The organism is Xenorhabdus bovienii SS-2004 (assembly GCF_000027225.1).
GTDB classification, from domain to species: Bacteria; Pseudomonadota; Gammaproteobacteria; order Enterobacterales; family Enterobacteriaceae; genus Xenorhabdus; species Xenorhabdus bovienii_C.
On record NC_013892.1, the window covers coordinates 2017946 to 2133288 of the forward strand.

87 protein-coding genes and 7 pseudogenes (2 of these 94 running past the window's edge) are annotated in these 115343 nt (G+C 45.2%); 44 read left to right on the plus strand and 50 right to left on the minus strand.

Annotated features, from left to right (window positions below):
• The 13 genes from XBJ1_RS08705 to XBJ1_RS08765 all read left to right on the plus strand — a co-directional run.
• On the plus strand, nucleotides 1-10 hold the 3' portion of the coding sequence (locus XBJ1_RS08705; RefSeq protein ID WP_012988514.1) for a phage head closure protein. Its footprint begins 311 nt before the window's first position; 10 of the gene's 321 nt are visible here — the last part of the coding sequence; its start codon lies off the left edge, out of view; it ends in the stop codon at nucleotides 8-10.
• Nucleotides 7-450 (plus strand): HK97-gp10 family putative phage morphogenesis protein, encoded by a 444-nt coding sequence (locus tag XBJ1_RS08710; protein ID WP_012988515.1) that lies wholly within the window; start codon nucleotides 7-9, stop codon nucleotides 448-450. Before XBJ1_RS08705 ends, XBJ1_RS08710 begins: the two co-directional genes overlap by 4 nt.
• A complete protein-coding gene (locus tag XBJ1_RS08715) occupies nucleotides 447-782 on the plus strand; it encodes a DUF3168 domain-containing protein (RefSeq protein WP_012988516.1) in 336 nt (111 codons plus the stop codon). The genes XBJ1_RS08710 and XBJ1_RS08715 overlap by 4 nt, the downstream gene beginning before the upstream one ends.
• Before the next feature lie 13 nt (nucleotides 783-795).
• The gene (locus XBJ1_RS08720; protein WP_012987258.1) at nucleotides 796-1263 is read left to right on the plus strand and encodes a phage tail tube protein; all 468 of its coding nucleotides are present in this window, start codon (nucleotides 796-798) and stop codon (nucleotides 1261-1263) included.
• A gap of 2 nt (nucleotides 1264-1265) precedes the next feature.
• On the plus strand, nucleotides 1266-1643 hold the full coding sequence (locus tag XBJ1_RS08725) for a phage tail assembly chaperone (protein WP_012987257.1): 378 nt from the start codon (nucleotides 1266-1268) through the stop codon (nucleotides 1641-1643).
• An 8-nt stretch (nucleotides 1644-1651) separates the two neighbouring features.
• Nucleotides 1652-1918 carry a phage tail assembly protein T gene (locus tag XBJ1_RS08730; RefSeq protein WP_012987256.1) on the plus strand — a complete coding sequence of 89 codons (267 nt, stop codon included), beginning with the start codon at nucleotides 1652-1654 and terminating at the stop codon, nucleotides 1916-1918.
• 8 nt (nucleotides 1919-1926) lie between these two features.
• Nucleotides 1927-5301: a tape measure protein gene (locus XBJ1_RS08735; protein WP_012988517.1), complete on the plus strand. Its 3375-nt coding sequence runs from the start codon at nucleotides 1927-1929 to the stop codon at nucleotides 5299-5301.
• Nucleotides 5301-5633: a phage tail protein gene (locus XBJ1_RS08740; protein ID WP_012987254.1), complete on the plus strand. Its 333-nt coding sequence runs from the start codon at nucleotides 5301-5303 to the stop codon at nucleotides 5631-5633. Before XBJ1_RS08735 ends, XBJ1_RS08740 begins: the two co-directional genes overlap by 1 nt.
• A 6-nt stretch (nucleotides 5634-5639) precedes the next feature.
• Entirely contained in the window at nucleotides 5640-6392 is a 753-nt protein-coding gene (locus XBJ1_RS08745) for a phage minor tail protein L (protein WP_419184850.1), read from the plus strand.
• Nucleotides 6393-6394: 2 nt separating this feature from the next.
• On the plus strand, nucleotides 6395-7102 hold the full coding sequence (locus XBJ1_RS08750) for a C40 family peptidase (RefSeq protein WP_012988518.1): 708 nt from the start codon (nucleotides 6395-6397) through the stop codon (nucleotides 7100-7102).
• A 72-nt stretch (nucleotides 7103-7174) separates the two neighbouring features.
• Entirely contained in the window at nucleotides 7175-7558 is a 384-nt protein-coding gene (locus XBJ1_RS08755; protein ID WP_143827652.1) for a hypothetical protein, read from the plus strand.
• A gap of 121 nt (nucleotides 7559-7679) precedes the next feature.
• Nucleotides 7680-8318, plus strand: coding sequence for a tail assembly protein (locus XBJ1_RS08760; RefSeq protein ID WP_012988520.1), 639 nt, complete (start codon nucleotides 7680-7682; stop codon nucleotides 8316-8318).
• 76 nt (nucleotides 8319-8394) lie between these two features.
• Nucleotides 8395-9399, plus strand: coding sequence for an IS110 family transposase (locus tag XBJ1_RS08765; protein WP_012987226.1), 1005 nt, complete (start codon nucleotides 8395-8397; stop codon nucleotides 9397-9399).
• A 25-nt stretch (nucleotides 9400-9424) separates the two neighbouring features.
• Here XBJ1_RS08765 and XBJ1_RS21890 read toward each other — a convergent pair whose 3' ends face one another.
• Nucleotides 9425-9631 carry a hypothetical protein gene (locus XBJ1_RS21890; RefSeq protein WP_162467458.1) on the minus strand — a complete coding sequence of 69 codons (207 nt, stop codon included), beginning with the start codon at nucleotides 9629-9631 and terminating at the stop codon, nucleotides 9425-9427.
• Nucleotides 9632-9694: 63 nt separating this feature from the next.
• On the opposite strand from XBJ1_RS21890, the gene XBJ1_RS08770 reads away from it, so the two are divergent.
• From XBJ1_RS08770 to XBJ1_RS22465, 4 genes are read left to right on the plus strand one after another with little or no spacing between them, the layout of a single operon-like run.
• Nucleotides 9695-12883, plus strand: a complete 3189-nt coding sequence (locus XBJ1_RS08770; protein ID WP_012988521.1) for a host specificity protein J — start codon at nucleotides 9695-9697, stop codon at nucleotides 12881-12883.
• Nucleotides 12880-13179 (plus strand): hypothetical protein, encoded by a 300-nt coding sequence (locus XBJ1_RS08775; RefSeq protein WP_012987784.1) that lies wholly within the window; start codon nucleotides 12880-12882, stop codon nucleotides 13177-13179. The genes XBJ1_RS08770 and XBJ1_RS08775 overlap by 4 nt, the downstream gene beginning before the upstream one ends.
• Nucleotides 13180-13187: 8 nt before the next feature.
• Complete coding sequence (locus tag XBJ1_RS08780; RefSeq protein ID WP_012987785.1) at nucleotides 13188-13850, plus strand: hypothetical protein; 663 nt, start codon at nucleotides 13188-13190, stop codon at nucleotides 13848-13850.
• A gap of 50 nt (nucleotides 13851-13900) precedes the next feature.
• The gene (locus tag XBJ1_RS22465; protein ID WP_012987786.1) at nucleotides 13901-15400 is read left to right on the plus strand and encodes a hypothetical protein; all 1500 of its coding nucleotides are present in this window, start codon (nucleotides 13901-13903) and stop codon (nucleotides 15398-15400) included.
• A 156-nt stretch (nucleotides 15401-15556) separates the two neighbouring features.
• On the opposite strand, the gene XBJ1_RS08790 is transcribed toward XBJ1_RS22465, so the two are convergent.
• From XBJ1_RS08790 to XBJ1_RS22995, 9 genes are all read right to left on the minus strand, one after another.
• On the minus strand, nucleotides 15557-16414 hold the full coding sequence (locus tag XBJ1_RS08790) for a phage tail protein (protein ID WP_012988522.1): 858 nt from the start codon (nucleotides 16412-16414) through the stop codon (nucleotides 15557-15559).
• Nucleotides 16415-17379: 965 nt separating this feature from the next.
• Nucleotides 17380-18843 carry a magnesium transporter gene (gene mgtE, locus XBJ1_RS08795; protein WP_012988523.1) on the minus strand — a complete coding sequence of 488 codons (1464 nt, stop codon included), beginning with the start codon at nucleotides 18841-18843 and terminating at the stop codon, nucleotides 17380-17382.
• 106 nt (nucleotides 18844-18949) lie between these two features.
• Nucleotides 18950-20482 carry an exopolyphosphatase gene (ppx, locus tag XBJ1_RS08800; protein ID WP_038198767.1) on the minus strand — a complete coding sequence of 511 codons (1533 nt, stop codon included), beginning with the start codon at nucleotides 20480-20482 and terminating at the stop codon, nucleotides 18950-18952.
• Nucleotides 20483-20485: 3 nt separating this feature from the next.
• Nucleotides 20486-22555: a polyphosphate kinase 1 gene (gene ppk1, locus XBJ1_RS08805; protein ID WP_012988525.1), complete on the minus strand. Its 2070-nt coding sequence runs from the start codon at nucleotides 22553-22555 to the stop codon at nucleotides 20486-20488.
• Between the two features lie 16 nt (nucleotides 22556-22571).
• On the minus strand, nucleotides 22572-23135 hold the full coding sequence (gene speG, locus XBJ1_RS08810) for a spermidine N1-acetyltransferase (RefSeq protein WP_012988526.1): 564 nt from the start codon (nucleotides 23133-23135) through the stop codon (nucleotides 22572-22574).
• Between the two features lie 271 nt (nucleotides 23136-23406).
• Nucleotides 23407-24045, minus strand: coding sequence for a phosphoribosylglycinamide formyltransferase (purN, locus tag XBJ1_RS08815; RefSeq protein ID WP_012988528.1), 639 nt, complete (start codon nucleotides 24043-24045; stop codon nucleotides 23407-23409).
• Nucleotides 24046-24050: 5 nt separating this feature from the next.
• Nucleotides 24051-25112: a phosphoribosylformylglycinamidine cyclo-ligase gene (gene purM, locus XBJ1_RS08820; RefSeq protein WP_038198769.1), complete on the minus strand. Its 1062-nt coding sequence runs from the start codon at nucleotides 25110-25112 to the stop codon at nucleotides 24051-24053.
• 313 nt (nucleotides 25113-25425) lie between these two features.
• Nucleotides 25426-25689 (minus strand): pyocin activator PrtN family protein, encoded by a 264-nt coding sequence (locus tag XBJ1_RS08825; RefSeq protein WP_038198774.1) that lies wholly within the window; start codon nucleotides 25687-25689, stop codon nucleotides 25426-25428.
• A 2-nt stretch (nucleotides 25690-25691) separates the two neighbouring features.
• The gene (locus tag XBJ1_RS22995) at nucleotides 25692-25970 is read right to left on the minus strand and encodes a hypothetical protein (RefSeq protein ID WP_193786120.1); all 279 of its coding nucleotides are present in this window, start codon (nucleotides 25968-25970) and stop codon (nucleotides 25692-25694) included.
• Between the two features lie 21 nt (nucleotides 25971-25991).
• Here XBJ1_RS22995 and XBJ1_RS08835 point away from each other — a divergent pair, with 21 nt between their 5' ends.
• The 7 genes from XBJ1_RS08835 (at nucleotide 25992) to XBJ1_RS08860 (ending at nucleotide 29887) form a co-directional block, all read left to right on the plus strand.
• Complete coding sequence (locus XBJ1_RS08835) at nucleotides 25992-26609, plus strand: conserved phage C-terminal domain-containing protein (RefSeq protein ID WP_012988532.1); 618 nt, start codon at nucleotides 25992-25994, stop codon at nucleotides 26607-26609.
• A complete protein-coding gene (locus tag XBJ1_RS08840) occupies nucleotides 26609-26845 on the plus strand; it encodes a hypothetical protein (RefSeq protein ID WP_012988533.1) in 237 nt (78 codons plus the stop codon). Before XBJ1_RS08835 ends, XBJ1_RS08840 begins: the two co-directional genes overlap by 1 nt.
• Complete coding sequence (locus XBJ1_RS08845) at nucleotides 26845-27525, plus strand: phage antirepressor KilAC domain-containing protein (RefSeq protein WP_038198771.1); 681 nt, start codon at nucleotides 26845-26847, stop codon at nucleotides 27523-27525. The genes XBJ1_RS08840 and XBJ1_RS08845 overlap by 1 nt, the downstream gene beginning before the upstream one ends.
• Nucleotides 27492-28529, plus strand: a complete 1038-nt coding sequence (locus XBJ1_RS08850; protein WP_232503315.1) for a DUF968 domain-containing protein — start codon at nucleotides 27492-27494, stop codon at nucleotides 28527-28529. Before XBJ1_RS08845 ends, XBJ1_RS08850 begins: the two co-directional genes overlap by 34 nt.
• Entirely contained in the window at nucleotides 28529-28678 is a 150-nt protein-coding gene (locus XBJ1_RS22745) for a bacteriophage antitermination protein Q (RefSeq protein WP_012988536.1), read from the plus strand. Before XBJ1_RS08850 ends, XBJ1_RS22745 begins: the two co-directional genes overlap by 1 nt.
• A 46-nt stretch (nucleotides 28679-28724) precedes the next feature.
• The gene (locus XBJ1_RS08855) at nucleotides 28725-29243 is read left to right on the plus strand and encodes a bacteriophage antitermination protein Q (protein WP_071822467.1); all 519 of its coding nucleotides are present in this window, start codon (nucleotides 28725-28727) and stop codon (nucleotides 29241-29243) included.
• Between the two features lie 335 nt (nucleotides 29244-29578).
• Entirely contained in the window at nucleotides 29579-29887 is a 309-nt protein-coding gene (locus tag XBJ1_RS08860) for a Thoeris anti-defense Tad2 family protein (RefSeq protein ID WP_012988538.1), read from the plus strand.
• A 16-nt stretch (nucleotides 29888-29903) separates the two neighbouring features.
• Here the strand turns inward: XBJ1_RS08860 and XBJ1_RS20750 are convergent.
• Nucleotides 29904-30598 (minus strand): IS1 family transposase gene (locus tag XBJ1_RS20750; RefSeq protein WP_143827646.1). Its coding sequence is split into 2 segments (ribosomal slippage): nucleotides 29904-30343 and nucleotides 30343-30598, totalling 696 coding nucleotides; the frame shifts between segments, so codons are not numbered across the junction.
• A gap of 82 nt (nucleotides 30599-30680) precedes the next feature.
• Between XBJ1_RS20750 and XBJ1_RS08870 the strand changes: the two genes are divergently transcribed.
• Both XBJ1_RS08870 and XBJ1_RS08875 read left to right on the plus strand, forming a co-directional pair.
• Entirely contained in the window at nucleotides 30681-31148 is a 468-nt protein-coding gene (locus tag XBJ1_RS08870) for a hypothetical protein (protein WP_143827653.1), read from the plus strand.
• Nucleotides 31149-31294: 146 nt separating this feature from the next.
• Complete coding sequence (locus XBJ1_RS08875; protein WP_012988541.1) at nucleotides 31295-31735, plus strand: GNAT family N-acetyltransferase; 441 nt, start codon at nucleotides 31295-31297, stop codon at nucleotides 31733-31735.
• A gap of 251 nt (nucleotides 31736-31986) precedes the next feature.
• Here XBJ1_RS08875 and XBJ1_RS08880 read toward each other — a convergent pair whose 3' ends face one another.
• The 3 genes from XBJ1_RS08880 to XBJ1_RS08890 form a co-directional block, all read right to left on the minus strand.
• The gene (locus XBJ1_RS08880) at nucleotides 31987-32199 is read right to left on the minus strand and encodes a hypothetical protein (protein WP_012988543.1); all 213 of its coding nucleotides are present in this window, start codon (nucleotides 32197-32199) and stop codon (nucleotides 31987-31989) included.
• Between the two features lie 201 nt (nucleotides 32200-32400).
• A protein-coding gene (locus XBJ1_RS20755; protein WP_143827612.1) for an IS1 family transposase occupies nucleotides 32401-33095 on the minus strand; the annotation gives its coding sequence in 2 pieces (ribosomal slippage) (nucleotides 32401-32840 and nucleotides 32840-33095; 696 coding nt in all).
• Nucleotides 33096-33132: 37 nt separating this feature from the next.
• Nucleotides 33133-33354, minus strand: coding sequence for a hypothetical protein (locus XBJ1_RS08890; RefSeq protein WP_012988544.1), 222 nt, complete (start codon nucleotides 33352-33354; stop codon nucleotides 33133-33135).
• Between the two features lie 233 nt (nucleotides 33355-33587).
• On the opposite strand from XBJ1_RS08890, the pseudogene XBJ1_RS19795 reads away from it, so the two are divergent.
• Nucleotides 33588-33847 (plus strand): annotated as a pseudogene (locus XBJ1_RS19795) (helix-turn-helix domain-containing protein); the annotation flags it as partial.
• A 72-nt stretch (nucleotides 33848-33919) separates the two neighbouring features.
• Nucleotides 33920-34615: an IS6 family transposase gene (locus XBJ1_RS08900; RefSeq protein WP_012988546.1), complete on the plus strand. Its 696-nt coding sequence runs from the start codon at nucleotides 33920-33922 to the stop codon at nucleotides 34613-34615.
• A 74-nt stretch (nucleotides 34616-34689) separates the two neighbouring features.
• On the opposite strand, the gene XBJ1_RS08905 is transcribed toward XBJ1_RS08900, so the two are convergent.
• From XBJ1_RS08905 to XBJ1_RS08995, 19 genes are all read right to left on the minus strand, one after another.
• Nucleotides 34690-35418 (minus strand): hypothetical protein, encoded by a 729-nt coding sequence (locus tag XBJ1_RS08905; protein ID WP_012988547.1) that lies wholly within the window; start codon nucleotides 35416-35418, stop codon nucleotides 34690-34692.
• 240 nt (nucleotides 35419-35658) lie between these two features.
• Nucleotides 35659-38292, minus strand: coding sequence for a type VI secretion system ATPase TssH (gene tssH, locus XBJ1_RS08910; RefSeq protein WP_012988548.1), 2634 nt, complete (start codon nucleotides 38290-38292; stop codon nucleotides 35659-35661).
• Nucleotides 38293-38335: 43 nt separating this feature from the next.
• The gene (gene tssG, locus XBJ1_RS08915; RefSeq protein WP_012988549.1) at nucleotides 38336-39412 is read right to left on the minus strand and encodes a type VI secretion system baseplate subunit TssG; all 1077 of its coding nucleotides are present in this window, start codon (nucleotides 39410-39412) and stop codon (nucleotides 38336-38338) included.
• A 57-nt stretch (nucleotides 39413-39469) separates the two neighbouring features.
• Entirely contained in the window at nucleotides 39470-41344 is a 1875-nt protein-coding gene (tssF, locus tag XBJ1_RS08920) for a type VI secretion system baseplate subunit TssF (RefSeq protein ID WP_012988550.1), read from the minus strand.
• 19 nt (nucleotides 41345-41363) lie between these two features.
• Nucleotides 41364-41918, minus strand: coding sequence for a type VI secretion system baseplate subunit TssE (locus XBJ1_RS08925; RefSeq protein WP_012988551.1), 555 nt, complete (start codon nucleotides 41916-41918; stop codon nucleotides 41364-41366).
• A gap of 59 nt (nucleotides 41919-41977) precedes the next feature.
• On the minus strand, nucleotides 41978-43531 hold the full coding sequence (tagH, locus tag XBJ1_RS08930; protein ID WP_012988552.1) for a type VI secretion system-associated FHA domain protein TagH: 1554 nt from the start codon (nucleotides 43529-43531) through the stop codon (nucleotides 41978-41980).
• Nucleotides 43532-43622: 91 nt separating this feature from the next.
• Entirely contained in the window at nucleotides 43623-44126 is a 504-nt protein-coding gene (locus tag XBJ1_RS08935) for a type VI secretion system tube protein Hcp (RefSeq protein WP_012988553.1), read from the minus strand.
• 165 nt (nucleotides 44127-44291) lie between these two features.
• Nucleotides 44292-45794, minus strand: coding sequence for a type VI secretion system contractile sheath large subunit (tssC, locus tag XBJ1_RS08940; protein WP_012988554.1), 1503 nt, complete (start codon nucleotides 45792-45794; stop codon nucleotides 44292-44294).
• Between the two features lie 3 nt (nucleotides 45795-45797).
• Nucleotides 45798-46349 (minus strand): type VI secretion system contractile sheath small subunit, encoded by a 552-nt coding sequence (tssB, locus tag XBJ1_RS08945; RefSeq protein WP_012988555.1) that lies wholly within the window; start codon nucleotides 46347-46349, stop codon nucleotides 45798-45800.
• Nucleotides 46350-46539: 190 nt separating this feature from the next.
• Complete coding sequence (gene tssA, locus XBJ1_RS08950; protein ID WP_012988556.1) at nucleotides 46540-47595, minus strand: type VI secretion system protein TssA; 1056 nt, start codon at nucleotides 47593-47595, stop codon at nucleotides 46540-46542.
• A gap of 162 nt (nucleotides 47596-47757) precedes the next feature.
• Nucleotides 47758-51273: a type VI secretion system membrane subunit TssM gene (gene tssM / locus XBJ1_RS08955; RefSeq protein ID WP_012988557.1), complete on the minus strand. Its 3516-nt coding sequence runs from the start codon at nucleotides 51271-51273 to the stop codon at nucleotides 47758-47760.
• Between the two features lie 12 nt (nucleotides 51274-51285).
• Nucleotides 51286-52497 (minus strand): DotU family type VI secretion system protein, encoded by a 1212-nt coding sequence (locus tag XBJ1_RS08960; protein WP_012988558.1) that lies wholly within the window; start codon nucleotides 52495-52497, stop codon nucleotides 51286-51288.
• A 43-nt stretch (nucleotides 52498-52540) separates the two neighbouring features.
• Nucleotides 52541-53884 (minus strand): type VI secretion system baseplate subunit TssK, encoded by a 1344-nt coding sequence (gene tssK / locus XBJ1_RS08965; protein WP_012988559.1) that lies wholly within the window; start codon nucleotides 53882-53884, stop codon nucleotides 52541-52543.
• A 26-nt stretch (nucleotides 53885-53910) separates the two neighbouring features.
• On the minus strand, nucleotides 53911-54423 hold the full coding sequence (gene tssJ / locus XBJ1_RS08970; RefSeq protein ID WP_143827727.1) for a type VI secretion system lipoprotein TssJ: 513 nt from the start codon (nucleotides 54421-54423) through the stop codon (nucleotides 53911-53913).
• Between the two features lie 151 nt (nucleotides 54424-54574).
• On the minus strand, nucleotides 54575-54976 hold the full coding sequence (locus XBJ1_RS08975; RefSeq protein WP_012988562.1) for a DUF4150 domain-containing protein: 402 nt from the start codon (nucleotides 54974-54976) through the stop codon (nucleotides 54575-54577).
• A 20-nt stretch (nucleotides 54977-54996) separates the two neighbouring features.
• A complete protein-coding gene (locus tag XBJ1_RS08980; RefSeq protein WP_012988563.1) occupies nucleotides 54997-55659 on the minus strand; it encodes a DUF3540 domain-containing protein in 663 nt (220 codons plus the stop codon).
• 14 nt (nucleotides 55660-55673) lie between these two features.
• Nucleotides 55674-56747 carry a pentapeptide repeat-containing protein gene (locus XBJ1_RS08985; RefSeq protein WP_012988564.1) on the minus strand — a complete coding sequence of 358 codons (1074 nt, stop codon included), beginning with the start codon at nucleotides 56745-56747 and terminating at the stop codon, nucleotides 55674-55676.
• Nucleotides 56744-59338, minus strand: coding sequence for a DUF2169 family type VI secretion system accessory protein (locus tag XBJ1_RS08990; protein WP_012988565.1), 2595 nt, complete (start codon nucleotides 59336-59338; stop codon nucleotides 56744-56746). The genes XBJ1_RS08985 and XBJ1_RS08990 overlap by 4 nt, the downstream gene beginning before the upstream one ends.
• Before the next feature lie 34 nt (nucleotides 59339-59372).
• Nucleotides 59373-61289, minus strand: a complete 1917-nt coding sequence (locus tag XBJ1_RS08995) for a type VI secretion system Vgr family protein (RefSeq protein ID WP_012988566.1) — start codon at nucleotides 61287-61289, stop codon at nucleotides 59373-59375.
• A 536-nt stretch (nucleotides 61290-61825) separates the two neighbouring features.
• Between XBJ1_RS08995 and XBJ1_RS23000 the strand changes: the two are divergent.
• Nucleotides 61826-61960: pseudogene (locus tag XBJ1_RS23000) on the plus strand (IS6 family transposase); the annotation flags it as partial.
• Between the two features lie 124 nt (nucleotides 61961-62084).
• Here XBJ1_RS23000 and XBJ1_RS22010 read toward each other — a convergent pair.
• Nucleotides 62085-62220, minus strand: a pseudogene (locus XBJ1_RS22010) (IS5/IS1182 family transposase); the annotation flags it as partial.
• Between the two features lie 41 nt (nucleotides 62221-62261).
• Here XBJ1_RS22010 and XBJ1_RS22480 point away from each other — a divergent pair.
• From XBJ1_RS22480 to dtpB, 4 genes and pseudogenes are all read left to right on the plus strand, one after another.
• Nucleotides 62262-62432 (plus strand): annotated as a pseudogene (locus XBJ1_RS22480) (IS4 family transposase); the annotation flags it as partial.
• A gap of 215 nt (nucleotides 62433-62647) precedes the next feature.
• Nucleotides 62648-63181, plus strand: a complete 534-nt coding sequence (locus XBJ1_RS09000; RefSeq protein ID WP_038198792.1) for a hypothetical protein — start codon at nucleotides 62648-62650, stop codon at nucleotides 63179-63181.
• A 599-nt stretch (nucleotides 63182-63780) separates the two neighbouring features.
• Nucleotides 63781-64563: a thioesterase II family protein gene (locus tag XBJ1_RS09005; RefSeq protein ID WP_012988569.1), complete on the plus strand. Its 783-nt coding sequence runs from the start codon at nucleotides 63781-63783 to the stop codon at nucleotides 64561-64563.
• A gap of 445 nt (nucleotides 64564-65008) precedes the next feature.
• Nucleotides 65009-66475, plus strand: coding sequence for a dipeptide/tripeptide permease DtpB (gene dtpB / locus XBJ1_RS09010; protein ID WP_012988570.1), 1467 nt, complete (start codon nucleotides 65009-65011; stop codon nucleotides 66473-66475).
• Nucleotides 66476-66556: 81 nt separating this feature from the next.
• Here dtpB and XBJ1_RS09015 read toward each other — a convergent pair whose 3' ends face one another.
• Together XBJ1_RS09015 and uhpB are read right to left on the minus strand one after the other, a co-directional pair.
• Complete coding sequence (locus XBJ1_RS09015; RefSeq protein WP_012988571.1) at nucleotides 66557-67885, minus strand: MFS transporter; 1329 nt, start codon at nucleotides 67883-67885, stop codon at nucleotides 66557-66559.
• Between the two features lie 9 nt (nucleotides 67886-67894).
• The gene (gene uhpB, locus XBJ1_RS09020; protein WP_012988572.1) at nucleotides 67895-69421 is read right to left on the minus strand and encodes a signal transduction histidine-protein kinase/phosphatase UhpB; all 1527 of its coding nucleotides are present in this window, start codon (nucleotides 69419-69421) and stop codon (nucleotides 67895-67897) included.
• Between the two features lie 180 nt (nucleotides 69422-69601).
• Between uhpB and XBJ1_RS19800 the strand changes: the two are divergent.
• Nucleotides 69602-69829, plus strand: a pseudogene (locus XBJ1_RS19800) (transposase); the annotation flags it as partial.
• Between the two features lie 5 nt (nucleotides 69830-69834).
• On the opposite strand, the gene XBJ1_RS09025 reads toward XBJ1_RS19800, so the two are convergent.
• The 4 genes from XBJ1_RS09025 to XBJ1_RS09035 all read right to left on the minus strand — a co-directional run bounded on the left by XBJ1_RS09025 (nucleotide 69835) and on the right by XBJ1_RS09035 (nucleotide 73625).
• On the minus strand, nucleotides 69835-71085 hold the full coding sequence (locus XBJ1_RS09025; protein ID WP_012988573.1) for an ATP-binding protein: 1251 nt from the start codon (nucleotides 71083-71085) through the stop codon (nucleotides 69835-69837).
• 66 nt (nucleotides 71086-71151) lie between these two features.
• The gene (locus tag XBJ1_RS19805) at nucleotides 71152-71310 is read right to left on the minus strand and encodes a DUF2474 domain-containing protein (protein WP_012988574.1); all 159 of its coding nucleotides are present in this window, start codon (nucleotides 71308-71310) and stop codon (nucleotides 71152-71154) included.
• A complete protein-coding gene (gene cydB, locus XBJ1_RS09030; protein ID WP_012988575.1) occupies nucleotides 71291-72298 on the minus strand; it encodes a cytochrome d ubiquinol oxidase subunit II in 1008 nt (335 codons plus the stop codon). Before cydB ends, XBJ1_RS19805 begins: the two co-directional genes overlap by 20 nt.
• Nucleotides 72288-73625, minus strand: coding sequence for a cytochrome ubiquinol oxidase subunit I (locus XBJ1_RS09035; protein WP_012988576.1), 1338 nt, complete (start codon nucleotides 73623-73625; stop codon nucleotides 72288-72290). The genes cydB and XBJ1_RS09035 overlap by 11 nt, the downstream gene beginning before the upstream one ends.
• A gap of 138 nt (nucleotides 73626-73763) precedes the next feature.
• Between XBJ1_RS09035 and XBJ1_RS09040 the strand changes: the two genes are divergently transcribed.
• The 6 genes from XBJ1_RS09040 to XBJ1_RS09060 all read left to right on the plus strand — a co-directional run bounded on the left by XBJ1_RS09040 (nucleotide 73764) and on the right by XBJ1_RS09060 (nucleotide 79830).
• Nucleotides 73764-75185, plus strand: coding sequence for a PLP-dependent aminotransferase family protein (locus XBJ1_RS09040; RefSeq protein WP_012988577.1), 1422 nt, complete (start codon nucleotides 73764-73766; stop codon nucleotides 75183-75185).
• 115 nt (nucleotides 75186-75300) lie between these two features.
• Nucleotides 75301-75870: a HutD/Ves family protein gene (locus XBJ1_RS09045; protein WP_012988578.1), complete on the plus strand. Its 570-nt coding sequence runs from the start codon at nucleotides 75301-75303 to the stop codon at nucleotides 75868-75870.
• Nucleotides 75871-75958: 88 nt separating this feature from the next.
• A complete protein-coding gene (locus tag XBJ1_RS21415) occupies nucleotides 75959-76174 on the plus strand; it encodes a hypothetical protein (protein ID WP_143827655.1) in 216 nt (71 codons plus the stop codon).
• A gap of 943 nt (nucleotides 76175-77117) precedes the next feature.
• Nucleotides 77118-77812 (plus strand): IS1 family transposase gene (locus XBJ1_RS20760; RefSeq protein ID WP_143827612.1). Its coding sequence is split into 2 segments (ribosomal slippage): nucleotides 77118-77373 and nucleotides 77373-77812, totalling 696 coding nucleotides; the frame shifts between segments, so codons are not numbered across the junction.
• Nucleotides 77813-77835: 23 nt separating this feature from the next.
• Nucleotides 77836-78561 carry an SDR family oxidoreductase gene (locus tag XBJ1_RS09055; RefSeq protein WP_012988581.1) on the plus strand — a complete coding sequence of 242 codons (726 nt, stop codon included), beginning with the start codon at nucleotides 77836-77838 and terminating at the stop codon, nucleotides 78559-78561.
• A 450-nt stretch (nucleotides 78562-79011) separates the two neighbouring features.
• Complete coding sequence (locus XBJ1_RS09060; protein ID WP_012988582.1) at nucleotides 79012-79830, plus strand: alpha/beta fold hydrolase; 819 nt, start codon at nucleotides 79012-79014, stop codon at nucleotides 79828-79830.
• Between the two features lie 113 nt (nucleotides 79831-79943).
• Here the strand turns inward: XBJ1_RS09060 and XBJ1_RS20765 are convergent.
• From XBJ1_RS20765 to XBJ1_RS22015, 7 genes and pseudogenes are all read right to left on the minus strand, one after another.
• A pseudogene (locus XBJ1_RS20765) lies at nucleotides 79944-80759 on the minus strand (ISAs1 family transposase); the annotation flags it as partial.
• A gap of 273 nt (nucleotides 80760-81032) precedes the next feature.
• Nucleotides 81033-82607: an extracellular solute-binding protein gene (locus tag XBJ1_RS19055; RefSeq protein WP_071822545.1), complete on the minus strand. Its 1575-nt coding sequence runs from the start codon at nucleotides 82605-82607 to the stop codon at nucleotides 81033-81035.
• Between the two features lie 63 nt (nucleotides 82608-82670).
• Complete coding sequence (locus XBJ1_RS09080) at nucleotides 82671-83558, minus strand: amino acid--tRNA ligase-related protein (protein ID WP_012988588.1); 888 nt, start codon at nucleotides 83556-83558, stop codon at nucleotides 82671-82673.
• A 15-nt stretch (nucleotides 83559-83573) separates the two neighbouring features.
• A complete protein-coding gene (locus XBJ1_RS19825; protein WP_012988589.1) occupies nucleotides 83574-83960 on the minus strand; it encodes a GFA family protein in 387 nt (128 codons plus the stop codon).
• A gap of 17 nt (nucleotides 83961-83977) precedes the next feature.
• Complete coding sequence (locus XBJ1_RS09085) at nucleotides 83978-84829, minus strand: DUF3865 domain-containing protein (protein WP_012988590.1); 852 nt, start codon at nucleotides 84827-84829, stop codon at nucleotides 83978-83980.
• 17 nt (nucleotides 84830-84846) lie between these two features.
• Entirely contained in the window at nucleotides 84847-86205 is a 1359-nt protein-coding gene (locus XBJ1_RS09090) for a hypothetical protein (RefSeq protein ID WP_012988591.1), read from the minus strand.
• Nucleotides 86189-86347: a hypothetical protein gene (locus XBJ1_RS22015; protein ID WP_012988592.1), complete on the minus strand. Its 159-nt coding sequence runs from the start codon at nucleotides 86345-86347 to the stop codon at nucleotides 86189-86191. The genes XBJ1_RS09090 and XBJ1_RS22015 overlap by 17 nt, the downstream gene beginning before the upstream one ends.
• 272 nt (nucleotides 86348-86619) lie before the next feature.
• On the opposite strand from XBJ1_RS22015, the gene XBJ1_RS09095 reads away from it, so the two are divergent.
• Nucleotides 86620-87657, plus strand: a complete 1038-nt coding sequence (locus XBJ1_RS09095; RefSeq protein ID WP_041573280.1) for an IS630 family transposase — start codon at nucleotides 86620-86622, stop codon at nucleotides 87655-87657.
• Nucleotides 87658-88243: 586 nt separating this feature from the next.
• Entirely contained in the window at nucleotides 88244-89062 is an 819-nt protein-coding gene (locus tag XBJ1_RS09100) for an alpha/beta fold hydrolase (RefSeq protein ID WP_012988593.1), read from the plus strand.
• A gap of 112 nt (nucleotides 89063-89174) precedes the next feature.
• On the opposite strand, the pseudogene XBJ1_RS20770 reads toward XBJ1_RS09100, so the two are convergent.
• A pseudogene (locus XBJ1_RS20770) lies at nucleotides 89175-89800 on the minus strand (ISAs1 family transposase); the annotation flags it as partial.
• A gap of 429 nt (nucleotides 89801-90229) precedes the next feature.
• Between XBJ1_RS20770 and XBJ1_RS19065 the strand changes: the two are divergent.
• Both XBJ1_RS19065 and XBJ1_RS09115 read left to right on the plus strand, forming a co-directional pair.
• Complete coding sequence (locus XBJ1_RS19065; RefSeq protein WP_012988596.1) at nucleotides 90230-96883, plus strand: Ig-like domain-containing protein; 6654 nt, start codon at nucleotides 90230-90232, stop codon at nucleotides 96881-96883.
• 152 nt (nucleotides 96884-97035) lie between these two features.
• Entirely contained in the window at nucleotides 97036-97215 is a 180-nt protein-coding gene (locus XBJ1_RS09115) for an alpha/beta fold hydrolase (protein ID WP_230578764.1), read from the plus strand.
• Between the two features lie 332 nt (nucleotides 97216-97547).
• Here XBJ1_RS09115 and XBJ1_RS09120 read toward each other — a convergent pair whose 3' ends face one another.
• Nucleotides 97548-108284: a non-ribosomal peptide synthetase gene (locus XBJ1_RS09120; RefSeq protein WP_012988598.1), complete on the minus strand. Its 10737-nt coding sequence runs from the start codon at nucleotides 108282-108284 to the stop codon at nucleotides 97548-97550.
• Nucleotides 108281-115343 carry the 3' portion of a non-ribosomal peptide synthetase gene (locus XBJ1_RS09125; protein ID WP_012988599.1) on the minus strand. 2903 nt of this gene lie beyond the right edge of the window, so the window shows 7063 of its 9966 coding nt (coding positions 2904-9966); its start codon lies beyond the right edge, outside the window — the gene reads right to left on this strand; the stop codon is at nucleotides 108281-108283. The genes XBJ1_RS09120 and XBJ1_RS09125 overlap by 4 nt, the downstream gene beginning before the upstream one ends.

Consider the following 115343-nt stretch of genomic DNA (forward strand, 5'->3'; position numbering starts at 1 on the left):
AAAGCAATGACGACCGTGGATTTTTCAGCACTTAAAGACCTGTCGCAGGATTTGGCGTTACTCAGCAAAGCCGAGAGCGACAAGGTGTTACGCCGTGGCACCTATGCCGGGGCGAAAGTCCTGCGCGATGAGACCCGCAGCCGCGCCCCCAAACGCACCGGTAAGCTCAAAAAGAACATTATGGCGACTAACCGTAAAAAGCAGCGTGACGGCTCAGTGTCTTCAGGTGTTTATGTGCGGGGATCGAATCAATCCGGCACCAACAGCGACCCCAAAATGAAGAAAAACGACCCCCGCAACGCCTACTACTGGCGCTTTCTGGAAAAAGGCACCTCAAAGATGGCCCCGAAGCCGTTCATTGATCCGGCCTTTGAATCCAAATCAGATGCCGCCGCCGATGCGGTATTTAATGCGGCGTTGAAAGCCATTGATGAGGTACTGGCAAAATGACAGACGGCGATTTGTTTACATTGTTAGATCCGGTACTGCCCGGTCGGGTGTTTCCCTATTTAATCCCGCAAACCGAAAGAAAAACCGCGGCGCCGTGGTGCGTATTTTCCACCTACAGTATCTACACCGATGTACTGAGCGGCCAGTCGGTCAAAATGACGCGGGTTCAGATTGATGCCTACGCGCCCGGGCTGGACGACGCCGACCGGATTTGTGGCGACGCCTTCAGTGCCATCAAAACATTGCAACCTTTTGAAGTAGAACGTGAGAACAGTTACGAAAATGACACGGGGCTGTATCGCGCGACCGTCGAATTTAAAATCTATTCCTAATCCCGGAGATAATATGGCTAAGTATGAAAAAACACTGGCGACCTCGCTGTCGGTTTCTGCTGAGGCAGCCAATGACGCAACCAGCACCCTGATAAAATGGGTGGCAATTGACACTTCCGTCAAAGAAATCAACTACACCGGCGGTCAAAAAAGTGACATTGAGGTCACTACGCTCGGTTCCCGTGAACAGGAGATGATTAACGGACTGGCGGCCCCGGCTGAAATTACCCTCTCCGGGCACTGGACGGCCGACGAGGAAGGGCAGGACATTTTGCGCCTCGCCTACAGCACCGACCAAGCCTATGCCTTCCGTGTCCAGTTCCCCAGCGGCAATGGCTATACCTTCTTGGCTGAGGTCAGGCAGGAATCATGGCAGGCTGCCGCCAATGGCATCGTCAGCGCCTCCTTCACCTTGCGCATGAAAGGCCGCCCGACACCGCTGGCGAAAAAACTGCAAACCAACACACAGGAAGGACAATAATCATGAATATTCGTCAACTGGCATTAACCCCGAAACTGGGCTTTCGCACCAAAACGGTAACCGTGACTGAGTGGGATAACGCCACCGTCACCCTGCGTGAACCGTCAGCTGGGGCATGGATCCGCTGGAATGAAGTGACCTCGCCAACAGACAAAGAAGGAACACTCTCCACGGCAGAAAAGGTGCTGCGCAATACCCGTGCCGATGTCGTGCTGTTTATCGATGTGCTGTGCGATGAACACGGTGAACCGGTCTTTACTCCGGACGATATGGAGGCCGTGATGGATATCTACGCCCCCGTGCATTCCCGCCTGTTACATCAGGCACTCAGTCTGGTGACCACCGGTGATGAAGCCGAAAAAAAGTCCGATCTCCATTAACCGGCTTTATGCTGACGCTGGCCCTGCGCCTCGGTAAAACCCTGTCCGAATTGCAGGGCGGGTTAAGTGCCAGCGAACTGATGCTGTGGCTGGCCTACGACCGTGAAAACCCCCTCAGCGACCGTCGGGGTGACATTCAGGCCGCGCAAATTGCCTCCGCGGTTTATCAGTCACAGGGTGTCAAAGTCGGGCTGAGCGAGGCGCTGCTGCAATGGGGTAATCCCGATGAGGAAAGCGGCGACGACTTCGAAAACTTCTTTGCTAATCTCACATAGGTGACACTGTGGCAAAACTGCGTGAACTGATTATCAAAATCTCGGCCAATTCCAGCTCGTATCAGGCGGAAATTGCCCGGGCTGCCCGGCTGGGAGAAAATTACCACCGGGTGATGGAAAATGGCAACCGGGGTGCGGCGGCGGCGGCGCGTGGCAGCCGTGCCGCCCTGCGTGACCTGAACAGCCAGCTGGTTTCAGTGAAAGACTCTGCCGTCGGGATGGCGGGCGCGTTTGCCGGCATCTTCGCCACCAGTAAACTGATTGAAACCGCCGACAAATGGACAAACCTCAATTCCCGCTTGAAACTGGCGACGGCGTCCAGTATCGATTTAGCCAATAGCCAGCGGTTATTGATGGAGATGAGTCAAAAAACCGGAACATCATTCGAGGCCAATGCCACGGTCTTTGCCCGTGCGGCTGCCCCGATGCGGGCACTCCAATATGCCTCACAAGACATTGTTAATATGACGGAAGCGCTATCGACGGGGTTGAGAATATCAGGCGCGAATGCTTCAGAATCCAGTTCGGTGCTGGTCCAATTTTCACAAGCCATGTCGTCCGGTGTCCTGCGGGGTGAAGAATTTAACGCGATGGCGGAGAACGGCAGTCGAATCATTCAGGCACTGGCTGACGGTATGGGCGTCGCCAGAACCCAATTAAAAGGCATGGCGAACGACGGCCTGTTGACGATGGATAAAGTCATTCCCGCTTTACTGAGCCAACTGGAGAAACTGAAAGCAGAAGGCCTTTCAATGGGGGCGACGGTTGAAAAATCCCTGATGCGCGTACAAAACGCCTTCATGGAATGGATCGGTGGGGCGAATGAAGCCACGGGTACTACCCGCGTTCTCGCCGGGGTACTGGATGACCTGTCTAAAAATATTAACGACGTCGCTGCGGCGGGCGCAGTGGCAGTCGGTCTGTTCGGGGCGCGGGCGCTGGGTAACAGGGTATCAGCGATTGGGGCATCAACCTCTGCGTTGATCCAGAATTCCCGCGCCGAAATTAATAACGCGGATCAAGCTTACCGTAATTCTCAGGTTCAGGTTGCCTCAGCGAGAGCCAGCGCTTATCAGGCACAACAAAACGTTATCGCCGCGCGTTCACGCCTGCTTCAGACGACAAACACACAGACCTTCGCCGCCGCAGAAGCGAGACTGAACCGGACACTGGTCGCAGAAGCGGCAGCGCAGGCCAGAGTGACACAAAGCATCAATGCAAGAGCCGCCGCACAAGCGCGACTCAATGCGGTCACCTCGCTCGGTTCAAGAATGGGCGGTGCACTGCTCGGCGCTGTCGGTGGACTGCCGGGGATACTGATTATGGCCGCCGGTGCAGCCTACCTGCTGTACCAAAACCAAAAGCAGGCCAAAGAAGAAGCCCGGGCGCACGCGAAAGAGGCGACAAAAATCAAGGAAGAACTGAGCAAGATGGATCCTGTTCAACTCAGGGACACCAAGAATCAGTTAAAAGAAGATCTTGCCGTGGCTAAAGAGGATGTGGAAAAGTTCAGGAAGGAGATGAATAAAAACCAAATCAGCCTCAATCTTTTCATGAAGGATAAAAGCAACGGTAAAAATACTGACATCAAGATCACCGAGTTCAGCACTAAACTTTCAGAAAGCCGTTCGGCGTATGAAGCTGCCCTGAAAACGGTCGGTGAAATCACGTCTGCCCTCACGAGTCTGGGTGACCAACAAACAATCAATGGGGAGAAAGAGAAAAGGTTCATCACAGCGATTAACGAAATGCGCAAAACCGGCAATGTGACGCTGGCGCTGCAAAATCAAAAGCTGGAGCTTACTGTCAGTCTTCTGGAACGGATCAAAAACTTAGGGATTGATGTGTCGGGTATCCATGTTCCCGTGCCGGTAGTGAAATTCGAGCCAAACGACAAAATAAAGTCGTTACTGAAAGACCAGGAAAGGGAAATTGATCTTTCTAAAAGGAAGGGATTAGATAAAGTCAGGCGTGAGGCGTATTACAAAGCCGTTGATGGGGGGTTGAATCCGGATGATAGGCAACAAAAGCCCTATGTGAATCAGGTCATTAATAACGCGGCTCAGGTATACCAAAATGCCGAAGCCCTACGTAAGCAGGACGAAGCCGCCCGAAAAGCTCAAAGCGAGGCAGAAAGTGCCACACGGAAAGCCGCCAAAACCGCAGAAGATTACACGAATAAAGTGGCCGAACTGAATACGCAACTGGCCACCGAAGCGATCCGCTATAAAGAGGGCAATGCTGCCGCCGAGCTATTCGCCAATTCTCAAAATAACGTCAGTAAGTTTACTCAGGAACAGAACAACCACCTGAACCAGCTTAACAAGCGACTGGAGGAAACCAAGCAGCGTTATCAGGACTTACAGGCTGCTATCGAAGCGGATCCATTCCGTAATGTTGCTAAAAGAACCCAAGAAGCGACAGAGCAACTGGAGCGGCAGAAGAACAATGGTCAAATTGAGTCACCCGCCGAATACACCTATCGAAAAGGGGATATCTGGAAAGACGAGGTTAGAGGCAATGCGGACGCCAGACAGCAGTATGCCGTTTCCGCCAGAGATAACTTACGGGGCGAAGTTGACCCAATACAGGATCTGGAAAACCAACTTGAACGCAAAAAGGCGCTTTATCAGTCCTATGCTGACGCAACTGTTATCAGTGAACAGCGTAAGAATGAACTAATTGCGGCCGCCGAAACGGAAAACAACACGAAACGCATTGAAGCGGCGAAACAGTTATTTGCTGCCCAAAGTACCTATCACGCAATCGCAGTCAACCTGTTTGATACTGTCAGCGAACGCATGGGCAACATGATTACGGGGCTGCTAACCGGAACTAAATCGCTCAAAGAAGGCATTTCTGAAATGTTCGCTTCAATGGCACAGAGCGTCGTTCAGAGTTTAATGAAAATTGCTGCGAATAAGGCATTTGAAATGCTGGCCTCTTCATTCGGTGGCGGTGCGGGTGGGGCGTTCAACGGCTTCATGTCTACGTTCGTCAAGAATGCCAAAGGCGGTGTTTATAATTCTCCCAGCCTGAGTAGCTACAGCGGTCAGATAGTCAATAGTCCGACATTGTTTGCGTTTGCGAAAGGGGCGGGACTGATGGGTGAAGCGGGGCCGGAAGCCATCATGCCGCTGACCCGTAGTGCCGATGGCTCTCTGGGTGTGCGTGCTATTTCCCCAAAGGGCTTGGGTGATCAAGGGGGCACCAATATCAATGTCTACATCACGGACGGGAAAACTGAAAGTTCATCATCGAAAGGCGATAATGACGCCTTCGGGCGTCGTTTTGCTCAGGCTGTTGCTCAGGTCTACTACGCTGAACGCGACCGGGATTTGCGGCAGGGTGGTGCCATCAACAAAGCGATAAGGGCGAAATAATGGAAATATTCACATGGCTGCCGCGCGTGAATGCCAGTTCCAATGTTGAATTTGCTATCCGAAAAGCGAAATTCGGTGACGGTTATGAACAGGTCTCTGGTGCGGGGATTAACCCCAAGTCGATGAGATGGACATTGGATTTTGTCGGTAATGAAAAACACATTACTGAGATTATCGCCTTTCTTGACCGGCATGAAGGGCATAAGTCATTTATCTGGACGCCCCCGCTGGCGAGCAAGGGGCTGTTTCGGTGCGAGAGCTATAAGTATCAGGCCATTGATTACAAAACCTATGCCCTGTCAACTGAATTCATTGAGGCGCACGCGCCATAGAGGACAATCATGTTTACTGCTGACGTACAAAAGCTGGACGCCGGAAATACCGTCCGGCTCTACGAGATTGACGGGACAAAATTCGGTGCCGATGTGCTTCGTTTTCATGCGTATGGTATGCCTGTGACGCCCGAAGAAATTGACACCGCCGAGGAGACAGGTAGTCAGCCGCAGCCGAAGTCCCTTTGGTGGCAGGGGCAGGAATATAAACCGTGGCCTGTTCAGATAGAGGGACTGGACATGTCCACGGATGGACAGGCTGCCCGCCCTCGCTTATCTGTTGCGAATATTGAGGGAACGGTCACCGCGCTATGTCTGCAATTTGATGACATGGTACAAGCGAAAGTCGCTATCCATGATACATTTGTTCATTATCTGGATGCGAAAAATTTCCCGCAGGGTAACCCTACCGCTGATCCGCAACAAGAGCGGCAGCTCATGTTTTACATCAACAGAAAAACATCTGAAACCGATAAGACTGTGGTTTTTGAATTAGCCAGCCCGGCGTCACTGGATGGCCTGATTATTCCCACCCGGCAAATTCACGGCGTATGCACATGGTGTGCCCGTGGCTGGTATCGGACAGGGAAAGGTTGCGACTACGCCGGAACAAACTATTTTGATATTGACAACAACCCGACCGATGATCCGAGCAAAGACCGATGCCCCGGCACCGTCATTGCGTGTAAGTTGCGTTACGGTGAAGATAATGAGCTATCATTTGGTGGGTTTCCGGCCTCGTCCCTTATCAGGAGATAGCCATGAATGATAAGACATTAACGGCCATATTTGAACACGCTAAACAGATGCATCCCAATGAATGTTGTGGGGTGATTGCCCAGAAAAGCCGCGTAGAAAAATACTTTCCCTGCAAAAATTTAGCCCCTAATCCCGCCGAACAATTCCAGCTAGACCCCGGTGATTATTTAGCCGCATCAATCTGGGGAACTATTACCGGTATTGTTCATAGTCACCCGGACGCAACTACTATGCCCAGTGATTTAGATGAGGCACAATGTGATTTTACTGAATTGCCGTGGCACATTGTGAGCTACCCAGAGGGTGATTTCAGGACAATCTATCCGCGCGGTGAATTGCCGCTACTCGGTCGCCCGTTTGTGTTGGGTGTCTATGATTGCTATGGTCTCATTATGAGCTATTACCGCCAACAATGCGGTGTTGAACTGAATGACTATCGGGTTAATTATCATTGGTGGGAGCAAGGTGAAAACCTTTACATAGAGAATTTTGAGAATGCCGGTTTTGTTGAAGTCACAGGCGACCCGCAGACGGGCGATGTAATCATTATGCAGGTTCAAGCGGATGTGCCCAATCATGCCGGTGTTTTGTTAGAGGGTAATTTATTACTCCATCACCTCTACGGACAGTTAAGCCAGAAAGTGCCTTATGGGGGGTATTGGAAAGACAGAACTGTGAAAACGCTGCGTTATAATCAATTGAATAAATAAGTGTTCATAATTAGTATGAAAGCTAGGTGCCGCATAAAAGAAAATTAATCCTGAAAAAATAAAGGAATAAGTGTGAATAGAATATTAATTATCATGATCTGTGGATTATTACTCTCAGCGTGCAAGCCTACAGAAAAAGATTTCATTAATATAGGTGAATCTCTTGTTAGAGATAGTCTAAATGATCCAGACAGTGCGAAATTTGATTCATTCTATCACTCATCAGATAAGATATTTACTCCGATCGGCCGTCCATCAGGTGAACTAGATGGTTATGTTTGTGGGAGAGTTAATACTAAAAACACATACGGTGGGTACACAGGTGGAAAACCATATTATGTACATATTGAAACTAAAGATGGAAAGCTAAAGAAGCATGGACCTATAGTTATAGTAAGTGATGATGACCAAAACAATTTATTAAATTTTAGATTAGTGTGTCCCAAAGGTGGTTGAATCAGAAGCTAACTAACGCAGGATATAGAAAGACGGAGCTATGAAGACCTGCTGATTGAACAAATTACATAAATAATCGTCCATACTAACCCGCTTCGGCGGGTTTTTTTATGAGGTCACTATGGCTTATACAGATCCCCCTTTACGCACAATCCACTTACACGGCGTCCTTGCTACCAAGTTCGGCGCGACATTTGACTATGCCGTCAGAGATGCCCCCCATGCTATCCGGGCTATGAGTAGGCTGGTTGCAGGTTTTGAGGCATTCATGATCCATGCTCACCAGCAGGGTTTTACTTTTTCGGTCATTGTGGGTGGCAGAAGTTACCACAAAGGCGAACTGGACATGACCAAGGGTAATGGTGATATCCATATACTGCCTGTCATCACCGGCAGCAAACGCGGTGGATTGTTTCAAACGATTTTAGGGGTAGCGCTGATTGCGGTTGCATGGTGGAATCCATTGGGCTGGGCTGCCTCGACCGCATTGTTTGTCGGGGCGTCAGGGGCATCAATGGCAATGGGCGGCGTTTCTCAAATGCTGGCACCTCAGCCGCCGAGGCTGGGGATGCGGGAATCCCCCGACAATAAACCCAGTTATGCTTTCGGTGGTGCCGTCAATACCATCGCACAAGGGAACCCTGTGCCTCTTCTGTATGGTTCGCGCGAGATAGGCGGGGCGATTATCTCAGCGGGTGTTTACACCGAAGACCAGTATCAGACTGAGCAAATAGAAAACCAACGCAAACACAGCCGCTAAATGCGGTTAATGAGATGGTCCCCACCACCCTGTGAGCGGTATGCTGGCAGGGTGTTTCTTTCAGGAGAAGACCATCATGCAAAACGTTACGCTTATTGGTATTGATCTCGGCAAACATTCTTTCCACGTTCACTGTCAGGACAAATCAGGAAAGGCCCTGCTGCGTAAAAAATTTACCCGCGCCAGACTGATGGAGTTTTTAGCGGGATCGCCATCAGCGACTGTTGTAATGGAAGCCTGCGCCGGTGCTCACTTTATGGCTCGCCGGATCGCTGCTTTTGGTCACGAAGCGAAGCTGATTTCTCCACAATTTGTTCGTCCTTTTGTAAAGAGCAACAAGAACGATTTTGTGGATGCTGAAGCCATATGCGAAGCTGCATCTCGTCCCTCCATGCGATTTGTGCAACCACGAACAGAGGCGCAACAAGCTATGCGCGCCCTGCATCGGGTCAGAGAATCACTGGTCAGAGACAGGGTTAAAACCACTAATCAGATGCACGCTTTTTTACTGGAATTTGGCATCAGTATGCCGATCGGAACCGCCGTGATAAAAAGACTTTCAACCGTCTTGGCAGAGAACGAACTTCCTCCCTATCTGGCACAGTTGCTGATGCGCTTACATGCCCATTATCTTTATCTTGTCGAACAGCTCACCGAGCTTGAGACGGCACTGGAGCAGGAGCTGAGACGTGATGAAACAGGACAGCGTCTTCAGACAATACCGGGCGTGGGTCCGATAACTGCCAGCGTCTTATCATCGCAGCTGGGCGATGGTAAGCAGTATGGCTGTAGCCGGGATTTTGCTGCTTCAACCGGTCTGGTACCACGCCAGTACAGCACGGGTGGCAAAAATACGCTTTTAGGGATAAGTAAACGCGGAGACAAAAATCTGCGACGGTTACTTGTCCAGTGCGCCAGAGTCTTTATCCAGAGAATCGATTATCAGTCAGGAAGGCTGGCTGAATGGGTAAAGGCTCAGCTTGAGCGAAAACACTCAAATGTTGTGGCCTGTGCGCTGGCCAACAAATTAGCCCGGATAGCCTGGGCAATCACAACACGGCAAACTGTGTTCGAAAGGTAACGACGACGCCAGTCTGACTGGCAGGTTAATCGTTAATTAAAGCAGTTCCCAATCTGGTTTTGCGAAGACTGATTATTGATGACATGAACGGCTTATCGACCTGATGGAATCCTGACATAAAAAATGGCTCTCTGAAGCCGTGCGGTTTTTTAGGCTTATCAGGTGCGGAACTCATCGAGGCGCGGGCATCCCTGCCCATAGTGACGCCGGATAGATTTAAGCAAGCCAACATCAATCAAAAATCAGTGTTGCAAAAAAGGTGGGGACCATAGATTTTTTATTTCAGAGGCGAACAATGACATTGCATATTATCGAGGGCGCCAAAGGCGGCGGGGGCGGCGGACATACACCTTATGAAATGCCCGATAACATTCAATCGACGGCCACGGCTAAAATTCTGGTGGCCTTGGGTGAGGGTGAGTTCGTCAATGATCTGACGGCAAAAGATATCTATCTGGACGGCACACCCTTGCAGAACGACAACGGAACCATGAATTTTGCAGGCGTGAAATGGGAATTTCGCCCCGGTACCCAGCATCAGAACTATATCAAAGGCATGAGCGCGGCTGAAAATGAAATCCGTCTGGGTACAGAAATAAAAACCGCTGTGCCCTGGACAAAATACATTTCCAACACCAAGTTATCGGCCGTCCGTGTCCGTCTCGGCTGGCCTACGTTGAGAATGCAAAAAGAAAATGGTGACACGGTGGGCTTTCGCGTTGATTATGCCATTGAATTATCCACCGATGGCGGCAGCTATCAGGCTGTGTTTGATACCCATATTGACGCCAAAACAACCACCCTGTATGAACGCTCATACCGCATTAATCTGCCTGATACCAAAACGGGCTGGACGGTTCGTGTTGTCAGAAAAACACCAGACAGCACCAGCGAGCGGATCAACGATAAAATGAATATCATGGCGTTTACCGAAATTATCGACGCCAAATTACGCTACCCGAATACCGCGCTGCTGTACGTTGAATTTGACGCCCGGTTATTCAATGGCAATACCCCGCTGATTTCCTGTAAGCCCAAGGGGCGCATTATTCGCGTACCCGCCAATTACGACCCGGTTAACCGCACGTACAGTGGCATCTGGAACTTAACCTTCAAATGGGCGCACAGTAATAACCCGGCGTGGGTACTGTACGATATACTGCTAAACGATTTATGCGGCCTTGGCGACAAAATCGACCGCACGCAAATTGATGAAATCGAACTGTATCGCGTGGCGCAGTATTGCGATCAACTGGTCCCTGATGGCAAAGGCGGTGGTGGCATGGAACCGCGCTTTACCTGCGATGTTTACATACAATCACGCGAAGAGGCACATAAAGTGCTGACCGATATTGGCGCCATATTCCGGGGTTCAGTTCACTGGGGGGCTAATCAGTTCGTGGCAGCGGCGGATATGCCGGATGACATTAAATATATCTTCACTCAGGCCAGCGTTATCAATGGCGACTTTGTTTACAGCGGCGGCGGCGAACGTAACCGTAGCACGGTTGCCATGGTGAGCTGGTCAAATCCAAACAATCATTACAATGATGAAGTTGAAGTTGTTTCAGACGATAATTTAATCCGACGTTATGGTATCAACCAGATTGATATTTCCGCTATCGGCTGCACCCGTCAGAGTGAGGCGCAACGCCGGGGAAAATGGGCAATCCTGACCAACTCACGCGATGGCATGATTTCATTTCGTGTAGGGCTGGATGGTCAAATCCCGATGCCCGGTCATATTATTGGCGTGGCACATAAAAACCGAGCCGGGCGCACTATCGGTGGTCGCATTCAGTCGGTGAACGATCGCAATATCACACTGGACAGAAAACCTGATGTGAAGGCGGGTGATCGTCTATTGGTTAATTTACCGACAGGAAAATCAGAAGGCCGGACGGTTCAGGCCGTCAATGGTCACATTGTTACCGTGACGACGACTTATAGTGAATCACCTGTATCCGGTGCTGGCTGGGCGGTGGATGCCCATGATTTATTTATTCAGCAATATCGCGTTGTCGGCATCAAAGATAACAATGATGGTACATTCGAAATCAACGGCCTGTATCACGATCCCGATAAATACGACCGTATCGACACGGGCGCCAGAATCGACGAACGGCCTATTTCCATTATTCCGGCAAGCGTCCAGCAGCCGCCGAATTCAATCAGGATTGAGAGTTTTTCGTTTGTTCAGCAAGGCATTTCCACCACTACCGTGCGGATTGCATGGGAGAAAGCGGAAGGGGCGGCGGCCTATGTGGGAGAGTGGCGCCGGGATAGCGGGAACTGGATTTCTATTCCCCGTACCGCGTCATTGGGTTTTGAAATACCTAATGCGTACTCCGGCAGATATCAGGCCCGTATCAAAGCCATCAACTCCTTTGATATTCCCAGCTTATTTATCTCCTCTGAAGAGGTCAATATCGTTGGAAAACAAGGCAACCCTCCGGCACCGCTGGGATTCAGAACAACCCCAATTATCTTCGGTATCCAGATTGACTGGGGTTTTGCGCCCCAGACCGACGACACACTGAAAACTGAAATCCAGTACAGCAGGACGAATGACGGTGAGGGTTTACTGTTGCTGGCCGATATTCCCTATCCCCAGCGAATGCACACGATGCAGGGGCTGGCGGCAGGCGTTGCATTTTATTTCCGTGCGCGTCTGGTGGATAAATCCGGCAATCAATCCCCGTGGACGGCGTTCATTCGTGGGGAGTCGTCTTCGGATACGAACTGGATCATTGATGCAGCCGGTAAGGAATTTCTTTCCAACAAAGCAGGACAACGGTTGCAGTCTCAAATGGACTTTAACTCCGAAGCCATCATGGAGAACGCCGCATTGACAGGGGCAGTTGTTCAGCGACAGTTGCAAGTAAACGGCAATATGCGAGCCGAAATACTGGAAGTCAAAACCACGCAGGTGACCGACCGGGAAGCCTTTGCGGAGAAGATGGAAAAGGTGCAGGCCGATGTCGGGGAGAATGCGGCGGCTGTAAAGACAAAGGCGACAGTGGTCTTTGATATTGACGGTAACGGCTATGCCCTCAAAGAGATTGAAGCCGGGGTGAAGTACAAAGGCCAGCTCTATAAAGCCGGGATGGTGATAGGGGCTGAGGTGAAGAATGGCGAAGTGCATACCAATATCGGCTTTAACGCTAACAACTTCGTCTGGTTCAATCCGGCCAGCGGCAAGATGGAACCCTTTATGGCGGCTAAGAACGGGCAGCTTTTTATTCGGCAGGCGTTTATTGATCAGGCCTTAATGCGGGAGGCTATCCTGTCTGATGCCATCAGATCTAAAAATTACGTGCAGTATCAGGCGGGCTTTTTGATTAATGCGGCGACCGGCGCTTTTGAATTTAACGACATGCGGGTTCGGGCGGGATTGCGTTGGGCAAACGGGGCGATAGCCTGCTATGACCCCAGCGGACGGGTTCGGGCGGCCATGGGCTATATAGGACAATTTCGACGATGAGTGATTACGGGTTTGGGGTCTGGGATGAACAGGGGCGGCAGCGTAATACCGGCATTCGCCCCTTTCTTTATGCTGGCTTTATGAAGCTGGAGAGCGGGCAGACGACAGGTGCGCTCACTGTCCCCCGGGAGCCGATGAATGAAGGATTGCGGCTTTCTTATGTCTTTCTTTGTACTGACCGGGGATACCAGGTAGATAAAAAACGTCAATTTTTGGTAAAGGATAATCAAATCATCATTTCGGATGGCAACGACGACGCCGTTGAGGGATGGCTGATTGCTTACTACACTGCGTGAGGTGATATATGGATTGGGGTGCATTTTTAACAACGGGTAACGGTGTTCCGTGGTGGACACCCAAAACGACCCCCCTTTCTTTTGTGAGAAAAGAATCGGTCTGGACTGACAGATACGTGAAGCGGATAGAAACGGGTATCAGCACGAAACAACCCTGCATGGCGTTTATGTGTGCTCACACCAGCAATGTCTGGTATGCACCTTATGGGGTCATGTTCGGGGGCGGTTCGGAATGGGGTATTGAGATAACCCGGGGCGAGAGTGGCACTGAGACTTCGATCTTGTGTGAGATTTATCTGTTCACTCTGGTTTATCCCCAGCCTGTCCCGGATTGGGGAATTGCTGTCTGGGACGAAGCAGGAAAATGTGTCATTACCAGCGATACAAGGCCTTTGAGTATCGAAGGGGAACTCAGTTCCCACAGCAGCAAAGAAACTGTGGTGCAAGGGAAAAAAGGCATATTAATGCAGAAAACGGGTTGGATACTGTCCAAATATGATACGCCCGATGATACACGAACCCGGGATAACGAAACTTCATTTTCCACTGCGTTTGATGGACACAATACCCGGCTAATGGCGCGCGTGGCAGACGGTGAGACGAACTGGATTATCAGTGAACGAACATGGAACCTGACCAGCCCTTATATTGATTGCACGCTCTACGATTAACCGAACCGCGTAACTGCGTTTTTTTTGCATCCTATTTTCAGGAAATTATTATGATCTACTCAGACGGCACAACAAATATCGTGTCAGGCTCGGCTATTGTCCGGGGAACGGGCACCCAATGGAAATCCAATATTAACGGCATTGCCGCAGGCCAGATTATCTCCATTCAATCCGGTAATACGGTGATTCAGAATGTCATCCGGTCGGTGAATTCAGACACGGAACTGGTGCTGGCCTTTGCACCCTCGGTCAACCTTGATAATGCAAACTATGTTATCTCAACCACCGTTCCCGATACGGTTTCCGATGGTGTCCGGCATATATGCGCCATTAACGCCTATATCATCTTGTTCCTGCAAAACATGGACCGGTGGATGAGTGAAAGCGGCAAGGTCGAAGTGGAGATGCCGAACGGGCAGAAAGTCACGCTGGACTCCATCCGGGCATTGCAGACGGCGGTGGAAGGGAAACTGGTTAAGGAGCAGAACGGGGCAGATATTCCGAATAAGCCGGAGTTTGTGAAAAACCTGGGTTTAGCGGGAACGTTGAAAGTGGGGGATTTCGGTGTGGGCGCAACGCCATCAACAGCGAAGACCTTTACGGATGCAAATACGTTGGCTGAGGCTGGCTGGTATGCAGGAGGGGGCAGTAGTGCAAAAAACTTCTGGAACGAATACGCCCCCATTATGGCCATGACTCGTGGTGGCGGTATGGATAACACAGGAATGATCGCACAAATTCAGGTGGATGATACAGGGTTGGCTAGTCGTTATCGGAGTGGTAATCAGTGGACAAAATGGAAATCATATGTTTCCGCAACCAGTGAATATTTATCTGGGTTTAACAAAATCAAAACAATAGGATTTTTTAACAGCAATGCCAATTCATCTGTTTCATGGACAGATTCGTATACACAGATAGCAGTATCTTTATTCAGTGATGATGAATTCAATATCATTATTGGTGGCGATTTAGGCTCCGTCCCCCTGTATTATAGGCGAAGACGCTATGGCAAATGGGATGATAAAATTGAGTTTATTACGACCAAAAACACGACCTTTGACGGTAGCGGTTATCTCAAGAAAGCCTCCCCCATCATCCAAATCTACCCCGATGGCACCTTTACCACTAACGACGAATCCGAAGGGGCGACAGTCACCAGACTCGGCCTCGGTCACTACAAACTATCCGGCATCCTTGGCTATAACTCAGACGGTGCATGGGGTGTTCATGGCGGTATCAGCGTTCCCCGTGACGTCAATGGCAATGAGTTAGTGTATGTTGATGATAAAGTGCTGCCGGATGGGGCTATTGAAATCAAAGTCACACACAGACAGAACGCGCATATGCCTGCCCGATTACAGAACAGGCGCATGAAGTCAGTGGATGAGCCGGCTTATTACACGGATGATGAACCCTGTGATTTACCAGCCGGCACCCGATTAGACGTCCGCGTCCAGATGCCGGAGGATTCTATCTGGAACCAGAAACAGGTATTGGCATCTGATCCTCAGCAGGAGTACGGCGTCACGTCAGCCGTCAATAAATAGCCAATAGGGGAGATTAGCGGGTAGTTGGGTGGATTGGGGAAATTGTGGGCGGTAAACTGGTGGGTGGGCTTGGTGTGGGATTTGAGATGAAAAGCCGAAGCATGGCAATAAACCCGCAGGAAGGTGCGGGTTGGTATGAGTTGTATATGCATCGCCTTAAGCGGCTCTTACTATGTATAAAAATGCGATATAGCGAGGGTGTGTTTCAGTTCCACCAGTGCTGCTGGTCGTGCCGTTATAATACAGAAATGTGTTATTGTCATTATCCGTTCTACCTGAACCTAGGGAATTGTTATACCCATCAGGTTGCCACTCCCAGTTTGTAGCACCATCAATAGAGCCACTGTTCTCGCTATAATATCGGTCACGATAATCATGTGTGTGTGATTGGATTTGGCTGGGCTTTGCGGATAACACATTAATAGTTGGATCAATTCCACGTCCTGCATCTGCACCGCGAATAAACTCAGATCTTAAATCAGGTAATTTTCCAGATGGATAAGCAATAGCAAGTTTTGGATATCTTACTTTATCAAATGAATCACCGTTGCATATCAACCAGCCTTCAGGTGGGCTCTCTGTTGGCCAAGGAACGGGGACGCCAACAGGTAAAGCCAATCCTTCCATCCTTGGCTCTAATCCGAGGTTTTTAACAAATTCTTCCTTATTAGGAATATCGGCTCCGTTCTGGTCTTTTGCTAAGCGAGTATTGGCATTATCATTTGCGTTATCAGCGCTCTCGTTTGCACTCTTGGTATTCTGATTGGCTGTATTGGCGAGGTCATATGCCGTTTTTACTGCTTTAGAGGTTGCGACGGTTAACTCACTATCGCTATTGACTTCATTATTTAAAGTGACAAATCCCGGTTCTGCCTGAGTTGCATAAGGATGGTTACGGCTTGTGGCGTGTGCTGCAATGGCTTCTTTGATTGAATCTTTGACATATTCCGGTGTTGTAACAATAACGAGATTGCTATCTTCTGAGACAGGCACATCAGGCTTTTTATCTTGCATAATTTATTCCCTCATTTAATCAACAATAACATTGCTAAAAAACATGAAGGCGGGTTACTTCTCCGCCGGTGAACATCAATAAAAAGGTTCATCAATACTGGAGAGAACTTCTGATTAGGATGGCATGGAATGGTTGGTGGGACATTAACAAAATCTATTTGCCTATGGCTGACTGATAAGACTATGAGTTTAAAGGGGACAATCCTCCCCTTTAATTTAACCTCTTGATTTAATTAAATTCCCGCCCCATGCCGGAAATAAGCAAAATCAACAAGTTATCTAAAGGTGGGAATTTCTCACCTTTTAATTCAATCCTTCCGTTTCAAATGGAATGCCTACTTTGGTTTTATACTCACGGGTGAGGGTATTGGGATTTCCTCAATACCTTTTGTTTGTGCAGATACCCCGTATGTCAAAGGGCAGATTTCTGCCCTATAGAGACAGTAGCTTCCCTTCCCACCTCTCCACAATCTCCGGCTTTTCTTTCAGGTAGTCGTAGCGATCATAATGTTTGGTTGAGACGCCGGGCTTTTTTATCCCTCATCTCGGAACTGATCCCCCCATTCAGCCAGTGTAAAATCAATTGCTACATGTCATATAGAGTACTTTTTTTTGTTTGTACATACATGTGTGCATTTTAATTTAAAAACACTCATTATTTTTCATATTCAATTGTTTTTTAAATAATTATTTATTATTGATTCATTATTCTGTGTAATGATTTTATTTAATCACCTTTAGTCATTAATAAGTATTAATAGTCATGAATTTAATTTAATACATTGAATTTAAATATAAATTCAATCAAAGTTTGTCAGGTTTAATCACGGATAGTCAAAGGATATCATCTTGCCACCTGTTCTCGTTGATAAATTAAACATATCAAAAACAGGCAATGACACAAATTTAGAAACAGGATCGAAAACGCCGATATCATTTATAAATCGGCGTTTCTCCCATGAAGCTCAAATCAAAAACAGCGTTGCCAACCCCAAAAAGATAAAGAATCCGCCAGTATCGGTCATTGCCGTGATCATCACACTGGAACCAATGGCCGGATCTCGCCCCAGTTTCATCATAATAAATGGAATCAATACTCCCATTAGAGCTGCCATCAGCAGATTTAATATCATTGCCATTGTCATCACACCGCCCATCGCAAGATCGCCATAGAGTAGATAGGTGACAACGCCCATGATTCCACCCCAGATAACACCGTTAATCAGAGCAACACCGAACTCCCTCAATAACAGATAAGAAAAACTGCCGGATTGGATTTGGTGGAGTGCCAACGCCCGAACGATCATGGTAATGGTCTGGTTGCCTGTGTTACCTCCTATACCCGCCACTATGGGCATTAATGTCGCAAGGGCAACCAGTTGGGAAATGGTATGTTCAAACAAGCCAATCACCCGCGAGGCAATAAAAGCGGTGCACAAGTTAATGGCGAGCCATGTCCAGCGGGTTTTTACTGTCTGCCCAACAGGAGCGAAGACATCTTCTTGACGGCTTAATCCCCCCATGCGTCGGATATTGGTGTCTGTTTCTTCACTTAAGGTGTCAACGATATCCTCAACGGTCAGACGCCCCATCAGGCGACCGTTATTATCCACCACGGCAGCGGAAATTAAATCGTAACGTTCGAACGCACTGGCGGCATCCTCGCCTTTTTGCTCTGGTAAGAAAGTGACAGTCTCTGTATTCATCACTTCTGCAACCAACTTATCCGGTGCATTGGTTAGTAGGGTTGTGAGCGGGAGTTCCCCCTGAAGGCGGTTTTTGCGGTCAATGACAAAAATTTTATCCGTTGCGTCGGGAATCGAGCCTCTGGAACGCAGGAAACGTTGTACCGTACTGAGTGTGATGTTGCTTCGCACTGTCACAAACTCAAAATCCATCATCTGGCCGATGCTGTCTTTGTGGTACTGCAATACTTCACGAATACGGTTGCGTTGACTCGGTTCCAGATAAGTCAGTAAACGGCGTGTAGTATCGCGGGGTAGATATTCTGCAATATAAGCCTGCTCATCCACATGCAGTGTGCCAATGGCTTTCAACAATTCAAGGTCAGACATATCCTTGATTAAATTGTCCCAGACCGGAATGGAGGCTTCCACCAGAACCTCACCGCGCTGGTTATTATCGATGAGTCGCCATAAAGCAAGACGTTCATCGTAGGGCAGGGCTTCCAGAATATCTGCAATGTCGGCAGCGTGCAGATTGGCCAGCTGCGCACTGACTTCCTCAATTTTTTCCAGTAACTGCTCGTCGCTGATTGTTGAATGTTCATCAGCCTGACCTAATAACGTATCAACGAATAATTTATCGTTAATAAAAAGAGACAGCAGACGTTGGCGAACAACTGCCAGCTTTTGGGAATGTTGACTGGCAACAGTTGAATTACCAGATTTAAAGGCCGGTTGTAACATGGTGTACCTTTGGTGCAAAAATAGTGCAAAAAAACAGGGCGATCCCGTTATCTAACGATAATATAATCTGAACGGTATTCTTTTTCTGCTTCATGGGGTGATATCGTTACGCCGTTTCCTCTTTGATATGCAAGTACCAGCCAACCACGTCACTCCAGTAAGCCTGCTCTTTTTCCAAATCGAGCTGCATCAGGGCATTTTTGATTAAATAGTTTTGTGGCAGGTAGAGCGTCCAGTGACCATGAGAAGTGTCCAGCCTGAGCGACTCGGGTGTTGTGGTGGATTGGCGCTGGTTGTTGAGTAATGTTGCCAACCGTAATATCTGGAGCATCGGGAGATATTGTTTTTTCTTGAACAGGTAAAAGCGGGGATGCTCATGCACTTTAATGGCCTTGCGATGATAGCGTACCAATGTTGCCAGCAATGATTGCTGTTCTTGGTTAAAGCCCGGCAGATCGGTGTGTTGCAGGATGTAAGCGGAATGCCGCTGTAGCCCACTCAGGTTTATGCTTAAACCGACTTCATGCAGCATTGCCGCCCAAAGCAGAATTGATTCCAGTTGTGGCTGGAGCCGTTTCGGATTCTGCGTCACCCATTGATCGTAAAGTGTTTTGGCAGTACTCCAAACGCGCTCGGCTTGTTCTCTATCGATATTATAATGGTCAGCAAGGCTTTTGGCGGTTCTCTGACGAATATCCTGATGACGGAAACGATCTTCCATCTCGTAAAGTACGCCTTCACGCAGTGCCCCGTCAGACAAGCGCAGTTCTTGAATATGCAGGACATCGAACACACCACACAGGATAGCCAGGCCGGAAACAAAGGTTTGTTTGCGGTCTTCGGATAAACCAGGCAGATCCAGTGATTTGAAATTCTTGTATTTCAGAACCCGCTTCACCAGCATATTGAGACGCTCAGGTGTAATCAGACCATCTTTTTCACCTAATCCGACGAGTAATTCTTGCACTGCTTTGATGGTTCCTGATGCTCCCAAGGCAAAATCCCAGCCTTTCATCCGGAATTGCCAAACAAGGTTTTCTAACTTCTGTGCAGCCTGAAGCCGCGCCCTACGGAAATTTTGTTCGTTTATTATGTTGTCAGGAAAGAATTGACGAGAAAAACTAACACAGCCGATGCGACGGCTTTCAATTAACAGCGGTTCGAAATCTTCACCAATCACCAGTTCTGTAGAACCACCACCAATATCGATCACCAGCTTACGGCCTTTTTCCGGTTGAGTATGTTCAACACCCATGAAGATCAGGCGGGCTTCTTCATGACCGGAAATGATTTCAATGGGGTAGGGGATGACTTCTTTCGCCCGTTTTAGAAACTCTTGTGCATTGGTGGCTTCACGCAGGCTGTGAGTACCTACGAGACAGACATTATTAGGGGAAAAACCCTGCAACCGTTCTGCAAACAGAGAAAGACAGGCAAGGCCACGATTAATGGCTTCTTCACTTAATTCATTTTTGCTGTTGAGGCCATCAGCGAGGTGAACGCGTTTCTTTAAACGCCCGATCACCTGTAGTGCGCCATTCACAATACGGGCGATCACCATGTGAAAGCTATTAGAGCCCAGATCAATGGTGGCAATTTCCATGGGTTTGGGCATTGGTTTGTCGTGTTTCAACGGCATAGATCAGGCTCTTGGCTCCGGTTGTTCCAATGTCTTCAGGTAATCATAGACGGCAATTTGTGCGCGAATTTTACGCTTATTTCCGCGTGGAACATAGCGATTGCTTAACTCTTTATCGATATAGCGAGCCTTAACTGTATCACTGAACTGCAATTCCAGAATATCCAAAACCCGCTGTTTTAATTGAGGATCGAGCAGACAAACTGCGACCTCAATACGATAATCGATATTGCGGGTCATCCAGTCAGCCGAAGAAAGGAAAACCTTTTCATCCCCTTTGTTAGTGAAAACATAAACTCGATCGTGTTCGAGGAAGCGATCCACAATGCTGGTGACTTGTATATTCTCACTGAAACCCGCCTGATTTGGCACTAGAGAGCACATTCCCCGTATCAGAAGACGCACTTTGACACCCGCTTCTGAGGCATCATACAAGCGATCCACCAATTCCTTGTCCACAAGGTTGTTGATTTTCAGAGTGATGCCCGCCGCTTCGCCTGCTTTGGCATTTTCAATTTCCTGAGTAATCAGTTGGTTGAGCATAGCTCGCGAATTTTGCGGTGATACCATCAGATTCTCAAACGTGACTGGGCGATAAGGATTTTCAATAAAGTTAAATACACGGCGAACTTCGTTGGTGACTTCCGGCTTGGCAGTCAGCAAAGAATAATCAGTGTATGAACGAGCCGTTTTTTCATTGAAATTCCCGGTTCCAATATGGGCATAGCGGACAATTTCATCCCCTTCAAGACGCGAGATAACAAATAACTTGGCGTGAATTTTCAGGCCCGGTGCGGAGAAAATAACATGTACACCCGCCTCAGTCAGTCGCTTCGCCCAGTGGATATTGGCTTCCTCATCAAAACGGGCTTGTAATTCAACCACCACAGTCACTTTTTTGCCGTTGTGGGCGGCATGGATCACTGAATCAATAATACGTGAATCTTTTGCCACACGATAAATATTGATCTTGATAGACAACACGCTGGGGTCGAACGATGCCTGACGCAGCAATTCCAGCACATGCTCGAAGGTGTGATAAGGATAATAGAGCAGAACATCCTGCTCACGGATGGCATCAAAACCGTTACGAAAATGCTCAAACCAAGTATGGCGTAGTCGTGGCATTGTTTTGTTCAGCAGATTTCGGTTCCCTTCATTGGGAAACTTGATGAAGTCTTTGAAATTGTGATAGCGGCCACCGGCAATCACGGAGTCATCATTGGATAGCCCCAGTTTACTGCGCAGGAGATCCACCATTTCATCAGGCATATCACGCTGATAAACAAAACGGACAGGTTCGGCGGTCAACCTCTGTTTCAGGGTTGAAGACATCAGTTCCAACAGACTGGATTCCATCTCTGTTGCCAGATCATATTCGGAATCACGGGTCATTTTCATCGAATAAACATTCAGCGTATCGTAATCGAAAAAACCTTTGAAAATTTCGTCCAGCGTATAGCGCAGAATATTATCAAGTAAGATCATCGATTTGCGTCTGCGTGGCATTTCTGGAGGCAAATTGACAAAACGGGGGACTTTGTCTGAGGGAATTTCCAGCAGGGCATATTTTGTCTCTTGCCCCCGAATAATTTCAATAGCCAGATAGGTGTAATCATCTTTCAAAAATTCAACCAGATTGGTTTCTGGATTGATGACAATAGGTGTAATGTGTGGGCGTAAATGCTGGCGAAAATATTGCCGCAACCAAATTTGCTGATTGGGGGATATTTGTCGCTCATTAATCAGGAAAATCTGATTACGTGCCATTTCCAACAATAAATCGTTATAGAGCTCATCGAACTCTTGATCGATTTTTACAACTTTAGCCTGAATTTTTTTCAATAATTGGCGGCCGCTGGTGGCAGAACCCCGCTCTTCACTGATAAGAATGCGCCGTTTTACATCGGCAAAGCGAACTTTATAAAATTCATCCAGATTATTGGAGTAGATCCCTAAAAACCTCATTCTTTCAATAAGTGGATTGCTTTTGTCAGCCGCTTCCTGAAGTACACGTTCATTGAAAGAGAGCCAACTGAGTTCTTTTTCGTTATAGAGGCGGTCGTGGGACATTACTACTCCATTTAGTTTAATGGGCCAGCGAGCTGGTCTGGGATTCGCAGGCTTTATTGGCAAAATAGTGGTGTTGGAAAGTACACATCCGAATGGCAGTATGATAAGAGCCGTTTATAAAAAACTCATCGATTAATTCGCCTTCGGTATGGAACCCTAATTTGTTGTATATATGAATCGCTTTTTCATTCTCTTTATCAACAATTAAATAAAGTTTATAGAGATTTAATACACAAAATGCGTATTCCATCGCAAGTTTAGCCGCTTTGGTTGCATAGCCTTGCCCCTGATAGGCCGGTGTAATGATAATCTGGAATTCTGCGCGTCGGTGAATATAATCAATTTCGACCAATTCCACTAATCCGACTTTGGCGTTCATGCTCTCAATGATAAAACGGCGTTCGCTTTGGTCATGGATATGCTTGTCATAGAGATCACATAGCTCGACAAAAGCTTCATAGGGTTCTTCAAACCAATAACGCATGACACTGGCGTTGTTATCGATTTGGTGAGCGAAAGGGAGATCTTCCCGCTCAAGAGGACGTAAATTTACAGGTGGATTTTCAGAACCACTGGACATTGGATACCTCAGTGCTTGTTAAAGGCTGGTTTAAATTTGGCCCACGCTAACTATGATTCGCGGTAATTAATGTTCGGATAATTAATTATTACCAGATACATAATTATTGCCAGATTAATATTTTGTTAGATGAATAAATAGCCGATTTACTGGGTGTATAAGAGAATTTAAGCTGAATGACGGTTTACAGCAAAGTATCATCTTAACGCGTCTTACCTTAACACGTTTCGTCTTAATACAATGCTGTAAGTTTGGGGTCTAGCAGTATCGATTATTCTGAGGCGTAACCCTGCTGTGGCAGTATTTTGCCATCCAGTATTGCTACATTATCGCTCATTCCCAGACGCCCATCTAAGAACCAGCCAATGACCAGCGGATAGATATCATGCTCTTGAACCTGAACTCTCCTGATGACATCTTCTTCCTGATCTTCCTCAAAAATAGGTACTTTGGCCTGTAAAATAACGGGGCCGCCATCAAGCTGTTCGGTAACAAAATGGACGGAAGTGCCATGTTCTTGATCGCCATTTTCAATGGCTTTACGGTGAGTATGCAGACCGGGGTATTTGGGCAGCAGAGAAGGATGTATATTGAGCATGCGCCCACAGTAGTGCTGCACAAAATCAGGCGATAGTATTCTCATGTAGCCCGCTAGTACCACTAAATCTGGCTGATATTGATCAATGGCTGTGAGCAGGGCGCAATCATAAGCCGTGCGATCCGAAAACGCTTGCGGATTGAGAAAATGGGCGGGGATATCCGCTTGTTCTGCACGTTGCAGACCATAGGCATTGTCGTTATTACTGAATACCGCACAGATATGCCCATTAATCCGGTTTTGCTGGCTGGCGTCTATAATGGATTGAAGATTGCTGCCATTACCGGAAACCAAGACGACAATCTTTTTCATGGTTTTCATTCGCTGATGATAACTTGTTGCTCGTTGGTGTTCAGTTCAGTATTGGTATCAAATTCGGTAATAGTACCAATCTGCCAAGCGTTTTCACCTGCCGCGTTCAGCCACTCAACCGCTTGTTCTGCCAGAGATTGTGGCAGAGCGATGATCATGCCTACTCCGCAGTTAAATGTGCGATACATTTCGTGATTGCTGACATTGCCTGCCTGCTGTAACCACGTAAAGATAGCTGGCCATTGCCAACTGGAGGCATTGATTTTGGCCTGCATATTTTCCGGTAGAACGCGGGGAATATTTTCCCAGAAGCCGCCGCCAGTCAGATGGGCAATGGCGTGGATCTCGAACTGTTCAATCAGTTCAAGAACAGGCTTGACATAAATTCGGGTTGGGACAAGCAAATGATCTGCCAGCGATTTACCTTCAAGCTCTGCTGTTTCCGGATTGGTCTGGCTGACGTCAAGGATTTTACGGATCAATGAATAACCATTGGAATGTGGCCCACTGGATGCCAGTGCAATTAGCGCATCACCCACTTGAACTTGGCTGCCATCAATGATCTCTGACTTTTCCACCACGCCGACACAAAACCCTGCCACATCATAATCTTCACCATGATACATACCCGGCATTTCGGCGGTTTCACCACCGACCAGGGCACAGCCAGCTTGCTTGCAACCTTCGGCAATACCCGTAATGACACTGGCTGCGGTATCAACATCCAGTTTGCCTGTTGCATAGTAATCTAGGAAGAAAAGCGGTTCGGCTCCCTGAACAACCAGATCATTGACACACATGGCGACCAAATCAACCCCGATGGTATCGTGGCGTTTCAGATCCATAGCCAGACGCAGCTTGGTGCCAACGCCATCTGTACCAGAAACTAAGATAGGTTCACGATATTTCTGTGGCAGCGCACATAGTGCCCCGAAACCGCCTAATCCCCCCATCACTTCAGGGCGACGGGTCTGTTTCACGACACCTTTGATACGATTGACTAAGGTATTGCCAGCATCAATATCGACACCAGCATCTTTATAGCTAAGAGAGGTTTTGTTGGTCACTGCGTAGCCCCCAGGCGGTTGCATTTGAATGAATAAAACAGAACGGTGGCAATTCTAACAGTCTAAGCAAACGTTTGCGATAGCTTTATGCAGGTTTCCTGCCAGACAGAAATAAAAGGAAAAATGCTTATGCTTGATAAAAGTCAACGGATTGATAGTGGCTCGGTGTCGAAAAGGAGGTATAATCCCGCGATTTTTTTATCTGCCGGCTATATACAGTGGGGATTATTTTATTACATATCAACTAATTAATATTAACTGGGGTTCTATTGGGGTGCTGAGAAATAGCACCCGGATATGAATTCCAATCAATTTACTTTTTTTTAAACTGCATTCTTTCCACTTCTTTTGCTGCCAACTCCCTTTGCTTATCGATATACTCAGCAAGATCGTGCACATGAACAATTCGCGGTGATTTCTGGCTGTCATTCATTCTGTATGTCGGAAATTTTAACTTGCCTTCAATAGCTTTACGCTCTGCTGTCGCTGGGGTTAGTTCAAGGTATTTCTCGGCTATAGTTGACAGCGGAATTTGCGAGGTTTCAAACTCTGCCATTAACAAAAACGCTGTGTTCATTCTCATTGCTTTTCTCCTTTCTGATAACTGTTCTCCAAAATTACTTTCGCCACTCCTGCAAGTGTCGCCTTTCCTTCCCGTGTCGCATCAAAAATAATGTTGTTCAGCTCCGTTGTTAGAATATCGTTCAAATTCTTCGGTCTTTCGGAGTACTTTTTCCGCTGCCAACCGTTTTCACCTGCTCGTTCCAGATGAGGTGGGTCGAACACAACCAACTGAAATGTGTTACTGGCAAATGGCAACGAGCGAAAATCGCAGACAATATCCGGCGCAATATTCAATTCCCGCCCATCACATAAAATATGACGTTCGCGCTGGATATCGCAGAAAATGACATTCCCGAGGAACCTAACGATCCCGCTCATCAGGTATTGAACTACTTCAATCAGGCCACTGATTCCAACTACCGTGACGGAAAAACCAGTATGGGCTACATCCGTGCACGTTTAAGTGAAGGTTACGCAACGGAAGATTTGATACTGATCACAGATTACTTGATTGCCAAGTGGGCGAACGACGGCAAAATGCGGGATTACCTGCGTCCAAAAACCCTGTTTAGCCCGGAAAATTGCGCGGAATATTTTGACAAGGCGTGCAAATGGCACAAAGCAGAGCGTCCTGCCTGTGTTAACGGTCGCTGGCTGAAAGCCGGGGAAGCCGACGTTGTCATTGATACCGTGGAGCGTGACGCAACATTCCGACAGCTATTTTCAACAGGCTGGACACCGGCAAACCGTATTCAGGAACGGGCGGCACAACTGGCACGTAAAGCGGGAGTGGGTCGCATGAATGAAGTGCCTGGACTGGCTGCTTGGCGTGGGATCTGGAAGCAGGCCGCAGAACAGATTGCGAAAGACGAGTTGCTATCGGGATTTCGGGTTGTTGGTGGAAGCTCTGAGCAGAATGGGGGGACTGCATAATGTTCCAGCGCAGCAAAATGGTCTATGGCGTGAATATTTTCCCTCTGCTGGTGATGGCTTATCAGTTGCGCCGCAGGTGGTCGCTGAGGCAGTTACGGGGTCACTGGTGTGAGGGTCAGATATTGCTGAAAATTATCCGTCAGAGTCAGCGTGATTGGCCGTATTTCAATTTTGAAATCCACTATCAAGATCTCAGGAAACGGGTGAAACGCGGACAGGGTAAGGGCGTGATTTGATGGCAAGTTTAATGGCATACGGATTAACCATGTCGAGCAGGGAGATTGCTGATCTGGTTGAGTCCCGACATGATTCAGTGAAAAGAACCGTCGAACGGCTGGCAGAACGGGCTGTTATTCAACTCCCACCAATGGTGGAAGTCAAAAATCACCAGAATCAAACCACTTATGAATACCGGATAGGCAAGCGTGACAGCTATGTGATTGTTGCACAGTTATCCCCTGAGTTTACTGCCCGGCTGGTGGATTGCTGGCAGGCACTGGAACAGCACCAAATTTCTCATATCCCCCAAACGCTGCCTGACGCATTGCGGTTAGCTGCAGATTTGGCCGAGCACAATCAGGCGCTGGAATCACAATTAGCCGATGCAGCCCCAAAAGTGGCGTTTGTGGATCGGTATGTGGATGCGCGTGGATCAATGACATTTCGGCAGGTTTGCAAGCTGATTGAGGCAAAAGAACCGGAGTTTCGCGGGTTCCTGCTGGACAGGCGGATCATGTATCGATTGAATGGCACGATGCTGCCCTACCAGAACCACATCGATGCAAAACGGTTTGAAGTGAAGACGGGCACAAATATCACTAATGCTCATGCGTTCACTCAATCACGCTTTACCACAAAGGGAATTCGCTGGGTGGCGGGTTTGTGGGCGGAATACAAAGTGGGGTACATGGCATGAATTATTTACTGACCCCGCACATTGTCCGTGATCTGGGGCTGGTGGTCTTTAAGCCGGGTCGCCATCTCCTGGATGGGTTTTATGGCAGGATGTTGCTCACGCCTGAGCCTGCTGTGCTCCGGTCTGCTCCATCAGGGCAAGTAACAGAAGGGCAATGGCTGGCTTCCGATAAGCGTTTGTACCCTTTTTTTCAGCATGAGCGGGTCATTAAAGTCGCTGGCGGTTTGGAAGGGATGAAGCATTACATCGCCCAGACGATTTCATTCTGCCAGGCGGCAGATGAGGAAAATTACCATCATAATTTATTGACAATAACTGTATATAATAACAGCGCCGTCAGAACATGCTGGCATCATGATAACCAATGTCGGGACGGCTCTGATCGTATACAAAACGCAGCGGAACAAAACCTGTATCAGTGGGTATTGCATAACGTCATCAGTGATTTCCGGTTGCCTGCTCATCATCAGGTGACATGGCCAGAATTATTTAGCTGGGCGGTCATTCATCGGGTGGCGGATTTGCTGCCATCATTTATCAGTCATCGCGCCCTGCAGCGGGCAGATGACCACGGAGAGAAAATTGGAAGTACCACCAGCGAACATGATATCCGATGGGAACCCCTGACCTCACAGGACATTGTTAATGAGCGTGTGGAGCAGGTTAAAAATGTGCTGACGGCAGAGGTTGACGCTGAACCGCCCGCCAGCTTTATGCGTTTGCCAAAATTACAACGGTGGCGCAATACCCAATGGCTGAAATGGGTGAAATCCCAGCCCTGTGCGGCCTGTCAACGTCCTGCCGATGATCCCCACCACATTATCGGTCATGGGCAGGGCGGGATGGGTACTAAGGCGCATGATTTGTTTTGTCTGCCACTTTGCCGGGAATGTCATGACGACCTGCATCGGGACAGGCTGGCATGGGAAGAAAAACACGGTAGCCAGGTGGATTTATTATTTCGTTTTTTGGACAGATCGCTGGGAATAGGGGCAATCAAATAATGACTAAATGGTATTCGCATGACTTGCAATACGTACGCACGCAGATTATCCCCGCATTGTTTGATATTGCCGGTGAAACCAAGGGGCAATTGGCGGCATTTGAAGACTCTCCACTGACATGTACAGATCACTATAATTGCGATACATAAGGTTTCCTAAATACAATTGAATTAGCGCAATAAAGCCCGTATTAGGGTGGGAAATCACTGGGTCGTACAGGATACCGATCCGGTTTTTTGTCTTGAAACCCGCATGAGAAAACAGCCCAAACCGCCTATTAACCCGATAACATACAGGGGGAGCTCGTGGCGGCGGGCAGTACTGGCCATGGATAAACCCAAACTGGCATGGGTACTGTACTGTTATGCACATTCCCTGGATTATCGCTATCAGGTTGAAATATGCGAATATCTCTGGGGAGGCTTTCTGGCAGGGCAAACAAACCGTCGGTTATCAATCAAAGTCAGCACGAGATTGAAAGGATTGGTATGGTTGGCCGTTCAGCAACGTGCCAAGGGGTGTCGTTCAGAGAATTTCTTATCTTATACCAGATCAGAATTGGCCAGCTTGACTGGGGTGAGTTTATACAATTGGAAAAATAATTATGCGGCACATTGGATAGCCTTGGTGGAGTTATGCGAAAACATGGATAGAGAAGCACTCCAAGATATCATCAGATTAAGAATTAAACAAAAATCAGACCATGATCTATAAAACTTGCAAAAGTGTCCGAAATCAGCCATATTTTAATTAATTCTGATATTTTGCCAGAATTGTAAGTAATAAATTAACCCACTTAATAGGTGGGTTTTTTACTGCCCTGTATTCAATAAAGGGTATTTGTAATCAGCAGCAAACTTCAAATTGACAGCTCCCTGAATCACGTACTCGACTAATAGACAGATTTTATAATGCGCAACCCTATTTAAATGCGTATTAATTTTGCTATACGGTATTCAATTGATATAAAAACCCACCTTAAGTAATATTGACTGGCAATTTAGCAGTAGGATGAAATGACCTTTAACGAATAATAAAGTGAGGGATTTATGTCTGAAATTAATAAGCCAGAGAAAACGAGTGCTAATCAAAATTGCTTTATCAACCCTGATCAATACAAAAATCACGATGTAGTTGCACCCGTTGGTTCATATCCTTGGGCGATAATTCAATTGTATTTAGGAAACCTTATGTATCGCAATGATTGGGATTACCCCAATGAATACATAGGACTTGTTCCTGAATCAGGGGAAGGTGATAATCTTCCTTATGTTATTAAGAAGCGTATACACAATAATTTTGAACAGTGGCAGCCCGCACAAGAAGATATGATGGCTTGTGATTGGGTCATGTATTAAATGATTAGATTAGGTATTAAAAATAATGTTCACGTTCAATAAAGGTTCCTATCACTTTATCGTGCATTTCTTCCGATTTTGAATACCCAATGGTTTTTCTATTCAGCCTTTTGATTCGGGTACGATGCGTTAAATTCGTTCTCTCTATACGCTGAGTAAACGCCTTTCCAGTCAAGTGCTCTTCCTCGGGAAGTGGGTCATAAACAACATAGTCATCCGTGCAGTAAAACCGAATAGTAAAGGAAGATAAGAGGGTAAGCAGCTTGTCTAACGTTTTTCGACTGCGATCGCCAAAAACATGAGCCACTATTCGCTTCAGGCGGGGTTCCCAAGCATACCAAAGCCAGCGTTGGTTTTTCTTATTGCCGACAAACGACCATTGCTCGTCGATTTCACAGACAATCTGGATGCCACATTCCGCAAGGGGAAGTGTCGTTACGTTTCGGGGTCTGAGGTTTTTAATGTTTTCATGACGGTGGCGGTGGCGACTTTCAGGATCCGAGCGGTGTCACGAATTCCCCCGTTATTCATCGCGATATCGATAATCTGTTCTTTAACGCCGGGTTTGCAGGCCTGATAGGTATACGCCAACTGAAAGACCTTACAGCAGCTATAACAGCGATAACGAGGATGTCCGCCATTTCCTTTCCCATGTCCTTTGACCTGTTCTGATTTGTGGCAATAACGGCAATAGACATCAACTTTGGCCATACTTCATCCTTAAAAAGCCGGAAGCATATCACAGCAACTAACCATTTAATACATGACCTGTGATTGGGTAAAAATGGACTTCATGTTGTCTTTTGATCTTTTTATAGGAACCGCGAATGCAACATTACAAGGATCAGAAGGTCATGTTGCTTGGGGATATGTAAAAGATGGGTACAAATGGGATGAGCAGGAGTGGTCGAAATCTTTTGGTGATTTGAAAGTCATTCAAAATAAAACAGGCATTGTGGAAACCACATCATTTTATTGGCATGTAAATAGAGAGCATAGCGATGGAGTGATTCTTTGGCTCGCGTATTCTGATACTAGTCAAGAAAGTTTCCATAACTTGATAAATTTCTTTCAAACTAAAGAACTCCATATAACGGTTGATGGTATGACTTATAATCTAGGTAAAAGCTTAGATATTACAACTAAACCAGAATACGGACATGTAATCGACAATACATATAAAAATAATGATGCAAAAAAATTGGGTGCCATATTGAAACATACAGGTGTAACCAAGCGTCTTTATGTCAATTGGATATAATTATAATTTGTATCTTGAATTCCAAGGCCTCGCACTCGCGGGGCTTTTTATTGCAAAAAAAACAGATAAGAATTGCCATTCCCTTTGGTTGTAGTTACATGTGTAGTATCCTAGTGTTATTGATATGTAGCCATTTGGAGTGTGGTATGTTAATTGCGTTAGTTGATATAAATAAGGACAATTATGAAGCTGTCTGCGATCTATCTGTAACTGATGAACAGCTAGAATATATTGCTGAAAATGTGTTTTCTCTCGCTCAATCCAAGTTTTTTCCATCATATGAAACTCGCGCGATTTATTTGGATGGTACACCTGTTGGTTTTTTTATGTGGGTACCTTCTGATACCGGACAAAAAACAACTATTTGGCGTTTTATGGTAGATAAAAGCCATCAAAATAAAGGTATTGGGCGCAAAGCGTTATCACTAGCTATTGAGGAAATCAGACGGACAGAGCAATTGGAAGAAATAGAAATCTGTTATGACCCAAATAATCTTGTTGCGAAAAATTTTTATGCCAGTTTCGGCTTTATTGAAGTTGGTATAGATGAAGAAGTTAAAGAAATGTTGGCGGTTATAAGGGTATAGTCACAAGTTCCACTCACCGGAAATACCGGATAATTGATCAGGGTCGGACAGTACATTATATCACCATAAAATCAATATCTTATATTGTTTTTATGGTGATGTGAGCAGCACCTCGATCGGGGTTAGAGAACACCCCTGCATGCTAGATAAATCAATGTGTTAATCTGATTTTCAGCGAAAAAGAGATCACCTCCATGAAAGATGAATTTGAATGGTTTCATAACCCTCTGGTAATACGGGAAGGTTCAAATTCACTCGTTATTGTTTCGATACTTTTTACGCAGTCTGATTCCAAGGTTGACAAGGTAAATAGCCAGCAAGCTTTCAATTGAGTTATACAGCCAGTCCACTTCAATATCAGATGTCATCCACTTTAAAATTGAAACTGCGAGTAAAAATATCCCACCAAAAATAAGTATTAGAGGTGTTTTATCTCCGAATGGTAATTTTTCGAATTGTGACATATCAAGTCCTTATAATATTTACCGATGGTTGTCTGATGTAAGTTTCACATATTCGGTTATTCTGAACAACTGGATCCTATCGCTATAAGAGTTTCGGTAGCGCGAGACAGTCCGGCTGAACTAAATCAGCCAAATCTATATATTGATTAATGGCTGGTATGGCACAAATTCAGGTCATGTATTAAATGATTAGATTAGGTATTAAAAATAATGTTCACGTTCAATAAAGGTTCCTATCACTTTATCGTGCATTTCTTCCGATTTTGAATACCCAATGGTTTTTCTATTCAGCCTTTTGATTCGGGTACGATGCGTTAAATTCGTTCTCTCTATACGCTGAGTAAACGCCTTTCCAGTCAAGTGCTCTTCCTCGGGAAGTGGGTCATAAACAACATAGTCATCCGTGCAGTAAAACCGAATAGTAAAGGAAGATAAGAGGGTAAGCAGCTTGTCTAACGTTTTTCGACTGCGATCGCCAAAAACATGAGCCACTATTCGCTTCAGGCGGGGTTCCCAAGCATACCAAAGCCAGCGTTGGTTTTTCTTATTGCCGACAAACGACCATTGCTCGTCGATTTCACAGACAATCTGGATGCCACATTCCGCAAGGGGAAGTGTCGTTACGTTTCGGGGTCTGAGGTTTTTAATGTTTTCATGACGGTGGCGGTGGCGACTTTCAGGATCCGAGCGGTGTCACGAATTCCCCCGTTATTCATCGCGATATCGACAATCTGTTCTTTAACGCCGGGTTTGCAGGCCTGATAGGTATACGCCAACTGAAAGACCTTACAGCAGCTATAACAGCGATAACGAGGATGTCCGCCATTTCCTTTCCCATGTCCTTTGACCTGTTCTGATTTGTGGCAATAACGGCAATAGACATCAACTTTGGCCATACTTCATCCTTAAAAAGCCGGAAGCATATCACAGCAACTAACCATTTAATACATGACCGAATTTAACATATTGCGAGCCTTTAAAAAAATATAAATAACCATTTAAATTAATCACATCATCAATATTTATTTGAAACTCGATAGGAAGATCAGGCCAATCGTTACTGATAGGTTGAGGGTAGGCTATGTCTGCGCTTTTTAATATTTCATTATATCTGGTATTATCTGCATTAAGGAGTAAATAGACATTTGAGTTCATTAATATATATCCTTCATAATTTTTAAATTTGCTATTGATTTTGCGTATTTATTAAATCCACTGTTCATAGGTAAAATACATTAATAATGATATTAAAATTATTTTGCGAAATAGAAAGATTTACTCTGTGAAAATTAATATAAAAGATAGATTGTGGCAATTCTATATATTAATATACCCGTAATCATTGAAGGTGCTTGATTTTATCCGAAATGGAGATCATTATCCTCGCTATGAAAATATTTATTACATCAGAACAAAAAATCAAACTTGAGCGTCTTCACGACACAACTCGCGATGGTCAAGTACGAGACAGAATAAAAGCTATCCTTCTGGCTTCTGAAGGGTGGAGTTCTGTGATGATCGTCAAGGCATAGCGACTCCATCAGACCACCGTTGACCGCCATATCGGTGATTACCTCAATCAAGGGAAACTTCAATCTGATAATGGGGGTCTGATAGTTTACGTTCTCGAGAACAAACGGCACTGTTGCAAATAAAGTTGGTTCTGTCGTATTAAGCCGTGTCCGGGTATCATGCTGTTTTTTTGTTGAGTGATTCACCGATGTTCCTTATCCGAAAAGCCTTCCGGTGCCTGCATTATCCCACCGATGTTATCGCTCAGTGTGTTCGCTGGTATCTGGCCTATGCGCTGAGCCTGCGTGACCTGGAGGGAATGCTAGCTGAGCGGGGGATAACCGTCGATCATTCCACGCTATCCCGCTGGGTTCATCATCTGATCCCGTTGAGGGTCAAACGCTATCGACGGAGCAAGCCTGCTGTTGGGCGTCGGTGGCGAATGGACGAAACCTCTATCAAAATCAAAGGGAAATGGAGTTACCTTTACCGTGCTGCGGATTCAGACGGCGATACGGTTTATTTTTTGTTGACAGCCCATCGAGATAAGGAGGCCGCCTTGCGTTTCTTTAAAAAGGCGATGCGTCAGCATGGACAACCTGACGTGGTGACGATGGATAAAAGTGGCGCCAATAAAGCCGCAGTGGACGAGTTAAATCAGGGAAAACCTAAGGATAACGACATCATTATCCGGCAAAACAAATACCTTAATAATCTGATTGAACAGGATCACCGCAACATCAAACGGCGAACACGTCCTATGCTGGGATTCAAGAATTTCAGACGGGCCCAGACCGTGTTGGCCGGGATTGAATGGGTCTGTATGTTGCGCAAAGGACAATACCGACAAAAAGAAGGGTGTCCGATTTCACCCGCGGCATTTTTCTATCAATTAGCTGAGTAAAAATCAATCACCTCATCTTCACTCGTACTTTCTTTGTTAATGCGACAGAACCGTTAAATCCGTTATGCTACTGACTATTTTCTTTTGACTCGTTGGCTAACAAACGTATCAAATTCGCTGTCTGAATCTGAACGCTGAAGTCTTGATACTCGTTGGCTAACAAACGTATCAAATTCGCTGTCTGAATCTGAACGCTGAAGTCTTGATACTCGTTGACTAGCAAACTCATCAAATTCACTATCTGGATTTGAAGATTTAGGTTTGTACCACCTATACAAACCATAGGAGGGATCATGCATCAACTGTCTCTCCCTCTCCTCGAAATAATAGTGACCACCTATATCTGTCTTATCAATAAAATGACGGTTTATATTGGGTATTGAATGAAATTGCATCGTTGGATAAACTCGTGTGCCTCCTAATGAGCCTTTAACTGGCATATTGATATAATTAGCTAATTTTTGAGCAAGATTATTTGCTCCAGAGTAGCAAGCTATTATTCTGACACATTGGATATTTTTCCCTCTATTTTTTATATCAGTCAATAATGCATTGATTGTTTGGCAAAAAACACGCGGATTCATTCCAAAACTATTCACATATGCTCCCGCAAATAATATTGGACTGCCCACTGGAGAGCTGTGTCCTATAATATTGAGCCGATCTCCCGGTTTATGTTTTGGTGTATCTAAAAAATAATGAAATCGCTTCTCCTGATGAAAAATCACCTCAACCGTTTTCTGCAGCAGCACATCACTAGGCATTGCTATAATATTGGAAATTGTGTGCCGATATTCTCCCATAACTCCCCCTACATTAAATTCAGCTTTTAATATATGTGACAGACACAATCTGCAAATGCAACGATACGCCAGAAATAGTTCATGCCAACCCAATGTATTCCGGCAGGCTGGCTTCACCTGAAAAACCGACTTGTTGCAAATAATCAGAATGAATAATTTTACTCAGAGATGGATGACGTGATTAGGGCGATGACCTTAAAACATCAACAACCCCTAATAAATATTCTCTTAATCACAAGTTCATTCCATGAACTGGAACTGAAACTCACCTTGTCCGAGAGAGACTTGTAATTGATGATATTGCTGACCATTCGCGTTAGCAGAGAGCAAGAGCTGGCTGATCTGCGGCAGCAAGGAGTTGGTCAGGATAGCATCTACCATACGGCCACCTGATTCGATTTCTGTACATCGGCCAACGATATATTTAATCATGGGTTCATCAAATGTAGCTACAATGTCATGGTTTTCCAGTAAACGTTTTTTGATCCTTGCCAATTGCAGGTGAACAATACTTGTCATCACATTATCACTCAATGGATAGTAAGGAATGACAATCAAACGTCCGAGTAAGGCAGCAGGAAATACGTGCAGTAAGGGTTTTCGCAATGCGGTACTCAGTTTTTCTGGATCTGGAAGAGGAGCCTGTTGTAAACACAGCGAACTCACCAAATCAGCCCCAATATTGGATGTCAGGATAATAATGGTATTGCGAAAATCAATGTGGCGGCCTTCACCATCTTCCATCCAACCCTTGTCAAAGACTTGAAAAAAAATCTCATGGACATCAGAGTGGGCTTTTTCAATTTCATCCAGTAAGACCACACTGTAGGGACGCCGGCGCACGGCTTCGGTCAATACTCCCCCTTCACCATAACCCACATACCCCGGTGGTGCCCCTTTTAAGGTGGATACCGTATGGGCTTCCTGAAATTCACTCATATTAATGGTGATAAGATTCTGTTCGCCACCATATAGCGTTTCCGCCAATGCCAGCGCGGTTTCGGTCTTACCGACACCGGAAGGGCCACATAACATAAACACCCCCACCGGTTTATTGGGATCATCCAATTTTGCCCGTGAAGTTCGTACCCGTTTTGCGATCAACTCTAAAGCATGGTACTGCCCGATAATACGTTGGTTGAGTGTATCCACCAAATGCAATACCGCATTAATTTCGTCTTTTACCATGCGGCCAAGAGGAACCCCCGTCCAGTCTGAGACAACGGCGGAAACAACATTGCTGTCTACCGAAGCAAAGATAAGGGGGATCTCTCCTTGTAACGTTTTTAATTGTTGTTGCAATGCTATTAGCTCTTCATGCAGGGCATTGGGATCATTATGCTGTTGTTGATGAAAGGAGGGGGCATAAAGTTGAGTTTGCAGATGAATAATTCTATTAATCAAGGAGAGTTCTTGCTGCCAGCGGTTTTCCAATTGAATAAGTTGTTCTTCCAATAGGGATAGCGCATTGAGGATGGTATTTGACCGTTGCTGATCGCCTATCCCCATTTTTGCTTCTCGTTCAACAATTTCTAGCTCAATCTTCAAGGCATCGATTTTATGTCGGCAATTTTCCAACTGTGGTGGTTCAGCGTTTTGGCTAATGGCAACTCTGGCGCATGCCGTATCTAATAGAGCTACAGCCTTATCGGGTAGCTGACGAGCGGGAATATAGCGATGGGAAAGCCGTATGGCAGCTTCAACGGCCTCATCCAGTAGGAGAACACGGTGATGTTTTTCCAGCGTCCAGACCAGACTGCGTAGCATCAAAAGTGCCTTGGCTTCATCGGGTTCATGAATTTGGACGACCTGAAAACGCCGGGTGAGGGCCGGATCTTTTTCAATATATTTCTTGTATTCAGACCAGGTGGTTGCTCCAAGCGTTCGTAACTGACCACGTGCCAGTACGGGCTTAAGTAAATTGGCCGCATCCCCCGTTCCCTGTTGCCCGCCTGCACCGATTAATGTATGGATTTCATCAATGAATAAAATGATCGGAAGGGGGCTGGATTGCACTTCGTCAATCACTCTGCGCAAGCGGGATTCGAATTCGCCCTTGATTCCCGCCCCGGCTTGTAACATCCCAATATCCAATAACCAAAGTTGCACATTTTGCAGTGGTGGAGGTACCTCATTTGCGGCGATCCGCAATGCCAGCCCTTCAATGATGGCGGTTTTTCCTACCCCAGCTTCACCGGTCAGTAAGGGGTTATTTTGGCGGCGGCGCATCAAGATATCGACAATCTGGCGTATTTCTTCATCGCGTCCTGATACGGGATCAATATCACCATGGCGAGCCAGATCAGTGAGATTTTGCCCATATTGCCGCAGGGCACTGTCAGAGGATTGTGGTTTTGTCGGTTGGGAATGATGAGAGGGTGGTTCATTCTCCGGTTCTTCACTGCTATTACCGCAGATGGCGTTGAAATTATCTATTAACGTATCTGCATTGACTTGTTCAAACTGTCGGGAAATGGCTTTCAGGGTATTGTACAGATTGAAAGTCTTTAACATACCAATCAGCCAGTGCGCGGTACGGATCTTGTCAACACCAAATTTTAATGATCCATATACCCAGGCACGCTCTACGGCACTATCAATATGTTCGGAAAGATCAGAAATCGCACTGGCTCCACGTGGCAGGCGATCCAGTGCTGTAATAATATCTTTTGCCAGCTTGGCTTCATCTAATGCAAAGTAACGGATAACCGATTGTAAATCACAGTCTTGTTGCTGCATAAGCTGGTGCAGCCAATGGACTAACTCGACATAAGGATTACTGCGTAGTTTGCAGAAAGTTGTCGCATTTTCCAGTGAGGTGAAGAGTACACGATTGAGTTTACCAAAGAGTACAGAACGGCTGATTTCTGGCATAAATATACCCGCAGCAATATTGGTGTTGAAGGAGGAATAGGTTTTAATGCGTCTTGCAGGATTTAGGGTTGTAGATTAAGTCATCATAATGGCTTGATTTGTTAACCTTACCCAGCCAGCTATTGAGTCCCAATTTCCCCGTTTCTGACAGGCGCATTTCGGTGATGTCTGATTTATCAAGTATCAGCCTAATATCCCAGCCGTACTCGATACCTAAGTATTGATAAACCCACTCACGCACTTGTTGAGATTTCGTCTGTTCAGGCAGAAACATGTCGTACTCTGCCTGAGTTAATGGCCCTAGTTCAATACGGAATTTATGTTGAATATCATGTATTGCAATGCCCAAAATGGCGGACTTACCTAAACAGGGCACATGACGTCCTGCTGCCAGTCGCGCCTGATCTTGCGTTTCAATCTGCAACCATTGTGGAATATTTTGGATAATTTTTACGGGAACCTTGAAATAAAAAAGCATTATTTTTTTCAACCCTTCCGCATTATGCCTCTGGCGGGAAAGATGGCCGGACAACGCGTAATGGGCATGATTGTTAATAGAGTTACGGGTAATGTGATTGTGATTGACCGGGTTGGAATTCTGCTGGGCTGACAATCCCATCCCTATCAGGCAAGCCATATAATGACAAAACTTCTGGTTGTCAGGTCTATCTAATGATGAGGTAGGTTGTGCATTGGCCCAGGCTCGATAGAACAGGAGTATCAGCCGATGGTGAAATAGATTGGTAAAGGCACCCAAAGTGGGATCTTGATAATTATATTCCCGTGAATAGGTATATTCAGTCAGGTGCAGAGGTAATGGGCCATTGGGACCAAATAATCCGAAGCTGTAAATAAGTACTTCGTAGAGTTTTGAATTTTTTAACTGATGGACTGTGGAAATTGTGGAAGGTGCGAATGCCATTGACGCTTTTTGTCCCAAGCGCAAAGGTTCATAGCGTGGTAATGGGGCTGTCCCTAATCGGTAATACCCTCCCGCTTGGGCATCAATGCGACGTAGGGTCTGGAACAGATCAAATTGCCAGGGGGCTTGGGTGAGTTGTTGCCAAAAATACTCTGGCAAGCGGCATACACGATGAATGGCCGTAATATCTGTTTTCATATTCAATTCCCATCTTCTCGCACATTGTTACTTTGTGGGCTTGTCCCCACACATCACTTATATTAACTTCTTGCTGCCCATGCGGGCAGGCCAGAAGCCAACTTGTCCACGTTGCTGGCTATACAGTGTCATTTCAGTAAAGGCGTTTATGGTGACCAAACGCGAGAATAATTTTTCCAGCACACTGCCTAAAAGCCACGGGCTGGCGCCGGCAAACTCCTGCTCATCGACTTCGAGTTTAATGCTGACACCACGGGCAAAGACGATAAGGCCAGTATCGGGCACTCTACGATAGACTTCTTTTAATGAGCAGTGTCGTATGCCATTAATCTGGCGTACGACTGCTGGCTCAGCAAGGTCGGCATAGAGACTTAATAGCTGTCGTAGCGTCTGGGTGCCTTCTTCTTGGTTTTGATCCATAAAATTCATGTAATTAATTTGAAGCTGGCTGATTAATTTCCATGATACAGCCCCTTCAGCCAGAGCAGGGCGAGGGATGGTCGGCCTTTTAATAAACTCAATTTTACTGATCGGGATGGAGTCCAGCATGGCAAAGCTATTGATATCTTTTTGCCGCAACATTGCGGGTAGATCTCGGTTAGTACACATCACATCGGCACTCAGATACCTTAATGTATCAGGCCACGGAGAGTGATGTTCATCCACAATAGAGATAAATGTTTCTGTGCCGATATAGCTCGTGCGGGTGCCATAATGATGGGCGTGTTCAGACAATATGCGTGGCTCCCGGCGCAGTGAAAAATAGGCACCGTAATTATCAGGATCATCGCTATTAGTTGACCAAAAAGGACGAAATATACGCTCTTGCTTATGTTGTGCATCGATACCGAGTAAACGTTGCACGGAAAAAATTTCGTAATCTAATGGACGGGTGTTATCCACGACCAGATGATATTCATTGGTACTTTCATCAACCGTCAATCGCTCGGTCATTTTGGGAAATAAATTGATCACAGGTGTACAGTTCAATGCCAGATAGGAAATATCGATCAGGCTTTCCAAACGGCTATCGGTTTTGTTTAAGAGCAGAATAAGTTCGAATTCAACGTCTTCCTTGGTCTCCTTGAGCAAAGGTTGCATACCACAAATACTGAAAAATCGAAAACGTGCCGGAAAGGCAAAATATTCTTGAACCTGGCGATATCCACTGAAATTACGGGGATCATTGGGTAAGAGGGCTTGCTCATCATCAAAACCTTCATGATGTGGAGCAATGTCAGGCAATGTCAGGTATTGTGGGGAGGCTCCCTGAGTTTGGCATACCATCCCAACCGAGTGCTCCATTATCAGTTCCAGCAGTTTTTGGGATTGAATATCTGGCCCTGAAAGAAAAAAGGTCAGTTTATTAAGATCCAAATCGTGGAGAAAGAGCTTTCCCTTACAGGCAAGGCGGATACGTAATGCACTGACTGCACCATAGTGATGAAGGTTTAAACCCACCAGAGGAAAATTGGCGGGGATCTTGCCAAGCTCAACTTTTTGTAGTTTCAGCGGTTGTAAGATGACATCCTGAGTCGTGGAATATTGCAAGGTAATGCCATCGTTCTCCAGAGACTGGCAGCGCATAATCGAGCCGTGTGGCACCAGAAAACCGTGGCTGATATCTCCCTTACTCATGTCTGGTTGGAGTTCTGTAATGGCCATGGAAGGGGTGGGAGCCAGATAATTGGGATAGAGCATTTCCAGTAAATGCTGGGAAAAATGCTGAAATTCGGCATCCATTTTTAACTGGATGCGGGAAGTCAAGAAAGCAAACCCTTCTATCAGGCGTTCAACATAGGGATCGGCGATATCAATGCCATGCATGCCTAATCGATTGGCAATTTTGGGGTAGCGTTCCGCAAACTCTTTACCCATTTCACGTAAGTACACCAACTCTCGGTTATAGTATTCCAATAGTTTGCTATCCATGATTCTCCTCTCAGGTTTTTTATCCGGCTTCTTTCATGGTGAAATAACCGTGTTCTAGATCGAGGTTACTGCGAAACAAAAATTCTATTGGCCAGGGGATACACCACAAAAATCCTTTTATTTCGATGGACAATGTATTGTATAGAGACAGTGAACGAATATCGGAAATGCAATTAACTTGCAGTTCATTGGGAATAATACGGGGTTCAAAAATATGGATCGCTTTAATGATTTTATTTTGGATATCACTCCATTCAATATCGGATATATTTTTACCCGCCAGTGGTGCTATGCCAAAGTTATAAGCAGAGCGCTGTATTTCAGGGAAACAAGAAAAATCTTGATTAGGTTCTTTATTAATGCTGTTGAGTAACCATTGTAAATCCCGCAGGACATTTTGCCGAAAGGTTCTGTGTGATAATAAATAATTGTTCATGTTTTCTTTTTTCTTATCAGGTTCATTGTCAGTAAGCCTGTCAAGCAAAGAAGACTGCATCCTATCTCTGGCAGTTATGCGTGCAGGAGGTTTTCGAAAATGATAACCGCCATGTAATAAAGTAATATTATCTTTCATTATTATTTATCTACTCATTAATTATCGGTTATCTATTAAATGTTGTTATTGTGCGGGTGTTATTTTTTATCTTTGTTCTTTAATTTATCTTGTGAGTGTTTATATCGGATAATTTCTGACTCATAGGCTTGCCGAAACTGTTCACCAAATATAGTGTGATCCTGTTCAATTTTTTCCATATTTTTCTGATAATGTTTGGTGAAATAGTCCCATAAAGCAGCTTTATACGTTGATGATAATGCCAAACGAGGCAGTCTGCCGGCAGCTTGTGCTTTTTGTTTAACCACTAAGGGATCAAATCGTTGTAACATCTCTGCCGTAATAGTGCGTAAACCGGCAATCATACCCAATTGATGTGCTTGTAACTCGATTAAAATATCTCGTGTTGCCTGTTCTGCTGACATAAATCCTGGCATATGTTCGCCAATCATTTGGATCAGCACCGCTTGACCCGAAGGAAAAAGTGCAAAGGGATTGTTGCCATCCACCAGAATCTGGGCAACTCCGGTATCAGTCTCATATTTCAACTGTGTGCGTGACGCATTTAACGCTATAATGCCTTGTGATAACTGGCTAAGTAATTTCCCCAGTTTATACAGGGTATGCCCATCAAATTGCAGGTTTTGGAGATGATTAAGCCCCATACCCTCCAATAAAGCGGCTAAGAGTTGACCCTCTAATTTAACACCTTCTTCGGCCTGATCGGGTTGATGGGGATTAGGCGGATATGTCACTGGGTCGATATCCAAGTGTTCATTGTTATGACGGTGGAAAGGGGGATCACTGGCACCATATTGAGGGTCAGAAGAGCCTGTATTAGCCTGTGCGACCAAAGGTTCAGCATTCTCCATTACCCAATTTAGCGGCTCATCATGCAAAATCCCCCGCCGATGTTTATCGGAAAATAGAATCAGGGGATCAATTTCTGGTTTATCGCGCTGATTGCCCTGCTGCAATAAGGTACTGGGCGTACTGTCATTGAGAATATTTTCCTGCTGGCTATCCGTGTTTGCATTAAACATCGTGATTGGATCCGTGGCACGGTGTTGCAAGGAATCCAGATCAATTATTGTTTCCATCTGTTCGAGAGGGTTTATTGGATTACGTTCCTGATGCCGCTGAGGTTTTATGAGTGGATTATTGTCATTGAGTGTCTTAGCAACTTGTTGGGGAGTCTGAGGCATGCTTTCATCGGGCGTAAACGTGTTCTCCAATCCATCCCAAATTTCACTGGGAATATCTTTGCGAATTGTTGTCAATGGTGGCGTGTTCACACTATTCGTATTATTCGAACCTTGGTTAATATTAATGACTTGGATTTGGTAATCACCGATATTTAACGTATCACCATCGCGTATTTCAATCCTCCGGTCGGGAGCGATGGGGATGGTATTTAACAAAATATCAGAGGCAGCCCCCCGATTGGTCATACGACATTCTCCATCGATGGAAACAGATACAGTGGCCTGTAAACGAGCTATAGCCTGCCCTTCATCGGGCAAAATCCAGTTATTATCTGGGGAGCGGCCAATTGTGCCACCGGGTGGCATAAAATCATAACTCAGTTGTTGCGGCTGGCTTGTACCAATATTTTTAACAATGGTGAATCGCATAATGATAGATGCCTATTATTGGTGGGAAATAACCTCCCCTAAGGGAGGTTATTGGCCGTATTATATGAGAAAATAAAATAAATAATGAATATTATTCGATGACATTTTTTTCAAGATCCCAGGTCCAGGTGGTTTCAGCCTGTTTTTTACCTTCATAATCTGCTGGCGTGTAATTGAATTGGAATTTTTTCATTTTTAGGCCAACCGTGATGACATTATCGGAAGGCTGTCCACTGCCGATTTCAGAAATATAAGTATTGGTAAGTTCATATTTAGCCCATATTGCCGGTTCATTATCGCCAATGAAGCGAAGTATATGAATTTTTGTTGTCTTAATATGTTTACCCGTGACAGCATATTTTTCTAAGGCGCTTATTGCTTTGTCATAATTAATATGAAGCATGAAATGGCTTAAAATACCTTTACCTGAACCCCAGCTTCCTATATCGGTTAAGCCATTAGCAGGGTTAATTATGGCACGACTAATAAATTGGACACCGATCCATTTTTCATAACCTTTAGTTTGCGATTCACCCTCAATGCCCTCGAATTGAACGAAAGAATGAGTATTATACATGGAATTGAAATCAGACATAATTACACCTCAAATTATATTTATTATAACAACAATGAATAATGAATAATGTTGAATGCAGAACAACAGTTTTAATTTATGTGGTAACAGTGATGTGTTGATGGGAAATTAAAGATGAAAGACAATAAGATTATGGTTGATAATGTTACTCCTAATATTAGAGAACTAAGTGCTTTTTAATGAAGGTAATCTTGATACCAGACGTAAAGAAACGGTTAATCCTTCTAATTGATAATGTGGGCGTAGGAAAAATTTAGCGTGATAATATCCTGGGTTACTTGGGATTTCTTCTACTTGTACTTCTGCGGCAGCCAAGGGTTTTCGTGCTTTGGTTCCTGCAGAAGAGTTGGTCGGATCACCGTCAACATAATTGATTATCCAGTTATTAAGCCAGTTCTCCATATCATTACGTTCCTGAAATGTACCGATTTTATCGCGGACAATACATTTTAAATAGTGAGCGAAACGACAGCAGGCGAATAAATAAGGTAGGCGAGCTGAAAGATTTGCATTAGCGGTGGCGTCGTGGTCGTAATATTCAGACGGTTTCTGCAATGATTGTGCCCCAATAAAGGCGGCCATATCGGTATTTTTACGATGCAAGAGTGGAATAAAACCATTTTTAGCCAATTCAGCCTCACGGCGATCACTAATGGCGATTTCGGTGGGGCATTTGATATCAACCCCGCCATCATCGGTTGGGAAAGTATAGCAAGGCAAATTTTCTACAGTACCACCGGATTCTACGCCATGGATAGAAGTACACCAGCCATATAATTTAAATGAGCGGTTGATATTAACAGCCATAGCATAAGCTGCATTGGCCCAGGTATAGTTACTGTGGGTAGGGCCTTCGGTATCCTCCTCAAAATTAAAATTATCGACAGGATTTGTTTTATTACCATAGGGCAGACGGGAGAGAAAACGGGGTAAAGTTAATCCCAGATAACGAACATCTTCCGATTCACGCAAACTATGCCAAGGGGCATATTCGGTATTTTGGAAAACTTTGGTGAGATCCCGTGGATTAGATAACTCTTGCCAGCATTCCATTTGCATCACACTTGGTGAGGCGCCCGAAAGAAATGGACAATGCGCGGCGGCACTAATCTGAGCCATCTCCCGTAAGAGTTCAACATCGGGTGCGGTGTGATCGAAATAATAATCTCCGATAAGGCAACCATAAGGCTCACCGCCAAACTGGCCATATTCCGCTTCATAGATTTTTTTAAAGACAGGGCTTTGATCCCAGCTCACACCTTTGAAACGTTTTAGCGTACTGCCCAACTCTTTTTTGGAAATACACATAACACGGATTTTTAACATTTCATCGGTTTCCGTGTTATTGACGAGATAATGCAACCCTCGCCAAGCCCCTTCCAACGCTTGGAACTCATCATGATGCAAAATATGATTAATTTGCTGTGATAGTTTTTTATCGATCTCAGTAATCAGGGCTTGAATGGTTCGGTAGGTATCACCGGAGATTGTGACCGTATTTTCCAGCGCCTGTTGTGCCAATGTAGTCACAGCACTTTCCACAGCGCTTCGTGCCTGGTCGCTTTGTGGACGAAATTCTTTATTCAGCAATACACTCAGTTCATCAGGGGTATATTCTTTTGAGAGCTGCTCTTGCTGAAATTCAGTTTCTTGTTCAGTCGTACTCATGAATTACTCCTTATTTTCAGCCTCTTCTGTGTCGGTGATACTCTCAGTATCAGCAACACCTTCGGTGGGTTTTGGTGCATCGGCCAGTGATTTCAGCAGAGCAGGATTTTGCAGGATATCGGCGATCAATTGTTCTGCGCCGCTTTTGCCATCCATATAGGATAATAGGTTTGCCAGTTGGGTTCGCGCCTCCAGTAACTTAGCTAGGGGTTCCACTTTTTTAGCAATCACATCAGGCTGAAAATCTTCCATTTTTTCAAAAATTAATTCGACATTCAGTTTCCCATCATGGGTTAGTGTATTGTCCACCTGGAAAGCAACACGGGGCTGTGTTGATTTCATGCGTTCATCAAAATTATCAAGATCAATTTCCATGAATTTGCGGTCATTCACTTCCGGTAGAGCCTCTAATGTTTTTCCTGTTAAGTCGCTCATCACCCCCATAACAAACGGCAATTGAATTTTTTGTTCTGAACCATAAAGCTCGACATCATATTCAATCTGTACGCGCGGAGGACGATTTAGAGCAATAAACTTTTGTCCACTGGATTTCATGACAAATTCTCCATTACTGGCTAATAATTAGCTAATTTAATCGGATATATAGCAGTCGCCTTTCAAGATGCGTGATATCTCCCCGCGTAGCGGGGAGATATAAACACTTACATGGGTTTGCAAGCGGCAACTTGAAGTTGGATGGATATAAAACGACACATGGCTTGATAGATTGTTGAAAAAACGACGATTAATTCGAGTCAAAATTGTCTGAGCGACCAAAAATGATTTCGAGCTGGTTGAGTCCATCTGGGGCAAGATCATAAATAATGTCAACGAAATCACGATCAATCAACCGCTGAATACGGGCAATCATATGTGGGGCAGGGTGACTGGGTTCATTGACGACAAAATAGTTTTTAGCCTTTTCTAGTAACATGCGTGCTTCATCACGGTTGCTGGCTTCAATGGTATGCCAAGAAGCAGATACCGCATGGGTTGAATATGTAGATGCAGGCGTTCTCTGTTCCGAACATGTTGTTGAGTCAAAAATATTTTTGGGATCTGTCTCCTTATCGCGATGCCTTGTTTTTGAAAGGGAAGGGCAAAATTCAATCACTTTATTTAATTGTTTTAATAACCAAGACAATTCAGAAACATAACTTTCTGAGAATGCCTGACGAATAATGTCGAGTATTGCAATGAGGTGATCCCGAATACGGATCACGGCCAAAACTTCAGGGCTACTGGCCTGCTGCTTTAACTCCTCCTGTAATCGGGTTCGCCCGCCAGTATAGCCGCTGATTTCGTTTATCGTGCCATCCAATAATGAGCAAACCTCCAGCAATGACAACTCCTTTGACGTGTTCCGCAACAGAGTGGAATATTGCGCTTGCAACGAAAGAGGAGAATCGTCCTCAATAGCGGCAAGTATGTTGAGGCGAAATTGGGGATCATATTCCCCCTCAAACGCTAATTTCGGCCAAACTTCATCCCAATAACGTTCCAGTGTCTGCTGGAGCAGATTAAGGCCGTCTGCGTAGCCACATAATCCCCGCATTTGCAACCATGATTGTATCAGTGCCATGATGATGCGCAGATCTTTGGTCCGCCTCAGTAGGCTAATGGCTTGTTTTTCGGCCTGTATCCAGTCAGGTGTCTCCGCTGGAATAGTGATATCACCAAACTGCTGTTCCGTTTTTCCAAGCAAGGATTGCTCTAATGCCATAAATTCAGGATCGTATTCCAGATTTTCCCCACAAGGAGATTCGATGCTGACGGGTTCGAGTAAGGTTTCGATGTTCATAATAGGGTTTACTTTTTCTGATAGTTGAAAATGAAAATATTGATGGTTGAATATAGCCGTCGCCTTTCAAGATGCGTCTTATATCTCCCGCACAGAGGTATAAACACTCACATGGGTTTGCAAGCGGCAACGTGAAGTTGGATGGGTATAGGCCATCTATTTTTATGAATTAATCAGCTTGGGACAGACGAAAATGGGAAGTTGAAACGGGCTGAGAATACTGTTTGGAATAAATTCCAATGAGACATGATGGCCTCTGATATTAAATGTCACACGCTGGCTTGTATGATTATTTGTGGCGGGTTTTCCTGCCGCGAATTGTTCATGGTCAATTAAGCGATTTAATGCCCACGGGCCGGAAGTGATGAGACTCGCTGTTGTCCCATCATCTAAATTTAATTGGATACGAGCCTGATTGGAGCCGTTTGGGCCAGGCCAATTGAGTGACTGCGAAACTTGTGGGCCGTGGCTATATTGCAATTGCTGACCATCAACATCCAGTATCATACTCAATATCTCTTTATCCATATTTACGGTGCGGACGATGACCCGAAATGAAGGGATACGCGAGCCGTCGCTGAATAAAGTATCTCGAATGATCTGGGCTTGTTGGAATGGCAGGAGTAACTTGTGACTTTCCGGTAATGCTTTTGCTTTGCTATCCGTTCCCAGTATAAGGCGCCAGTTTTCGTGAGATGTATCGACTTTTCCCACCAGATTTTTTTGGAAAAAGCTATCCATGATCCCCGTTTGTGGCGCAAACATCCGAGCCATATCATCCGGTCTGATATCATCAAGTGCCCACGGCGTCAGCGGATAGCGGTTGGCAATCGCTTGATGACAAAAGCCTTGGACTTCTGTATTCAGCTGCTTATTGAGATTCTTTACGTTACTGGCTTGTGTATCACTGTTAGCCCCCATTGCCAACGAGGAAATGATGCCCTTGAATGGGATCGGCAACCGCTCCGCCGTGGCTTGGAGTTGGGTGATAATTTCATCCGATGGCGCGGGTATGCCTATATTGGTAGCATTTTGTACTGAATCCAGATATTCGTGTAATTTGGCAAGTTGACTGAGAACATGATCAAAAGGAATTTGCTTATTTTTACCGTCTGGATTGTTTGCCAATGCAGTAATTTGGGCAAAATGTTTTCTCAATTCTTGTTCCGGGGTGGGGAGGTTATCTCCTGACATGAATGGATTAGGTACGACTTTTGTCAATGAATCTGCTTTACGGCTGACCAACTCACCGATTTTTTTATCAAAATGGTTATCGCTTAACCTTTCATCCAGATTGACATTCTTACTGATATTAATGAGCAGATTGCGCATGGGAGAAGCATTTGAAGCCAGAAACTGGGCTATATTAGAACGCTGCTCCAGGCTGTCAATATTGTTTAGACGGATGTCGAACAGAAATTTATCCCATTGTTCAAGATAATCATGGAGATAAAATTGTCGTACTAAGAGGGTAAGCTCTCTTGGGGTTGATATTTCTGCATACTGGCCCAGTATCCATGCATTTTGACTGTATAACTTATCGATGAGGGTAGTGAGATTGTTACCTATCCCCATTTGATACCCCGCCGGAGTAAACATCCCCGCTATATTAAGGGTAATCGGTGTACCGTTGATGCGTGAGAAAACCAATCCGGCTTCTGGGCCAGCAAGCGTTGTTAAGCCGACTGGCGATAAATTGGGGTTATCCGATAGTTCCTGTTTTAAATGGATATAAACGAGTTGTGCTAGTGGGATCTTGCTAAGTAAAATCTGTTTTTGTTTTATCAGTGGGTTATCACAAACATAAGGGAAAGTAACGATCTGATATTCCAATAATTGGCGCAGATGCCCCTCAATTTGGTGTAATTGTGTCGGTGAAATAGTGGGGGGTAAATGAGCCTGCAAATATTGCATCACCCAACGATGTAAGAACTTACCGTCATAATGTTGGGGCTGACATAACATTTGATACGCTTTCAACGTATTGTAAGTGTTATATATATTATCGCTGTTGGTTTGGTGCAATTGAGACGTTATTAACCGTGCGACTTGCGGTAGCAATAAGGTTTGTAATGTTTTCGTGTACAGAGTCAAACTGGCATCATTGATCTGTTCACCATGATACAAGCCCATTTGGTATGACCAAGGGGGAGCATCAGGAGAAAAATATTTACTTTTTCCCAAATCCGCCACTTTATTCAAAATAGGCAGTAAGGCATAAATATCGATGTCGTTGCTGATCTTTTTTAATGCTGCACTTTGGCTCAGAATAGGGAAAATTTTATTTTGAACTTCTGTCAGGTAATTTTTATTGTTGCCATAACTGCTAAAAAACAAGGTGATGATTAACCCCATGATCGCAGCCAGAATAATATACCCCAGCCCTTTTAATAGACGGTTTCTGTACACCCACCAACGATTTTGACCGGCAAGCCCCGCTTCCTGAAAGAGCGTTTCCAGCAGAGTTTTCAGAAAATATCCTTGATGAATAGGCTCTTCCTGTACGCTGCTAGTGAAATAAAGCCCACGTGGTGAATAAGGAATATCAAACCCTGATTTAGCGAATGCAATTTCAAGATGCTGAGCAATTAAGGGTTGCAGTGCGGCAAATTCTTGCGGAAACAGGTAACTTTCAGCACATTGCTGAAGATCATTCAGGTGCAATAAAATATGGGATAGCTCTGCATTTAATCGTGTCTGCAACAACCCATATTGCTGTGCAAAAATGTCCTTCAGATCCCAGCCTGTTTTGTTCCACGGGAAATTGAATCCCCAGATTTGATCGCGCTGTGTTTTGTCAAAATGGGCAAAATAAGCCCCAAATCCTTTCAGTAAATCAATCTTGGTAATGATGACATAGATTGGAAATTGGATCTTGAACTGAGCCTGTAATTCTGACAATCGCCTGCGTAATAAATAAGCGTGTTGATCACGTACTTTCTTTGAGGGGTTTAATAAATCCGCTACGCTAATGGTAAGAATGACGCCATTTAGGGGCTGGCGTGTGCGATATTTTTTCAGCAAATTGACAAAACATTTCCATTCACGGGCATCTTGTTCGTGCCGTGTATCCTGAGTGGTATATCGTCCGGGTGTATCCAGTAAGACAGCCTGATTGGTGAACCACCAGTGACAATTATCGGTTTCTTTTATCTCGTTTGAGGAAAGCGTTTCGAAATGATCGGATAATGGAAAGTGCAAACCAGAATTTGCCAGAAGGGTTGTTTTCCCTGAATTGGGGGGGCCAATCAGGACATACCAAGGTAACTGATACCGATATCGACGATCGAAAAAAGGTTTCCATTTTGGCTTATATTGGATCTCTGAACCATAAAAATAGGCATTTTTCAGTAGTCGTAAGGCATCAGAAAAGTGTTCTGATAAAGGGGAATATTGTGAATTTCGTACTTGTTCACCCTCGTCATTGCCTCTGTTTAATGGGGCAGAAAGTTTTTTATTCAGCCAAACCTGATATAAGTGAGACGCTAACTGGATAAAGAGCCAGACAAAATATAATATGGCAATGATAATTATTCGTACCGTACTTGATCCAAGAGGTATGGTATTACCGATAGAAGTCATGGGACCAATAAACCAGATAATGGAAGAGATGGCGGTGATGCCGAGGAAACTCCACATTAATCGGCTGGTAAAAATAGCAACAATGGCGCTCAACATATTTCCGTATTCTCACGTTGTCTGATGTGTAGGGGAAATTAACAGAACGATTTCAACCCGTCTGTTTTTAGCTCGATGACTGGGCGTATCGTTTGGAAATAGGGGATCACTTTCTCCTCTTCCTTCTGTTCTTACCCGTTCAGGGTGATCCAGATATTTTTCGAATTCCCTTTTTACTGATTTGGCTCTGGCGAGTGATAAGGCATAATTGGATGAGAAGCCGGAGCTATTAATGGGAACATCATCGGTATAACCAATAACTAAAATTTCCCCCTTGATGTTGTTTATTGTCTCAGCAATATGTTTGATGACGGGAAGTTCATTGTTTTTAATTTGAGTGGAACCCGTATTGAACAAACCATCGCCTCTTAATGTGACGATACTTCTATCCGCTAAATTCGTTACATTTAATAATCCCGCAGCACTTTCACGTCTGAGCATATCCTGTAAATTTAAGACCGGCGGCAGGAAAGAAGAAACGTGATCATCAACGGACATATTGGGCAAATTGACTTGATATATTTTCGTCAATATTGGGCTGGTTATATTATCCAACTGCCAATTCAGTCCGATATACAGAATACATGCAATAAGACAGGTCATAGCGATAAAGGACCAAACAGGGAAGGAAGATTGGCAGGGGCTATTTGGCGCGACGATTTTTTGCAATGCTGGTGATAATTCAGGCGGATAATTGCCACGAACGGAATAAATTAACTGGAACAGGCGCTGTTTCAAGGTTTCCAACTGGGTTCGCCCATTATCCATGACACGATAACGCCCTTCAAACCCAAGCTGGAGACAAAAGTTAATGAGTTCTAACAACAACAGATTTTTTTGGGGACTTTGGGATAACGTCGCTAATAACTGGAAAAGTTTTTCCCCTCCCCACGTTTCGTTGTGAAACGTGACCAGCAATCCACTGCCGGACCAGACACTGCGAACGCCCCACGGAGTCAGTGCTGCCGCTTCATCCAATGTGGTGCACAGACAGTAACGTGCACCGATAATGACTTCATAAGGCAATTTGGCATATTGGCATTTCAGTTCAAAGTGGCGAATTTCATCGATCAGTTTTCGCCGTAGAACGGTTGGATCCGGGGACTCGGTATCATGGCGGATCTGAGGAATGCTATTTAATAGAGGGTTAGCGGCAGTGACTAATGGATTATCCCAAATGTCGCCAGAAAGCTCCGTATGCCTGTTGGGAGTGTTTGGAGTCATAGGCGTAGTGACCTCTGTTCTTTTGATTCTGATTGTTGAGGCGTCAACTTTTGGACTGATTTCTAACAGCCCAAAATTCCATGTGCAGACCCGGAAATTCACCTGCCAGATGTAACGCAAAACCACCGGATTTTGCCATCTGGCTCCAGAGTTCACCCTCTTTTTCTAACTCAAAATAGAGGCAACCGGAATGCCAGGGAATTTGTCTGGGAACGGATGGCATTGCACTGATCGGGATACCGGGTAACTGTAACTGAACCAGTTCACGTATGCGGCCAACAGGGGCAATTTTCATCTGTGCCGGAAAACGGGAGATGAGTGTTTCTTTCGGCGTATCGGCATAAACGGCCAATACAAAGCTGAATGTATTTAGCATATTGGCGTCAGTTAAGGTCGCCACATTCAGCCCATGAGAATACTCAGTCAAAGGCAACTGGAGAGCGTGTTCTTCCAGAATAATGGATAACCCTTGGCGTAATAAAAACATGAGGTGGTTGAAACAGACTTGCAAATTGTCATGGTCATAAATCGGAAGTTTATCTTCTGGTATTCGTGATTGGGAAAAACTTGCCAGTTCGGTGGCAAATTGCAGCCATTCACTGAATAACCGTTCTGGATGCAGTAAGGGAATATTCCGGGTATGGCTCACTTGGCCGCTATAACGATTGACTAATGACAAGAAAAGAAAATACATGATTTCCGAACTATTTTGTTGCCCCAATTGTAACAAACACTGGCTTGTCTGTTGGCGGCGTTGCTCCAGTAATCCCTGTAAATCATTAATAAAACTGACAAGTTGTGGATGTGCATGGCAGTTGAGTAAGGGCGGAATGAAGCGTGAATCAAGGAGCAATTTATTATCACGGGTTCTACTGATAACATGCACAATACTGAGTGACGTCCATTCCGGAGTCAGATCTGATTCCAACATCAGCCGCAGGCGCATTCTGCCAAATTGCACGGTGGTACTTCCGACTGACATGGCATTAAAATCATTGACCTCGGCGTCAACGCTGACAAAACGTGCCATAGAGTCTTTTCTTTCCTGAAAAATGATCTCTTCCCTTCCTCCGCGAAAGATCGGCAGTGCCAATACGACATTTTCTCCAGTTTGATTTTCTGCAAGTTGTAATGGAACAGGGGCGTGCGCCTCGGTAAAATTAAAGGGTGTCCCGTCAGGAAAAATTCCACTGGCTGATGCAACCATGACCTTGCCCTGTTCGAGTAATGATTGATCTAACTTTAACGTTAAAAAGCCCCAGTAATATGGCCTTTGAGCCATACCCCAATCGCGGACATAAGTCTCCAGATAGTTTTCGGCCTGTTGAAAGTGGTGAGGGCGTAAGAACATGCCTTCTGTCCAGATAACTTTTTCTGATCTGCTCATATAGTTCCTTCTCTTACGGCATAACGTTAATTGCATTTATCGATGAAATTTAGGCCATTGGCGGTGACTTGAATGCATATATCTAATGTGTCTGGCGGTGATGTCCAAAATTTATAGAAAGCGGGAGGCTCAGGAATGGGAACCGGTAATGCGATACGCCATTTTTTCCCATCCAATTGCTTATATTCAGCAAAAATGCCGATAGAATTGGCTTCTGGTATGTTTTTTTCCAACAAGAAATATTTGTGCTGAAAAGGCAGTAAAAAAAGTTGCTCAGAATTAATCAATTTATTACCCAGTACAGCCTGAGCATGACCTTGCAGTGAAAAAAAATCAGCAGACATAAACTCTGAAGTCGATTTCAACAAAATAACGTGTATTTTCAGCGGAGCTGAGTCATTCACATTATTTGTGGCACGAAAAATCAATTGATAAGGGGGCGATTTTTTCTGCTCGGATGATGAACACCCTGTTAATACGAAGATGTTAAATATTATTAAATTAAATACGAGTACGTGAAGAAACAGTATTACCATCATTGCACACTTGAAATTTAATCGACATCTGTTCGCGAATTTATGCCCAATTATCTCGCGGGAGAATGTCTTATCACTGCAAGGTGGAGTTGTGTGGCTGGCATTTTTTATATTGACCATGAATTTCCCCCATCTTTACAAGATGCAGGGGAGATCATGCCCCTGAAATATCGACCTTTGTCTGGCTGGGGACGGCACGTGATCCTACCGAATTGGTTGAATTCTGTAGGGTAGGGCTTGATAGCCGGGTTGCCGGTGATCCCTTAATCAAGACGCTATTGGCTCCAAGCGTATGGCGGGAGGGTCCCATCACCGTCCCGGACGCAACGCCCAAATCCACCCCCAGATTATCTCCATTCGTCATGGCAATCATTGTCGCCATGTTATGGGCTGGACTTCCCATAAAGAGAATATTGACCGTGCTGGCACAAATGCCATTCGTACCTTGTGCAATATTGAGATACACCATCGGTATTGGGGCACCTAGAGGGCATGGGGTTAGGCAGATATCTGGGATGGCCAGATCTATGCCACCGCCTTGGGTATTAGCAAACATAATGTTTCCTTTTTATTCTTTCATCCAATGTGGACCTGTTCAGCATCTATTTTGGTGATTGCTTTTGCGGTTATCACGGTATTTTGGGCATGTAGTCGCATGTAGTTTTCTGCCTGCATATCTAATTGCCCTGCATGCACTTGTTCTGTTTGCGTAGTATGGCGAAAAAGACGATGGCTCAGCTGAGTTACAGTTTGCCAAACGGATTCAAATTGATTGCCTATTATCTTCGAGACGGAGACCCAGGCAGACAAGGATCCACCACTGTATTGCATTTCATTAATATGGCAATTTCCATTTTCGGCGGTGATATTTAACCCGTTACTGCTCAGGTTCAAATTCCCCTGAGCCATAATGGATAAATCGCCTGATACCTTGATTACAGCCGGATCTTGTTGCTCTGCCCGTTCTAATATCGCCAGTATCCAGAGTTGTTCATCGGCTTCTACAAGTAGCACCCTGTCACCCATTGCAGGAGCCAATAGGCAACTGGAGGCTTGTCGACAATGCCACCCATAATTTTGATTTTTAACCATTAATTTGCCGTCCTGAAAGATATTGACGACTTGGCCGACAATTTGTTGCGATGGGAATGGACTGGATTGTTTCGTCTGTGGTTGTTCTGTATATCGTTGTTCCGTAACAAGAGTCGATGAAGAAAGCGCGTAAGAAGATTTCACCATATTGATTCTCCAGCTTAAATCTTACGTTGACGTTGTTGTGTACTCCACTCTTCAGCAGCAAACAGTTCAGGATCATTTTCCAATATGCCCTGACGGTCAGAGAATAATGCTCCAACTTGTTGAGTACGATGAAAAAGCGTTCTCATAAAATGTGCTGCCCGAAAGTCGCTGTTATTCATGTTGGCATAAGAGAGATCAGCATAGGTCATATCACAATTCACAAATTGTGCGTTGACAGCCCGTACTTTTTGCATGATGGCTTGTTGTAGCTGACTTTGCCGAAAATCGGTTCGCTCAAGGCAAGCGCCAATAAAAATAGCTCCATTAAACAGACTGTTATGGCAGCATGCACGCGTTAAATCGGCATTGATGAATAACGCTTGGGTTGCATTGACATTCGAAAGCTGGGCGTCTTGCAGAGAGCTTCCCTTAAAATTGCAATGGGTCAAATTGGATTGATTAAAATTCACTGCATCAAGTTGATTATCTGTAAATTGACAGGCCTGAAATTGCAATTTTCGATAATCTTGATCACGGTGGTCACATTCAAAAAAAAGGGTTTTCATGAACTGACTGGCATAAAAATCCGTTTTTCTTAAGTCCTGACGAAAAAAGGTGACCAGAAAAAAGTGACTATTGCGTAATATTGCGTAATGCAATACTGAGTTGATAAAGGTGGCGCGATCAAATTCATTTTCAATAAAATCAGCATATTGCAATTGGCAGGATGAAAACTGGGTACTGTTTTGTTTTGTGACTTTAAACTGTGTTTTTTTTAAGACGCATTGGTCGAACACACTGGCGCTCAGTGTGGCCTTATTGAACACAGCACGTATCATATTACACTGTTCAAACAAGGTCTTTTCACACCTGACGGAATTGAAAACCGTTTCTTCAAACAAGCATTCAGTAAAGACTGACTCTTCAAGAATGGCATGGGAGAAGTTGGCATTTGAAAAGTCTACAGCCCAGAACCTGCCTCCTGATAAGTTTTGTCCAACCAGCGAGATCCCCTGCAAATTGACTTGTTCAATGACGTCTCGCTGTTTGATCTTAGCTATAATCTCATTAACTGTCAGCATACTCATATCACGTCCTGATCACGTTTGGGTAAGGTTTTGAGACGTTGTGTATAGGCATGATGAATCAAGGTGGAGTCGTCTATGATGGACTGGGACATATCAGCGCGGAACAGATTAGCTTCGCGTAAGTCAGTGCTACAAAAAGTACATTTCTGCATAAAAGCGCCGATCAGGTTGGCATTATTCAACAATGCATTCTTAAAATTCGTTCTGATAAATATACTTTGGGTGGTATTTAAATACTGCATATCAGCCAATTGGCAGTTGGCTTCGCTAAAATCACTGTTATTCAGTGTGGCAGAGTGGAAAGAGGCTTGAACTAAAGGTGTCTGGCGTAAATTACATTCCGTTAATGTGGCATAACTGAAATCAGCATGATTAAGCACACTTTTCATGGTAAATACGCAGTTTAGCAGTTTGGCTGATCGAAACCGGATTGCCACTGCTTCGGTTTCTATCCATGAACAACTGTCGAGTACAGCGTGATCAAAAATGGCGTTCTCCAGCAGGCAATTGATAAAGGAAACTTTATTTAAGCTGGCATAGCTAAATTTTAGAGCAGGTAGCATCATCTCAATAAAAATGCAGCCTTGCCATTGCGAGTGTTGGAAACGACAGTGTTTGATGAAGGTTCTTTGTAAAAACAGATCCGTGAAGATAGCATGATTAAATCGGCAATGGTTGAGCAATGTTTCCTGCAATTGTGTTTCTTTAAAACTTGCCGCTGAAAAATCGCTTTGTTCACATTTTGCCTGTGCCAGACTGGCATTATCCAGTTTTGCACCATATAGGGAAGCATGGCATATCTCGGCTCTGGCTAACATGGCTTCACTGAAATCTGCGCCATCCAATTGGCTGTTATTGAAACAGACACTTTCCAGCAAACTACCGGAAAAATTGGCTCCTTGTAGATCCATTCCTGATAAGTCTGCTCCGGTAAAATCCATTGCACGGAAATCGCCCCCTTCCCGCATAATACGCTGGACTTGCTTGCGAATAATTTGTGACAGATCCCCGGTCAAGCGCAGGGCTGGCGGTTGTGTCTGTGCAGAGGCCAGATACATTTTATGCAGGGATTGTTCAATCTGTGTCAGTTTTTTATCGTTAAGTTCTATTGATTTTGGCTCAACTTGTTTTTGACTTTCTTGCTGTTGGTACAAGATATCCCGTATTTGGTGGAAGTTTTGTGGCCCTCTGGGGGTGTTTTGCATCGCTACCTGCTCCACCTTAACACCTTGCTCTTGAGCGATTGTGCGAATTTTTTCCCGTTGCTGCTCGGCTGCAATATATTTTTGGGCAGCTTCTTGCTCTATTTTGTCTACAAATTCAGGTAATTCATCCGCTTTGGGATTAGCGGGTTGTTCAATACAGGGAGTTATTAGTGTGCTGATATCTTTTCCATATTTCGCCATGCGCTCCTTGTGTTGTTCACGCAGGCGTTTCTCGCGATTTTGCAAATTCTCCCTCAAAGGACTGCCATGCTCCGATTGCTCTGTATCTATCCACGGGCCAATAATGCTTTCAGGGATCAGGTCTTTTTCTCGCAGGGCATATAATGCGCCTTTTTCTTTCTCTGTACGCTGGTTAAGTACTTGAAGATAGTCATTTTCTGAGTGTGCTTCGCTATTGAGTTCTATTGCGGAGAGCATGTGTAAAACATCAGTCGCATCATCTTCATTAACGCGTGTGTAACCATGCCAAATCAGGATCATCTGTTCCCGATGAGGGAAAAACCACACCGTCGTATTGCGCATGGCAATCTCTTCGAAAATATCTTCGTCAGCACGCAGCCGTTTGATGAAACAACGCGCCTGCCACGGTGGCAGCTTGCCTTCTTGCATAGGTTTTTCAGGATGCATATTCCAAATACGCCATGCTGCGTTTTCTGGTAGTGCCTGATAGTGTTCCCACCATTGATCAGGGGGAGCAGCATTAAACAATCGCCAGTCGATATCACGGGAAAAACCAGGGAATTCATTTTCCAGCCACTCTTTGTCATATTTTTTCCCTATACGGGTGAAACGGCGCGGCCACCCAAATTCGAGGGGACAAAAACTCGCAGGATTAGGGGTATCCTGCGGTGACAAAAGTTGTCTGTTTTGGTCTTCTACATTAGGTAATCGATGAGTTTCGAGGCCATTTTCCTGTAGTTCTGGCGTAAAGCCGATCCCATATGGATTTTCTTCATAATTTTTTCCCCCGAAAGCACGGCTCCAATCCAACCGCATCTGTTCAAATGCCTGCGGCGTGGATGGCTTATCGCCAATCCAATGACGATCGCCAGAGACAATAAGTGTCTTATCCAATTGCTCTATCTGGATACGTGCAGAACACGTGGTTTTATCAGGCTGGTGATGAGTATAGGCATAGCCCGTTGCAAGAAATTCAGCGGAAGATTTAGGGATGGCGAGATCGACAACGCTATTAGTGGTTTTCAGTTCAGCCTCTGCAAGTTGCCAAAGTTCAGGCTCAGGCCGCAGGCGAGGGGAGGCACCCATATCAGTTAAAGCCATAATGGAGACACCAAGATAGTGATGTTGCCGCCAGTAATAAGGACGATGTAGCAGACTTAAGCGCAGAGGTTTGATAATTTTCATTGAAAGCCCCGAATAAATCTTTTTAATTGAGCTATTAACCCAATAGAATGAGTCCCGCCGTTATGGAAATCTTTGCTGCACCGTTAATATCTATTGTGGTACTCGATGCCAAGGACAACTTGCTTGCTTTAATTTCGGCGTTTCCTGTCACTGACTCTTTCTTATTCCCCGTAATATTCAGGTTGTAATTTCCACTGATGTTGTTAGCAAAATTGCGTCCAACCTCTAACTGATAAGAGCTGCTGATTTTTTCTGATTTATCACCCGTGATATCTGCTTTATATCCGTCAGTAATTTTATATTGAATACCACCACTGGTGACTTCGACTTCCTTGCCATTGGTCACGGTAGTTTGTTGTTTGTTTTTGATCTTTGTGATAGATGCCCCATCAATGGAAACGGTTTGATCGTGTTCCACTGAGACTGTCATGTCTTTCTCGGCATGTATTTCGAAGGATTCTTTTCCTTGAGCATCATCAATCAACAAATAACTGGCATTATCTTTTCCGCCCTCTAAACTCCGTGACATTATCCCCATTTTGGTGGCTTCTGCGGGTAATTCCCAGGGAGGCATATTGTTTTGGTTGAAACTGCGCCCCACAACCAATGGTTCGTCTGGGTTGTTATTAATGAAATTGACGATAACTTCTTCCCCCACTCTTGGCACCTGAATTACCCCAAACTTTGATCCCGCCCAATTGTTGGATACCCGTATCCAACAGGAACTTTTATCGTCTTTTATATCGCTTCTGTCCCAGTGAAACTTGAGTTTGACTCTGCCATGTTCATCAGTCCAAATGGTTTTGCCGCTTGCCCCGACAACGGTAGCTCGTTCAGTACCTGCTATGGGCCATGATGTTGTGCGAGGAGCACGCCAGTTGACTTTAGCGGGGATGGCGGTGAACTCAGTGATAATTTTATTTATGTTGTCGGCATCAACCTCATTGTCTCCCAGAATATAGGGATTTTCATGAAACTCATAATTGGCACTGACAATAAGATAGTCGCCGTTGTCTCCATCCCGCAGGGCTTTTGATAATGTGAAGGTGTAGCCTGGCGCAATGCCGGATTCTACGCTTTTCGCTTTTATATACAGATCCTGCGCGGTATAGGATTGTTGTAGTACTCGGACATAAAATTGTCCTTGCGCATTTTCGGTATAATTCCCTGGCCACTCAAACAGCTCTGTTTTTGGCACTGTCGGATCTGGATTCTGCTGAGTTTCTTTTAGCTGTGCATTTGGCTTAAGGAAGTTATAGTCACTCATGGTATAGAGCTTGGGATTGATTGAATAACTTACAATCCAGTCGTATAGATAATATTTGTCTTTGTTTTTCGGTGAAAAATGGCTTGGATAATATTCAATAGAAGCCTGCTCTGGTAAGGCTGAATGGGATTGGGGGGAATCAGCCAATATAAGCGTGTGATCATTCTTATCGTGTTGGAAATAGTAATAAATTCCTTCACGTTCCATTAACCGACTTAAAAAATCGAAATCAGTTTCTTTATATTGGGTGCAATATTCTAATGGCTGGTATTTCGCATTGAGTTCATTTTTAAACTTTATTTTATATTTATTAAGAACGTCTGAAATAATTTCAGGCACCGTCTTTTTCTGCCAGATTCTGAAATCTTTGTTTAAAGTGAGAATGAACAACTCAGGCTGGATAATCACCTTATATAAATAGTAGTAATGGTCATAATAATCACAAATAGTGGCTTCACGGATAATTCCACTTAAAAAGCGGGGTTTTTCTGAAATATTTGTAGAATTTTTTATCTCTATTGACAGGGGTTTGTTTCGTAACTCTTTGATGTCAAGATCCTTCTTTTCACTGAAAAGCTCCACTTCAAAACTATAAATAGTTGATAATTTTTCCCTTCCTTTCAATGACTTAAATATCAGGGATTCATCGCCTAATGAGGAGTGAGCTATAATGATCCTTTCCATTGAAATCTCCTTGTGAGACCAAAGCTACCGCATGAGCCTTTAGGTTAAGGTCCAGAAAACAAATCAAAATACTTTGTCTACTGATTGTTACGATTAACCCAGACAGCCATTATTTTGATTGCAAGAAGGTATTAATCTATATGCAATATTTCATATAAAAAACTATTTTGCAATAAAATTACATCGGATGTTTATTTTTAGTTATTGGCAATGTGATTGTGTGAATAAGGGAGGAAGGTTGTAAAACAGGTGGCCACTAGCGTAGTAATGAAGACAATTTTTTGATTTAAAAATGTTTTTCAATTGAAAAGGACAAGAGGATTTTGGTACTAGTTAATTATTCTTAACCGTTAGGTGGGATTATATAAAATAAGTTGGCGACGATAAAATTATTCATTGTGATTTTATCGTCGCCAGATATAAATTTAAAAACAATAGGTTGCTGTGTTAAAACACTAAAATAAGACTATTATTAATAATAAAATAATTATTAATAATAAAACAATTATTTCAGTGCCGCCAATGCGCTGTCATAGTCAGGTTTGCGTTTTTTCCGTAAAACCCTACCCCACCACGGGGAGCTCGCCTTGCTGAATACCGATAAATCAAAGGAAAAGACCATCAAAATCCGCCAGAATAAGTACCTCAATAACCGCATTGAGCAAGATCATTGAAACATTAAACGTCAGATACGGCCGATGTTAGGCTGATTTACTGGAGATAGTGGATCAGCTGTATCAACGGGGTTAGGTGCTGTTGATAAGTCAGTTACCGATAGAAAAATGGCATCAAATGAATGCTCGTTCTCATCCGGTCAAGAATACCTTCCAAGGTCAAACGGTGTTCAGGTTTGTCATAAACCCATCCGCAGTGTTGCATCAATGCAGTTAGCTTAATTCCAATGGAGATTTGTTAACATAGCTTGCGGCATGATGGTGAGGTCTGGTTGTTTTTTGGCGAAAGTAATCAATCTTATATCTTGATTATCAGGCAAATAGTATTAAATCAAGAAGAGTTATCTCTCATCTGACATTAGCACAGAATGTCTTACGCCATTCCCCGCTAATATTATTTGAAATTGTACTTAATAAAACACTCAAATACCTCGCCAGAATCTACCAAAGTATGGTTTTGATTTATTAGCGCTGATTTCTGGGGATCCCTCAGCGCCCGATGCGTTTTTTTTGTTTTCTGGGGGAACGCATGTCTACACCAGTCACAGGATCTTTGATGGGCAAAAAACAACCATTTTATTTTTGTTATTATAATGTTTAAAGACATCACTCTTTAAAACTGGTAATTTTGTACTTTGGGGATATCAGTATTACAAAATATATACCGTCAGAAAGGAGAGTGTTATGGGATGGTATCGACATTATTTTAACGATATTTATAAATTACCCTTACAGGACGCGGTAAAAGATAGCGTGAAGCTTGTGGTCAGTAATGATAAACAATATCATTATTTTTTGGATATACCGAAATACCAGCCAGGCCCCAGACTTAATATTTTTGGACATGGAGACCCCAACAGAGCTTCTTTTCAAGGACACTCTGTAGAACATCCTTTATCTGGTACTGAAATTGCCGGGTTTCCTTGCCGAGAGAAATTACCTGATGCACACCCTTTATCACCAAGCGATCTGGCAGAAAGTATCAAACCACTCATTTTACTCTATCACATCCGAAGTATTCGGTTGGTTGCGTGCTATACCGGAAGAACAGGCTTTGCTAGGGATTTATCTCAATTTACGGGGTTACCTGTTAAGGCTCCAATACACCATGTTGATGTGATGGAATTTGTTACTACAGGTTGTTACTGGATAATAAAACGACAAGAAGAGTCAGAGGAAGCGGAACGAAATTTCCGTTGGTTTGGGTCTCACCAATAACCACTGTAGTGTATACGGACTGAGCCATCGAACGAGAACACCCTGTTTAGATCACGGATAACAAATTCAAGGCTGCGCTCCGGCGTGGCCTTTTTCATATCTGGCTGCCAACTGTCGTGTAAGTGTTGGGTGGATTGCTGGGTTACCTATGTAGCGCGGCGACCTTCATCCTTAAAAAGCCGGAAGCATATTACAGTAACTAACTATTGAATACATGACCGATTTTTAAATCAGAAATGAGGTGCGGAATGACGGATACATTAATCACTTACATTGTTAACAATATAATCTCAATCAATTAAATACAATGTTCATAATAAAAATTAATAATAGGCTATTTTAATATGTACAAATGAATAAAAAAGGAATCCATTGATTTTTATTTCAATGTGCTAATATCAAATGGTTCTAATTTTTAAGAATTAATTATTGTTTTCACTTGTTATAACTCGTTATTTTTAACTGATAAACACATTGTTGTTTAAATGTTGGGATAATACCCAAGGGCGGTAGCATACCGTAAACAAAAAGCAGAAGTTAACAAAATAGTTAATTTCAATACGTAACTTTATAGCAAACGATAACGGAGCCAGATTGTGATGGAAAAATCTCCTTCATGTTTTATTAAACTTAATATTGTTTCTAATCCTGATATACGAATATTTTGTTTCCCTTATGCCGGAGGAAGCAGTGCAACTTTTGTTCCCTTTGCCAAAAAAATCAAATCAAACGCTGAGTTTTTAGTCATACAACCCCCCGGTAAAGGTAGCAGGATCAGAGAAAAACCTCATGATGACATGAGTCGCCTTGTTGAAGACATATATATCAATATCAAAAGCTTACTTGATAAACCTTATCTGTTTTTTGGTCACAGTTTAGGTAGCCGAGTCGCTTTTGAGCTAATAAGAAAAATTGACGCCGCATCATTACCTCTCCCCCTCGAATTTATTGCCTCAGGCAGTAAAGGGCCTCAGGTTCCTGCTATCAGAGAACCATTAAGTGGGTTACCGGATAAAGATTTTATCAATGGATTACAGACGTTTGGCCGGGTTGATAAACAAGTCATCGACAATGCCGAATTATTATCTCTGATTTTACCCGCAATAAAGGCAGATTTTAAAATTTCGGAAGAATATCATTATATTGGAACAGGAACTTTATCCTGTCCTTTAACCGTGTTTGGTGGAAAAAATGATGCCATAGTTACAGAGCAAGAACTCTATTCTTGGTTAGATTTATTTGAAAAAGAGAAAAAGGTCATCATTTTTGAAGGTACTCACTTTTTTATTGATGATAATAATGAACCTGTTATTGATGCAGTTCAAAATATTATCAAATCAAAAAAATTACAACAATATCAACGATATCCACCAACGATATAACCGTATCGAGCCACCTTGCCAGAAAAAGTACAGGAACTGACTACCCGCTGGCGGATAATTTTCAGACTTTAAGTCCTGCATTTTCAAGTTAATTGCGTATATAACTCTTACCTATACATAACAAGTTCACTTTGGTTTATAATTGACCAAATTGCTTCATTTTAACGCATTAAATCCGCTTTTTAATCACCTTAGTTATTAATTTAGTGAATATTCCGCCCAATCTGGTATTAATTTTTTAGTTAGTGTGATCAATCGTTGAGAAGATACCATCACAGTATATTAATCTCCCTCGTTTCACGATTATCCTGATTATCCTGATTAAATAAACAATATCACAACCCGTGCGATACATTAAGTTACAAATATGTTAACAATAGTACAATTGCCTAAATATATTTTTATCTGAATGTATTACCCAGTAAGAGTTAACAGAGGTACCTCTATGAGTAAAACCGCATCCGTCGGTTTATGGGATCAACCAAAACCCTTTTTCATGATCTTTTTTGTTGAGCTATGGGAACGATTTGGTTTCTACGGCGTTCAAGGCATTTTGGCCATTTATTTCGTTCAACAACTGGGTTTTTCAGAAGAACAATCATTTATTACCTTTGGTGCGTTCACCGCTCTGGTGTATGGCCTGATTTCTGTCGGTGGTTATGTTGGTGACCACATACTTGGAACTAAACGAACCATCGTTCTGGGTGCGATTGTCATGGCAATCGGCTATTACATGATCGGCTTGTCTATCATGAAACCGGAACTGATTTTTTATGCATTAGGCACCGTTGCGGTCGGTAATGGTCTTTTCAAGGCCAATCCCGCCAGCCTGTTGGCTAAATGTTATCAACCACAAGACCCTCGTCTGGATGGGGCATTTACTCTGTTTTATATGTCCATTAATCTCGGCTCTCTGTTTTCCCTTTCCCTTGCCCCGGTGATTGCTGAGAAATATGGTTATACCGTTACTTACAATATCTGCGGTATTGGCCTGATTATCGCCCTGTTGGTATATATCGCCTGCCGTCGTATGGTACATAATATCGGCTCTGCACCTGATCATCATCCTGTTAAGCCCATCGGCCTGATTGCCGTTCTGATAGGCTCTGTGGTCATGGTGGGTGTCTGTGCATGGTTACTGCACAATATCAAGGTTGCCAATATCGCCTTGTTCGCGATTACCACCATCGTCGTACTGATTTTCTTCTGGCAGGCATTCAAGCAGAACAGAGTCGGCCGTAATAAAATGTTCGTGGCGTTTATTCTGATGCTTCAGGCTGTGGTGTTTTTCATCCTGTATAACCAGATGCCAATGTCCCTCAACTTCTTCGCCATTAACAACGTTCATCATCAGATCCTTGGTTTTGATGTCAATCCCGTCAGCTTTCAAGCATTTAACCCATTCTGGATTATTATCGTCAGCCCAATACTAGCGGTGGTTTACACTAAGCTGGGAGCGAAAGGTAAAGACTTCTCCATGCCGGCAAAATTCACTTTCGGCATGTTCCTGTGTTCTCTGGGTTTCCTGACCGCCGCCGCCTCCGGTTTGTTTGCTGACGCCCAAGGCATTACTTCACCGTGGTTTATCGTGCTGGTTTATCTGTTCCAGAGCGTAGGCGAATTGATGATCAGCGCTCTGGGGCTGGCAATGGTGGCTGCATTTGTTCCCAGTTATCTGACCGGCTTCATTCTGGGAATGTGGTTCCTGTCACAAGCGGTGGCATCAATGTTGGCGAGTCATGTGGCGGCACTCACTGCGACACCCGTAGGCGTAACTGATCCTCTGCAAACTCTGCCAATTTATATGAGTGTGTTCGGTAAAATCGGTGTTGCCACTCTGATTGTCGCCATTATCATGACCTTTATGGTTCCGTGGTTGAACCGTATCATGAGAGAAGAAGTGAAAGCTTAATCTGTCAGGTTTTGATTGAAAAAATCCTCCACTCGATTTTATTCAGAGAACGAGTGGAGGACGCTCTCATACTTTTTACGATTAACTTTGTGCCCTTTGTTTAGGAAACTGTGCTTGCAGGAAAGGCAGCAATAATAAACCGATCATGACGGCGCAGATGGAAATGGCCATAAATAACCCTGACCAGTGATAGTTTTCCAGGATAATAGCGAAAGGATAGCCTGCAATGGCCGCGCCTGTATAAGCAAAAAGCCCCACAAAACCCGTCGCAGCACCGGCAGAATCTTTATGTGAACACTCTGCGGCAGCCATACCGATCAGCAATTGTGGGCCAAACACAAAAAATCCAATTGCAAAAAAGCCAAGCGATTGAAAAACCAACCCCGTAACAGGCATCAACCATAAAGCCGCTACTGACAAGAAAATACCCATCGAGAATATCAGATTCATCGGGCCACGATTGCCGCCAAAGAGTTTATCTGACCCCCAGCCTGCGACCAGCGATCCCATAAATCCCCCAACTTCAAAGAGCGATAATACGGCGTTTGCACTCACTAAATCATAATGATGATACTCAGTCAGATACAGGTTTCCCCAGTCATTGATGACGGTGCGAACGATGTATACCAGCACGTAACTAAAGGAAAGCAGCCAGATATATTTGTTGCGGAAAACGTAGGTTCTCAGGATTTCTCTGGTCGTCAGGCCTTTGCCTTGATTTTCCTGAGCCTTTTCCAACCGATCATTGCGAAACTGACCGATGGTCGGCAGCCCCATCGTGGCCGGCTTATCACGTAATCGCCAACATAAAAGTATACCTGCCAGGATCCCAATACAGCCCGGCACGATAAATCCTTCTCGCCAGCTAAAATGCAAGGTTAAGAAACTGACGATCAATGCAATCAACGCACTTCCCACATGGTGTGAAGTATTCCAAACCGACCACCAGAAGCCACGTTCTGAGCGAGAATACCAAGTCGTGAGTAACTTAGCGCATGAGGGAGAACCCCATCCCTGAAACCAGGCATTTAATATCCAAAGAAAGGTAAACATGACAATGGAGCTGGACAGCCCAAACAAGATATTGATGATCCCCGTGGCAATCAGTCCTATTCCCATAAAATAGCGTGGGTTGGAGCGATCAGAAATAATGCCGGAAAAAAATTTCGAACAGCCATAAGTGATATAAAACAACGTCCCGATGAGTCCAATCTCACTTTTATCAAGACCAAGATCGGTGATCATGGCAGGCATCGCATAGTTGAAGCTTTTGCGGGTAAAATAAAATAGCGCATAGCCCACATATAGATTCAATATAATATGTAAGCGCCAGTAACGGTATTGATCCCGGATTTCTGCATCGGACAGATTGCCGTGAGATATGGGTTTAGATTGAGAAAAACCTGTCATGACCACTTCTTAAAGTTTGGGCAAAATGATCGATAAATCCGTACCAGCGCTTGTCGAGTCATTCTGTCGTTTTCCGCTATGAATGGAGAATTGTCCACCGAGTGCCTGTACACGTTCCCGCATACCCCGTAAACCAAATCCTTTCATGTTATCTTCAGCCTTACAGCCAATACCGTTGTCTTTAATCAATAAACGGATCATTGCCCTGACAGAAAAATGCAACTCAATGCGATCCGCTTGAGAATATTTTAATGCATTATTCAGGGCTTCCTGACAGATACGATATAACGTGACTTTTGTTGTGTCACTCAATTGCTCAATGACCTCGGCAGAATTAGCTTCCCAATGGATTTCCACTGATATGCTGCAGTTTTCAAATTCCATATCCCGCAGCAATTGTTCGATCGCCTCTTTCAGACCAAGATCATCAAGGATTTTGGGACGCAGGCAACTGAGTAACCTTTTGGTGGTATCATAAACATTAAGGGATAATGATTCGATAGTTTTGGCACAATTCGAGCCAATAGGTGTCACTTCGACCCGCTGAATGATATTAGCCTGCGTCCGGATAGCAGTAATGTTCTGGCCAATTTCATCATGCAGTTCTCGCGCAATATCGCGCCGTACCGATTCCTCCGCTTTAACTAATTGGCCTGCAAGACTACGGTTACGATAGAGTTCGCGCTTTAACTGTGTATTAAGATCACGCTGACGCTGAACCGCCATGCCAAGCATTATCCCTGTGATGGTTTGTGCCAAGAGCGATAACAGTAAGTCGGTGATTTCCATATTCGAAACACCACTACGCGCAGCAATCAATACGATGCTGTTCAGTAATGTCCCCAGTAAGGCACCCTGCCAGCCATAACGAAAGGCCAACAAAATAATGGGGATAGCCAGACAGAACGGTGCAAAGTAGCGTAATTCATTGGGAAAACCAATTTGTAACAGAATGTTCAGTACAAATAGCAGGGCATACAGCATAACGTGATGAAGGCGAAACTGGATTTGACGCGACACGACGTTGGCTGTCAGAGGCAACCAGATACTTTGGAACAGATAATGCCAGACTAAATAGCATGTAGGCACCAGCATGGCACCACCGGTTAAGCTGACCAAAAACACGATGATCAAAGATGGATTATGGTTACTCACTGCCACGACATTAATGAGGCCGGTTGCTGTGATCACCATTGCCATGACAGCGAGCCGCTGCCATTGACTGCCACGATAATAACGGCTGGCAACCCAGACAATAGGGAGGCTGGCTATGCTGGCAGTCAGTACGGTAAGCCATTGAGGCTGCCCCATCAACAGTGCCAGACAGATAGTCAGCAACCATTCTGCACCATAAACGGTTGGCCAATAATGTTTTGGCGTATGTAATACAATGCCAAGGCGCAGGGCAAAAGGAAAAAACAAAATGGCCAGTTCTGAATCATTAACAAAATAGTAGGCGATCACCCATAAGCAGAACCAACAACATGAGAACAATAGCCAGCCACAAAATGAATTGATCAGATATCGATTAATCATAAAGAAAAATTCCCCAGATAACACGCCAAATCCCCGCCATTACTTGCTAGGGCGTGTTGATGTTTTGTGGGGGATTATTAGACAGCATGATGATTTGGTATAATCACTTTCGCCAAAAAACAACCAAACCTGACCATCATGCCGCGAACTATGTTAACAGACCTCCAATGGAATAAGCTATCTGCGTTAATGCAACTGGCCGTCGATAATTACGGCTTGCCTGTTCATTTTGAATGATCCGGGGGACAAGTGCATGACATTGTTCATGCTGAAAGTTTAGTCGAACAATCGTCCCCTCCGGACTTTGTGATAGCGGACAAAGGGTACGATAGTCAGGCTTTCAGAAATCATATTAAACAACAAGGTGCAACGCCGATGATTCCCTACCGAAAAAAAGAGCTGAATAGTCGTTTTTATTTTTCTAAATTACGCTGTTCATCTTGTAGCGGAACTTGAATTTCAATTTCTGTGCCGCCTTTTTTGCGTTTTTTGATCTTCATTTGCCCTGAAATGAGAGTGACCCGTTCCCGCATAATAGCGAGACCAAACTGAGCCTTAATCTGTTCTTGATGGATGCCGTGGCCATTATCACTGATAACCGTAATAATCTTTTTGCCTATCGGGTAGATGCGAATACTGATCCAACTCGCGTCAGCATGTTTATAACAGTTATTCAAAGCCTCACGGATAATTTGCGCCAAATGACGGCGGTGCCCGATGGGAATAATCTGGTGAGTGAGCCGATAATGAAATTCAATCTGGAATCCCAGCCGATGATTGAATTCTTTTATCAGGGATTGCAGGGATTCATACAGATCATAATGATTTTTTTCTGCCCGCAGTGTGGCCAGCATTTCCCTTAATTGCTGACTGGCTAAAGTTATCTCCTCTTTTATGATCCGCAAGGCGATTAAGGCCTGTCGGGAGAATTTATCGTGGCGCACATGCAGGCTGTTAATCTGAATTTTCAGAAACAGAAATGATTGTGCCACTGTGTCATGTAATTCTCTGGAAATATTTTCCCGTTCATTGATAAGACCCTGCTGAATTTGCTGATGCACAGTATTTCTCAGGGACAGGTGTCTTGCCAGCGCATCAGTAACAGACTGGATCAGATCCCGTTCATAAGAAGACAGAATCTGAGTTTGATTAATCTTGATTTGAATCATGCCGTGAAAAGTATGCCGGTCATATAAATCCCATTTTTGTATCCGTGGAAGATTGGCGTCAAAGGGGCTACGGAGATATTCAAAATGATATTTACGCGGTGGATGATAAAGCGTGATCCTGACTTCGCCAAAGGGAATGAATTGGTTAAGCCTGAAAAATACCCTATGAAAATTATCAGAGAGTGAAGTATTAAGATTAAGTTGAGAATGGATGGAGATAAGAAAACGCAGGTATTGCTTATCCCGTTTCAAGGCAGTGATCTTTCTTTGTTTTATTTTACAAAATGATGCCATCTGGAGTGAAATCATATCGGCTTTATACAGCAAGCTTAAAAGGCACAGGATACTCAGGATATCAAAGATGGCCCACAGCTTTCCGGGCAAGGTAAGCGGGGTATTCAACCCAAGAAATAGCAGCACAGACAAATTGATGGTAATAGCTGTGCCACATAACCAGCCTGTTGCTGCTATTGGACTGTCAGAGAAAGTTTTCATCAGTTAAACAATCCTTCCGTTTTCCTGATCCAAACCTTAGCTCAATTAATTAAAATAGGTTAATTATCACTTAACTTTCATTCCCGCTGTTGTCATTAAGACACGAAATAGCGCAGAGACGGCGTAAAGTGTCAGCACACTGCCAAGCCAGATGGTGACCAGCCAACCGAGCCGTTTCCAGAGGGAAGGGCGGGGAGGATCGGACTCAGTGATAACCTTGTTCATGGGTGATTTTTCCTCGGAAGACATAATAACTCCAAAAGGTGTAGACCAGTATGATTGGGATGATGAACAGGGCGCCGACCAGCATAAAGCCCAGTGATTGCGGTGGGGCGGCTGCTTCTTGATAATTAATCATCGGCGGGATGACATTTGGCCAGATACTGATCCCTAATCCACTGAATCCCATAAATATCAGCAATAATGCCGCCAGAAATGGGGTGTAATGGCTGGTGTTCCCATTGGCTTGTAGCAGCTTCCAGCTTGACCCTATAACGAGCAGCGGTACGGGTATGAAGAACAACAGATTAGGCAGGCTGAACCAGCGTTCGGCAATAGCCTGATGTGCAATGGGAGTCCAGAGGCTGATAATACTGATGACGGCCAGCATCAGCAGCGTCAGCGGGCGCAGAATGCGATACATCTGCTGTTGCAGATGGCCTTCGGTTTTCATCACCAGCCAGCCACATCCCAGCAACGCATAAGCGACAACCAGACCAAAACCGCAGAATAAGGGGAATGGGGCAAGCCAATCGAAAGCCCCTCCAATGTAGGTGCGGTTCTCGACCGGAAAACCTTCAATCACCGCGCCAACCACCATTCCTTGCGTAAAAGTGGCGATGATTGAACCAGAAATAAACGCCTTATCCCAGATTGGCTGGTGTTCTGGTGTGGCTTTAAAACGGAACTCAAAAGCGACACCCCGGAATATCAGCCCTAAGAGCATGATAGTCAGGGGGATTGCCAGTGCATCCAAGATCACCGCATAAGCCAAAGGAAAAGCACCGAACAGCGCGGCGCCGCCCAGCACCAGCCAAGTTTCATTGCCATCCCAGACCGGCGCAACGGAATTCATCATTAAATCACGGTCTGACTGCCCCTTCATCATGGGATATAAAATGCCGATGCCGAGGTCAAAACCGTCCATCACGATGTACATCATGGTACTGAATATAATGATCAGAAACCAAATCAGGGGAAGATCAATGCCCATTTGCTAACTCCTTGTTGGGGCCTTTGCGAATCAGTTTCATCATATAGGCGTAACCGACACCAAAGACGGCAGCATAAACGACGAAGAAAATAAGCAGGCTGATGCTCATGTGGATCTCGCCATGTGCCGATACCGCATCTTTGGTACGCATTAAGCCATATACAACCCACGGCTGGCGGCCAATCTCCGTGGTAAACCAACCGGCCAGAATGGCGATAAGACCCGAAGGTGCCATCAGGAATATAAACCGGAGAAATGTTCTGTTTTCATATAACCGTTTTTTATAGCGCAGTAATAATCCCCAAACGCCCGCCACAATCATTAATATGCCCAGCCCGACCATGACACGAAATGACCAGAACACCATAAAGACATTGGGGCGATCTTCGGGGGCAAATTCTTTCAATGCCGGAACCTGTTTATCCGTACTGTGTGTCAGGATCAGGCTGGCAAGATAAGGAATTTTGACGGCATAGCGGGTTTCTTCTGCTTCCTGATTCGGAATGCCGAAGAGGATCAGCGGAGTGGCTTCGCCGGGACGATTTTCCCAATGCCCCTCCATCGCGGCAACTTTGGCTGGCTGATATTTCAGGGTATTCAAGCCATGAAAATCACCAATGATGGCCTGTAACGGGGCGATGATCAGAATCAGCCACATTGCCATTGACAGCATTTTCTTCATGGCGGAGGAATCATTGCCTTTCAGCAGGTGCCACGCAGCGGAAGCTGCAATGAAGAACGCTGATGCGAGAAACGCCGCAGTTCCCATGTGCAATAGACGATAAGGAAAGGAGGGGTTGAAAATCACGGCAAACCAGTCAACAGGAACGATTTGATTATTGATGATTTCATGGCCCTGCGGTGTCTGCATCCAACTGTTGGAGGCTAAGATCCAGAATGTGGAAATAATCGTACCAAGGGCAACCATGCAAGTAGCGAAAAAATGCAACTTTTCGCCAACCCGGCTCCAGCCGAACAGCATGACGCCAAGAAATCCGGCTTCAAGGAAAAACGCGGTCAACACTTCATAGACTAGCAACGGACCCGTAATACTGCCGGCAAAGTCGGAGAAAAAACTCCAGTTAGTACCGAATTGATAGGCCATCACTAAACCAGAAACTACTCCCATACCGAAATTAACTGCAAAAATTTTCGACCAGAAGTGGTATAACGTTTTGTAGTCTGTATTGCGTGTCTTTAGCCATAGCCCTTCCAATAAGGCTAGAAAACTGGCCAGACCTATCGTAATGGCAGGAAAAATAATGTGAAAAGAAATCGTGAAGGCAAACTGTATCCTTGCGAGTTCAAGGGCACTTAACCCAAACATAGTGACCTCTTATTTTAGTTGAATCATATGGGGCGATGAAGTTAGAAGGTGCGGATAAGTAAAACACAGGAATATAGGGTATAATAGTGACAATTATCTGTTTATTACCTATAACAGCTTTACCTAAGGTCAGGCTATATGACACGTTACGAACAGTTGGCTGGTGCGATCCGCCAGCAAATAGAGGATGATATTTGGCAGGTGGGCGACAAATTGCCATCACTGAGGGAATCAGTGAAATCATCAGGATTAAGCTTAATGACGGTGCTACAAGCCTATCAATTGCTGGAAAGTCAGGGTTGGATCGTGGCTCGTCCGCAATCGGGCTATTATGTGGCCACCCGGTTAACGCAATTTGCGGCAGCGAAAGGCGGAAAAGGCCTGCATTTAAGCGAAAGTGTGGAGATCAGCGCCTCTATTTTTGATGTGTTGCAGGCGTGCAAAGATCCCAAAATCGTGCCTTTTGGCTCGGCATTTCCTGATCCTTCCTTACTGAATGAGCCAAAGTTATCCAAAATACTGGCCTCAGTTGCCCGTCGCTTTGTCCCTCACAGCTCTTTGGAGAACTTGCCGCCCGGCAATGAGAAGTTGCGGCGTAATATCTCCCGTCGTTATGCCGCACACGGAATTCATGTTCCTCCTGAGGAGATAGTGATCACTGCGGGGGCAATGGAATCATTAAGTTTTAGCTTACAATCCGTGACCTCACCGGGAGATTGGGTAGTGATTGAATCGCCCGCTTTTTATGGTGCGTTGCAGGCCATAGAACGCCTGCGCCTGAAAGCTATCGCGATTAAAACCGATCCGCGGACAGGTATTGATTTGGATGCACTGGAAGAGATCGTGCAGAAATACCCGATAAAAGCCTGCTGGTTGATGTCTCGTTTCCAAAATCCATTGTGCAACACGATGCCATCCGAAAATAAACAGCGGCTGGTGGAGATTCTGAATAGTAGTCATATTGCTCTGATTGAAGATGATGTTTATGGCGAACTGTATTTCGATCAAGAACCGCCGATGCCAATCAAAGCATGGGATAAAGAAAATAATTTCATGCACTGTTCATCATTTTCAAAATGCCTTGCTCCCGGATATCGTGTGGGCTGGGTTGCAGCAGGAAAGCACGCAGGAAAAATTCAGCAATTGCAGATGATGAGCACGGTTTCAGCCAGCGCACCAACACAATTGGCGGTTGCGGAATATCTGGCTCACGGGGGATATGATAATCATCTGCGACGGTTGCGGCGTCAGTTGGAACAGCGGCAAAGCCAGGTTTTACGGGCTATCAGCGAATATTTTCCTGATTCGGTGAAAGTGAACAGTGCACGTGGCGGTTATTTCCTGTGGCTGGAGTTTGAACCGCCTTTCAATGCTAACCGGCTGTATCAATTGGCGCTGACTAAAGGGATCAGTATCGCTCCGGGCAGCATGTTCTCTACTAGTGCTCAGTTTGATCACGCCTTTCGCCTGAATACGTCATTTGTATGGAATGACGTACAGGCTTCAGCAATGAAAACTTTAGCAGGCTTGTGTCATACGCTACTAAGGGAATGCGGGTAATCAATCACATTTATGTTGTCGTAAGCAGAATTATTTGCGAATGTTGGTGTTGACAATTCGACGTTAACCGTCTTTCGGGAGTATACACAGGGCTTAAGAGTGGTTAGGAGGTGGCATGAAAATGAAATATTTCGATTATGCAACGTTACCGAGAACGCAATGGTCAGGCGGGACAGGTGAAACAAGGGATATTGTCTGCTGGCCGGTTTCTGATGATTTCGCCTGGCGAGCCTGTTTCACGTCAATTTATGAAAGTGAGGTATTAGGGCAATTTCCTGATATTGAACGCTCCATTGTCTTATTGAAGGGAAAGGGGATCAGATTGACCAGTCCGGGTTTTCTTGAGCACGAACTGGTGAAAAAAATGACACCCTTCCATTTTTCTGGTGATATTCACGGGCATGCTGAATTGTTGGATGGCTCTGTCCAGTGTTTTAATATCATGACGCGTCGCTCTTGCTGGGCTTCCGAAATTTCGGTGATATCCCATGAACATCTTTTACCGACATCGCACAGTGGTGTCCTTTATGTCTTAAAAGGTCGTTGGGAAATGACGGGCGCCAACTGTGTTCAGCTTGCTTTTGGTCAAGGGGCTTGGTGGTTGCCGGATATACGGGAAGGTACAATTAAGCCACTGGTGACGGATAGCCAGTTGTTGTGGGTTGATTTACGCCCGATTGGGTGATTGTGGCTCTGTCGCATTAACGTAGACAGGTTAGCAAAAGTTGTGTTGATGGTTTTTTAGGCAGTCAACAGATAATACTGCTCTGCCGGTGACAATCCGTTGCCGGCTGGATGATGACGATCCACGGTGCGCTTATGCTGGCGAAAGGCCTTATCCAGCAACGGTATCCAATCAATCATCATCCTCACAGTCGCTATTCAGGATGTATTACCTGGCATTGCAGTTAGAGGCGGGTATGGGTGAGATAGAAGAGCGAGCCAAGATCATGAGAGCAGAAAACACATTGCCACCGCAGAGCAAATGATACTGGGTTTGCAGGAGTGTGTTAGGACGCAGTGTCGGTGAGCTATGAGAGGACGGCAGGAATGCTCCGTCCTACTCAGTTTTATTAGTATATTCAATTTGGCTAATTTGCCGGTGGAATATAGGGGGGAACTGGAATTACGGGTTGTGGTGGAACAAAGGGCATTATGCAATGCTCCCCTGTAGGTGTTTGAAAGCATACAGGGTCACTGGGAGAATGAGCATAAGTCTGCATTGAAGCTAAAAGAGTAGCGCTTGCCAGTAGGCAAGAAAGAATATATTTTTTCATATTACTCTCCACGTGTAACGTCATTATAAAAAGATTAATAAGCCTAATAATATTAGCTCCTTCTAACAATAAGCCAGCGATGCTCAACAATTAGTCAACACCTGAAACTAAAGTCAATATTTCTTTACCCATTCCCTTGAGTGGTTAAAGGAATACCCCATACCATCAGTTAACGCTGGTGGCATTTTTGTATTTCTACTCCGGTATCTGCCAATTTAAAAATTACCTTCTTCAAAGCTCCGCAAAATACCGCCTCACAATTTCCCCTCCAATCTCTATCGAAGCCGCCACTGCCGGCGGCGGGGTAATATTGGAAAGCACACCGAACCAGAAAACGAAAATATGGTACTGTTATAACCATGAAATACAGAATTCAATGCGGCATTCTCAGGCAGCATAATAAAATTAAGAAATAATCTGGCATTTTCATAATTTTTCGATTTTTTGAGAACTGGTATGTGTATAGTTATATGCTAAATAGCAATCGCGTTTTCTTATTTATCTGCGTTTGGTTATTTTAAATGAGTTTTGTCAAATAATACGACTAAATAGGATAATGATGAACGAAAAAATACTTTTAGTTACAGGCTCTAGTCGGGTCATGTATTAAATGGTTAGTTGCTGTGATATGCTTCCGGCTTTTTAAGGATGAAGTATGGCCAAAGTTGATGTCTATTGCCGTTATTGCCACAAATCAGAACAGGTCAAAGGACATGGGAAAGGAAATGGCGGACATCCTCGTTATCGCTGTTATAGCTGCTGTAAGGTCTTTCAGTTGGCGTATACCTATCAGGCCTGCAAACCCGGCGTTAAAGAACAGATTGTCGATATCGCGATGAATAACGGGGGAATTCGTGACACCGCTCGGATCCTGAAAGTCGCCACCGCCACCGTCATGAAAACATTAAAAACCTCAGACCCCGAAACGTAACGACACTTCCCCTTGCGGAATGTGGCATCCAGATTGTCTGTGAAATCGACGAGCAATGGTCGTTTGTCGGCAATAAGAAAAACCAACGCTGGCTTTGGTATGCTTGGGAACCCCGCCTGAAGCGAATAGTGGCTCATGTTTTTGGCGATCGCAGTCGAAAAACGTTAGACAAGCTGCTTACCCTCTTATCTTCCTTTACTATTCGGTTTTACTGCACGGATGACTATGTTGTTTATGACCCACTTCCCGAGGAAGAGCACTTGACTGGAAAGGCGTTTACTCAGCGTATAGAGAGAACGAATTTAACGCATCGTACCCGAATCAAAAGGCTGAATAGAAAAACCATTGGGTATTCAAAATCGGAAGAAATGCACGATAAAGTGATAGGAACCTTTATTGAACGTGAACATTATTTTTAATACCTAATCTAATCATTTAATACATGACCTCTAGTCGAGGTATTGGAGCGGCTACCGCTATACTGGCAGCAAATAAAGGATATTCTATATGTTTAAATTATTTAAACGATGAAAAGTCTGCGTTTAAAGTCCGTGATGAGATTCTAAATCTGGGTGCCAAATGTATCACTGTACGTGCTGACGTTTCCAATGAGCATCAAGTAAAAAAAATGTTCGACGACATTGATACTCAGTTAGGAAGTATTACTCACCTTGTCAATAATGTTGGGATCTTAAAACAAAAAATGCCCTTAATTGATATGGATGGGGAACGATTTCAACAAGTACTATTGACCAATGTAATGAGTCATTTTTATTGCTCTTCTGAGGCGATTAAGCGTATGTCGATTTCTAGAGGAGGCTCTGGAGGTTCAATTGTTAACGTTTCATCAGGTGCATCGAAAAGTGGCTCACCTTTCGAATACATTGATTATGCTGCGTCGAAAGGTGCAGTTGATACCTTTACTACAGGATTATCTAAAGAAGTCGCCGCTGACGGCATACGAGTCAACTGCGTTCGTCCGGGAGGCATTTACACCGATATCCATGCTGATGGAGGCGAACCTTCTAGAGTTGATCGTATTGCCAAGAATTTCCCGATGCAAAGAGGTGGAACGCCTGAAGAGGTTGCAAATGCGATTCTTTGGCTACTTAGTGACGAAGCTTCATTCGTGACTGGAAGCTTTACAGACTTATGCGGTGGTTTATAAATTGGAAACTAACTTAGCAGCTCTCCAGAATGAAATTAACAGTGAGCAGATGTGTTCAAGGTGAAGGGTTAGATACCACAGAGATATCAGATTTTAACTGGGTCATTGCCCCTATAGACGGGGCTAGAAAGTTTAGTTTTTTTCATATAATTACCCTAGAATGTTAATGACTGTAACAGTGATCTGTTCGGGTTAAATGATGAATCGAGCAATACCTTCTTGATGCCCGCTTTAAACTGCTACATTATCAGTTGCAGCGTGATGAGTTTCATCCAAGTTCATTTGATGATAAAGATCAAGTTTTTTTAATGAATCCTCTGTTCCTTGACCAGTAATTTGTCCTAGACGATTGGTAATATCTTGTAAAGATTAATATGGAAATCATTACTCCGGTAACATATTTTCTAATTTAGCAATTAATCTGTGATTGATCCTTGAGGAGATAGAATAATGGTTGCTACACATGATGATATTCAGACCCGTTATGCCAATATTTCAGTTCTCGATACTGGTGGAAGTGGGCTGCCAGTGCTCCTGATACATGGTAATTCAAGCTGTAAAGAAATTTTTCGTCATCAAATTGAATATTTAAAAGGGGACTATCGGGTTCTGGCATTGGATTTACCCGGCCACGGTAAATCTTCTGACGCCAGCGATCCGCGTGAAGCATACTCAATGCCCGGTTATGCCCGCACCATCATGGAAGTACTGGATAAGATGGACATTGATAAAGTCGTAGTCTTTGGCTGGTCACTCGGGGGGCATATTGGGTTGGAAATGCTGGCACTGAATCCTAAAATGATCGGGCTGATGATTTGTGGCACGCCGCCAGTGGCCGTTGGGAAAGAGAATATAGCCCGTGGTTTTTGTCAGAGCAAACAGATGAGACTGACCGGTAAAGCGGAATTTACTGACGAGGATGTCAGAAACTTTGCCTGTGAGACAAACGGCGTCAATGCACCTCATGAACCGTTTATGATAGAAGCCGTGGCAAGAACAGACGGGTTAGCTCGGCAATATATGTTTGAAGCTTTTATTTCCCCTCAGGCGACAGATCAGAAATTATTGGCTGAAACCAGTGAAGTTCCTTTGGCTATCGTCAATGGTGTCGGTGATCCTTTCATTAATCACGATTATATTAATGGATTAAATTATAGAAACCTTTGGCAAGGCCAGGTGTTTAACTTGGCCGGCGTTGATCATGCGCCATTCTGGGAAGCACCAGATATTTTTAACCCGATTCTGGCTGAATTTTTAAAAGATCTTTAATAGCCTGATGAGAGCCAGAGCGGGAATTTTTTGTTTTATTTAAAGAAATTCCCGCTATTACAGGTATGTTGTTTTTTATTTAAAGGGTGATGCTGTTTCTAAATATTATTTTATTTAATCACATTTAACGCCATTGGGTTAAAAAGCGCCATTTGTGCCGCGCCATCAGGGTCTTTGAGTGATAGAGCGTCTTCCCGAAAATACCCAATGCAGCTTGTTTTCCACCGACCAGTGCCTTCTTATTGCCTTGGCGGCAATTTCCGCATCTAACGGGAGAGAGCTGACATACCAGCGTGAATCACGGCAGGAAGGTTGACCTTTCACACTTCGTTTACTGACGATTTCAATCACACTTTGTATTGAAGGCCACTGTTGCTGAAGTTGCTCAGGTAATGCAGCACGGATTTGCATGACATGACGGAATTCTTTCCGTCCATGACTGCTATTTTTCTCTGTAAATTCAGCCCGTTCATCGTGGTCATAAGGTGCAGCAAAATGCGGTTTAACAAACTCATAGAATTTTTTTTGATTGCCTTTGAGGCCAACAATAAAATCCCCGCCTCGTTGGTTAATCAACCCAAGGGTTTCTTTCTGACAATGTAGGGCATCCATGGTGACAAGTGCACCATCAAGAGCAAGTCATTTAATCAATTGCCTGGCAACCTAGCCTTCCTTACCTTTGCTTTCGGCGGCACAATGGCCGAGGGCAACACCCGATTCAACATCATAAGCACTGACCACATGCAAGGCTTCAAACACTCTTTAAGCCATTCGATTTGTAACTCACCAAATTCTTGAATCGATTTCCAACCAGAAGCCCCACATAACACAGCAGAAAAGGCTAAGAAAATCACATCCATTAGCTCATGTTTTTTATTGATGTCAGAACGTGGGTCATCTATCTTCCTGATAAAGTTAAAAATACTCATTATTAAGATCACTGTTTATGGAATAATGTGATCTTACTGTTTTAATAATAGAAATGCTTATAAAAAGTCACGCCCTGATTTTTATTTAACATAAATAACCCCATCAAAATGTGAGATCTCGCCCTGCTTCCAATCTCCATCGAAGCCGTCGCTGCCGGCGGCGGGGTAATATTGGAAAGCACACCGAACCAGAAAACGAAAAAATGTGCCGCTAATGGCAAGACGTCCGGTTTAATTAATATGGGTGACACTGTCACGGAAACAACAATAAACTTATTTTAAAAGCTGTTGCCAGATATTAAGATACTTTTTTTGAACAAAAGGTGGGCACATGATCGAATGATCTGAATTTTTTAATACATGTTCAGGAATTTTAAGTTCAAGTGCATTTTTCATCCATGAGGGTAAAAATTTATCAGCCCCTTCTATGGTACTGTCATAGCCATGAAATGCAGAATTCAATGCGGCATTCTCAGGTTGCATAATAAAATTAAGAAATAATCTGGCATTTTCATAATTTTTCGATCTTTTAAGAATGACAAGATTATCACTGAATATTAATACACCTTCACGCGGAAAGCCAAACTGAATATGAGAGTTAATTCTACGTTGACGCAACGCTGCACCATTCCAGTCAATACCTGCTTTAAATTTTCCCGAAGCCATCATATTGACACTACCATATTCCATTGCGGCCCAATGTTTTTTTGCTTCAAGTAAGGTCTTCTTAACTTTTTCAAGTAATTTAGGATTTGAGTCACATATTTTACCCCCATGATAGCGAATGGCCGCATAAATAAGATCATTCATGTCTGAACCCACATTAATAGTACCAAATAATGATGTTGGCGGTTCTAAAACAACCTTCCATGTATTAATATCACCATCGTGAACATCTGTATGGACGACAGTGCCAACAACGCCCCAAGACCAAGGAATACCATAAGTCCGTTGCGGATCAGCAGGAGATGAGCGCCATCGGGGGGTAATATTTTTGAAATTTGTCATTGACTGAACATTAATAGGTTGCAGAAGTCCGGCGTTTATCCAGTGAAGCAAAAAATTATCCGCTACAACAGCAAGGTCAGCATTAATTTTTCCAAGCTGAATGCTTTCTAATGCTTCTTCATTTGATTTGTATTCTAATAGAGTAATGCTGATATTATGCTCTTTTTTGAATTTTTGGAGCATCTCTGGACTTGTATAACTTTGCCAATTGTACAAAACCAGTGAACTTTCAGCCTTTGCTATTCCTGAATAAGTTAACGAGAATGAAAATAGTATCAGAATTACGGATGATATCCGCAGAAAAATGGCAGTAAATCTACGTAAGTATTTATAGGAATGAATTAAGCTTCCGATAGATATCCATAATGTACCTATTGGTACTAAGATTAACAAAAAAATACCAAGCATAGGAAAAAAAGTATTCATAGATTTAAAAGTGCTTATCGGAATAAAAGTACTTACGAATAATAAGGCTTTTGGATTCAAAAATGTGGCTACCATAACATCAAGGAAATTTGTACTTTTATGGGCGGAAATATTTATTAAATTCATCTGATTATCTGTAAAATAATCTATTTTTAAGCTATACATCCATAATTTAAAAGCTAGCCACAATATATAAATCGCGGACAATAGCTTCACAAACTGGTATATCCAAGACAACGTCTGTGTCAGAGATAGCAAAAAAAATCCCCAAATTGCAATAGCCACTGTATATCCTATGGCTTCGGCAATAACGAGAATAAGAGATTTACTTAACCCTTGCTGTAACCCAGCTGATAAAAGTAAAGTATTTGTTGGCCCAGGAACGATTAAAACCAATGCGATAGAAAAGGCCATAATAAACCATTCATTGAATGTCACCATATAATGATTTCCGATAAATATTTCGTTATTTGAAAATTAAAAAGGAGAAAACGGACGCGAAGTTGCAAATGCAGATATTTGTTTTTCTCCTAATGCAACTTGACATAATCTTTCTATACCAATAGCAAATCCAGCGCTGGAAGGAGATACCAATTTATTTCTCATCATGGTACACATCACCTCATCTTCAGACCCAAACATGTTACGTTTCCGAGCCTGAGTTTCAAAACGCTCTACATCATCTTCGTCAGTATAACCATGAACAATTTCGATCCCATCAATCAAAATTTCGAAACGCTCGACGATTCCTTTTGTTCCTGTTCTTTTCTTTGCTCGTATCTCGGTGAGCAAAGGAAAATCCGTTACGATAATACAGCATTGTTGTGATAGAGGTTCAATATTCTCAATAATATAGCGATCAATTAGATTTAGCGGGGGAGTTTTTTTGTCACAATACATTTCTCGTAAACAATCAATAAATATTTCGGGAGCGGAACAATCTTCAAAAAAGTCAACTAAAAACCGTTGCTTAAGATGATCAGAAAACGATAATACACTTATTTTCCCTTGATAAAATATTTCTATTATTGATTGTGCAAGTTGAAGCATTTCATCAAGAGTAGAATCTTTTTTATATAAATCAAGCATTGTAAATTCTGGTAGGTGTGTATCATCCACTGTATCAGGCCGGAAACTAGGACCTATTTCATAGATACGATCATAGAATTGAAGATTGTAGCGTAAGGCAAAAGCCGAAGACTCTCTTAGCCAACCTCCATTATGTAGCGAGAGTCGTGGACGAGAGTCATCACCAGAATAACGGCGCATAACGGGAGTCATAATTTCAATAAATTTCTGAGAATCAAGAAAAGTGCGTATGCGGCGAATCATCGCCGCTTTATATAATATTGGAGAATTCAACATTTGCTTTTCTCTCTATTAGGATTGAGTATCGATTTTCCACCAACGGGGGCGTGACGATATAAATGAATGTGAAACTGGGCGAAGGTTTTTTTTGTTTTTACTATCAAAATTACCTAATAGCAGTCCGACTGTTGGGCCATCGTCTATTGCTCCTAGAGAACTTCCACATTGTGAGCAAAAAGCACGACTAGAATAGTCGGAAGAACGAAATACAGAGGGAACGCCACCCGGCCCATTCCAGTGGACTGCGGCTTTCGGAAATTCAATCCAACATAGAGTCAATGCCCCAGAATGTTGCTGGCACATAGAGCAAGAACATGTATGAGGATTACCAGCCTCACCTGTCGCTATAAATCGGATATGACCACAAAGACACCCACCAGAAAATTCAATTTTTTTCATATAATTACCCTAAAATGTTAATGACTGTAACAGTGATCTGTTCGGGTTAAATGATGAATCTCAACCCACTGATCAACAAAAGGAGTAAGCATTTGAAGGAAGCCATCCACAATCTGGGGTTGCTGAAAATGGAATAGATCTGCATCCCTGATGAATCTAGCAATACCTTCTTGATGCCCGCGTTCAACTGCTACATTATCAGTTGCAGCGCTATGAGTTTCATCCAAGTGCATTCGATAATAAAAATCAAGTTTTTTTAATGAATTTCCTGTTCCTCGACCAGTAATTTGTCCTAGACGATTGGTAATATCTTGTAAAAGTAGAGTTTCCGCGATAGCAATAGCTTCGGTTGCATAATACATGCCCAGTACCGTTGAAGGGCAATGAGACCACGTAAGTATGTCGATTAAAGAAATAAGAGCACGTGTTGAAGAAGTCCGTGGCATCCAGCCATTCACTCTAAAATTTACGTCCGCAATGAGTGCTCCGCTAAAAACAACATAGTGGGCAGGTAACTTTCCTCGTTCTCCACCTTCTTCCAAAAAGTTTCGTGTTAATTCTTGAGCAAACTCAGGACAAAAACCACGAATATTATCGGCTGCTCTTAATAACATAGTGGAATTGTAACGAGCAAATACAGAAAGCTCACCAATATATAATTTTGCTTCTTCCTGACTAAGATTTGATGGGTTTATGAGATCTTTAATTTGATTATAAATAATTGTAATCATAGGATCTAAATGTTTATCAATTAGCTCATTTCCATCAATTTTTGCTTTTCCTTCACTAATAATACTATTAATTAAATTTGCAGTAGAAATATTTTTATTCAGATAATCATCCACTAATGCTGGGAAATTTCTATACATTTTTTATTCCTTATTAATTAATGACAGAATAAACCACCTGTGCCTATTAATATTTTCAGTGAGGTATAAACATCTTCAGAATGTATTGTAATGGGTTGTCGAGTATTAAGTGTATCCAAAAGCTTTAAAGTCTCAGAACTGGCAGGTAATATTACACTTTTTGTTGCAATAAATACGCGAATTTCATCAGAAGAACAATTTAATCCATGCTCGTAACTAACAATAAATGGAGCCTGTAATGATACTTGAGAATCAGGATTAATGATTAAATCATTTTGATGTTCGGGTTCCTTTAATGGATCTGCACTTATAGTCGTAGGTAGTTCCCATCCTCCGTTACTACGAAGTCGATGCCAGTAATAGTGTAAGTATTTCGGTAGATCTTGTTGGAACCATTTATTTATTGTTTCTGTTAAAAGAGTTGAGAGTGGTTCTATATCAAATTGATTATTATCAAATTTAATTAATTCTGACATGCCTTCTTGATCAAAGGGAAGCGATTGTTCACTGAGAGCAGGAAGTATTTTTAATGCCATAAAACGCGACAATGGATAAGTATAAAATGGCAGTGCAATTGATACCGAAAATTCTTCTTGACGACCGACATGATAAACTGATGCTGGTAAATACAAGGCATCACCCGGCTTAAGTATATAAAGCGTTCCTTTTTCTATTAATTTATCATATAGTTCTGAATCTGAGAACGTGGGTTCGCGTGAGCCAGTTATTTCCAAATAAAGTTCTCTTGACCAACAATAAAAATACTTAATACCCGGTCCTAAATGACACAAAAATGCATGTTCAAAACCTTCGTGTATACCAAAAGCAGTACCAGAATAATTGCCACAAAAAGTTGCTTGTTCTATTCCACCAATAGGAATACCTTTATAAGCAAAGAAAGATTGCGCAAATAAGCCGAAATCAGCTGCTAGCTTTGGACAAGATTGCTCAAGGTTATTAATCACTAAACTGAAACGCTCTTTTCCACTTAATCGTTGCATGAAATGTGTCAACGTTTCATCCGATAATATGGTTTCAGATGATAATTTTTCGACAAGATCATCACGACGTTTTTCACCATCATAGATACGCAAGCGGCAATCAGTTTTTAGTAAATTAGATTTACTGCATAAATTATAAAATGCATCTTTAACAGTTTCATGATTGGAAAACCCCTCATTTAAAGGAAGAACTGACTGGAAAAGAAAAGGTGTCTTTCCATAATTTGTTTTTTGATCAAATCCTTCCCAAACTTCTTTGTGAAAATCAATTGTCATATTTTTATCCATTTCGTTTGTGAATGTTTTGAATATAGACAATAAGCCAGCTATAAGCTGGCTTACATAACTAATTATTGATTTAGTCAATAATAGCATCAGGACGAACACCTGTTTTCAAAGCGTCGGGACGAACACCTGTTTTTAGAGCGTCAGAACGAACACCTGTTTTCAAAGCATCGGGGCGAACACCGGATTTTAAGGCATCAGGACGAACACCGGATTTTATAGAACTATTCATATAGCCTCCATAATATAGAGTTGTTGTGTTTTATTAATTAAATGATTTTAATATTACGAGATAATCCTCGCAAAACATAATTTGGCATCATATTTACAATAAATCAACTTACGATTAATTTATTTCACCTACAAATTTATATGACATTCAGTAAATAATCACTGAGTTAAATGAAAGAAATTTTTATTTTAATTTTTTAATATATTGATATATATACCCGTCGTCATTGAAGATGCTTGATTTTTCATTTGTATCAGATCATGATTGCGCCCATGAAAATTAATCTAACAGATGCCCAAAAAGACGCCCTCGAATTGATGCATGATACGACTCGCGATGGACGAGTACGTGACCGCATCAAGGCCGTGCTTTTGGCCTCAGAAGGCTGGACTGCCCAGATGATTGCTCAGGCTTTGCGGATCCATGAAAGTACGGTGAGCCGCCATCTGAAAGATTACTTCTCTGAGGAAAAACTCGCCCCTGAAAATGGGGGCTCTGAAAGCCGTTTGTCTGCCGAACAAACAACAGAATTAGTTGAGTATCTGATGGCAAATTTGATGCACACTACCGCACAAATTGTGGCCTATGTTCGGGCACGATGGCAGGTGACTTTCACTGTCGCAGGAATGACGAAATGGCTTCACCGTCAAGGTTTCAGCTACAAGAAGCCAATGGGTGCTCCGCATAAATTTGATGCGGATAAACAGCAACAGTTTATTGAAACCTACAACGCGCTGAAAGAAGAATGTGGCCAGAATGCGCCTATTTTATTTATTGATGCGGTTCACCCGACCCTGTCCACAAAATTAAGTTATGGCTGGATGAAGAGCGGGCGGAAGCACGTCAAAGTGGTTGAAACCACAGGCAGTCGTACTCGACTCAACATCATGGGTGCCCTTAATTTACAACGGATTGAAGAGACTATTGTTCGTGAATATCCGACGATTAACGCGAAAAATGTCGTCCTTTTTTTCGGCTCAATCCGGGAAACCTATCCACTTTCGCAAAAAATCCACATTATTCTGGATGGTGCGGGTTATCACCGTTCCGGAGTCGTCCAATTTTTTGCCGAGGTTTTGAATATTGAGTTGCACTACCTGCCGCCTTACAGCCCTAATCTCAACCCGATTGAGCGATTATGGAAGTATGTGAATGAGCAGGTACGAAACAATGTCTATTTTCCGGATACCAAAACATTCCGTGAAACGCTGCGCCACTTTTTTCATGTCACATTGCCAGAAAAAGCGAAAGAACTCACCACTCGGTTGACTGATAACTTCCAGATTTTAAAACCCGCATCTTCAAGTTAATTGCGTATATGCTGAATAATATTATTTTAATCATTAGATATTCAAATAAGTCAAAAGATAATTTTTGTTGATAAAAATTATCAAAGGATATTTTAAGCTTTTAAATATCCTTTTTAGTTGTAAATCCATATTTAAGTTGATTGTAAAAACTCAATCAGAACATTATGTTTATTTTTAATTAAATTATTTTATTTTATTTTATTTTATTTTATTTTATTTTGCAATTTTAATAAATATTTTAATTTTTCATGATAAGTTAATTTCCTAATATATTATTTTATTTACTAGATTATAACAGTGATTTTCATGAAAAATTAAGATTTAGGGCAGTTAAAGTATTAAAGCTGGCATGGTATAGTTTATTATCCGATGTAATCAAGTAATCAAGATTTTTAAGCCAATGAATGGGAATAAAATTGCCTCTTTCATGTATCGCTACTGTCAGTGGGGGAGTTTTTAGAGCCCCCATTAAAAACCATTTTTAATGATATAAATAAATTATATATTAATATGGAAATCATTACTCCGGTAACATATTTTCTAATTTAGCAATTAATCTGTGATTGATCCTTGAGGAGATAGAATAATGGTTGCTACACATGATGATATTCAGACCCGTTATGCCAATATTTCAGTTCTCGATACTGGTGGAAGTGGGCTGCCAGTGCTCCTGATACATGGTAATTCAAGCTGTAAAGAAATTTTTCGTCATCAAATTGAATATTTAAAAGGGGACTATCGGGTTCTGGCATTGGATTTACCCGGCCACGGTAAATCTTCTGACGCCAGCGATCCGCGTGAAGCATACTCAATGCCCGGTTATGCCCGCACCATCATGGAAGTACTGGATAAGATGGACATTGATAAAGTCGTAGTCTTTGGCTGGTCACTCGGGGGGCATATTGGGTTGGAAATGCTGGCACTGAATCCTAAAATGATCGGGCTGATGATTTGTGGCACGCCGCCAGTGGCCGTTGGGAAAGAGAATATAGCCCGTGGTTTTTGTCAGAGCAAGCAGATGAGACTGACCGGTAAAGCGGAATTTACTGACGAGGATGTCAGAAACTTTGCCTGTGAGACAAACGGCGTCAATGCACCTCATGAACCGTTTATGATAGAAGCCGTGGCAAGAACAGACGGGTTAGCTCGGCAATATATGTTTGAAGCTTTTATTTCCCCTCAGGCGACAGATCAGAAATTATTGGCTGAAACCAGTGAAGTTCCTTTGGCTATCGTCAATGGTGTCGGTGATCCTTTCATTAATCACGATTATATTAATGGATTAAATTATAGAAACCTTTGGCAAGGTCAGGTGTTTAACTTGTCCGGTGTTGATCATGCGCCATTCTGGGAAGCACCAGATATTTTTAACCCGATTCTGGCTGAATTTTTAAAAGATCTTTAATAGCCTGATGAGAGCCAGAGCGGGAATTTTTGTTTTATTTAAAGAAATTCCCGCTATTACAGGTATGTTGTTTTTTATTTAAAGGGTGATGCTGTTTCTAAATATTATTTTATTTAATCACATTTAACGCCATTCGGTTAAAAAGCACCATTTGTGCCGCGCCATCAGGGTCTTTGAGTGATAGAGCGTCTTCCCTAAAAGTGACATCCAATACCCAATGCAGCTTGTTTTCCACCGACCAGTGCCTTCTTATTGTCTTGGCGGCAATTTCCGCATCTAACGGGAGAGAGCTGACATACCAGCGTGAATCACGGCAGGAAGGTTGATCTTTCACACTTCGTTTACTGACGACTTCAATCACACTTTGTATTGAAGGCCACTGTTGCTGAAGTTGCTCAGGTAATGCAGCACGGATTTGCATGACATGACGGAATTCTTTCCGTCCATGACTGCTATTTTTCTCTGTAAATTCAGCCCGTTTATCGTGGTCATAAGGTGCAGCAAAATGCGGTTTAACAAACTCATAGAATTTTTTTGATTACCTTTGAGGCCAACAATAAAATCCCCGCCTCGTTGGTTAATCAACCCAAGGGTTTCTTTCTGACAATGTAGGGCATCCATGGTGACAAGTGCACCATCAAGAGCAAGTCATTTAATCAATTGCCTGGCAACCGAGCCTTCCTTACCTTTGCTTTCGGCGGCACAATGGTCGAGGGCAACACCCGATTCAACATCATAATGCTACAGCCGTAATCCATATTGTGCCATGATAGGGCTTTTGGAAAATCTAGGTTTTAGTCCCGCTCTGTCCTGACGATTGACTGAATAGAATAGTCGGTTTCGTGCATGGCATCATTCCCGATAGATTGTGATAGTCCGTTAGTATATCTATATCTATATCTATATATATCTAATATCATTTGCACCCTGAATAGTATTGGATTGTTTTTAGTGAGAATAATCTGAATTTTCTCATTTTTATTTGTTTTTTTATTTTAATTTTTAATTGCAAATTCCACATTCTATTTGTTTAGTGTATCTTTATTAGTTCAAATTTTGTCAGATTTATTCATTTAGTTTATATGCTATTTTTTATGGATAAATTTATATTTATTTCTTAAATGCTCAAAAAATACATTCTCAAGGATAATTAATATTGGTCTAATTATGGATAAAGAATATAGAAAAAATAGCATCCTGAAACAAGGCGTTTTTATTCGTCGTGTTGCATGGTTTAATATTGTATTACAATCGTTTTTTCCCATTGCGGGTAGCATGGTGCCAGTTATATCTGCACGTGCTGATAATGAAATTCAGAGTATACCTTCTGATTTTGACAGCCGATGGCATATTATTCAGAAGAATGAATCGTTGGAATATATTGCCAAAAAATATGATTCGACAGTCAATGAAATAAAAGAAAATAATCTGTATTTTGTTTCTGCTGAGAATGACATGCCATTAACAGTAGGAAGCAAGCTGCTTATTCCGCCTAAAAATAAATGGCTGAATTCACCGAATCATCAAAATGAATCACAGATCAAGGAAAACCAATTCGCGAATATTGCAACACAGGCTGGGCGGTTTTTACAGAATAATCCTAATCGCGACTCCGCTGTTGAGCTGGCTCGTTCTGTGGCTACCCGTAAAGTGAATGCCGATATTGAACAATGGTTCAGGCAATTTGGTCATGCCCGTATTCAGCTAAATACCGATAAGAACTTTTCGTTAAAAGGTTCCCAATTTGATCTGCTTTTCCCTCTGTGGGATCAAAAAGAAAACCTTGTTTTTAACCAAACGAGTCTGCACCGGACGGATAACCGGACTCAGGCCAATTTGGGTATTGGCTGGCGTCATTTTGAGCCGGATTATATGTTAGGCAGCAATACTTTCTTTGATTATGATTTGTCTCGTCGTCATACTCGTGCAGGTTTGGGGGTTGAATATTGGCGCGATTATTTGAAATTGAGCGCAAATAGTTATTTCAGGTTGTCAGGGTGGAAAGATTCTCCCGATTTTGAAGATTACCAAGAACGGCCAGCCAATGGTTGGGATATTCGCGCCGAAGGTTATTTGCCTCAGTATCCGCAGTTAGGCGCAAAATTGGCTTATGAACAATATTATGGTGATCAGGTTGCTTTATTTGGTAAAGAAAATCGTCAGAGCCAACCTCATGCATTTACTGCCGGTTTGACTTATACCCCTGTACCCCTAATCACCATTGGCGCTGAAAAGAGGCAGGGAAAATCGGGAAAAAATGATGATAGATTAAATTTGCAGATAAATTATCAGTTCGGGGTACCGTGGCTCCAGCAAATATCCTCTGATGCCGTCTCACGGTTACGATCATTAGCCAATAACCGCTACGGATTGGTTGACCGTAATAACCATATCGTTCTGGAATATCAGAAAAAAGAGGTCATCTGGTTTCACTTGGATCAAACAATCAGCGGCTATGCCGGTGAAGAAAAACCGCTGAATATTTCGGTTTCTGCCAAATATGGCCTTGAACGCATTGATTGGGAACTTGCTGAATTAACGGCCAGTGGTGGCAAGATTGAAAATGACGGCGGTCATTACCGTATTTTGTTGCCAGATTATCAATACAGTCATGCCGATCCCACCTCTGTGGCTGCGACGGATGATCATAAGGTCAAAAATACCTATTCTGTTTCTGCCGTTGCTATTGATAAAAAAGGCAATCGTTCTAATTCTGTGCATATGCAGGTTATTGTTTCATCCGCTGCAATCAATACGGCTAATAGCTTATTTTCACCAGAAATAAGTGAATTGGCGGCAGAGGGGAAAAGTACGCAAAAACTGACATTAACCATCAAAGATAAAATGAATCAACCGGTTGATGTTAATGTCGAGGAAATAACACTTAAGATTGAATCCAGTCATAAAACCCGCGATTCTCATTCCAGTCAGGTTTCTGATTTCCAACGTATTGCGGTTGGGCAATATGTTGTCACCGTAACGGCAGGTACACGAACTGAAACATTGACACTGACGCCTTCCGTGAGAAATCAGGCGCTTGCAGCGACTAAAATAACGGTCAAAGCTGATGTTAAAACCGCTCATATCAGTGAGAATCAACTCACTATTGAACAAAATTCAGCAAAAGCGGATGGTCAGAGCGAAAATCGGATACAACTGGTTGTTAATGATGAGTTTGGTAATCCTGTTCCCGATTATGAGGTGAAGTTCAGTAGTGATGACGATGTAGACATTGGCAAAAGCGCGATCACCGATAAGAACGGCAGAATTACGATGCCTGTGAAAAGCGAGGTAGCCGGTTCCAAACTGATTAATATCACGGTGGGAGAACATGTCACTCAAGCTGAGGTTATTTTTGTTGCAGATAGTGATACCGCCTCTATTCAAAACAGTGACTTGATCATTACTCCCGCATTGTCTGTTGCGGATGGTCAGACAAAACAGACTATTACGGCAAAAGTGACGGATAAACAAGGAAACCCTGTTTCGAATATCAAGGTTATTTTCGAGGCTGATAATCAGGCGGTCATTGCAACGCAGGAAGTCATAACGGATGAGCAGGGAATTGCACAAACAACGATGACCAGTTTGAAATCCGGAACCGTCATGGTGACGGGAACGGTGAATCATAACCAAAATCAGACTCAGAGAAAAACGGAGTTAGTGGGGCACAAGGCTACGGCATTAATCAAAGAAGTGAAGACAGAAAGTGACCTGTACGTTGCTGACGGTAAAACATCGGTGACTGTGAATGCTGTTGTGACTGATGAGAATGGAAACCCGCTGCAATCAGTGGCCGTTGACTGGAAATCAAATCGTGATAGCAATTCGGTTGAAATTCATCAATCACAATCTTTTACTGATGAAAATGGGATTGCCCGTACGACCATTACCAGTAAAAAAGCCTATGAGGTGCAAATCACGGCCAGTACGAATGCAACTTCCGGCACTTCGACGCCTATTTTATTCAAAGCCGATCCTGATAATGGTGAAGTGACTGACTTGTCGCAAGGATTGCAACATGTGGCCAGTCCTGGCAGTAAGACAGAAATTAGCACCAGAATTACCGATCAATTTGGTAACCCTCTTCCGGGCGTAGAAGTCCGCTGGAGAACTGACAGCCCTGATGCCCATGTTACGTCTACAAGCATCACAGATGAGAATGGCAAAGCAAGCACAGAATTGGAAGCGGATAAAGCAGGAGATATAAAGGTATGGGCAAGCTTGTCCAATGGCAAGGAGGTTAGCACAGAGATAACGATTGTCGCAGATCAGCAGACGGCGGTTGTCACATTGGCCAGCGAGGGCAATAAGATGCAAGCCGTTGCTGATGATCAGGACAGTATCACGCTGATTGCGAAAGTGGTTGACGCCAATCAGAACCCGTTGAAAGGCATCCCTGTGACTTGGCACTCGTTATCCGCGAAGAATAAACTGCGTGACAATGTCAGTGATACCAATGATGCAGGAGAAGCACGTAATGTCATCTCAGGCACACGGGCAGGCACGACGACGATTGAAGCGGTACTCCAGAATAAAGGTAAAACGGATCTGAAGGTCACTTTTACCGCGATTAAACTGGGTGAAAATAACGTTAACCAAGATGATTTCCAAATTAACAGTAGTTTTAAATTAGTAAATCAATCTATTGTTGCGGATGGCTCAAGTAAGGCACAAGCGATACTGGTATTGAAAGATAAGTATGGTAACCCGGTTCCGGGCTATAACCAGAAAATAGCTTACTCTTCATCGAATAACAGCAGTATCACATTCCACAATCAGCAGGAGTCAGAACCGGGTATTTACACTGTGCTCATTGCCGGTAAGCAGGAAGGAACATTTCCTATTGATGCCCGGCTTGGGTCGCTCGAATTTAGTGATTCTCTGGGTTTTGTCGCAAATCAGACGACAGCCGAAATCGATACCGTGACCGTACTGAGGACAACAGCACTTCAAGCTGATGGTCTGGAAAACGTTACGATTCAGGCTCAGGTGAAAGACAGTAACGGCAATACCGCGTTGCCTGGTGTTTACGTTGGCTGGCAGACTTCATTGGGTACGTTGTCTTCACCATTGAGTCCGACCAACGAGAAGGGCATCGCTGAAATTACGCTATCGAGCAGGCAGGCAGGGAATGCACGAGTTACTGCGGTGCTGGGCAGCGGTCAAAAGACAGCAGATAACCCGGTAACGTTTATTGCGGGCGGTGTTTCTGGCGATAAATCCTCATTAGAGGTTTCCAAATCTATAGCGGTCACAGATGAGGATATTGTTCAGGTTAAAGTCATTGCCAGAGATGAGCATGATAATTTGCTGACGGGATTGCAGGATAAGATCGCAATGAGATCCACGTCCGATTTACAGATAACCGACGCTCCGGTATTTAAAGAAATTGAGTATGGTATTTATATTGCTGATATTAAAGGCAAGATTGCAGGGGATACGCAACTTATTGCAGAGATTGGTGGTACTGGGGTTAAACAGCAAGCCGAACTGACGTTGACTGGAAATAGTAAAACGGCGAAACCCAAGGATGCTGAAAACGCTATCGACGTAACATCGAATAAAATCATTGCAGGTAACAGTGTCACTTATTCCATCACGCTAACGGATTCTAATGGTAATTCATTAGGCAAAGGGATCCCTGTTTTTTGGTCGGCTGATGCAGCCAGTACGTTGTTGCAGCAAATGACTACAACAGATGAGCAGGGCGTTGCTCAAGTGACATTGCACCGCGATAAGGCAGGTACGGCGAAGGTGACGGCGTTATTGTCTTCAGGAGGGCAATATTTGGCACCGGCAGTGGAGTTTACTCCCGCTGACATTGACCCGGCGCATTCCACGTTTATGGCAGATAAGAGGCAAATTGGCTCTGATGCTAAAGAACAGGCAATACTGACAGTTAAACTGGCAGATAAGTTTGGTAACGCCATCAGTGGTAAAACCGTCAATATTCACTTGCCGAATCCGCTCAAGGGCTTTGTGGTAACGCCAACCCTGATGCAGGATAACGGTGATGGCACTTATTCTGCTTCAGCGACGGCGAAGAATAAAGGAAGCCAGGAAATTCAGGCGGCTGTGGAAGGAAAATCAATCGGTCAGTCATTAACTGTCTCAGTGGGCGCTATTACGCCAGATCTCCGTTTTGCCAATGCCACGCAACAGGTGACTTATACCAAACGTTATGCTCACTCCCAGAAAGTAGTAGATGGCGGGATACCGGCAGGGATACGTCAGATGTGGACGAGTTCTGCGGATGATGTCGCCACCGTTGATGATAGCGGTAAGGTTACATTGTGGAAAGCCGGGACAGCGACCATCACGGTACAGACAGGAACGAATGGTCAATATCATTCGTCTACAGCCAGCTATACATTGGAAGTTAAGAAGGCAACACCTCAATTGCAGCATCAGATCAAGCAGATTGTCGCTGTTTGGAATGATGGCAAAAATTATGCCGTCACGCCAAGTTTTGCAAATCAGGATGTGGATGCTCAGGCCTTATTGCAACAGGCGAATTTCTCCAGTCACAATAATGGTGTGGTGAAGGTAGATAAGCAGGGCAACCTCAGCATGGTGAAACCTGGAAACACCACAATAACCATCAAAACACCGGAAACAAATCAGTTTACGGCATCGACTGCTGATGTTGCGTATGTACTGAATAAGGGCAAGGTGGATATTTCTTTTGATGAGGCTGTTGTTCAAGATTGGGTAGCTGGAAATAGTAAAATACAACAACCATTCCAGTTACCTGTACATGCCAAGGAGCGTTGGGAGAGTGGTAATAAAGAAGTCATAGAAGTATCACGAGACGGGTTGTGGAGTAAAAAAGGTACTGGTAGTGCAACAATGACTCTATATGTAGAACAAAATGATTACTATATGTCCAGTCATGGTGGTTATGATGTTGAATTATATGATAAACCTGAGGTGGATATAAAATCGGTAGAATATCCTAATGAGGGAAAATTGGTCTCAGTGTCTTCTTCAGAGAACTGGACTCCAGCTTTCACCGATGATGGGATATCTATAACGTGGAATGCACTAAATTCAAACAAGTATAAACCGATAAATAAGATGAGAGTGGAGATGGAAGATGCTAACTCTGGGAAATTGCTTGATTATAAGGATTACACTTATCAGGAGATTTCATCTTCGAAGTTGCATAAAACTACATTTGTTCCTAAGCCTGAATATTTTGGAATTAGTGTTCGAATAAAATTAACCGCGAGGGGTTTTATTGGACTTAATACGGTAGTCAGTAGCAATAATTTACCCGTAAGACATCTTAAGCCACACCAGATATGGTCATCGGTAGAAGTCAGCTCACGGTACAACATTTTTGCTCTATTTTTCAATCTTTCAGAAGTGAAAACATGTCGAAGTCTTTTTATTGACAGGGCACATTCAATATATCTTGATGTAATTGATGGATATATTGATTTTGGAGGGAAAAAGTTACTTGTACCAATGTATGTTTCATATAAAGCCACTATTAGGAAATTTAAGGACTCTGATCTTGTTACACAAGATCTGGATAAGGCTAATCTTTCTGGGAATGCCAGTAGGGCAGCTTATAAGGCTAAAGTGATTGATGGAAATGACAATAAACTACTACCTGCGCACAGATTGATTCATGGTGATTGTTGGATGAACCATTCAGGTGGATACCGAATTAATCTGCATGTTAAATATGCAGGGGAAGAATATAAATATTTGGCTAAACGTACCCATGGATATGGAGGGAATGGGGATGGTGTATATGATTCTGATGGGAATCGTGACATAAATATAGATAACGAGTTTTATTTGGAATAGATAACGAGTTTTATTTGAATAAGCCTAAGCCGTAATTGAAGATGCTTGATTTTTCATTGTAATCCTTAAACCACCTCCTCGGGAGGTGGTGATTGTTCCTGTGAGGCTACATACATGCAGTGATCTGCGACCAAGCGCAAAGTGAAATTCCTTTGGCTATTGTCAATGGTGCTGGTGATCCTTTCATTAATCACGATTATATTAATGGATTAAATTATAGAAACCTTTGGCAAGGACAGGTGTTTAACTTGGCCGGCGTTGATCATGCACCATTCTGGGAAGCACCAGATATTTTTAACCCGATTCTGGCTGAATTTTTAAAAGTTCTTTAATAGCCTGATGAGAGCCAGAGCGGGAATTTTTTGTTTTATTTAAAGAAATTTCCGCTATTACAGGCATGTTTATTTTTTATTTAAATGCTAGTACTGTTGAAAGTATTATTTTGTTTATGTTTATATTTATATTTATATTTATATTTATATTTATATTTATATTTATATTTAATAGATAATATATAAATATATTTTTATCATAGAATAAATTGGATTATAGGTTATTTTATTTTAAACGTTTGAGATTTCATATTTTTGTCTCAGTAGTTAAATCAGTCATCAGAGAAGCAAATAAAAAGAGCGTCCGCTTTTGCGAACGCTCTTTAAATCGATTAATGTCCTCTTGGGGTCGTCATGGCTGAAAGTAATACTTTTCCGACATCTTGGATATGGGGCTGCTCCATGATGGATTCATGAGAACCGTTGATCGGAATGACAGTCAGCCGTTCCTTCGGTATAACGGCTTCCCAGCCAAGGGCATGACTACTCTGATCATTTTCTTCCGTTGCTCTGAACAGGGTGACGTTAACCGCCGCTGTAGAGGGAATATAGTGATAAGCAGCGACAGAAATGTTGTGATAAAGGTGTAATTGTTGCCTGATATTCTCAGAAGCAGGTAATAAATCGTTCTGTTGAGCAAGCATTAATATTGCAGAGCAGTCATGGTTGTTCGCTAATCTCTGTATCTGATCATGCAGAGAGGCCGGCATATTTTCTGGCAGTACCTCAAGCAATGTGGCTGTTTCATTAAATGGCAGACCGGCCTGTTTTTCTTCCAGAGAAAATGCGTCCTGATAGCTGGCACCTGAATCAAACAGACCGACAAAATTGACGGCTTCACCCGCGGCTGTCAGTTGGCATGCCATTTCATACGCAATGGTTCCTCCAATTGACCATCCGGCCAGATCATAAGGCCCCTGTATCTGCATCTGACGGAGACAGGTAACGTACTCTTCGGCGATTTTGCTGATGGTTAACTGGGCATTTTCTTCCCCGAAGGTATCACTGGCGATAATCCCATAAATTGACTGAGCCTTATCATCAATATAAGGGGCAAGATCATAAGCATACTGAACGTCACCTCCCGCCGGATGTATGAGGAACAATGAGGAATTTCCGTTTCCTTTACGGATTGTGACGATATTTTTCTGTTGAGCCAGAGGGGCACTCAATGAATTTTTCGCTTGAAGATAAGCGGCTAATTCGCTGATTGTCGGGTGAATAAGCAGGTCGCGTATGGCGATATCAAGGCCGAGCGCCTGACGTAAGCGTACGACAACCTGCAATGTCAATAAGGAGTGACCACCCAATTCGAAGAAATGATCATGCCTGCCGACACGTTCGAGGCCGAGGCTGTCTTGCCAGACGTCAGCAATGATATTTTCTGTTTCTCCGACAGGCGGTTCATAACCGATTTGAGCAATAACCGCTGAGTCGTCCGGTAATGGCAACGCTTGGCGATCCAGTTTACCGTTTGGTGTCTGCGGGAATGAATCTAGTGTCACGAAAGCATTCGGAACCATATAGCTGGCTAAACTGGCCTGTAACGTTTCACGGAGTTTCTCTAGATTCAGGGACGTTTCCGGTTGTAATACCAGATAGGCGACCAGACGCTTATCATTAGCGGTATCTTCACGAACCATAACAACGGCTTCTCTGATATCGGCACAGGCGAGTAATCTGGCTTCAATTTCCCCTAACTCAATACGGAATCCGCGGATCTTGACCTGAAAATCATTGCGCCCGAGATAGTCAATGTTGCCGTCGGGAAGCCACCGTCCCAAATCTCCCGTTTTATACATGCGTCTATCAGCCGATGTATTCGCTTCGTCACTGAATGGATCATCGACAAAACGCTCTGCCGTGAGATCCGGACGATTAAAATAGCCGCGAGTGACACCAATGCCGCCGATATAAATTTCACCGGCGACACCCACCGGGACAGGATGACCGTGTTTATCAAGAATGTAGATCTGTGTATTGGCAACCGGGTGGCCAATTGTGATCTGAGGCGTGGTATAGCGGCTCTCTGGCTCCGTCTGTAGATTGCCGGATGCTGTTGAACAGATAGTGGTTTCTGTCGGCCCATACAGGTTCCACAATCCGCTGACTTTTTCTTTTAAACGCTGTGCCAGTTCGTGAGGTAATGCTTCTCCTCCGCTTGTCGCTTTGATCGCGGCACCTGTCCAGCCGGAATCAAGTAGCATACGCCAGGTCGTAGGAGTCGCCTGCATGACTTTGATGTTGCGTGCGGCGATCAATTCCGCTAATTGCTCTGGATCTCTGGCGGTCAATGATGGTGCTATGACGCAGGTACTGCCGTTGCATAAGGGTAGATACAGCTCAAGTGCGGCAACGTCAAAGCCAATTGTGGTCGCGGTGAGCAGGGTGTCATCGACAGAGATTTGCAGCCGGTCTTTCATTGATAACAGCAGGTTTACCACCCCAATATGCTCAACCATGACCCCTTTGGGGCGTCCCGTCGAACCGGAGGTATACAGCACATAGGCCAGATTGTGTGACGTGATACCTAAATCGGCGGCTGGCAGGTTGCACTCAGGTTGATGAATGATATTTGCCTGATATTCATCACTATCCAGTATCAATATTGGCGTATTGGTCTCAGATAAACGGGTTTGCAGGCTATGCTGAGTCAGTAATACGGAGGGCTGGCTGTCTGACAGCATATAAGACAGGCGTTCAGCGGGGTATTCCGGATCGAGAGGAATATAACCCGCCCCCGCTTTCATGATTGCTAATAAGCCGATGACCATCTCCAGACCACGCTCTACACAAATGGCCACCCGATCATCCGGACGTACCCCAAACGCAATCAGAGAGTGTGCCAGTTGGTTGGCTCGACGGTTCAGCTCGTCGTAACTCAATTGATTGTCATCATAAATCAGTGCAGTTGCTGTCGGGGAGCGCTCGACTTGTTGTTCTATGAGCTGGTGGATTAGTTGATCCTGTGGGTAAGCCTCACGGGTGTTGTTGAACGTTCGCAGAAGCTGTGTGCGTTCTTCCTGCGGCAGTATGTTGAGTTGCAGGCAAGTCTGTTCAGGCGAATTTTTCAGGCTTTCAACTAAACCCTGCAATACGGTGTTCATGAAATGATTAATCCGCATGGGATCAAGTTCCGGAACACATTGTGCGACCAGTGTAAAGCCTTGTGCGGTGTCATCGACAGATAAACTCAGGGGATAGTTGGTGCGCTCATCGACATTTAACAGCCCGATGCCTTCCCAGGCCGTGAGGGTTGTCTGCTGGGTATCATCCTGGTTGTGACGATAATTCAACAGGCTACTGAACAATGGCAGAGGCGGGGTCACACCACTGCAATTTTGAGCCATCGCCAGCGGTGCCTGCTCATGTTCCAGTAATTCACTCAATAAGCGATAAGTCTGCTGGACGACCTGCTGTACATTGAAGGTACTCAGCTTGATCCGTATGGGTAATGTATTCATAAACATTCCCAGTGTCTGATCGGCACCGGCAACCCCTTGTAACCGCCCCAATAACACTGTACCGAAGACGACATCATCCCGTCCGCTGCATTGTGCCAGTACCTGCGCCCAGGCGACGTGGAACAGTACCGCTGCACTGACGCCCTGCTGACGGGCGCATTCCCGTAGTGTCTGCGCAAACGAAGTATCCAGATCGAATTCTGCTTCTAGGATATGGCTATCTTCACCATAGACTTCCTGTAAGCCGAAGGGCAGGGTGGGTTCATCCACATCACCCAAAAGCTGGCGGAAATAGTCCTGATGTTTTTCAAGCGGTACAGCGCGGGTCTGGGCGATAAAGTTACGGTAGGGCAGCGACGGTGGCAAATCGTCGCTCTGGCCTATCATGATTGCCTGCACTTCGTTGAATATCATCTCCAGCGACTGGTGATCACACACCAGATGGTGGTGCAGTAATGCCAGAAACCAGGTTTCACTGTGCGGATCTTTGGCAAAGCTGGCAGACATTAACGGCGCTTGGGTAATATCCATCCGTACCGAGCGGGGATCAACATAGCGGCGTAGTTGCTGTTCGGCATCTTCCTCCGGCGACAGGGTTAGCTCTGTGACGGGGATCGGTGCCTGCCGATAAACCACCTGCACCGGCTGCGGCAGGTCATCCCAGAGAATCGCACTGCGCAGGATATCGTGGCGGTGGAACACCTGTTGCAGCGCGAGTAAAAACGCATCCAGACGCGGGCGGCTGTCAAAGGTCATCAACAGGTTGTCCAGATAAGTATCGCCTTCCGTTTCCAGTAAGTGGTGGAACAGAATGCCTTCCTGCAATGGCCCCAGTGGGTAGATATCCTGAATATTACTGATCCCGTCGGGGACTTGGGTAACGATTTGGTTAATGTTGGTTTGCGTCAGTGCCACCAGAGGCAGCATCTCCGGTGTAATGGCCTGACAATCGTCGGTGATGAGGTTCGGTGGTACGCTTACACCGGTAGATCCATCAGAATCTGATGCGGTCAGACGCACCGCCATCGCCGCCAGTGTCGGCGAAGAGAAGACGCTACTGACATCCAGCATCAGGTTGCGTTGACGCAGTTGTTCAATCAGGCTGACCACCAGCAGCGAATGGCCGCCGAGTTCAAAGAAGTTGTCATGACGCCCGACCTGTTCCAGCCCCAGCAGAGTCTGCCAGACCGTGGCGAGTTGTTGTTCGGTTTCACCCTGAGGCGCCTGATATTCACGGCTGACGGAGGCGGCGTGATCGGGTGCCGGCAAGGCCTTGCGATCCAGTTTGCCATTCGGGTTCAGCGGGAAGGTGTCCAGTATCACGAATGCGCTCGGCAGCATATATTCTGCCAGATGAGTGCTCAATTGTTCACGTAAATCGGCTGTATCCAGCGTGACATCGGACTGTGGCACGAGGTATGCCACCAGACGTTTATCGCCGCTGCCTTCTTCATGCGCCATGACTACGGCATCACTGACCCCTGCACAGGCGGCCAACTGAGCCTCAATTTCGCCCAGTTCAATGCGGAAGCCGCGGATTTTGACCTGAAAATCATTGCGGCCGAGGTAGACAATCGTGCCATCCGGCCGCCAGCAGCCCAGATCGCCCGTCCGGTACATCCGTGCGTGGGGTTGTTCACGGAATGGGTCGGACACAAAACGTTCTGCGGTGAGTTCAGGCCGGTTCAGGTAGCCCCGGGCAACCCCTGCGCCACCAATATAGATTTCTCCGGTGACACCAATGGGAACGGGTTGCCCCCGCGTATCAAGAATATAAATGTAGGTATTGATCAGAGGATGACCAATCGACAGGGTGTCCATGCCATAGGAAGCAGGGTCATCCAGTGCCAGCGCAGTGGCACTGACTGTGGTTTCAGTGGGTCCGTAGGTGTCGATCCAGCGGCAGTGCCGGGTTTCCGGCATCGATTGCCAGGTGACGAAATGGCGGTGTTCGGCTTTTTCACCGCCGACCGTGACCGAACGCAGGTGGGAACTGAAACCACTGCGGCCGGCTTTCATCTCCTGTACCCACTGGTGCCAGAAAGCGGTGGGCAGATCGGCGACGCTGATCGCCTGTTCCTGCAAGAACTGGCTGAAAGTGGCATCCGGTATGCGAATATGTGCCGGACGCAGGATCAGGGTTGCGCCAACGGCCAGTGTCGGGAAAATTTCAGACACGGCGGTATCAAATGAAACCGAGGCAAATTGCAGGACGCGGTCAGTGGATTTGAGCTCACTGGTCTGGCACTGGGCATAGGTGAAATTCACCACGTTATGGTGCTCAATCATCACGCCTTTGGGCAGGCCGGTAGAGCCGGAGGTATAGATGATATAGGCCAGATGATGGGGATGCAGCCCCAACTGGCGTGGATCAGGGTTATCGGTCGGTTGCGGTGCCACGGTATTTAAATGGCTGGCCTCATCCAATTGCCAGACGGTCAGATCTTCTACCGGCAATCGTGCCTGTAAATGCTGCTGGGTGAGCAGTAATTTGGGGGCGCTGTCGGACAGGATATAGGCCAGACGTTCGGCAGGGTATTCAGGGTCAAGCGGAACATAACCCGCCCCGGCTTTAAGTATGCCGAGCATTCCAATCACCATATCGAGATTGCGCTCAATACAAATCGCCACGCGGTCATCCGGCTGAACACCAAAGGCAATCAGGGCGTGAGCCAGTTGGTTGGCGCGCTGGTTCAGTTCGGCATAACTGAGTTGAGCGCCCTCCCAGATCAGGGCAATGGCATCAGGGGTATGTTCCACCTGTTGCTCGAATAACTGCGCCAGCAGCTTGTCCTGCGGATAAGCCACGGTGGTATTGTTAAAGTCCACCAGTAACTGAGAACGTTCTGCTGATGGCAGGATATTCAAGGACTGGATACTTTGTTCAGGCTGATTTTGCAGCGCCGCCACCAGCCCTTTCAGGGCAATATCCATATAAGCGTTAATGCGGGCAGGATCAATTTGCTGGCTGCATTGTGCGGTCAGCGCAAAACCATCATCGAAGGCGTCCACATCCAGCGACAGAGGATAATTACTACGCTCTTCACCACTGAGGGTCTGGATGCCTTCCCAGGCGAGTGATAGATCCTGCTCGTCATCATCTGAGCTGTGACGGAAATTGAGCAGGCTGTTAAACAGAGGCAGGGAAACCGGAATACCACTGCAACGCTGGGCAACTGCCAGTGGCGCCTGCTCATGTGCCAGTAGCTGGCTGAGTTGCTGATAAGCTTCCTGCACGGTTTGTTGGACACTGCGATCCTGTAAGGTGATACGAACGGGCAGGGTATTGATAAACATACCCAGCACCCGGGTAGTATCCTCACCCCCCTGTAGCCGTCCCAACAAGACCGTCCCGAAGACCACATCCTCCCGATTACTGCATTGAGCCAGCACTTGTGCCCAAGCGATATGGAACAGAACGGCGGCGCTAACTCCCTGCTGACGGGCGCAGTCTCGTATCCTCTGCGCCAGTTCATCATCCAGTGTTAATACAGCTTCTGCGATCTCATTATTACTTGCCTGAACATCCAGTAAACCAAAGGGCAGGGTCGGCTCATCAACATCACTCAGCAACTGTTGAAAATAAGCCTGATGTTTTTCAACGGGAACGCTTCGGGTCTGAGCGATAAAATTGCGGTAGGGCAACGCGGGCTGTAAATGTTCACCTTGTCCCAGCAGCAATGTCTGGATTTCATTAAATATCAGTTCCAGTGACAGGTGATCACAGACCAGATGATGGTGCAGCAAGGACAGCAGCCAGGTTTCACTATGCGGATCTTTGGCAATATTGGCTGACATTAACGGCGCTTGGGTGACATCCATCCGTATAAAGCGAGAGTCAGTATGGCGGCGTAATTGCTGTTCTGCGTCTTCCTCCGGTGACAGGGCTAACGCTATCACAGAAAGAGGAGCCTGCCGGTAAACTACCTGTACCGGCTCCGGCTGCCCATGCCAGTGGACAGCGCTACGCAGGATATCGTGACGGTCGATCACCTGTTGCAGTGCCAGCAGAAACGCATCCAGCCGCTGACGGCTGTCAAAGGTCATTAGCTGGCTGTCGAGATAGGTGTCACCCGTTGTTTCCAGCATATGGTGGAACAGAATGCCTTCCTGCAAGGGCCCTAGTGGGTAAATATCCTGAATGTTGGCCGCACCGCCGCTGACCCGGGTAACAAGCTGGTCAATATTGTCTTGTGTCAGCGTGACCAGTGGCAACATCTCCGGCGTGATGGACTGACAATCGTCCGGGATCAGGTTCGGGGGAATGGCCTGCGTATGGGTATCAGATGCGGCGTCATCGGTTAAATGTGCGGCCATAGCGGCCAACGTCGGTGCTGAGAAAACCGCGCTGACACTTACGGTAAGACCGCGTTGGCGCAGTTGTTCGATCAGGCTGACAACCAGCAGTGAGTGCCCGCCCAGTTCAAAGAAATTGTCTTGACGTCCAATTTGCTCCAGCTCTAACAGGTTTTGCCAGACCGCGGCCAGTTGCTGCTCGGTTTCCCCTTGAGGTGCCTGATATTCACGGCTGATGATGGCGGTGCGATCCGGTGCCGGCAACGCCTTGCGATCCACTTTGCCATTCGGGTTCAGCGGGAAGGCTTCCAGCATGACAAATGCACTGGGAAGCATGTGTTCCATCAGGCGGGTGCTCAGTTGTTCGCGCAGGCTGGCGGCATCTAACGTGACATCAGACTTCGGCACGATGTACGCCACCAGACGTTTATCACCAGCACCTTCTTCACGTGCCACCACCACGGCATCACTGACACCGGAACAGTCGGCCAATTGCGCTTCGATTTCGCCCAGCTCAATACGGAATCCGCGGATCTTAACCTGAAAGTCATTGCGGCCGAGGTAGACAATTGTGCCATCCGGTCGCCAGCAGCCCAGATCGCCCGTCCGGTACATACGCGCATTGGGTTGTTCACTGAAAGGATCAGATACAAAACGTTCGGCAGTGAGTTCAGGCCGGTTCAGATAACCCCGGGCGACACCTGCGCCGCCAATATAGATTTCTCCGGTGACTCCAATCGGTACGGGTTGTCCCTGTGTATCAAGAATATAGATCCGGGTATTGGCAATCGGGCGGCCAATCGACAAGGTTTCCGCCGCACAGAAAGAACGGGCGGCATGGTTGTTCAGTGTCAGCGCAGTGGCAATGACGGTAGTTTCCGTTGGCCCGTAGGTGTCGAGCCAGCGGCAATTCCGGGTTTCCGGCATTGATTGCCAGCTGACGAAATGCCGGTGTTCGGCTTTTTCACCGCCGACCGTGACTGAACGCAGATGGGAGCTGAAACTACTGCGGCCGGCTTTCATCTCCTGTACCCACTGGTGCCAGAAGGCGGTGGGCAGTTCTGCGATGCTGATCCGTTGTTCCTGTAAGAAATGACCAAAGGCGGCATCGGGTATGCGAATATGCGCCGGACGCAGGATTAAGGCCGCGCCGATTGACAACGTCGGGAACACTTCAGAGACGGCTGTATCAAAGGAAACCGAGGCAAACTGTAGAACGCGGTCAGTGGATTTGAGTTCATTGATCTGGCATTGGGAATGGACAAAATTCACCACGTTGCGGTGCTCAATCATCACGCCTTTGGGCAGCCCCGTGGAGCCGGAGGTATAGATGATATAGGCCAGATGCTGTGGCTGTAACTCCGGTTGGTACTGTTCAGGGTTGTGTGTGGGAAGCTGTACCACTGCATTTAAATGGCTGGCATCGTCCAGTCGCCAGACGGGCAGGCCGTCTACCGCTAATCGTGCCTGCAAATGCTGTTGAGTGAGCAGTAATTTTGGCGCGCTGTCTGACAGAATATAGGCCAGCCGCTCGGCAGGGTATTCGGTATCCAGCGGAATATAACCCGCACCGGCTTTTAATATGCCCAACATCCCAATGATCATGTCGGGGCTACGCTCGGCACAAATCGCCACGCGGTCATCGGGCTGAACGCCAAAGTCAATCAGGGCGTGAGCCAGTTGGTTGGCACGCTGGTTCAGTTCGGCGTAGCTGAGTTGAGCGTCTTCCCAGATTAAGGCAATGGCATCCGGTGTACGCTCGACCTGTTGCTCAACCATCTGATGGAGCAGGATATCGTTCGGATAGGCCACGGTAGTCTCGTTGAAATCCACCAATAGCCGGGTACGCTCTTGTGGCATCAAAAGTGGCAGCGATTCCACCCGCAGTGTGTCATCCGCTGTCATGGCGGTGAGCAGGGTGGTCAGGTAGCCAACCATGCGCTCAATGCTGGCAGGGTCAAAAAGATCGCGGGCATATTCCAGTCCGCCCACCAATCCGTTTTCGGTCTCATTCAGGGATAACGACAGGTCGAAGTGTGAGCTGTTTTCAGGTAATTCCAGCTCACTGATCGTTAGTCCCGGTAATTCAACGTTTTGTTGCCCCGGTGTATTTTCCTGAGACAGCATGACCTGAAAGATCGGGCTATGGCTCAGGCTGCGCGGAGGTTTTAACGCTTCAACTAACTGTTCGAATGGCAGATCCTGATGCACATAAGCACTCAGGGTATGCGCTTTCACCTGTGCCAATAGCTCACTGACAGTAGGGTTATCATGCAACTGTACCCGCAGCGCTAACGTATTGACAAAGAAACCGAGCAAAGGCTCCAGTTCACGATGCTGGCGATTTGCGACGGGTGTGCCTATCACCAGATCCTTCTGTCCACTGATGCGGGAGAGTAACACGGCCCAGCCCGCCAACAGGGTCATAAATAAGGTTGTCCCATGACGTTGACCGAGTGTTTTTAATTGTGCTTTCAGCGTCGCAGGGAACGTGATTTCAACGCTTCCGCCGGCATAACTCTGCTGCGCTGGTCGGGGCCTGTCTGTGGGAAGTGTTAGAAGTGCAGGGGCGTCCTGTAGTGCACTGCACCAGTAATCCAATTGTTTTTCCAGTACTTCGCCCTGTAGCCACTGCCGTTGCCAGAGCGCATAGTCGGCATACTGGAGCGTCAATGGTGGTAATGGATTGGGCAGACCCTGATCAAATGTGTGGTACAGGGTCGAGAGTTCCTGCATCAACACATTGATCGACCAGCCATCGGAGATAATGTGATGCTGAGTTAACAGCAGGATATGGCTGTCCTGCGAGAGCTTGAGTAATCGTCCCCGTATCAACGGACCATGTTCAAAATCAAAGGGATGGCTCGCTTCAGACTGTGTATATTCTTCGACAGTGGCCTGTTGTTCTGTTTCAGGCAACTGACTGATATCCTGAACGGTTAGAGTAAAGCCGCAGTCTGCATCGCCAATGATTTGCTGGGCTTTTCCCTCGACCATCGCAATGGTGGTTCGCAAAATTTCATGGCGTGCCACCAGACTATCCAGCGTGGCCTGCAATGCGTTTTGGTTCAGTTGGCCTTGCAGATGAAGGCCGGCCGGTATGTGATACGCCGTCTGTGCGGCGGGATCCAATTGAGCAAGGAACCATAGGCGCTGCTGCGCCCAGGATAGCGGTAACGCCTGTTGTGAGTCAGTTCTGGGCTGGATCTGATATTTTTCAGTACTCAGGCTGTTCTGGATGCGTTCTTTAATTTTTTTCTGGAGCACTGCCTGCCGTAATTTATCCAAAGTTTGTTCATTTATGTTCATTGTTGATCTCCATTTAACATGGCAAGCAACTCTTCTTCAGACAGGTTCTCCAACTCTTTTTGTACCGACTCGATATCTTGGGCGAAAAAAGTTTCAATTTGTCTTGATAGAATAAGTTCAGCAAGTTTATACAGTGTTGAGTGATGAAAAATGTCTGCAATAGGAATTTCAAGGTGGAATTCTTCACGCAGGTGAGTGGATAACCGCATGATGGATAATGAATTTCCGCCTAACTCAAAGAAGTTATCATGGCGCCCAACCTGCTCCAGTCCCAGCAGGGTCTGCCAGATAGCGGCCAGTTGAAGTTCAATTTCGCCTTGAGGGGCTTCATATTCATGGCTGGCGCTGGCGGAACGATCGGGTGCCGGCAGCGCTTTACGATCCAGTTTTCCACTTGGTGTCAGCGGGAAGGTATCCAGTATCACAAACGCACTCGGCAGCATATATTCTGTCAGATGATTGCTCAGTTGTTCACGCAGGCTGACTGCGTCCAAAGACGCATCAGGTTGCGGGATCACATAAGCCACCAGACGCTTATCACCGGCATCCTCTTCACGCGCCACCACCACGGCATCCTTGACACCCGGACAGGCAGCCAGTTGGGATTCGATTTCACCCAGTTCAATGCGGAAGCCACGGAGCTTGACCTGAAAATCATTGCGGCCGAGATAGACAATCGTGCCATCCGGTTGCCAGCAGCCCAGATCGCCTGTCCGGTACATCCGTGCATGGGGTTGCTCACTGAAGGGGTCGGATACAAAACGTTCAGTGGTGAGTTCAGGCCGGTTCAGGTAACCCCGGGCAACCCCCGCGCCGCCGATGTAGATTTCTCCGGTGACCCCGATGGGTACAGGCTGCCCCCGTGCGTCGAGAATATAGATCCGGGTATTGGCTATCGGGCGGCCAATTGACAAAGTTTCCGTCATACAGGAAGAACCGGCGGTAGGCTTGTCTCCGGTGTGGTTGTCCAGTGCCAGTGCTGTGGTGATAACAGTGGTTTCGGTTGGCCCGTAGGAGTCGATCCAACGACAGTGCCGGGTTTCCGGCATCGATTGCCAGGTGAGGTAATGACGGTGTTCGGCTTTTTCACCGCCGACCGTGACCGAACGGAGGAGGGAACTGAAACCACTGCGGCCGGCTTTCATCTCCTGTACCCACTGATGCCAGAAGGCGGTAGGCAGATCGACGATAGTGATCGCCTGCTCCTGCAAGAAATGGCTGAAACTGGCATCGGGTACTTGAATATGCGCGGGGCGCAGGATCAAGGTCGCACCGACGGCTAATGTGGGGAAAATCTCAGACACGGCAGTATCAAACGAAACCGAGGCAAATTGCAGGACTCGGTCAGTGGATTTGAGTTCACTGACCTGACACTGGGCATAGGTGAAATTCACCACGTTGCGGTGTTCAATCATCACGCCTTTGGGCAGCCCCGTAGAGCCGGAGGTATAGATGATATAGGCCAGATGCTGCGGGTACAGACCCAGTTGGCGTGAGTCAGGGTTATCAGTCGGTTGCTGTGCCACGGTACTTAAATGGTCGGCATCGTCCAGTCGCCAGACGGGGAGATCCTCTACGGCTAATCGCACCTGTAAATGCTGCTGGGTGAGCAGTAATTTCGGCGCACTGTCTGACAGGATATAAGCCAGCCGCTCGGCAGGGTAGGCCGGATCGAGCGGAACGTAACCCGCACCGGCTTTTAATATGCCCAGCATACTAATCACCATGTCAAGATTGCGTTCGATGCAGATAGCCACCCGATCATCGGGCTGCACGCCAGACGCAATCAGGTGATGTGCCAGTTGGTTGGCGCGCTGATTCAATTCAGCATAGCTGAGTTGAACATCTTCCCAGATTAAGGCAATGGCATCCGGTGTGCGTTCCGCCTGCTGTTCGAATGGCTGGTGGAGCAGAACATTTTGCGGATAGGAGGCTGCCGTATTGTTAAAGTCCACCAGTAACCGGGTGCGTTCATCTGGCGGCAGGATGGCGAGAGATTGAATGCTCTGTTCAGAGACGTTTTGCAGTGCGGCCACCAGCTCTCTCAGCACGGTATCCATATAAGTGTTAATGCGTAGCGGATTAACGTGTCGGTTGCACTGGGCGGTCAGGGCAAAGCCATCATCGAAGTCGTCCACATCCAGCGACAGAGGATAATTACTGCGTTCTTCACCGCTGAGGATCTGAATACCTTCCCAAGCCGGTGATGCGGACTGTTTATCGTCACGTTGGCTATGGCGGAAATTAAGCAGGCTGTTAAAGAGAGGTTGAGGCGCTTGAACACGGCTGCAACGCTGGGCGATAGCCAGCGGGGTCTGTTCGTGTTCCAACAATGTACTTAACTGCCGGTAAGTGTCCTGAACGGTTTGTCGAACCGTGCGCTCCTGCAATAAAACGCGCACAGGCAGGGTATTGATAAACATGCCAAGAACCTGATCGGCACCTGAGCCTCCCTGTAACCGTCCCAGTAACACCGTACCGAAGACGACATCATCCCGTCCGCTGCATTGCGCCACTACCTGCGCCCAGGCGACGTGGAACAATACTGCGGCACTGACGCCCTGCTGACGGGCACAGTCACGTATTCTGCGAGCCAGTTCGTTATCTAAAATGAAATTGGCTTCTGTTATTTCACTGTGTTCATCAGGGTTGCCCTGTATATCGAGTAAGCCAAAGGGTAGGGTGGGTTCATCGACATCCCCCAAGAGCTGGCGGAAGTAGTCCTGATGTTTTTCAAGCGGCACGGTGCGGGTCTGGGCGATAAAGTTGCGGTAAGGCAACGATGGCGACAACGAGTCATCCTGCCCCAATAGTATTGCCTGCACTTCGTTGAATATCATCTCCAGCGACAGGTGATCACATACCAGATGGTGGTGCAGTAAAGCCAGAAACCAGGTTTCACTGTGCGGATCTTTGGCGAGTTTGATAGACAATAACGGGGCTTGAGTCAGATCCATCCGTACCGAGCGGGAATCGGTAGCATCGCGCAACTGCTGTTCGGCGTCGAGTTCCGGGGACAGCGTTAACTCGGCAATGGAAAGAGGGGCTTGACGATAAACCACTTGTACCGGCTCCGGCAGACCGTTCCAGTGAACCGCACTGCGCAGAATATCGTGACGGTTGATAACCTGTTGTAGCGCCAGCAAAAACGTATCCAGACGCGGGCGGCTGTCAAAGGTCATCAACTGGTTGTCGAGATAGGTGTCACCGGTTGTTTCCAGTAAATGGTGGAACAGAATGCCTTCCTGCAATGGCCCCAACGGATAGATATCCTGAATATTGGCGACGCCATCTGGGATTTTGGCGATGATCTGGTCGATGTTATCCTGTGTCAGTGCCACCAGTGGCAGCATCTCCGGTGTAATGGCCTGACAACCGTCGGTGATGAGATTCGGCGGTACGTTTTGTACGTGGGTGCCAGCAGATCCATCAGACGTTTTCACTATCAGACGCGCCGCCATCGCCGCCAGTGTCGGCGAAGAGAAGACGCTACTGACATCCAGCATCAGGTTGCGTTGACGCAGTTGTTCAATCAGGCTGACCACCAGCAGCGAATGGCCGCCGAGTTCAAAGAAGTTGTCATGACGCCCGACCTGTTCCAGCCCCAGCAGAGTCTGCCAGACCGTGGCGAGTTGTTGTTCGGTTTCACCCTGAGGCGCCTGATATTCACGGCTGACGGAGGCGGCGTGATCGGGTGCCGGCAAGGCCTTGCGATCCAGTTTGCCATTCGGGTTCAGCGGGAAGGTGTCCAGTATCACGAATGCGCTCGGCAGCATATATTCTGCCAGGTGAGTGCTCAATTGTTCACGTAAATCGGCTGTATCCAGCGTGACATCGGACTGTGGCACGAGGTATGCCACCAGACGTTTATCGCCGCTGCCTTCTTCATGCGCCACTACTACGGCATCACTGACCCCTGCACAGGCGGCCAACTGAGCCTCAATTTCGCCCAGTTCAATGCGGAAGCCACGGATTTTGACCTGAAAATCATTGCGGCCGAGGTAGACAATCGTGCCATCCGGCCGCCAGCAGCCCAGATCGCCCGTCCGGTACATCCGTGCGTGGGGTTGTTCACGGAATGGGTCGGACACAAAACGTTCTGCGGTGAGTTCAGGCCGGTTCAGGTAGCCCCGGGCAACCCCTGCGCCACCAATATAGATTTCTCCGGTGACACCAATGGGAACGGGTTGTCCCCGCGTATCAAGAATATAAATGTAGGTATTGATCAGAGGATGACCAATCGACAGGGTGTCCATGCCATAGGAAGCAGGGTCATCCAGTGCCAGCGCAGTGGCACTGACCGTGGTTTCAGTGGGTCCGTAGGTGTCGATCCAGCGGCAGTGCCGGGTTTCCGGCATCGATTGCCAGGTGACGAAATGGCGGTGTTCGGCTTTTTCACCGCCGACCGTGACCGAACGCAGGTGGGAACTGAAACCACTGCGGCCGGCTTTCATCTCCTGTACCCACTGGTGCCAGAAAGCGGTGGGCAGATCGGCGACGCTGATCGCCTGTTCCTGCAAGAACTGGCTGAAAGTGGCATCCGGTATGCGAATATGTGCCGGACGCAGGATCAGGGTTGCGCCAACGGCCAGCGTCGGGAAAATTTCAGACACGGCGGTATCAAATGAAACCGAGGCAAATTGCAGGACACGGTCAGTGGATTTGAGCTCACTGGTCTGGCACTGGGCATAGGTGAAATTCACCACGTTATGGTGCTCAATCATCACGCCTTTGGGCAGGCCGGTAGAGCCGGAGGTATAGATGATATAGGCCAGATGATGGGGATGCAGCCCCAACTGGCGTGGATCAGGGTTATCGGTCGGTTGCAGTGCCACGGTATTTAAATGGCTGGCCTCATCCAATTGCCAGACGGTCAGATCTTCTACCGGCAATCGTGCCTGCAAATGCTGCTGGGTGAGCAGTAATTTGGGCGCGCTGTCTGACAGGATATAGGCCAGACGTTCGGCAGGGTATTCAGGGTCAAGCGGAACATAACCGGCCCCGGCTTTAAGTATGCCGAGCATTCCAATCACCATATCGAGATTGCGCTCAATACAAATCGCCACGCGGTCATCCGGCTGAACACCAAAGGCAATCAGGGCGTGAGCCAGTTGGTTGGCGCGCTGGTTCAGTTCGGCATAACTGAGTTGAGCGCCTTCCCAGATCAGGGCAATGGCATTATGGGTGTGCTCCACCTGTTGCTCGAATAACTGCGCCAGCAGCTTGTCCTGCGGATAAGTGACGGCAGTATCGTTAAAGTCGGTCAGTAATTGAGTTCGTTCGTACGACATCAGTAGTGGCAGATCTGCCACCCGCAGATTGTCATCAGCGACCATCGCCGCCAGCAGGTTTTGCAGATAACCCGCCATCCGTTCGATACTGGAACGCTCAAAAAGATCGCTGGCATATTCCAACTCACATGTCAGACTATTTTCGGTGTCACTCAGTGCCAGAGTCAGATCAAAATGGGCGCTGTTTCTGGTCAGAGCCAGCGGACTGAGACTCAATTCCGCCAGTTCGAAACTTTGTTTACTGGATGTATTATCCAAAGCCAGCATCACTTGGAAAATCGGACTATGACTTAAACTGCGTGGCGGTTGCAGCACTTCGACTAATTGTTCAAATGGCAGATCCTGATGGGCGTAGGCTTCCAGCGCATGAGCCTTCACTCTTGCCAATAATGCGCTGATGGTCGGGTTATCTTCTAACTTGATCCTCAAGGCCAGTGTATTGGCGAAGAAGCCGATTAAAGGCTCCAACTCGCTGTACTGACGGTTGGCGACCGGAGTACCAATCACCAAATCGGGCTGGCCACTTAACCGTGACAGCAAAATTCCCCAGCCGGCCAGTAATGTCATGAACAACGTCGCACCGTGGCGTTGGCTCAATGCCCTTAATCCTGCATTTAATTCCGGCGATAAAGTGAAAGTGACCTGATCGCCATGATAACTCTGTACTGACGGGCGGACTTTATCAGTAGGCAGCTCTAGTAAGGTGGGAGCATCTTGTAACTCATTGCGCCAGTAACTCAACTGTTTTTCCAGTCTTTCGCCTTGCAGCCATTGCCGCTGCCAAACCGCATAGTCGGCATATTGAATTACTAATGCAGGCAATGGATCAGCTTGTCCCTGACCGAAGGCTTGGTACAGCGCAGAAAGTTCGTTCATCAGGACATTAAGTGACCAGCCATCGGAAATAATGTGATGCTGGGTTAATAGCAGAACATGTTGCTGCTCGCCGAGTTTGAGCAGTTGAGCGCGGATCAGCGGCCCTTGCGCAAAATTGAAAGGATGGCTGGCTTCAAATTGAGCGTATTCCTCAATGGTTGCCTGCTGCGCTGATGAAGATAACTGACTGAGATCCCGGACGGTTAAAGAAAAACCGCCATCGGCATCACCAATGATTTGTCGGGCTTTCCCTTCGGTCTGCACGATGGTGGTGCGGAGAATTTCATGACGGGCAACGATGCGATCTAATGCGGCTTTAAGCGCGTTCTGGTTCAGGTGGCCTTGCAGGTGCAATCCGCCCGACATGTTGTATGCCGTCTGGGCGGCGGGATCTAATTGAGCCAAAAACCAGAGACGTTGCTGTGTCCAGGATAGGGGTAATGTTTGTTCACGGTTGGCGGGCAGGATCATCGGTTGTGTTGACTGGGTTGCTGTCACCAATGATTGCGCTAAATCCGCTAATACCGATTGAGTAAACAGATCCTGTAGCGTTATTTCAATATTCAGAGACTGGCGCAAGCGAGATGCGACCTGAACAGTTAATAAAGAATGTCCCCCCAGTTCAAAGAAATTGTCATAGCGGCCGACCCGTTCCAATCCCAATAAATTTTGCCAAATTTCGGCCAGTTGCTGCTCGATCTCACCTTGGGGTTCAGCATATTCGCGACTGACGCTGGCTGAACGATCCGGAGCGGGCAGAGCCGGGCGGTCTATCTTACCGTTCTGATTTAACGGGAAAGTATCCAGTGTGACAAAGGCACTTGGCAACATATAACTGGCCAGATTGACACTGAGTTGTTCACGCAGGCTGGCCGCGTTCAGGGTTGCACCA

What these genes read in the sequence shown, in the direction of transcription:
- tssA (WP_012988556.1), bottom strand. Translation starts at nt 47,595, where the DNA reads ATGAACATCGAAACCTTACTCGAACCCGTCAGCATCGAATCTCCTTGT.
- XBJ1_RS09060 (WP_012988582.1), top strand. Translation starts at nt 79,012, where the DNA reads ATGGTTGCTACACATGATGATATTCAGACCCGTTATGCCAATATTTCA.
- XBJ1_RS09100 (WP_012988593.1), top strand. Translation starts at nt 88,244, where the DNA reads ATGGTTGCTACACATGATGATATTCAGACCCGTTATGCCAATATTTCA.
- ppx (WP_038198767.1), bottom strand. Translation starts at nt 20,482, where the DNA reads ATGCCGTTGAAACACGACAAACCAATGCCCAAACCCATGGAAATTGCC.
- XBJ1_RS08870 (WP_143827653.1), top strand. Translation starts at nt 30,681, where the DNA reads ATGTTGTCTTTTGATCTTTTTATAGGAACCGCGAATGCAACATTACAA.
- XBJ1_RS08845 (WP_038198771.1), top strand. Translation starts at nt 26,845, where the DNA reads ATGGCAAGTTTAATGGCATACGGATTAACCATGTCGAGCAGGGAGATT.
- XBJ1_RS19055 (WP_071822545.1), bottom strand. Translation starts at nt 82,607, where the DNA reads ATGGCCTTTTCTATCGCATTGGTTTTAATCGTTCCTGGGCCAACAAAT.
- XBJ1_RS19065 (WP_012988596.1), top strand. Translation starts at nt 90,230, where the DNA reads ATGGATAAAGAATATAGAAAAAATAGCATCCTGAAACAAGGCGTTTTT.
- XBJ1_RS19825 (WP_012988589.1), bottom strand. Translation starts at nt 83,960, where the DNA reads ATGAAAAAAATTGAATTTTCTGGTGGGTGTCTTTGTGGTCATATCCGA.
- XBJ1_RS09120 (WP_012988598.1), bottom strand. Translation starts at nt 108,284, where the DNA reads ATGAACATAAATGAACAAACTTTGGATAAATTACGGCAGGCAGTGCTC.
- XBJ1_RS09055 (WP_012988581.1), top strand. Translation starts at nt 77,836, where the DNA reads ATGACCTCTAGTCGAGGTATTGGAGCGGCTACCGCTATACTGGCAGCA.
- tssB (WP_012988555.1), bottom strand. Translation starts at nt 46,349, where the DNA reads ATGAAATCCAGTGGACAAAAGTTTATTGCTCTAAATCGTCCTCCGCGC.
- XBJ1_RS08925 (WP_012988551.1), bottom strand. Translation starts at nt 41,918, where the DNA reads ATGAAAGATAATATTACTTTATTACATGGCGGTTATCATTTTCGAAAA.
- XBJ1_RS08840 (WP_012988533.1), top strand. Translation starts at nt 26,609, where the DNA reads ATGTTCCAGCGCAGCAAAATGGTCTATGGCGTGAATATTTTCCCTCTG.
- XBJ1_RS08825 (WP_038198774.1), bottom strand. Translation starts at nt 25,689, where the DNA reads ATGAACACAGCGTTTTTGTTAATGGCAGAGTTTGAAACCTCGCAAATT.
- tssH (WP_012988548.1), bottom strand. Translation starts at nt 38,292, where the DNA reads ATGCCAGAAATCAGCCGTTCTGTACTCTTTGGTAAACTCAATCGTGTA.
- uhpB (WP_012988572.1), bottom strand. Translation starts at nt 69,421, where the DNA reads ATGATTAATCGATATCTGATCAATTCATTTTGTGGCTGGCTATTGTTC.
- ppk1 (WP_012988525.1), bottom strand. Translation starts at nt 22,555, where the DNA reads ATGTCCCACGACCGCCTCTATAACGAAAAAGAACTCAGTTGGCTCTCT.
- XBJ1_RS08770 (WP_012988521.1), top strand. Translation starts at nt 9,695, where the DNA reads ATGACATTGCATATTATCGAGGGCGCCAAAGGCGGCGGGGGCGGCGGA.
- XBJ1_RS08905 (WP_012988547.1), bottom strand. Translation starts at nt 35,418, where the DNA reads ATGGGAGAATATCGGCACACAATTTCCAATATTATAGCAATGCCTAGT.
- tssG (WP_012988549.1), bottom strand. Translation starts at nt 39,412, where the DNA reads ATGAAAACAGATATTACGGCCATTCATCGTGTATGCCGCTTGCCAGAG.
- XBJ1_RS08720 (WP_012987258.1), top strand. Translation starts at nt 796, where the DNA reads ATGGCTAAGTATGAAAAAACACTGGCGACCTCGCTGTCGGTTTCTGCT.
- tssF (WP_012988550.1), bottom strand. Translation starts at nt 41,344, where the DNA reads ATGGATAGCAAACTATTGGAATACTATAACCGAGAGTTGGTGTACTTA.
- tssM (WP_012988557.1), bottom strand. Translation starts at nt 51,273, where the DNA reads ATGTTGAGCGCCATTGTTGCTATTTTTACCAGCCGATTAATGTGGAGT.
- XBJ1_RS19805 (WP_012988574.1), bottom strand. Translation starts at nt 71,310, where the DNA reads ATGAACAAGGTTATCACTGAGTCCGATCCTCCCCGCCCTTCCCTCTGG.
- XBJ1_RS08890 (WP_012988544.1), bottom strand. Translation starts at nt 33,354, where the DNA reads ATGAACTCAAATGTCTATTTACTCCTTAATGCAGATAATACCAGATAT.
- XBJ1_RS22465 (WP_012987786.1), top strand. Translation starts at nt 13,901, where the DNA reads ATGATCTACTCAGACGGCACAACAAATATCGTGTCAGGCTCGGCTATT.
- XBJ1_RS08995 (WP_012988566.1), bottom strand. Translation starts at nt 61,289, where the DNA reads ATGGAAAGGATCATTATAGCTCACTCCTCATTAGGCGATGAATCCCTG.
- XBJ1_RS09080 (WP_012988588.1), bottom strand. Translation starts at nt 83,558, where the DNA reads ATGTTGAATTCTCCAATATTATATAAAGCGGCGATGATTCGCCGCATA.
- XBJ1_RS09045 (WP_012988578.1), top strand. Translation starts at nt 75,301, where the DNA reads ATGAAAATGAAATATTTCGATTATGCAACGTTACCGAGAACGCAATGG.
- XBJ1_RS08835 (WP_012988532.1), top strand. Translation starts at nt 25,992, where the DNA reads ATGACGTTCGCGCTGGATATCGCAGAAAATGACATTCCCGAGGAACCT.
- speG (WP_012988526.1), bottom strand. Translation starts at nt 23,135, where the DNA reads ATGTCCAGTGGTTCTGAAAATCCACCTGTAAATTTACGTCCTCTTGAG.
- XBJ1_RS22745 (WP_012988536.1), top strand. Translation starts at nt 28,529, where the DNA reads ATGACTAAATGGTATTCGCATGACTTGCAATACGTACGCACGCAGATT.
- XBJ1_RS08765 (WP_012987226.1), top strand. Translation starts at nt 8,395, where the DNA reads ATGCAAAACGTTACGCTTATTGGTATTGATCTCGGCAAACATTCTTTC.
- XBJ1_RS09090 (WP_012988591.1), bottom strand. Translation starts at nt 86,205, where the DNA reads ATGCTATTATTGACTAAATCAATAATTAGTTATGTAAGCCAGCTTATA.
- XBJ1_RS08980 (WP_012988563.1), bottom strand. Translation starts at nt 55,659, where the DNA reads ATGGTGAAATCTTCTTACGCGCTTTCTTCATCGACTCTTGTTACGGAA.
- dtpB (WP_012988570.1), top strand. Translation starts at nt 65,009, where the DNA reads ATGAGTAAAACCGCATCCGTCGGTTTATGGGATCAACCAAAACCCTTT.
- XBJ1_RS08750 (WP_012988518.1), top strand. Translation starts at nt 6,395, where the DNA reads ATGAATGATAAGACATTAACGGCCATATTTGAACACGCTAAACAGATG.
- XBJ1_RS08975 (WP_012988562.1), bottom strand. Translation starts at nt 54,976, where the DNA reads ATGTTTGCTAATACCCAAGGCGGTGGCATAGATCTGGCCATCCCAGAT.
- purN (WP_012988528.1), bottom strand. Translation starts at nt 24,045, where the DNA reads ATGAAAAAGATTGTCGTCTTGGTTTCCGGTAATGGCAGCAATCTTCAA.
- XBJ1_RS08760 (WP_012988520.1), top strand. Translation starts at nt 7,680, where the DNA reads ATGGCTTATACAGATCCCCCTTTACGCACAATCCACTTACACGGCGTC.
- tssC (WP_012988554.1), bottom strand. Translation starts at nt 45,794, where the DNA reads ATGAGTACGACTGAACAAGAAACTGAATTTCAGCAAGAGCAGCTCTCA.
- XBJ1_RS09035 (WP_012988576.1), bottom strand. Translation starts at nt 73,625, where the DNA reads ATGTTTGGGTTAAGTGCCCTTGAACTCGCAAGGATACAGTTTGCCTTC.
- XBJ1_RS08740 (WP_012987254.1), top strand. Translation starts at nt 5,301, where the DNA reads ATGGAAATATTCACATGGCTGCCGCGCGTGAATGCCAGTTCCAATGTT.
- XBJ1_RS08985 (WP_012988564.1), bottom strand. Translation starts at nt 56,747, where the DNA reads ATGAGTATGCTGACAGTTAATGAGATTATAGCTAAGATCAAACAGCGA.
- XBJ1_RS08880 (WP_012988543.1), bottom strand. Translation starts at nt 32,199, where the DNA reads ATGTCACAATTCGAAAAATTACCATTCGGAGATAAAACACCTCTAATA.
- XBJ1_RS08715 (WP_012988516.1), top strand. Translation starts at nt 447, where the DNA reads ATGACAGACGGCGATTTGTTTACATTGTTAGATCCGGTACTGCCCGGT.
- mgtE (WP_012988523.1), bottom strand. Translation starts at nt 18,843, where the DNA reads ATGTTACAACCGGCCTTTAAATCTGGTAATTCAACTGTTGCCAGTCAA.
- XBJ1_RS09015 (WP_012988571.1), bottom strand. Translation starts at nt 67,885, where the DNA reads ATGACAGGTTTTTCTCAATCTAAACCCATATCTCACGGCAATCTGTCC.
- XBJ1_RS08960 (WP_012988558.1), bottom strand. Translation starts at nt 52,497, where the DNA reads ATGACTCCAAACACTCCCAACAGGCATACGGAGCTTTCTGGCGACATT.
- tssJ (WP_143827727.1), bottom strand. Translation starts at nt 54,423, where the DNA reads ATGATGGTAATACTGTTTCTTCACGTACTCGTATTTAATTTAATAATA.
- XBJ1_RS08775 (WP_012987784.1), top strand. Translation starts at nt 12,880, where the DNA reads ATGAGTGATTACGGGTTTGGGGTCTGGGATGAACAGGGGCGGCAGCGT.
- cydB (WP_012988575.1), bottom strand. Translation starts at nt 72,298, where the DNA reads ATGGGCATTGATCTTCCCCTGATTTGGTTTCTGATCATTATATTCAGT.
- XBJ1_RS08790 (WP_012988522.1), bottom strand. Translation starts at nt 16,414, where the DNA reads ATGCAAGATAAAAAGCCTGATGTGCCTGTCTCAGAAGATAGCAATCTC.
- XBJ1_RS08730 (WP_012987256.1), top strand. Translation starts at nt 1,652, where the DNA reads ATGCTGACGCTGGCCCTGCGCCTCGGTAAAACCCTGTCCGAATTGCAG.
- XBJ1_RS08900 (WP_012988546.1), top strand. Translation starts at nt 33,920, where the DNA reads ATGTTCCTTATCCGAAAAGCCTTCCGGTGCCTGCATTATCCCACCGAT.
- tagH (WP_012988552.1), bottom strand. Translation starts at nt 43,531, where the DNA reads ATGCGATTCACCATTGTTAAAAATATTGGTACAAGCCAGCCGCAACAA.
- XBJ1_RS09005 (WP_012988569.1), top strand. Translation starts at nt 63,781, where the DNA reads ATGGAAAAATCTCCTTCATGTTTTATTAAACTTAATATTGTTTCTAAT.
- XBJ1_RS09085 (WP_012988590.1), bottom strand. Translation starts at nt 84,829, where the DNA reads ATGTATAGAAATTTCCCAGCATTAGTGGATGATTATCTGAATAAAAAT.
- XBJ1_RS08875 (WP_012988541.1), top strand. Translation starts at nt 31,295, where the DNA reads ATGTTAATTGCGTTAGTTGATATAAATAAGGACAATTATGAAGCTGTC.
- XBJ1_RS08710 (WP_012988515.1), top strand. Translation starts at nt 7, where the DNA reads ATGACGACCGTGGATTTTTCAGCACTTAAAGACCTGTCGCAGGATTTG.
- XBJ1_RS09025 (WP_012988573.1), bottom strand. Translation starts at nt 71,085, where the DNA reads ATGAAAACTTTCTCTGACAGTCCAATAGCAGCAACAGGCTGGTTATGT.
- XBJ1_RS08725 (WP_012987257.1), top strand. Translation starts at nt 1,266, where the DNA reads ATGAATATTCGTCAACTGGCATTAACCCCGAAACTGGGCTTTCGCACC.
- XBJ1_RS08860 (WP_012988538.1), top strand. Translation starts at nt 29,579, where the DNA reads ATGTCTGAAATTAATAAGCCAGAGAAAACGAGTGCTAATCAAAATTGC.
- XBJ1_RS08935 (WP_012988553.1), bottom strand. Translation starts at nt 44,126, where the DNA reads ATGTCTGATTTCAATTCCATGTATAATACTCATTCTTTCGTTCAATTC.
- XBJ1_RS09000 (WP_038198792.1), top strand. Translation starts at nt 62,648, where the DNA reads ATGGGATGGTATCGACATTATTTTAACGATATTTATAAATTACCCTTA.
- XBJ1_RS22015 (WP_012988592.1), bottom strand. Translation starts at nt 86,347, where the DNA reads ATGAATAGTTCTATAAAATCCGGTGTTCGTCCTGATGCCTTAAAATCC.
- XBJ1_RS21890 (WP_162467458.1), bottom strand. Translation starts at nt 9,631, where the DNA reads ATGTTGGCTTGCTTAAATCTATCCGGCGTCACTATGGGCAGGGATGCC.
- XBJ1_RS08990 (WP_012988565.1), bottom strand. Translation starts at nt 59,338, where the DNA reads ATGAAAATTATCAAACCTCTGCGCTTAAGTCTGCTACATCGTCCTTAT.
- XBJ1_RS09040 (WP_012988577.1), top strand. Translation starts at nt 73,764, where the DNA reads ATGACACGTTACGAACAGTTGGCTGGTGCGATCCGCCAGCAAATAGAG.
- XBJ1_RS09095 (WP_041573280.1), top strand. Translation starts at nt 86,620, where the DNA reads ATGAAAATTAATCTAACAGATGCCCAAAAAGACGCCCTCGAATTGATG.
- tssK (WP_012988559.1), bottom strand. Translation starts at nt 53,884, where the DNA reads ATGAGCAGATCAGAAAAAGTTATCTGGACAGAAGGCATGTTCTTACGC.
- XBJ1_RS08780 (WP_012987785.1), top strand. Translation starts at nt 13,188, where the DNA reads ATGGATTGGGGTGCATTTTTAACAACGGGTAACGGTGTTCCGTGGTGG.